Here is a 115,343-nt window from a genome sequence, read left to right as displayed (position 1 = left end):
GGTCGGCACGCCCGACGAAATCGTCACCCAGCCGGCCAACGACTATGTTCGCTCGTTCTTCCGCAATGTCGATGTCGCCCATGTCTTCAAGGCCGGCGATGTTGCCCGCAAGTCGCAGGTGACGATCATCGAGCGCGAAGGCGTGTCCGCTGCCGCAGCGCTCGAGCGAATGAAGAACTACGATCGTGAATACGCGATCATCCTCGGCCGCGACAAGACCTATCACGGCATGATCAGCCAAACTTCGCTGATCGAGAAGATGCGGGCCAAGGCAGCCGACCCCTATCGCGGCGCTTTCCTGACCGAGATCCAGGCCATTCCGGCTTCCGAGCCTTTGTCGAACGTGCTCGGCAAGGTCGCCGCTAGCCCATGGCCGGTACCCGTCGTCTGCGATCGCAACCGCTATATCGGCTCCATCAGCAAGTCGGCGCTGCTCGAAACGCTCGATCGCGCCAGCTGACCCCAAACACATCGGATATACTATGAACTTCGATATCGGAAACGGCATCGACGCTGCCGTCAATTACGTCCTCGACAATTTCTCACCGCTGCTGGACGCCATCGCCGCGACCATCGGCTTCGTCACGGATGGCATCCAGAATGCCCTGCTGGCTATCCCCATGCCTGTCGGCATCGCGATCTTCGTGATCCTGTCGCTCTGGCGTGTCGGCATCGGCTTTGCGGTGTTCACCGCGCTCGGCCTGCTGCTCGTCAATCACATCGCCCTCTGGGGCCTGATGATGGAGACCCTATCGCTGGTGATCGCCTCGACGCTGATCGCCATGCTGGTCGGCCTGCCGCTCGGCATCTCCATGGCGCGCAAGGATTCCGTCGCCGCCTTCGTGCGCCCTGTTCTGGACCTGATGCAGACCATGCCGGCCTTCGTCTACCTGATCCCGGCCGCGATGTTCTTCGGCCTCGGTGCCGTACCCGGCGCGATCGCCACGGTGATCTTCTCGATGCCACCGGTGGCCCGCCTCACCAATCTCGGCATCCGCCAGGTGGATGGCGAATTCATCGAGGCCGGCAATGCCTTCGGCTGCACCGCTACGCAGTTGCTCTTCAAGGTGCAGTTGCCGAATGCCCTGCCCTCGATCATGGCCGGCATCAACCAGACGATCATGTTGTCGCTGTCGATGGTGGTGATCGCCTCGATGATCGGTGCCGGTGGCATCGGCAACACGGTACTGACGGGCATCCAGCGTCTCGATGTCGGCACCGGCTTCGAAGGCGGTATCGCCGTTGTCATCCTGGCCGTCATTCTCGACCGGATCACCCAGAGCCTCGGAAAACCCCGCGCCGCCTTCTGGCTGGGACTGTTCCGCAAGACCGAGCGCGAGGAACTGGCGACCGCTACCGCCTGACCCCCGCGTCAGACCAATGCGGGCAACGACCCGTCTAATGCGAACCTTCACAAAAGGAGCACATATGTTCAAAACACTCGCAACCCTCGGCCTCGCCGCCGCCCTTCTCGTTGGCACCGTCACAGCGACCATGGCTGCGGATGCCAAGCCGGTGAAGATCGGCTGGGCCGCATGGTCCGACGCCGAATTCGTCACTAAGCTCGCTGCCAGGCTGATCGAGACCAAGCTCAACCAGAAGGTCGAGCTTGTGCAGGCAGACGTGGCGCCGCTCTACCAGGGTGTAGGCCGCGGCGATCTCGATGCGATGATGATGGCCTGGCTGCCGCAGACCCATGCGGACTATTATGCCAAGGTCAAGGAGAAGGTCGAGACGCTCGGCACCGTCTATGACGGCGCCAAGCTCGGCTGGGTCGTCCCGGACTACATTCCCGCAGACCAGATCGGCTCGATCGAGGATCTCAAGAAGGAAGACGTCCAGAAGAAGCTCTCCGGCACCATCCAGGGCATCGACCCCGGCGCCGGCCTAACGCGCCTGTCGGAGAAGGCCGAGAAGGATTACGGGCTGGGCAGCTACAAGCTGCAGATCTCCAGCGAAGCCGGCATGCTGACCACCGTCGATCGCGCCGTGCGCGGCGAAAAGTGGTTCGTGGCCACCGCCTGGAGCCCGCACTGGATGTTCGGCAAGCACCAGCTGCGCTACCTCGACGACCCGAAAAAGTCGCTGGGTGAAGCCGAGCACGTCGACATTCTGGCGCGCAAGGACTTCAAGTCGGAATATCCCAAGGTTGCCGACTTCCTGTCGCGCATGAAGCTGCCGATTCCCGATCTGGAAGCGGCGATGTTTACCGCGCAGCAGAGCTCCTATGATGACGCAGTCGACAAGTACATTGCCGACCACCCCGACCAGGTGAAGAGCTGGATCGGCGAGGAAGGCTGATCTCCGACATCATGCTCCCCAGCGCCATCGTGCTGGTGAGCATCTTCGCAAGATCGAGCAGGAGCGACAGTTGTATATCGACAGCCCGGACACGTTCTACACGACTGACGACACCATCGGCGGCCGGATATCGCTGGCGCGCGACGCGAACGGCCTGTCGGTCGAAGCCGCCGCCCTCGCAATCGGCATCGCGGCAGGCACCTGGATCGACTGGGAAAACGATCGTGACGCTCCCTTCCCCGACCGCCTCGTGATGATTGCCGAAGCGCTCGGGGTCAGCCTGGCGTGGCTCGTCAGCGGACGTGGCGAAGGGCCAACCTGGATCACCAGTGACAACGCTTCTGCCTTTCGTCCGGACTGACGGCCAACGGCCGCGCCAAACGATTTCAGCAGGACAAGGAACGACATCGATGGATACCAGCACAATCACATCCGAACTGACGCAGAACATCCCTGGGGCGCCGGCCCTGGAAGCAGGATCGACAACCGGCCAGCCGATCGATCTCTCCGCCATGCACGCCCTCTATTCGGATATGGGATGGCTGATCGCCGAGCGTTTTTCATCGCTTGAAGACCGCCAGAGGGTATTCGAGCTGATCGAGCTCGGCATGCGAAGCGTTGACCCCAAACTGAAGCATGCGGTATCGACCGGCTTGATCGAAGCGATGATTTCCCGCACCGGCGCGCAGCCGGCGAGGTGGCGACAGATCTCGGCGGAGCTCGGACCGTTGTCCGCTGCCTATATCCACGGATAGCTTTTTCCCCTGCCAAGTTCCGCCCATCTCGGCCGGCATCAGCGTGGATCGCAGATGCCGGCCTGTTCGTCCTCGGCCAGCCCCTTCCTCGTCACGTGCAGGATAGACAGCGCCGGCGAAGGCTGCCGGGTGCGCCGATTGCCGACGGCGCGATCCTGCGAACCCGATCCCCTTCGCCTACCCCTTCGCAATTGCGACAGAAGACATCGGAGTTGAGGAGGTGACCAGACGAAAGGATCAGACGCCGGACTGATGTTCAGGTGCGCCGTGTACAAGCTGAAACTTCGGCGAGTGAACCAGATGAAGATAACGTTTGAGAGCGCCGGTGCAAAAGTCGGCCACGGTAACGGCGCGATAATCTCGCCGTAGGGGCGGAGTAAAATCCGGCCACCTATCTTCCTTCTGCATTGAACGCAGGAGGGACAAGGGGATCTACACCGTTGAATTGTATCTAAGGGTTCGCTTGCCTGTTTCGGAAGGAATGAGCCGGCGTTAGGCTGCAAAGCATTTCAACATATCTCGCGACAGCGTTTCCCAGGTGGTGTTGTATTCGACACCGCCCGGTTATCAGCGTCAGTCGCCGATCCGGCGTCCTAAGCTGGATGCGTTCGTTTCAACCATCGCGCATTGGCTGGAGGAAGACCTGAAGGTGCCGCGCAAGCAGCGCCACACGGCCAAGCGGGGTGTTTGACCGGCTCCGGGACGAATGTGGGTTCACCGGCGGCGTGGAGCGGAAGGCCCACTTCTTCGTGGTATGCGCCGTCTCCATCCCTCGGCGTTGTCCCGACGCTCTGGCAACAGTTATATGCCGGCAGATTCCGTTTTTCAAATGCAACTTAGACATTATCGGCAATGATTTCAGGAGGATGGAACGGCCCGCACTATTGTGCAGTTGAGCATGGGCGAACGTCGCGTTGTTGGGCGGATGCATGAGAAGAAGATCAGTCAGGCGGAGATCGCGCGCGCCCCCTTGGCCGAGACCCTTCGACGATCTGCCGCGAGCTACGACGGAATCTCCGTTATCCTTGATTGGTACTGCGACAGACTCGCTCGGAGTTGGAAAGAGACGCATCGGGTTTCCTAAGACGCCATGCTAGCCAGCGGTTACAAAAGCCGAAGGCGAATTGCTGTTCTAAGCCGTCTATGCGTTTGGTCCGCGCTCGGTTATCTCATCCCTGGGGAAACGTGCGCGGATCCACGGAAGTTTTTCGTTATAACAGTCGAGAAGACAGCCTCATCCGACACTATTCGTTTTCACTGTCGGATCGACTGGAGATCGAACTGCGGAGGCGTGATCATAATCGGCTCGGCTTGCCATTCAGCTATGTTTAACGCGATACCCGGGCCGGTTAACCTGACGGTGCCAATCACCCGTCCTTGTAGTAATAGCTATAGCCGTTGAGCGCCGGGGCGCCGCCGAGATGGGCGTACAGCACCTTCGAGCCCTCGGGGAAGAAGCCCTTGCGTGCGAGATCGATCATCCCCTGCATCGACTTTCCCTCATAGACTGGGTCGGTAATCATCGCCTCGGTGCGCGCCGCGAGCCGGATCGCCTCGTTGGTCTCCTCCGAGGGCACTCCATAGGCGGGATAGGCGTAGTCGGGGTTGATGACGATCTCGTCTTCACGCACCGACCGACCAAGGTTCACGAGTTCCGAGGTCGCATCGACGATCTTCCGCACCTGATCCCGCGTCTGCTGGAGGGTGCCCGAGGCATCGATGCCAATCACCCGGTCGGCCCTGTCTAGTGCGGCAAAGCCGACGATCATTCCGCCCTGGGTTGAACCGGTGACAACGCAGACGATGATATAGTCGAAGATGAAGCCGAGGTCCTTTTCCTGTGCCGCGACTTCCTCGGCGAAGCCGACATAGCCGAGGCCTCCGAACTTGTGTACCGAAGCGCCAGCCGGGATCGCGTAGGGCTTGCCGCCCGCATCCTCTACCGACTGAATCGCATCCTCCCAGCTCTTGCGGATGCCGATGTCGAACCCATCCTCGACCAGCCGGCTGTCGGCGCCCATCAGTTTCGTCATCAGGATATTGCCGACACGGTCATAGACCGCATCGTAGTGCGGTACCCATTTCTCCTGGATGACGACACATTTCATGCCGATCTTCGCCGCAGTCGCAGCCACCATGCGGGTATGATTCGACTGGACCCCACCGATCGACACCAGCGTATCCGCGCCGGAGGCGATCGCGTCGGGCACGATATATTCGAGCTTCCTGAGCTTATTGCCGCCCATGGCGAGGCCGGAATTGCAGTCGTCGCGCTTGGCATAGATGTCGACCTTGCCGCCCAGCGCCGCAGTCAGCCGCGGCAGGTGCTCGATCGGCGTTGGGCCGAAGGTGAGCGGGTAGCGTTCGAACTTTTCCAACAGTGACATCGATCAGGGCCTCCGTGCCGAATTTGTGGTCGAAGGCTAGTAGATATCGTTTGAAAGGTGCTCTCTAATTTTGCTTTAAAAGCTTTCTTTATCGGCGTAATTTTTCGGTGGTAGAATCCACTTCTTCAATAATACGAGGTAAAATGAAAGAGTCTTCCACAGAGGATTTCGATAGGATAGACCTCAAGATTTTGCGCGCCCTGCAATCGGAGGGCCGGCTCAGCAATGCCGATCTCGCCGAGCGCGTGAATGTCAGTGCTGCAACTTGCCACAGGCGAACTCAACGCCTCTTCGAGGAGGGCTACATTACCGGCGTGCGGGCGGAAGTCGCGCCGGGCGCCGTAGGCCTCGGCGCGATGGTCATGGTTGGCGTGGTACTGGATCGCTCCACGCCTGAGAGCTTTGGTGCCTTTGAGGGCGCGGTCATGGAGCTGAAGGAAGTACTGGACTGCAATTTGGTCGCCGGAGATTTCGACTATCTCCTGAAAATCCGCGTCCGCGACATGGCCGATTTCAACAAGCTCCACGGCCAGAAGCTGATCGCCCTCCCAGGCGTGCGCCAGACGCGCACCTTCTTCGTGATGAAGGAAGTCAAGGAGAACGCGAGGTTGCCCTTCTAGCGTCGTCGGCAGCTATTGTGGATGCAGCATCTATTGTCCGGTTCCGCGCAGACAGCGGATGTCAGGCGACTTTTTCTGACATCACCGGCCCCACGCTCTGTGCATCAAACATACGGTCTCACCGTTCACACGATGGAGGCACTCCATGGCGAGGTTATTTGTAGGTCTGCGATAGTTCAGTCTCCCGACGATCCTTGATGCGCAACTGCACCAGCTTGACGCCAAGCGGTACCAGCCGGGCAATCCACTCGGCGCTGTCGACGATCAGGTAGAACGGATCGAGCTTCATGTGAACACCGCCTTTCCGATCACCGGCGTGGAGGGGACGGCCATGTCGCGCGGCTCCAGCACGCCAGCGTCAAAGGCTTGATTGCCGGCGGCGATTGCCGCGGCAAAGGCGGCTGCCATCGCGGCGGGATCTCCGGCGCCGGCAACGGCGGTGTTGAGCAGAACCGCATCGAAACCGAGCTCCATGACCGCATTGCGTGCGACGGCCGACCGATGCCGGCATCGACGATCAGCGACACGTCAGGGAAATGGGCCCGCATTGCTCTGAGCGCTGTCGGATTGAGCGGCCCGGCGGCACTGCCGATCGGAGCGCACCAAGGCATCAGCACCTTGCAGCCGGCCTCCAGCAGTCGTTCGGCCACGACCAGATCGTCGGTCGTGTACGGGAAGACTTCGAAACCTTCGTTGACGAGAATGCGAGCCGCCTCGACGAGGCCGAAGACATCCGGCTGTAGCGTATCATGGTTGCCGATGACCTCGAGCTTGATCCAGTCGGTGGCGAATAGCTCGCGTGCCATCCTTGCGGTCAGCACCGCTTCCCCGACGCTGTGGCAACCTGCAGTGTTGGGAAGGATACGAACGCCGAGTGCGCGGATCATCTCGAAGAAGGCGCCCCCAGTGCGGCGCCAGACATCTCACGACGAAGCGAGACGGTGACTATTTCCGTCGCCGATTGCCTGACAGCCTCGGAGAGGACGGCAGGAGAGGGGTATCGCGCTGTGCCGAGCAGCAGACGGGAGTTTATTTCGGATCCATAAAGCGTCAGCATCCGTCAGCCTCCTTGCATCGGCGACAGGATTTCGATCCTGTCATTGTCGTTGAGCGAACGATTGAACCGGTCTTCGCGATGGACCAGCTCACCGTTGACGGCTGTCGCCAGCCAGTCACCCTCGTATTCCATCAGGACTAAAAGCTCCGACAGCGTCTCAGCCGCGACATCCTGGGCCTCGCCATTAACGATCACTTTCATGAGGCATTGCTTCCCGTGGTATGTTGGTTGAAGACAAGTTCAGCCGCCTCGGCCGCCATGGCTGGCGCGAGCAGAAAGCCGTGGCGGTAGAGGCCGTTGAGCGAGATCACCTTTCCCTGACGGCTTGCGCGTGGAAGATTGTCTGGAAAGGCTGGGCGGATTCCGACACCCGTTTCGATTATGGTTGCATCGGCAAAGGCCGGAAATAGCGTGTATGCAGCGTTGAGGAGTTCCATCAGTGAACGGGCGACAATAGGCCCGTCGAATTCCGTCTCGATCATCGTCGCGCCGACCATGAACAGACCGTCTCCACGCGGGACGATGTAGACGGGGAAACGCGGATGGAGCAGGCGGACCGGCCGGGAGAGATCCACGTCGAAGCTTCTAAGGTAAAGCATTTCGCCGCGGACGCCGCGCAATTCCTTTACCTCGCCGATCTGCGCAGCACCCGTGCAATCGACGACACTGTCGAAGCTCTCCTCATGCGAGCTCTCGCCCACGAAGGTGACCCCCTGAACCGTCAGCTTGGTGCGCAGCAGACACAACACTCGCCGGGGATCGAGGTGGGCTTCGCGGCGAAAGAACAGCCCGTGCCGGAACCGCCCGGCAAGGGAGGGTTCCAGCGCCGCGATCGCCGGCTCTTCCAGCCATTCATAACCCGTCGTGCGGCAGGCAAAGCGTCGCAGTTCACCAAGATCGCGAGCAGAGGCGACCACGAGCGTTCCGTTTCGTCGCACCTCTCCCGGCACCATTGCCTCCCATTTGTCGGCGGCGGTCAGACCGCGCATGAGTACCGCGTCATCAGCACTCTCCCGCTCGCACCAGGGCGCCAACATTCCGCCCGCGAGCCACGAAGCAGCACGCAGGAAACCGTCATATGGATCCAGCACGGTGACCTCGGCATCTCGAGCGTGCAGTTCATGCGCCACCGTCAGGCCGGCAACGCCGGCCCCTTTGACAAGCACACGCATCTCATTCGCTCGTTTGCTGCAGGGTTTCTACCGGAATATAAAGGCCGCCGCCCTCGCGATAACGTGCTGCCATCGCATCCAGACCTTCCTTCTGTGCTTCGGCGCGGATATCGTGCGAGATGCGCATGGAGCAGAATTTCGGGCCGCACATGGAGCAGAAATGCGCGACCTTGTGCGCCTCCTTCGGCAGCGTCTCGTCGTGGAAGCTGCGGGCGGTTTCGGGGTCCAGCGAGAGGTTGAACTGATCCTCCCAGCGGAATTCGAAACGGGCGCGGGAGAGCGCGTCATCGCGCAGTTGTGCGGCCGGATGCCCCTTGGCGAGATCGGCGGCGTGGGCGGCGATCTTGTAGGTGATGACGCCGGTCTTGACGTCGTTGCGATCGGGAAGCCCGAGATGTTCCTTCGGCGTGACGTAGCAGAGCATAGCGGTGCCGAACCAGCCGATCATCGCAGCGCCGATGCCAGAGGTGATGTGGTCGTAGCCGGGTGCGATATCCGTCGTCAGCGGCCCGAGCGTGTAGAAGGGTGCCTCGCCGCAGACTTCGAGCTGCTTGTCCATGTTCTCCTTGATCTTGTGCATCGGCACATGGCCGGGGCCCTCGATCATCACCTGGCAGTCTTTCGCCCATGCGATCTTGGTCAGCTCTCCCAGTGTTTCCAGTTCGGCGAACTGCGCCACATCATTCGCGTCAGCGATCGAGCCGGGGCGCAGGCCATCGCCGAGCGAGAAGGAGACGTCATAGGCACGGCAGATGTCGCAGATATCCTCGAAATGCTCGTAGAGGAAGCTTTCGCGGTGATGATGGAGACACCACTTCGCCATGATCGAACCGCCGCGCGAGACAATGCCGGTGACGCGGTTGACGGTGAGCGGGATATAGTGAAGCCGCACGCCGGCATGGATGGTGAAATAGTCGACGCCCTGTTCGGCCTGTTCGATCAACGTGTCGCGATACACCTCCCAGGTCAGGTTCTCGGCAATGCCCTCGACCTTCTCCAGCGCCTGATAGAGCGGCACGGTACCGATCGGCACCGGCGAATTGCGGATGATCCATTCGCGGATGTTGTGGATGTTGCGGCCGGTGGAGAGATCCATGACGGTATCGGCGCCCCAGCGGGCCGCCCAGACCATCTTCTCAACCTCCTCCGCCATCGATGAGGTGACGGCGGAGTTGCCGATATTGGCGTTGATCTTCACCAGAAAATTGCGGCCGATGATCATCGGTTCGGCTTCCGGATGGTTGATGTTGGCGGGGATGATCGCCCGACCCGCCGCCACTTCCTGCCGGACGAATTCCGCCGTCACATGGTCGGGAATATGGGCGCCGAAGCTCTCGCCGCTGCGGACCATGGCTTCGGCCCTCGCTTTGCGGCCGAGATTTTCGCGGATGGCGATGAACTCCATTTCCGGCGTGATGATACCGGCGCGCGCATAGGCGAACTGGGTGACGGCCTTGCCGTCCTTTGCGCGCAGCGGCTGGCGTAGCGCGGGGAATTCAGGCGTCAGCCTTTCGCCGCTGGCAAAGCCGTTGTCTTCGGGACGGACATGGCGGCCCTGATAGGCCTCGACGTCGCCGCGGGCGAGAACCCAGTCGCGTCGCAGTGAGGGCAGCCCCTGTTCGATACGGATCTCGGCGCCGTCGATCGTATAGGGGCCGGAGGAGTCGTAGACGACAACGGGCGGCTCGCCTGATGTCGGATGCAGGCTGATTTCGCGCATCGGCACGCAAATTTCGGGATGGACGTCCCCCCGAATGTAGATCTTCCTGGATGCCGGCAAGGGGCCGGTGGTGACGGATGGGGTGATATTCTTTGCGGCGATATTCATGGTTTGAGGCTCCAAGTTTTCGATTGGAGACCCAGTCCTCAGCCGGAATGATGAAAAGACGCCGGCACGGATTCGACGCGTGAATCCACTGCTTCGAGCGCTTGCACCGTCCCTACGCCAGTATGAACTGGATCAGGTTCAACGGGTCACTGCGCGCGATAGCAGTATCTCAGCCCCTTGCCGGGACCCCCCTGGTGAATGCAAAAAGGGTAGAGGCTTGCCGAGGGGACTGTCAAGCGACAATCTGCGATGGTGTAGGGTCAGGTTACACACAGGCTATCGTGTGCGGAGCCCGCGATCAAACGACGGACAAGGGCAATCGTCCGGCCGGCACGCTTCCACAAGACAAACACCCTTGTCGCATGCAGTGGCAGCCGATTTACTCCGAGCAGTTCGCCGATTGTACGAGATACCGAAGCGCCAATTAGAAAGCAGGCCCGGAACTGGAAAGTCTAGTACTTTGTCCGTGTAGCTTTGACCAAGGTGTTTTGGCATGTCCTGATTGTATTTTTTACAAACTGAACAGTGTCAGGACCAAAATGGCATGGACGGTTTCGATCAGAAAATCGCAAAGCTGCTGCGCGGGAATGGACGCCGGAGTGTCTCGGATCTTGACGGCCCAGACTTGTCATCAACGCAGGATCCGGCTGAGGAACAATCGGGTGCGCTCGTGCTGGGGGTTGTCGAAGAACTCTGCAGGCGAGTTCTGCTCGACGATCTCGCCCCGGTCCAAGAGGATCACCCGGTTGGCGACCTGGCGGGCAAAGCCATTTTCGTGTGTAACGCCGATCATGGTCATGCCTTCTTCGGCCAGGCCGACCATCGTGTCGAGCACTTCCTTGGTCATTTCCGGATCGAGCACCGAGGTCGGCTCGTCGAATAGCATGACGCGCGGGTTCATGCAGAGCGAGCGGGCGATCGCCACGCGCTGCTGCTGAGTTGGCCCGGATAGTTGTTGGACTGCTCGTGGATCTTGACACGTTTGAGGAGGTGGATGGCGACGTCTTCCGCCTGCTCCTTCGGGGTCTTGGGACCCAGATCGGCGCCAGCGTGCTTTTCCAGGATCGCAGGTGCGGGAAGAGGTTGAAATGCTGGAACACCATGCCGACTTCGCGGCACACCTCATCGATCTTCTTCAGATCGTTGGGGGCCAGGCAAATGTCGAAATCCCGCACCGAGTAGCACAAGATTGCCTCCCGGTGAAAACGACGGCCTCGTAGAGTTGCCACTTGTCACCCAGCCGACCCGCTGAGCGCCGGTGGAACTCGCTGGCAAAGGCCCGCCCGAATTTCTCTGCCCAAAGCAGGACTGTCTGATGCGACAATAATCCCGCGTGCCGCCAGCAAGTCCTCGACCATTCACAACCGAGAGGCAAATAGAGCCACACAGCATAGCGATGATCTCGGCGGAAAACGATGGCGGCGGAAGTTTGGGTCGCGCTCGGCCGTAGCCCGTCATCGCATGTCAGTATCCAAGGTTAACGAGCCAGTCAAAGCTACAAGACTAGAAAATATACCGGTATATTTGTTAATATATTTCCGGGATGTTTGTTCGGAAACGGTAGTAATATCAATGTATTGCGGCCTTACGCGTTACGATTATTTTATACATTTTGAGATATATTCTCTGAACCCCTTGCCCCAGAAGTAATCGATGTAGAACGTCTGCTTATGAAGGAGGTATGACAATGCTGAAATATTCGAGGGCCGCCGCAGGGAGAACTCGGAGGCTGTGGTCCAGGAGGTAGGCTCCGACACCGCAAGGGCAATAATGCCCCTATGTCCCAAAAGAGCATCGGGTCAAACAGGACCTCGCCGACGCGATGCGAAACTTGATCCAGTCGAGCGATCTGGCTTTTCTCATGGAAGCTAATGAGAGCCCCTTTGAGTTGCCACTAGTAAGGGCGAGCGCTGTTGCAGCCCTTGAACGACTGTACCTGTATCCAGAAGATGACAACATCCGCGAAACAGGCCGGTCCGCCTCACGGCGCCGGCACGCTCCCACCAAATGCAAAGGAATATACCCATGAACGCGAAAGAACTGCTGATCGGCGATCTTGCCCCGGAGCTGCGGCTCGGAACGGTTTTCAAGGGACAAGGGATCGACACCTTCGATGCAGGCACCGTCTATGTGATCGTGGGCTGGTCCACATGGTGCGGGCCGTGCATCAACACGATCCCGCATCTTACGCAGCTGCAAAAGACTTTTCCCGACGTGAAGATCGTCGGCGTCGCCATCAACGGCGACGAGGGAAAAGTGGCGGAAATCGTCGCGGAAAAGGGCGACGAAATGGACTACATAGTTGCCTCGGACGGGCCGGTCGAGAACGGACACGAACAGGACGGCGGCTGGGTCGCGAACCACTGGTTCAAGGCATCCTACACGAGCGGCGTCCCGGCAGCTTTCATCGTCGATGGGACTGGGCGGCTCGCATGGACCGGCGATCCGGTATCGATGGATGATATCCTTCCGAGGATCCAGTCGGGCGAATGGGATCTTGATGAGCACGCCAAGCAACACCGGTCTGCGCTGGAGAACAACAAGGTCCGCGAAGGTTTCGCTCTGAAGGATATCATCAATACCAAAGCGAAAGCCGGCGATCGCCGCGGCATGATTGAGGCTTTCAACGAAGCGTTCGCGGCACATCGGGCACTGGAGCGTCAATGGTGGGATCACAAACTTTACATCCTCCTCCAGATCGACCAGCCCGCCGCCCTCATCTACGCGGACGACCTGGTGATGTCCGCGGAACCCGATAACGGTGACAGCGAGCTGTGTGTCGGTCAGATGCTGGTCGCGGCCGCTATCGACGAGGATACCAACACCCTTGCCGCGGATCGAAAGGATCTTTTCGATGCGGGCCTCGGATACCTTCTTGCCTGCGAGCGTCGCTTGAGCAGGGAGACGCCCAGCGAAGGTGCGTAAAGAGCGGCTTCGCCGACCATTGTCTGTGATGGTGAGGTCTACATCGTCGATCCGGCCTGATTTGCAGAAGCGACTCCCAGAGCATTCCTGCCCTTCTCGAGGGCAGGGATAGCACGGCGATCAGGTCGAGACGTCACCTTCGCCATGGAAGTCGGGGACGTGACCCGATTGAAAGCCCGCCAATTGATGGGCTATCTCAGTCTCGATCCTGGCGAGCGATCCACGGGAGAGACCGTAAGACGATTCGCGATTACGACGGCTCGTAATGGACGAGTTTGACACATGCTTGTTGAGAGTGCCTGGACGTACCGGCATCCACCGAAACTGGGCATGGGGAAGCTGTATCCGCTGCAAGGAGCCCCGCGGCCAGTCAGAAAGATGTAAGCGCTGTCCTTTGATCCCACTTTCCGGATCATCGCTTGATCGTTGATGTTCAACCTCGAAAGAGGACTTGGACATATGTCGATTTCAGAGCTTACGGTTAAATCCAATGCCGAACGAGGAGAAGGACCCAATTGTCGCCGAGAGCTATAGCAGTTGGTCAGGCCGGGTGCCGTTGTCCAGGTGAAAACGGGCGATTTGATCGACGGCGTTCGTTCGATCGTGTTGTCGCAAGCGGCAACAACACTCCTTGCACCGCATCTGCCTTTCCACCTTGGCCAGTCCAGTTTTGGATCGTCCAGCAGCATCAGTGTTTCGCGGACTCCATTAAGCAGCGTCGTGTCGTGCAGAGGCGCGCGCCTTTGAAAGCCTTTGACAACCTGGAACCGGCGAAAGAGTGACGAAATTCTCCGGGCCTGGCAAGTCCCTGTGCAAGTCATCCACGACCTGCTTTATCAGCAAGTTGCCGAACGAAATGCCCGGCAGGCCATCCGGCAGTTGGAAACAGTGTTCGTTGCTGATTGACATTCGACGGAGAGACGATCACGTTTGAGCTTGGCAGCCGTTGGCTTCGGAAATGGAGATCGCCAGCGCCTCGGCTAAGAAGACCATGCACGCCGTGCTGGTCGTTCTTGCGCTGAGCACGGAATGCGGCAGACGCGCCATTTTAAGGACGACGTCCGATAGCTTCGTGATTCTGGATTTCGGACAACAAGTGATCGCCAACGAGAATGCCCCAACGCTATGGGCTTTCTGCAGGAATTCGACAGTGTCACGTGATGCGCCTGATTGTGAGACGCCGATGGCCGCATCTACTTTGCTCATTGTTTCCGCTGCCTCGTGCGCATAGCCAACATTTGCGAAAATACGAGCATTTATACCGGCCCGACTCAACCGATGGAACAGCACATCAGCGGAAGGTCCGGAGTCGCCGGAACCATAGATGTTAACTTGCCGCGCTCTCGCAAGACGAGATGCAGTTGAAGATAGCACCTCCGGCCGCAACATCTCTCCTGTGCTCAATACAGAACGCGAAATCGGCCAAACCGCTTCCTCCAGCAAGCTCTGGGTTCGATTTGGGCCGCCAGTCAAGTTCGCTTTACGCTCTCCGTTCTCAGTTGCAAGCGCAAGCTTGAACTCTTTGAATCCTCTGAAGCCCAGTTCACGGCACAGGCGGAAAATTGTTGCCTGGCCACTTCGAGACGCGGCGCTGAGGCCCCGAAGAGACTGGTGAACAGCCTCTTCGGGGTTTTCAAGGATATATCGCGCAACTCGGGCCTGCGCGGGGGGATAGTTAAGCGCAGCCTCCAATCTTAGCTGGATCTGTGCAAGCGCTTTCTCTGCGTTTGGGCCTTGGTATCCAGCGTGCATCGCTCTCTCAAAAAAAGCACCTAAGTTTGCATCTACGCGCGCCACCACCTCCTCATCGCCCCAAAAATCTCGATCGAGCGCATGTGTTGATGGCGGTTGCCATGGAGAAGGTCGCCATTTGGCGTCGGAAGAGCACCGGTCATGCGACAACGGCGCATTGCGCCCGTTATCACAAACCTTTTCACTGACTAGAAAAACCTGTTGGTTGACGCGCGTTCACTTTTTGTACCATCTTCGGGATGGCAACCTTCTCAAGATTAAGATGGTCCAACAACGCGGCCTCCGCCAAGCTCGTCGCCGTGCCTGCGTGAGACATAGCGCCGAGCAGTCTCGCGAGGCTTTCCATAAAGGCGGGGCGAAGTTCCGACGCCGTTATTTCCATTCGTAAAGGGTGAGTGCGAATGCTGAATTTGCGCACGATTTTGCAAGCCTCGCAATTCGATGCTTCTTCGGCGATTTTAGCGAATATTCGTTCTGCCTCCAGCGCGAGCTCGTCAGGGGCCACCTTATCGGTCGCGGTCCATCTCTCTTGGAGCTGCGGCGGCATTCGATATAGCCCCGCAATTAGGTTCGCACGTCCGACCTCATAAAGATTTAACAGAGTACCCTCCGAAAAAGCCCTCGTGAAAAAGCCTCTCTGAGGTTTCGACTGGATGTAACCTTCCGCCGCAAGTCGCTGAAACGCTTCGCGGACTGGCGTTCGGCCAATACCGAGCGCTGACATGAAAACCTGATCCCTAAGAGGCTGTTCCGGTACAGTGTAACTGCCGATTAGGCGTAGGATAGCATCGTAGGCAATATCGGCTTTTGCAGGTTGTGCTTCATCGGTAAAATTTGCATCAATGCCACGCACTTGAGACGCGTTCTTGCAACACAGCATTTCCTAGTTTTCCTCTCAGTCACCGGTGCGCAAGCACTTTCGGCAAAACCGTAGTCAAGGTCCATCGGGTGGCCAATGAAGGCGATGTGCCGATTCGGTCGACCACGAACGATGTCGGAATTCCGAGTTCAAATCTGGCGGCCATCCAAAGTTTGTTCATTTCGCCCGCGGAGTCGAACGCGATCCGAAAATTCAAAGCCGCAAATTTTTCGGTCAGCCACGCGTCCAACGTGCCTCCGGGCCTCGCCGGCCGTTGCAGCGCTTTCACATGCCGCTACTCCGATGACCTCAAGTCCGCTGGTTTTGATCTGTGCTGCAGCTGCATCAGACTGGGCATCGCCGTCATACACTTTCCGCACCAAGCGGCCCAAAATTCGACGACATATACCTTGCCTGGCTGGAAGTGCTTAAGCGGCTCGCCACGCACCTGGTTCTCCACTTCGAGCGGAGGAGCGTGAGAATCTAGACCAAGCGACATGTCTATCTCCCTAGTTAGTAGTTCGTGTGATTCGGCGGACAACATGGTTGATATCGTCTATCTCAACGACTTATGTTCAAGTTCGATGGAGGTCGCATGGAGCGCTGATGGAGGCAGGGTTAGCTGGGTCGGGGTCGGGGCCTCAACGGTTCCGTGTTTGTTGACACGGTAAGGCGGACTGGAAGGTCACGATCCGGCGTGCATATTCCGTTTTGAAGCTGAGGATCAGGCACATCTGCCAAGTGCGCCATGGTTATCGTCGCGTTTATGTCATGCTCAGGCGTGAAGCGTGTCCGTCAATAAGCGAATTTATAGTAAGCTCTGATGAAGGCCGCAGGTTAGACCGCTTTAGCTTTCAGTCCGTGTGGCTGCAAATTCCACGGAAGCAATTGCTCCAGCTTACTGATTGGCGTGTCGGTGATGCGGGCCAGGAGATCAGCAAGCCAGGCCTGCGGATCGATGTCGTCGAGTTCGGCACTGATGATCAGGGTCGCCATGAAGGCAGCACGATCTGGGCCGCGATCCGATCCGGCGAAGAGTCAGATGATATGACCGCCCTTGGCGAGCTCGGAGGTAGCTCGCAAGATGTTTTCCCCGGCTCCTTCTGGCCGGTTGAAACGGAGAGGAATGATCATGGAAAACATGGCAGCATATGTCGGCCTCGACATCCACGAGGATACCATCGCGGTAGCGGTGGCCGAGGATGACGTCAGAAACGCCAAAAAGCCCTTGCCACGCGGAGGCCGTACATACATGCCACTGAACTTTCATCCATCGGCGGTTAGAGCCTCGGCGCTGTTGACCGCCAAGTCTTTTGCGGCATCCGCCAGTCTATGCCTTCGAGCAGACAACCGATCGCTCCAGCAGTGCTGCCAATCCTTCAGTACCTTAGTGGAGTCGACGGGCTTGGTGGAGATCATCACCTTCACCGCACCGGACGGACCGATCACGACTGAGCCATCAAGGCTTGGATCACGGCAGCAATGGTTGCGCTGTCTGTGCCAGATGCCATCCGCACGATCGCGCCACGAACCTCCAGCTCGATTGCCGCAATTGGAAGTGCGCTCCTTGTTATCGGCTTTTGCCGTGTCGGGGGTGGCTCTGCCGGACGATCAATCACCGCTGGCACAAACATTGGCGGCGAGTCTTGCTTCGCCTTAGCGCGGGTATGGGGAAGCAGGCGTCAGAGGAGGTCCTGGCTCGGACTGCCAAGCTAACTGTTTCCGCGCTCGAGGCCGTCCGGAATCCATGCGCAATCGTTGAGTTCAGCTACCTGAGGTCCGTCTCCAACTGCTGCAGCCGTTCAGCCATTGCGTCAACAGCGACGAAGACTGATCGTGAAGCGGCCGACCTTCTTAAGCTTCCGTTTTAATTTGTTGCCGGCATAGCCACCGCTGGATGGTCGACTAAGGTAAGCGCGTGGCCGCAAGGTCAAACTCCCGCGATATCGGTTCGTAGCATTACTTGATGCCCTTTCCCGTCCTCGGTAGGATATTCACGAGCGATGACGGAGGTAGCTGTCGTCGGTGCAGTATGGTGCACGAGCACACCGTTCGGAGAGATCAACATAACGTCAAAAGTCGGCTCAGCTTCGATGAACTCCGTAACGTCGCCGTCGAGGCTCAGAGCGATGCGATGAGCAACGCCACGATTACAGCTGTAGGGAATTCCGTTCCATGAGCCGGATGTTGTCAAATGCAGGTGTCCGAACGCCAAGTGAAGTGGCTTACTTGCGGTAATCTGATTGAGGAAGGGTGCAGGATTTTCCAGCAACATTTGGTCGAACATTCTGACGCCCACGGAAAACGGCGGATGGTGGATGAAAATAACTGACCGGCGGCCTGTTGCCGCTGCCTCTTGTGATACTCGCTCCAACCATTCAAGGCGTGCATTGCAGAGCTGACCTAAACCCGCATGGTTGTCATGAAGGCTGTCGAGGAATATCAGCCTGGTGTCGCCGAAGTCGGCTGTAGATTGGATGAATCCACTCGCATCGAAGGGCGCGTCAGGAAACACGCGCCGAAAAATCTCTCGATTATCATGATTGCCAAGCAGGAGTCGGCAGGGAACCTTCAGTTCGTTTACAATATCAGCGAAGGCCCGGTAGGAGCCTTCATCGCCGCGATCTGTCAGGTCCCCGGTGATGACACATAGGGCAGCGTCGGCATGACTCTCATTGATCGCCTGCACAACCTGTCTGAGCCGCTCGTGTGGATTGAGCCCGACCACGAACCGACCAACGGGCTCGATATGGGTGTCGCTTACATGGATTATCTTGAACATCTGCAATGACCTTGAGGTGGGCAAACTTATGGAGCGGGGAGGGCGGACGCTCCACCCCGCTTGGTTCGCTATCGCTTAATGATGGCTTCGGTTGACTGCACCATTTCCTTGAGACCGTCTGCCGGCGAAACATCACCAGTCCCGATCCGGAACAGAACCTCCGACTGCGCCTTCCAGACCTTGACGCTTTTTACGTTGGGGTAGCCAAACCAAGCAACGGCAATCGGCCATTGTGTGAGACTGGTCTTCCATTCGGGGTGCACAGCGTAGAACTCGCCGAGATGTTCAGTCTCCAGCGCCTGCTTGTTCGTAGGCATGTAGCCGGATCCAAGGACTGTGACCTTTTGACCGGCAGGGCTGGTCAGGAATTTTACGAACTCCCAGGCCGCCTTCTGCTTTTCCGGATCTTGCGTCAGGATCGTTGCGAAATTGCCGCCGGTTGGAACGTGGCCATTCTCAGCGCCCATCGGGAATGTGCCCGTGACCAACTTGAACTTTCCGCCGATGGCCTCATCCATGGTGCGGATGTCGCCCGTCGAACCAATGAAAATTCCAAGCTTGCCTGCAGCAAACTGAGCCTGCCCCGCATCTTCGTCGATCCATGGCATTCCAACCTCGGCAACCAGACGACGGACCGCGGTGGCCGCTTTCAGGCCCGCCTCGTCACCATAGGTAACCTTTGTCCTGTCAGGGCTCATCATTGTGCCGCCATAGCTGTAGACCATGGCCTGCCAAAACCAGTCGCCCAAAGCCAGGTTGATCTGCATCCCATCGACATCGCTGTTGGCCGCTTTGACCTTCTTTGCCGCTTCGAGGAACTCATCCCAAGTCTTGGGAAGCTTTTGGGGATCAAGGCCAGCCTTTTCCATGAGGTTAGCGTTGAAGTACGCAATAGGAGTCGACGCGTTAAACGGTAGGCCCCACTGGTGGCCGTCAATGCGTCCGAGTTCAAGGACGTTGGTGTCGTAATTCTTGTCGATCCAGGCCTGCCCCTCCTTATCGAGGAAGGGCGTCATGTCGGCGATCTGATTGCGCGGGGCCAAGGTTGACACTAGATCACTCAATAGGTTCATCCCAGAGAAGAAGACATCTGGCGTCTCGCCAGTCATCGCCTCGCGGGTAACGGCCAGATGACCCTCATAATAGTCTGCCGCGGGGGCGCGGAACTTGATCTTGATGTCTGGGTGTTCCTTCATGAATGCATCAGCGAGCGGCTGATAGAAGCGCTCGCGGAAGGATCCGTAAGCATGCACAACCTCCAATGTAGTTTCGGCGCGCGCCGGAGCGGTGCCAATTCCGGCGATGGTCATGAAGCCGGCAGCCATCAAAAGTGTTAACGTCTGTCTCATTGCGAACTTCCTTATTGCTGGGTTGATTGATATACTTGTGGTCTGATTGGCCGCTTGGCAGCCCGCGGATGCTCCGGACAAAGAACCGCTTGGCCGAAAGCTCGAAGTCACTTCACTCCGGTCATCGTCACGCCCTCGACAAAATACCGCCGCGCCAGAAGAAAGAGACCGATCAGCGGCAAGGTGATGATAGTCGCAGCAGCCATCAGCGGCCCGTAGCTTGCACCTTCTGCCGACTGGAAGTTCAAGAGGCCAAGGGGCGCTGTCATCTTGTCGGTCACATTGATGACGATTAGAGGCCAATAAAGATCGTTCCAGTGAGCGGTAACAGAGAATACCGAGAACGCGGCGATTGCCGGCAAGGCGCTGGGAACGACTAGGCGCAGCACGATCTCGATTTCCGTGAAGCCGTCGACTCTGGCAGCGTTTATGATCTCCTGGGGAAACGTCAGGAAGTGCTGGCGAAAGAGGAAGATCGCGAAGGCCGAAAAAAACCAGGGGAACATCAGCGCAAAATAGCTATTGAGCAAGCCCAGCTTTGCGAGCGCGATGTAAAGGGGTAGAGCGGGGACGTGGACCGGGACGCATAATGCGAACAGCACAAGACCGAACAGCAACCCTCGCCCACGAAACTTCATTTGGGCAAGCGCGTAAGCTGCACCAATTGAGGTTACAAGCTGTACGCTTAGTACCCCGACTACCACAACCAAGCTGTTGAACATGAAGAGGCCCATCGGAGCTGCGGTCAGTGCCTTGCCGAAGTTCTCGGTAGCGTGAAGCTTGGCCGGATCGAGCGAGAACGGTTCGGAAAAGATGTCCGCTGGGTCTTTCACTGCTGCGAGAAGCATCCAAACGAACGGGAGGAGGATCACGGCGGCGAAAAGCAGCAACAGTCCATGTTTAGCAGCGCCGACAAGGAGTGCGGAGGGCACGCGGGTCTTTTGGAGAGAGACATCGGTGTTAGGAGTGCTCATGAGTAATGCACTCCTCTCGCTGCAAAGATCTGCACGACTGAGATCGCCATCATGATGAGCAGAAAGATGACGGTCAGCGCAGACGCATAGCCGGTTTCGAAATATTGGAAGCTCGCTTGGTAGAGTTGATAGAGAATGACTTCGGTCGATCCCCCCGGTCCGCCATGGGTTATGACCGCGACAGTATCGAAGACCTGAAAAGCAGTGATCGACGAGGTGATTGTCACGAATACGGTCGTGGGACCCAGCATCGGCCATGTGACGCGAAACAACCGGTCCCAAAAGCCATCGGCGCCATCGATTGCGGCGGCCTGATAAAGATCGCGCGGGATTCCTGTAAGCCCGGCCAGAAACAAGATCATATTAAAGCCGACCAAGTGCCAAACACCAATCGCGGCAAGCGCGAAAATTGCAATTGAGGGATTGTTAAAGAAGTCGATGCGTGGAAAGCCAAGCGCGGCAATCAATTCGTTGACGGGGCCGATACGGCTGTGGAGCATGAATTTCCACACAAGCCCCAAGGCCACCATGGTGCTCGCGACCGGCAGGAAGAAGATGACTTCGTAAACGCGTCTCAGGCGGCCACTGTCATGGACTAATATTGCAAGAATTAAACCAAGCAACACCGACATAGACACTACTACAGTAACATAGAGAGCTGTGTTCGACAGGGCATTTACAAAGACTTTGTCGTGCAAAAGTTCGCCGTAATTGCGCATTCCAACCCCAGACCATTCTGTTGCTCCAAGTGTGTAATCGGTAAAACTCAAAGCGGTTACGATGGCTAGGGGAGCCAAGATAACAACGGCGAGAAGTGCTGCGGCCGGAAGCGCGAACAGATATGCAAGGTTAATTCCGATCATCTTCTGGGGCCGGCCGCCAGCCTTGAGAGTGGGCTGAGAAATCTGAAATGATGTCACGACACCACCTCCAGCCGTTTAGAGTCGCGGATTTCCTCCGTTTGCACTCGAGAGCCAGTCGAATCGAACACAAGGAAACGCTGCGGCGGTAATCCTACTCTGACAAGATTGGGGTCGCTGGAACTCTCCCGGATTGCCGACCATTCTCGCTGCGCCAACCTGGCCGTCACTTCAGTCTGATTGCCACCACCGATATTAAGGTGAAGAATAAATTCGTTGCCTAAGTTCTCAATGAGACGTATCCGTGCCTCATGAGGGGAACATGCGCTACGCAGTGTCGTTTGGGCGGCCACGATTACGTCCTCGGGCCGTATCCCTATTTGTGCCCGATCTCCCGGCATCAAATCGGTTCTCAAGTTTTCGCTCTCACCAAACAGTCGGACCCCACCTTGGTCACCAATGTCAGCCGGGAGGATATTAATCGCCGGTGATCCGATGAAACGCGCAACGCGAATATCTGCCGGTGCCGCATAGATCTCGGCAGGTGAGGCGATTTGAACGATCGCACCGTCCATCATCACAGCAATCCTGTCCGACATGGTCATCGCTTCGACCTGATCATGCGTGACGTAGACGAAGGTAGCCTTCAAGCGTCGTTGCAGTTCGACCAGTTCGGTACGTACCTGCGTTCTAAGAGCTGCGTCGAGGTTTGAGAGCGGCTCGTCCATCAGGAACACGCCGGGTTGGCGTACCATCGCACGTCCGAGGGCCACACGCTGCCGCTGTCCTCCTGACAACTCGCTTGGCTTGCGCTCAAGAAGTGCTTCAATGCCGAGCGTCGTCGATACCTCTCCGACCGCCGCGTTTATCTGCCGGCGTTTTGCGCTGGTACCGGGGACCAGGCCGCCAATCACCGGCATCCGCGCCGCGAAAGGCAAGTTAGCCATAATTAATGGCATCGCCAGGTTGTCGCGGACCCGCATATGCGGGTAAAGCGCATAGGACTGGAACACCATAGCAATATTGCGTTTGCTGGGACGGAGCTGGTTCGCTATCTCACCGTCTATTTCGATCACTCCATCATCGGGTTGATCAAGTCCGGCAAGGATTTTCAGCAGCGTTGACTTGCCGCAACCGGAGGGCCCGACGAGTGTCATGAACTCGCCGGCATCAACCGCCAAATCAATGCCGCGAAGGACTTGGCTGGTACCGTAGCCTTTTGAAATTTTCGATAGCCTAAGTGCAGTTCCTGACATTTCGTTCTCCTCAGTACCATGCCTCCATAATGGAGTTTCTTATCATTGATGTGACAATAAGAGGATTTTTTCTCCATTGTAAAGATGACAAGCCGCTCCATTTCATGCAGAAATTAAATCTGCTCCACGGCTTCGCACTAGAAACGTTGGTCTATTCGTCCATTTTGCCTCCAAAGATGATGTGGGCCGCAGCCTTGACACTTGCCTCTACCGGTTGATGACTGGAGAGCTCCCCAATATGGCGGTTGGATCCGCAAGCAGAGTGGCGTCGCAGATCATCATTGAACTCGGAGAATTACATGGCAATGCAAGGTGATAGTTTACGCCCTTTTTCGGCAGAGGGTGAGGCTCGTACGCCGGTTCTCTTGAAGGTGGAGGCCGCGCTGGACTATCCTAATGCCCTCGCGCGGGTCGCTCAGTATGTGCTGGAAAATCCGAAGAGGGCAGTCCGTCAATCCCTTGGCGAATTGAGCGCAGCGTCCCAGAGCGGGCAGGCGACAATATTTCGGCTTTGCCGCGAGCTTGGGTTCAAAGGATTTACTGACTTCAAGCTCGCTCTAGCGGCGGAGATCGGTCAGCGTGAGACTGAACCGGATCGTGGCGTAAGCTTGACGGTCAACTCTCTCGATGAGGTGGCTTCGCTAATCAACCGCTCTGTCTTGAATACACGGCAGCTGTTGCAGCCCGAACTGGTGGCCTCTGCAGCGCCGCTCCTGTTAAACGCGCGCCACGTGAACATTTATGGCTCCGGTGACTCCGGTCTTGCCGGCGAGGTACTTTTTCATCGCCTGCGGCGCATCGGCGTTCGCGTCCGCGTCTTCGCCAATGTCGGTTACGCGCATGAGGCCGCAGAGGCCATGACAAAAGAAGATGCGGCCATTGCCGTATCGCAATCCGGCGCCTCCCCTGACACGGTCGAATTCCTGCGCAGAGCCCATCAAACAGGGGCTTTCTCCTTGGCAATTACGTGCCATCCCAAGTCCTCCCTCGCTAAAGTTTCAGACGTTGTCCTGCAAATGGCGCGGATGCCGCAGCCTGGCCTCAGTGAGCAAATGATCGGCATGCCTCGAATTGTATTCATTGCCGAAGCCCTGGCGATAGCCATAGGCGATCATACCAAGGCCTCAGGAGGCACTTAAGCCGCGAACTGAGAAATCACTCCATTAGAGTGGTTGCATTTGGAGTTTAAATCCATTACTCGTTCTCTGACGGAGTTCGTTCGGCCGGCAGTCGGTTGCGAAGTCGTTATGGTTCCATGGCGCGGACCAACCCCGGAAATAGGATGGCGGCGGGCAAGGTGGGGCCCGCTCCTTGGAGTATGAATAATGGACACCAAGCCAAAACTAGTAATTTTCGACTGTGACGGTGTGTTGGTGGATAGCGAGATTATCGTCAGCACCGCAGAAGCTGAGGAAATTACCCGCGTCGGTCATCGCATCAGTGTTGAGGAAGCCGTTGAGCAGTTCGCCGGCGTTCCCGCCAACGAGATGTACCGCATAATCGAGGCTCGGTTGGGTGCGCCCTTGCCTGCGGATTTGTCCAGCCGCATCGATACCCGTGTTCGGGAGCTTTACCTCTCTGATCTCGCCGCAATAGCTGGTGTGCGGGAGACGATCCGCACACTGAAGGTCCCATGCTGCGTCGCCTCTAGTTCCGAACCGAACCGGCTCGGACTTGCTCTTGCGAAGACGGAACTGCTCGAGCTCTTTTATCCTTACATCTTTTCAACGGTATTAGTACGAGACGGAAAACCTGCGCCAGACATTTTCCTATACGCAGCTAAGAAAATGGGGGTATCTCCTGTCAATTGCGTCGTCGTCGAAGACAGCGTTGCGGGCGTGACAGCAGCTATTGCCGCCGGTATGACGCCCCTCGGTTTCGTAGGCGGAAGTCATTGCAGCCCTTTACACACCGTACGCCTCCAGGAAGCAGGAGCCAAACGCATCTTTAACCGGTTTGAAGATCTGGGTGGCATTCTCGAAGAAATCACTTCGTATTCCGTTGACGCTGCGGAGAGGGCGAAGGAAGTAGAAGACCTGGCAATCGCCACTGCTTAATCTAACGAACGTAATGATTTGCACGATATCCTTGATCCGACACCCATCAAAGTCGTCATGACTAGCCTCAGATGGCGCGACTAGACTACGTCATCCTGGCCTCGCGATGCCGTTCACCCCATGAATATCCTCTGTTTCGGCTTCAGCACTCAGCGGTCCAGGCTTTACGGAATGCCTATTAAGCAAGGATGGAGACATCGATGATAGCGTTGGTTGTAGAAAAAAAAGGGGAACTGGCGCTTCGCGACATAGACATTCCCCTTACAGTGGGACCGGAAGATGTGAAGATTGCTGTCCACACCGTAGGAATTTGTGGCAGCGATCTTCATTACTATCTACATGGTGGCATCGGGAGCTACCGCCTGCAGATGCCCATGGTGCTCGGACATGAAGCTGCCGGCGTGGTGGTCGAGACCGGATCAAAAGTCGTGGAACTTAAAGCCGGTGATCGCGTGTGCATGGAGCCTGGCGTCCCGAATTTGTCATCTCGGGCGTCTAGACTCGGTCGATATAACGTGGATCCAGACGTGCTATTCTGGGCCACCCCTCCGGTTCACGGAGCCCTTACGCCATTTGTCATTCACCCCGCCGCTTTCACCTACAAACTCCCGGACTCTGTCTCATTTGCCGAGGGCGCGATGGTCGAGCCATTCGCCATCGGCATGCATGCCGCAACACGAGCTCGGATCGTTCCTGGCGACGTCGCGGCGGTGATAGGCAGCGGTCCCATAGGCATAATGACGGCCCTTGCAGCTCTCGCAGGCGGGTGTAGCCGAGTCTATATCTCGGACCTTAGCTCCGAGAAACTCAACGTGGCCGGAAGGTATGCCGGTATACATCCCGTCAATATTGCGGATCAACCTTTTGGCTCGGTAATCTCGCGCGAAACCGATGGTTGGGGTGCGGACATAGTGTTCGAAGCGAGTGGCAACGCGCGAGCATATGAAAACCTATTCGACCTCCTTCGCCCCGGGGGTGTCGCTGTTATAGTCGGATTGCCGGCGGAGCTCGTAGCCTTTGATGTTCATGCTGCAATCTGCAAAGAGGTTCGGATCGAAACCGTGATGAGGTATGCGAACGTTTTCGATCGAGCCCTTGCACTTATCGCCTCCGGTAGAGTCGACCTCAAGCCCCTTATAACTGGTACCTACCGTTTCGCTGACAGCGTGCAAGCATTCGAACGGGCCGCCTCAGCGAATCCTACGGACGTGAAGCTTCAGATCCGTATGTCTGAAGAGAAGTTTTGAGACCTCTTCGACAGGAAGCCCTGTGCAGGCGGCTTGGTCTTCAAAACCTTCGTAGCCAGCGCAAGAGGTTACGCTTATGCTGAGATCTTCTTCGACTAATGCATCAGGCACGTATCGACGGGTTTTGTAACGCCGTGAAGTCTGCGCTGTCGCGAGGCCAATTGGCTCGACCTGATATGATCGTTGCATCAAAACCCGATCCATGTGCTCAGGGGTCAGCAGCACAAAGTCGGCGTCAGCACCGGCAATAAACCGGCCCTTATGGGAAGCAATCCCCATGGCGTCTGCGGGATGAGCGGTGGCCATGCGGATCGCTTCCTCAACGGGGTGCCAAGCTTCTCATGCACGAAGCGCACGGACGAAAGCATGTCGATGTCGGCACCGGCGAGCGTACCATCTGCGAGCGTCAGCCTTCCCCGTTCGCCTATGATCTCTCGAGGTGCGTCATGTCGGTGCCAATCGTCGACATTGCATCCGTCACCAGGAAAAGCTGGCCCGGCGATTGCTTGGCGCGAACGGCAACCGCCATTGCCGCCGGATCCACATGGAAACCGTCGGAATCAACCCACGTCAAATGTTCCTGTCTCCAGAGCCGCACCGACGAGACCGGGTTCACGATGCCCGATGGGTGACGCGCTAGCGCCGGCTGTTGCATAGCGCAGGTCGTCTCAAAAGTGGCGTTTGTATGGCCGAGGCTTACGACGACATCCGTATTGGCAAGCGTGAGTACCTGCTCTTTGGTTGCGTTCTCCGGAGCAAGCGTAACCATAAGGCAACCTAGTGCCGTCATGTAGGTAAGCATCTCGTCCAGATCTGTTTTGTCCATAGGCCGGACCAGCGCTGGATCGTGAGCTCCTTTGCGAGCCAACGAGATGTGCGGGCCCTCGCGATGCAGACCTAGAAATCGTGGAACTTCCGCAGTCCTCATCTCGCCGGGTGTCGGTGATCAGCGTGGGCAGCAATGACGTGGTACCGAACCGCGCAAGTGCCGAGCAGATCTGACGAATCCCGCCAATGGTTGGCTCCTCTTTGAAGAGCGTTCCGCCGCCGCCGTTGACCTGCAGGTCCACGAATCCCGGTATGAAAAGCAAGCCAGCCGCGTCGACTATCTCTGCACCGGGAATTCAAAGCGTCTTGGACTGATTTCTTTCACCCTACCTGGCTGAACGATCAGCTCAGCGCCGCAGTGGCAATTAGTTCCGTCAAAAATACCGGCACCAGCGATGATCAGTGTTTCCGCTCATAGTGTCGGTCACTCCAATGTTCGTTATGCCTACCAAGCTCGGCGCCGGAGACGTTCATACCAAGCCACAACTTCCGTCCGATTACTTTCAGGCCCAAGCCTTTGAATCCTCGTCAGTCACTATGTGCGTTTCCACAAATCCTTGGCCATCAGAGATGCATCGCCGAAGGGTGTGCGTACACGATCAATCTCTTGCCAGCCGTTCTTTTCGTAGAGGCCGCCGGAGTCTTCGGTGGTAAGATACAACCTCGTATAGCCAAGCCGCTCTGCTTCAAGCTCAAGCCGCTCTATCAGCAACAAACTTATGCCTTTGTTGCGGTGAGACGGATGGACGTAAAGAGATGCGAGCCACGGCGAGAGATCTGTCCTTTCCTTGAAGTCACTTTCACGAAGGCTGATCATGCCGGCAGGCTTGCCATTTGCGATGGCTACAAAGGTCAGAGGCAGAGAAGATGTGTCATTCGCCGCGTCGCAGAAGAGACGATTGGTTTCTTCGAAGGTCGTGGCTGCCTGGCAATCCCAATGCCCGAAAGTCCAACTCGCGCACACAGGGATCATTTCCGGGCGGGCGTTCAGAGGTTCAATTGCAATCTTTGCCGTCATGTTGATACCTTCGTTTTTTTAGTCTTGGGGTGGCGGATCGCTGAGAGCACTTCGGGTGTCACATGAGCACCTCTCATAAGTCGCAGGTGAGCGATCAGATCGTTTCCGTGACCTTCCTCAGATGGGCGGGGGCGTCGGGATTGAGGCCCCGCGAGCGTGACAATGCTTCCACCAGACCGTAAAACGGCAGGACTAGCGCCAAAGCGTCGGTTAGCGGGTGGCCGGTTTCGGCGAAGGGCAAGCGTCTTGCCTCTGCCGCCTTTTCTGACGTGATCTGCACAACTGCACCCTTGGCACTCAAGCCTTCCGCGGCCTTGACGACGGAGTCCTCGGCGGCGTCACGGGCCGCCAGCGCGAGCACCGGAAAGCGGGGGCCGACGATCGCGACTGGTCCGTGAAGCACTTCTGCCGTGGAAAAAGCCTCGGCATGGATGCCTGTCGTCTCTTTGAATTTCAGGGCGGCTTCGTTGGCAATCGCAAGGGCCGGGCCGCGACCCAATACATACAGTGACTCAGCCTCGTTGACGCAGGCAGCGAAGTCCGGCCACTCGAGTTTTGCTGCTTGAGCAAAATGCTTCGGGAGATCAGCCACCGCACGCTGCAACGCCCGGTCACCCGTCCATTCGCCCAGAACAGCAAGCCCCGCGACGATGGAGTTCACAAATGACTTCGTTGCCGCCACCGAGTTTTCCGGTCCGGCGAAAATGTCCAACGGGTGGCTGCAAGCTTCAGCAAGCGGCGAAGGTATCGTATTTGTCAAAGCGATCGATGTGGCGCCCGCGCAGGTCGCGGCCTTGGTCATCGCCACGATGTCCGGGCTCTTGCCCGATTGTGAAATCGCGAGCGCCGCACCGCCGCCGAGTATCAGCTTGACCCCGTAGATCGACGCGAGCGACGGCCCGAGCGAGGCCACCGGGATGCCAGCTGTCAGTTCGATGGCGTATTTTAGAAAGAGCGCAGCATGGTCTGAGGAGCCGCGTGCAATGGTCACGAGAAAGGCCGGGTTTTTCGCTCGCAGCGCTGCGCCTGCCGCGGCAAACGCGTTTGCCGAACGATCGAGCAATCGTGCGGCCGCATCCGGAATCTCGTCGATTTCTCGGCGCATGTTCGTCTTTTCGAGGGACTGCATGAAAGGTCCTTTCTTGGAAAATTTGCTCAGCTTTCTGAGAATTCGAATTCGGAAACAAAGCCATCGCCATCGCCGCGAAAAACGGAGCGTGTAAACGCGATGGCGCGGCCTGAAGACAGGTAGGAGACGCGCTCGACGGAAAGTCCGGCCGCCGGTGGGATAAGCCCCAGCCAATATGCGTCCGGCTTCTTAATGGTCCTGACTGTCAACCGCTGAATTGCGCGAATCGGCCTTTCGTTTATTCCTCTCAGCCAGTCATGGATGGATGAGTTGACTCGCAAGGGTTCCGGAATAACGTCGGCAGACACGGAACTCCGTTCCACGGCGAGGGGCTCATCGTTCGACAAATGAAGACAGGTGAGACGTGCCACCCGGCAATGAGCAGACAAGCCTAAGGTGATGATCTCTTCGGATGTGGGTTGGAACAGCCCGCGCTCCAGCCACTGCACCCGTGAATTGGCGCACTGCCGCGGCGAAGCGTCAACCAACTGTGCTGATCGGCGCAGCAGATCTCCAACGTTCGACCGGACGCATTCGACGAAGGTGCCAGCGCCGCGGCGGCGCACAAGTAGACCTTCGTCCACAAGACTTTCGACGGCTTTGCGAACCGTGACACGACTAACACCAGCGTAACTTGCGAGATCACGTTCAGGAATCAGCGCGTCGCCATGGTTGAGTTTGCCTGAGAGGATTGCCTCTTCCAGGAACTGCCGAAGCCGGAGATAAAGCGGCCCGGTGCCTCTTGATTGGAACCCTTCGGGCGGCAGGATGCGGGCGGACCGGTGGGTCATGTCATGCCCTTCGGCCGACGGCCAAAACGCCGGGTTGCCAGCGCAACAGCGCCGGTAAGCGCGTCGGCCTTCGCCTCGACGAACAGCGGCTGGTGCCGATCGGCAAGCCAAGGCCGATAGAGCGGCGCCAAACCGCCAAGCAAGCAAATCCTCCGCGCCTCTTTTGAAACAAGCGCATCGAGCGCCTCGTCCACCATGGCTGCTGACGACTTCAGCAGGCGAGTTGAAACTGGATCGCCGCCTTCTGCAAATTCGAAAACGCGTGGGGCATAGCGTCCGAATTCACCAGGTTTCGCCAGCCGCGCGAAGTCGACCAGACGGCGGGGGTCGTTGTTGAATTCTGACAGCACCGAATCCGTGACCGCTGAGGCCGCGTGGATGCAGTCGTAAGCCAGTAGACTTTCCTGCATGAGTGCGTGGCCGATACGCGCGCCGCTGCCGTGGTCGCCGATGGTGAAACCCCAGCCGCCGATTGTGCATACTGCGTCGCCACGTCGGGCGATGTAGATCGCACCGGTTCCGAGGATCGCAACGGCGCCGTCCATGTCGCCAACTGCGCCTTCCAATGCGATGAGGCCGTCGGATTCGAAATCGGCGGCGGCAAATGGAAGCCGCCGCCCAACGATATGAACGGCATCGCCAACGTTGTGACCCGCAACCCCCAGAATCGCGTATGCCGCCTCGATACCTGCCGGATCGAGACCTCCGTCTTCAAAGGCGCCGCGGGCTGCATCTTCAATGTTCTTGAGCGCCGTCTCCGGATCCGTGAGAATATTGGCGGGACCCGATTTCGCGCGGCCGAGAATACGTCCTTCAGTGTCTGCCACCGCCGCCCGACAACTTGTTCCGCCGCCGTCGATCCCGATCAAATATGAGGTCATGGGAACCTGCTTGTCGCCTATGCAGTGTTGCTTCGGGAACACGGCCGATCGGTGCAATTGGAATCAGATGTCGCCGATCGCCATTACAGCCCTTGGGTGGTGATGCGAACATCACCGCACCAACGGCATCCTTAGCTGCATGAGTGGCGGAGCTTTTGGCTTCGGCAAAGCTCCATCGCTATTGTCGGCCGCCAATCAGATCCTTCGAACTGCCGAGGGTGATGGCTACCAGAGCGTATATCCGCCATCGATCACGTAGGAGGCGCCGGTGACGTAGGCCGATGCGTCGCTCGCAAGGAACACCGCAAGCGGCCCAATTTCATCCGGGATGCCGGCCCTGCCCATCGGGACATTCTCAAGAAACGCCTCGATCACCTCGGGGTTCTTCTCATTCCATTCCTTGTTGATGTCAGTCATGAACAGGCCGGGGCAGATCGCGTTGACCGTAATGCCGTGCGGCGCCCAGTCTGCACCGGCGCATCGGGTGAAATGCAGAACCGCGGCCTTGCCCGTCTCGTAGTCGCGGCCGCCGATCCCACGATTGGCGATCAGGGCGCTGATCGAGGCGATGTTGATAATCCGGCCTTTTTTCTTGGCCGCAAGCATTGCCGCGCCGGCGATCTTGGTGCCGAGGAAGCAGGTGGTGAGGTTGAGATCAATCATCCTCTGCCAGGTCTCAAGCGATTCGGTTTCAATCGAGACGTTGACTTCCCGATTGCCAAGATTGTTGATCAGGATGTCCGGTGCACCGATTTCCTTGACGATGCGCTCGAGCGTTGTTTCGCACTCCGCAGGCACAGCCATGTCGGCCTTGAACGTCCACACCTTTCTTCCGAACGCACCGATCTCAGCGGCTGTCTTATCCAACGTGTCTTGCGTGCGGCCAGTGATAGCAATATCGGCGCCCGCTTCCGCCAGCGCCATGGCCATTGCCCGACCAAGCCCTCGGCTACCGCCGGTAACGATCGCGCGCTTGCCACTTAGTCCAAACCACTTTTCAAAGCTCATAGCTTCGCTCCTTATGTTTGAAGATCCGGTGTCAAAATCAGAGCGTGACCGGCGTTCCCTGCGCTGCGGACTGTTCGATTGCCGCCAGAACTCGGGTAACAGCCAGGCCATCCTTTGCATCTGCAAGAAGGGGAGCTTCGTCCAGAACGGCGTCAACGAACTGTGCGATCGCCTCCAACACGAAGCCTCCGATGCGGGAGCGACCCGTCGGGGTGATTCCAAGCAAATCGGCAAACTTTGCGCCTTGTGACGTCAGCTTCGTGACAGCACCATTATGGGACGGGTTGGCATTGATCTGGCCCTTGTCGCCGACCAGTTCGATCTTGAAGTCGTATGCGATCGGGTTGGCGGTCGAGAGAATCCAGCTGTTTTCAAGCGTGATGACGGCACCCTTAGAAAACTCCAGGGTGGAAATATGCACATCCTGGGTATCAACGCCCCGTGCTTTCAACACGCCACTGCGAGCGACGGAGTAAACCCTGACCACCTCGTCATCGAGAACAAATCGGAGGGCATCAACGACATGGCTGCCCAAGAACCAAAGCGCAGACGACTTTGCCGCCCAAGACAGCATTTCCAGCGGAACGTATATGGTGTTGCTGAGCCGCGCGTAGCCATGGACAGCACTGCCGATTTCGCCAGCCCTAACTGCGTCCCGCAATTGCACGATGGCGGGGTTCACCCGATTGTGGAAGTCCACCATCAGCTTGCCGGAGGATAGCTCAGCGGCTTTGGCAACTTCTTCCGTTTCTTCGAGAGTCATCGCAAGAGGCTTTTCGCATAGCACGTGCTTGTTGGCTTTGAGAGCCGCAAGAATGATCGGGGCATGCGTGAAGTCAGGCGTTGCCACAGAGATGGCCTCGACTTGAGGATCCGCGATCAACTCACGGTAATCGGTATAGACGGCCCTGCAACCACTCTGCTCCTTGAATGCGTTTGCCCGCTCTGCTGAAACATCGCAGACCGCGACTAAGCGTGTTTGAGCGAGGGTGTTGAAAACCTTCGCGTGATTGGCTCCCCAGATGCCAGCTCCGATGATGCCTACTCTTAATTCCCGCATAACGTCTCCGATACAAAAATATTCTGTATGTAAGTATCTCACACATACGCTACAAAAGGTCAAGCGTATTGCATCCACTCCATGAGGACTGCTTGTTATCCCCTCCAGCTCGGTCGTCGGAGAACTGGTATGTATGTATGCTTGACATATATGCGTGGCCTGTGACACATTTCGCTCGCCTCGATCCTGCCAGGGGGAGGTGGATCGCGAATCTAGCAAGCGGTCGATCAAATAAAATGGGAACAGATTGAAAGGTGCACTCCTATGGCCACTACCTTCGTATCTCCTATGTCGCGGCGCCGCCTCTTGCAGGGGGCTGCCGGCTTTGCTGCCTTGCCGATGCTGACCAAACTTGCCAACGCTGCCCCAGCACAAGCCCTGTCGTTCATTGGCTGGCCCTTTGCCCCTCAAGCGGTGGAAGAGAACGTCGGTATCTTCAGGAAACTCTATGACGAAAACGTCAACTACGAGCTCATAACCGGGGATTACCAAGCAGTCGCCGAAACAAAGCTAACCGGCGGCCAGACGTACGATATGATGTATATCAGCGAATTTAGAATCGCCCGATGGCATGCCGCCAATTGGATCCGCGACCTGGAAGGTCTGGAAGGTGTTGAGGATATCAAGGCCGCACTTCTGCCGGTGAGCTTGGAGTCCCTCACTTTGCCGAACGGCAGGCTTGGAGCCTTGCCGTATTATGTCGGACATTACTGCTTTGTTTATAATGAAGAACATTTGCAGAAGGTCGGTCTTGGAGTGCCAGACAGCTGGGAGGCATTGATCGATGCGTGCCGCAAGCTGAAAAAGGATGGCATCTCCGATGCACCCTATAACGGCGCTTGGGGACGGAACTGGCCCGAGCTTTCTTGGAGTCTCTTCTCATCTTGGTACTCTGAAGGCGCTCAAGTCTTCGACGAGAAAGAAGAACTGGTTCCCGATACAGCGTTTCGTAAGGTGCTTGAAACCTATCGCATGCTCTACAAGGACGGTCTTGTAACCGCCGATATCATGACGCAGCCAAACGAGGGCGTCCCGAGCTACAGCAGCGGACGTCATACGTTCCAGTTGATGCACGACTACAACCAGAAAGTCGTTAATGACCCAAAGGTGTCAAAGGTCGCGGGCAAGATCAGAAATGCCTTGATGCCGGGGGCCAGCCACGCAACGCTCGCTTGGACAGAGGGGTATGCGATGGGTGCGCAACCAGTTGACGTCGAACGCACGTGGAAACTGTTGCGCTTTTTTGGCGGCAAAGCGAAGGATGGCGAATACCATGTCATAAAACGGTGGGCGCTGGAATTCGGCCTTAGCTCCGCCTACAGCGAAGTCATGGCCGATCCTGAAGTTGTTGAAGACTTTGAGAAATGGCGCGATCTGGAGACGACGAGAAAGCAGCTTCAGCTAGCAAAGTCGCGGAAAATTGCCAAGTCAATCTGGTTCCCGGAATGGGACGCGTTCATGATGCAGAGGGCGCAGGAATACATTCGGGGTGGCCTTTCAACCGACCAGTTGATCGATGAGTTGGCTGCCAAAGTTTCCGAACTCAAGAAGGTCTATCAGTAGACTTTAGAGATTTGTCTAGTGCCTTCCGGTGAGCTGCAGCTCACCGGAAGTCACTTGCTCCTTCAACCGCCGCATCGTTCGACGGCATGCGAACACGCTTTGCCTGGAAATACTCTAGGTGGCAGGTGTTATCTTGATAGGAAAAAACTTGTGACAGCTCCAAACAATTTGCAGCGCAGTAGCAGACAGAAGCTGCCGCTGTTTGCTTACGCTTTCGTTGCACCGACCATTGCAGTTATCCTGGCAATCGTCGCAGTACCGCTCGCGTACTCCGCGTACTTGAGCTTGAACCGTACTAACCCCATCACCAAGAAGTGGGTTTTTGTTGGTGTTGATAATTACCTTAACGTCTTGACGAATTATGAAGCCTGGATGGCATTCGGCAGAACCGCTTATTTCACGTGCCTGGCCGTTATCTGTACGACCATCCTGGGAATAATTATGGCTCTGGTGCTCAACCAGCGTTTCCTGGGACGGGGGATTATGCGGAGCATCGTGCTTGTCCCTTGGGCGATGGCGCCGGTCTCCGTCGGCGTCTTATGGTCGTTTTTATACGCCGGCGACTATGGCGCTCTTAATGGACTACTGAATGATGCAGGCTTGAGCAGTTGGGCGCGGCCTTGGCTTGGCGATGGTTTTCGCGCGCTAAACCTACTCGCGTTAACCCATGTATGGAATCAAGCACCGCTTACGGCTCTCATAATCCTTAGTGGGCTGCAATCGATGCCAAGTAACCTTCACCGTGCTGCAATGCTGGACGGCGCGGGGGCGGTGCAGCGGTTTTTCTCGATAACGATACCGTGGCTCAAGCAAAGCCTCCTTTTCGTATCGATCCTCGCGACAATTAATGCGCTTATGGCGTTCGATATTATTTGGAACTTGACCCGTGGCGGTCCGGGTGCCGCAACGACCGTTCTCGCGTGGCTGGGCTACCTGTACTCGTTCCAGTTCTTGCGTTTTGGCGAAGGCGCCGCAGTTCTCTATATTTTGACATTCGTGAGCTTCGCTTTGGCTGTCGTTTACTTTTTTGCTTTCAGACCGCGCGAAAGGAAAGACACTGGGAGTGACGTTTTGACCTCAGCCGACCTGAAGGCCGAACGAATTCATTCCATGATTGCTCTTCCACCCTATCGACCACGAACTATGATACCGCGCCAAATAAGCGAAATTCTTGGTCGGACCTTATTCTGGATCTTAGTAGGTCTGATTTTCGTATGGTCGGCATTACCTGTTTTGGTTCTAATATCAATGAGCCTTTCGCCAGCCGCTGATCTGATCAGAGTACCGCCGACTCTTGTTCCGAGCGCACTGACACTCGATAACTTCAGGGCTGTCCTATTTCCAGAATCCGCTGCCGGTCTCGAAACCAGCGTACAAGCGAAGCGAGTGCCCTCGGCGCTATTAAACAGTCTAATCGTAGGCGCAAGCGCTTCTGCTTTGACGGTCGTGCTTGCGACCTTGGCCGGTTACGTTTTCGCACGTTACGAAAAGGTTCGCTTCCTCAGAATTACACTCTGGAGTTTAATGTTTACCCGAATGACGCCCGCGCTCGCGTTGGTGCTGCCCCTCTTCATTCTCTTTCGGACCCTCAGCTTAATCGACACCCGAACAGGGCTGATCATTTCCCATCTCACGATCCTGTTGCCACTCGGGACTTGGATGATGCGCGGTTACTTCGAAAGCGTACCGATTAGCTTAGATCGTGCCGCCCTGGTTGACGGTTGTTCGCCGTTTGAGATGATGCGCCGTGTCTTGTTGCCTGTCGTCAAGCCAGGGCTGGTGGCGACAGCAATCTTTTGCTTTCTCGTAAGCTGGAATGAGTTTCTATTTGCTCTGATAGTCACTTCAACTCCCAAGTCTCAGACCGTCACTGTTGTTCTGTCTGGCTTTCTTAGTCAGGCACGCTTTTACGAGTATGGTTCATTGTTCGCCGTCAGCGTGCTGTCTATCGTCCCGCCAATCATTGTCGCCTTCGTCTTTCAGAGATTTCTGATCCAGGGCGCGCTGTCAGGCTCAATCAAAGGTTAGAGAATAAATGTCTTCCATCAGAATCGCGGACGTGTCGAAGAGTTACGGCCTGGTACAAGTACTAAAGGGTCTGAGCTTGGATGTCGCCCACGGCGAGTTCATTTCTTTTCTGGGCCCTTCTGGCTGCGGCAAAAGCACTCTTCTTTATTGTATAGCCGGACTAGAGACGATAACTGAGGGCCAAATCATATTCGACGAGCGAGATGCCACGCGGACGTCGCCTCGTGACCGCAATATTGCGCTGGTCTTCCAAGACTATGCATTGTATCCACACATGGCGGTCAAAGATAATCTGGCATTCCCGTTACGTCGCCAGCGCATAGACGAGGCCACTATCAAGCGGCAGGTTGATTGGGCATCAGAGGTTCTCGGGATTGGGGCACTGCTAGATCGGTTTCCATCCGAACTTTCTGGTGGTCAACGCCAGAGAGTCGCGGTTGGACGTGCAATCGTGCGTAACCCGGCAGCACTTTTGATGGACGAGCCTCTCTCTAACCTTGACGCAAGTCTGCGCGTCCGAATGCGAACAGAGATACGACGTCTACAACGCGAACTCAAGATCACGACGATTTTCGTCACACATGATCAAGAAGAAGCAATGGTAATGTCCGATCGTATCGCGGTGATGAACGGCGGTAAACTTCAGCAATTCGGAACGCCAATGCAAATCTATCGAAAGCCCGCCAACCGTTTTGTCGCAAGTTTCATCGGAAGTCCCGAGATGAATTTCATACCGGAAACCGCACTCGGTGCCGCTGGTGTTCCTAATTGCATAGTTGGTATCAGACCACATGATCTGGTCTTGGCGGAAGGCAACGGGTCGAGCGGTGTTCCACTTGAAGGAGAACTGCTGCTGATAGAATCTGTCGGACCACTTCATTTCCTCGATGTCCTGGTCGGCGGCACCCTGATTAAAGCTACCTGCAAGGATTTGGGAGAACTAGCTGTTGGTCGCCGGGTTTCACTGATTGCACCAGAAGAACACCTCCATATGTTCGATGTCGAAACCGGTCTTCGACTGGGTTCTTAGGAGAAGTAAGTGTAACGCCCATACGGCCCACCGGCGAAATCGCGTCGCCGTTGGGCATGGTCGACTGTAAGCAACCTGACCTGACGTGGTGGGCACCAGTAAACCGGTGCGAAGGCCCACGGTCCCCACCTCCAGTGTCAAGGATCTCAGTGCCTTTCTCACCGTCAGGTGAGGGCAGAAAGTCGTGCTTTTATCGAATCGGGCCATGGAGAATCCAGCTGAAGCGGACGCAACTGCTGGAGCATGCCGCCGTCTACATAGAGGACTTGGCCTGTAATAAAGGAAGCCTCATCAGAAGCAACGAATGCAACAGCTCTCCCGATATCCGACGGGAGTCCAACACGCCCGAGCGGGACAACAGCCGCTCGGGCGTCCTCGCCAGGACAGTTTCCAACATGAATCGGACCAGGGCTAACCGCGTTCACCCGCACGCCGAAAGGTGCCAAGTCGAGGGCCATCGAGCGCGTAAGCGCTTCAACAGCCGCTTTGCTTACATCATATGCGGCCATACTGCGATGTGCCCGAAGGGCTGCCATTGAGGAAATGTGTACGATCGAACCACCACCGGCGTCAGCCATCATCTGGGCAGCGGCCCCCGAGCATAGGAAGACGGCCCTAAGGTTCGTATTCATCACCGTATCCCAATGGTCCTCCGTCATCTCAAGAAAGTGAGAGATCGGGTCAGGCAACCCAGCATTGTTGACCAAGACATCTATGCTGCCGTAGCGCTCGACAGCGTGTGAGACGAGCGCCTCGGCGTTAGCCCTGTCGCATACATCCCCTGTGCACAGGCTTGCATGCTGCCCCAGTGGTCCTAGGCTGGCGTGAGCTTTTTTTAGCGAGTCGATATCTCGCCCGTTTAGAACAACATTCATTTTCCGCTGGAGCAGAATCTGCGCAATTCCAAACCCTATACCGCGGCTAGACCCCGTGACGACTGCCGTCTTGTTCGACAAAGTCATATGTGCCTCCTTTTCGGCTACCGGCCACTAGCCTGACCAGCCGAGATTTGTGTGACATCGTACTGACGGCCTCACGACATCAAGCGCAGCCATCAGCGCGCGGGCTGGTGGAGGTTTAGGCTAGCTGACAACACCATCTGGACGGCGGGCATCATTGCGGAGTCAGCTCAGGATCGCTGTCGCGGGTGTTCGTCTCGACTTCGCGGCACTCCAGGAAACGCAGAAGTATGTTGCGAGTTATCTTCTCGACGGTGTTGTCGAAGTTATTCCACGCGAGGGAGGCGGCCCAATTGATCGAGCCAACAGAAAACACTTTTCCGGAATTGTCCCACTCGAGCAGTACAATATCGGACCGTACTCTGTTGTCGCTGGTGCCATCTAAACCGTCTGTGATCATATCGACATCTTCAACCGCCAGCTTGTAAAAATGGCTGTGTCCTTGCGATGTACCAAGCACGACTGCGTTTGCCGGGGATCCCAACTCGAGGTCATACCGATCGATCTCATCACCGGAGGCGCCGTTCATTGCGAACCCAGCATTTCCAAAATCGTCACTTTCAACACCAGCAAAGACCCAAGCATATTCTGGTGCCTTCCCAGCACTTGTCTTGGTGTAGCCTGGCGCCTGTTCATCCCATCCTTGACTAGCCATCCCTATGCCGACAAGGCGATTTGGAGCTCTTCCCCTGTAACGCCAGAGGCCCCCGTGTTCACCAGTGGTATTAAGATGGACCTCGCCAGGCGCGCTTTCCCAAGTGCGAATGCCCGAGTAACCTCGTCGGCACTCAATGATGTGCGGTCGGACGGGATCTTGGCTTGTGACCCAATAAAAGCCATTCCCTCCAAGGTACATGACTTTTCCTCCTCTGGAGAGAAACTGTTCGACGGCAGTCAACATCCGGCCGCTCCAGTACTCCGGATGCGAACCTGTTATGAGCACCTTGTACCCGTCAAGCAGGCCCGGTTCGGTATCGAGGGCGTGGTCAGTTAGGACGTCGTATGGCTGGCTTATGTGCTCGAGCCACGACGTCAGGTAGAGATCCGCGCCAAAGTTTCGAGGGGCATCAAGTATGGGGTTTCTGTGGTCCGCTCTGAAGTTAAAGATTGGCCGTTTGAAGCTCGAATAGCACCGGCCGGAGCCATCGGAATGCTTTTCATAAAGCGATCCCTCGAAATCGGGAAACGCCTGCAGTTGCAAGTCTCGCGCAACTGGAACTGCTTTAAGCCCCGAGATGCCAGCCTCGCTGTAATCGCGATCACCCAACGTGATATTCGCGTATGCTTGATACGTGAAGGTTGGGGCCAAGAACGCAATCGCTGCGTTCGGATCACCTTGCTTGGGCAAAACAAAGATGGGAATATTGTCTCCGACCCCGTCCCCCCGCAACCGTACGGCATAGACGCCGCTGTGTAAGTCATCGGGTATTATCAGCGTTGCGCTTATCTTCCATCCAGCTTCCTCTAGGTCATCGTCGTGAAAGTGGATAGCTCCGTATTGCGAGGGGACATTACGGAAATCAACTTCATCGCCAGTCCAATCGTGGCCGGTCACGGCTCGCGTCGGTGCGTTGACCAGAATGCCATGTCTGCCTGCGCCCGATGTGTCAGTTATGCAGGCGGTGTTCATCTGCAGACTAAAGTCCCACGATGCCAGGAGCCGCGAAGGTTGGTTGTCCTTTGCGCGCCCGAAGACGCGTACTTCCTCGAGCTTCCCGTTGAACGTATTTATGCCACGTTTTCGCCCGTCAACCCCCGCCTTCACAGCGGCTGCGCCTATCGCCAAAAATATATCGCGGCCCGCGAGGGGATGGCTGACCGTCCTTGCGAAAGCCGTGCCCCGTGCAATCTGCCTTTGTAGCGGTAATTTTGTAGAGAATTCGATCGTGGCCTCGCCTCGCGAAGGAGAGACGACGGCCACGACTCGTACCCAGTTTTTTCTAGGTATTGGAGCTTGGCAACGGCAACCAGAGACCTGCTCTGGTCCCAGCCTAAGTTCAAGGCGGCCATCCGCAGCAATCTCCAAACTTATCGCAGCAGCATTTTCTGTTGATAGCGATAACAGACCTTGCCGCCTGCCATTTCCGGGATTGGTCGCGTAGACCCACATTTCGAGGGTCAATTCCGCAAATTGAGCCAGATCATCCACATCGTCCACTAGTGCGAATGAACCGGGGTGACTTGTTTGTGGAGAAGTGGGCACCGTCTGTTCCGGCACAGCTGCGACTTTTCGAACCAAGGGGACGCAGGCGGTCACCCGTTCGTCAGCACCATGGAGACTGGCGAGGTCTACCGCCACTGGGCCATTTCCGTGTATGTAAATCTTGACCTCTTCGCTAGGGCGGTAGTGAAGGCGGTCGCAATAACCAACCAGATCACGGGACGTCAGGTTCATAACTCAGCGCTTCCGAATGAAAAATGTTTGTATGAAGCTCACACATACATTATTTCATGTCAATTGAAATGCGCATCGCTGCGAAATGTAGGCGGAAAGGCTAGGCTGTGGTAGTTAGATCAGTAAAGACTTCAAAGAAACAAGGAGTTGGAGCAGGTATGGGTGCTTCTAACGGTGACTGGCTGTTTGCCATGGGACGTGGTGAAGAAGATTCGACAAGACACAGGCCGTCTAGGCCGACACAAAATCTCATCTCGACGACCACTCTTGGGCCGGCCAATCGTGGCCGGCTTCTTCAGGCGTTGTATGATATGGGGCCGTCCAGCAGAGCCGACTTAGCGCGGTACACCGGTGTAAGTCGCGGAACGATTGGTGGAATTGTGCAGCCACTCCTCGACAGGCGGATTCTCGCTGAAGGCGAAGTTGTTCCGCCCAATCAATCTGGCGGCAAGCCCGCGACAAAGTTGTGGTTTTCGAAAGATGCTAAGCCCATATGTGCCGTTCTGCTAATGCATAATCACGTTCGGACCTGCCTCGTCTCCCTTGATGGCGCAGTCTATGCACAGAGCACCGAGGCCTTTCCCAAAGATCTCAGCGATCCTCAGGAGGCATTTCGAATTATTTCGCGCTCCGTGAAGAGAACAGCCACATCAGTCGACATGCCGATTCTTGGCGTTGGCGTAGCTGTCGCGGGCATGATTAACACAGAAACCGGCTCAATAGTGTCCATGAGCCTTGCACCGTTCTTCGACAATTTTCCCATAGGGCACGAGTTGGGGAAGGAGCTTGGAGTCCCTGTTTGCGTCGACAAGGACGATCGGGCCTTGCTTGTCGGCGATCGTTGGTTTGGCAAAGGACGTGGGCGCGGGAATTTTGCTGTGGTTTACACTGGCGAGGTGCTGGGGGCGGCGCTTTATCTTGACGGACATCTTCATAGAGGGCCGTCGGGCGCTGGCGGAGAAATTGGTCACACCATCGTCCAGTTGAATGGGAGCCGATGCAAATGTGGCCGCAACGGCTGTTGGGAGACGATCGCGACGCTTAGATGGTTGAGAGACGAGGCACAGACACGAGGGCTTCCGCAGCCAGCTTCACTGGATACCCACCGTTTGACAATCCTTGCTGACCAAGGAGTAGAAGGCGCGGCCCAGTTACTCGAAGAATACGCCTCCAATCTTTCCGTCGGTTTGGCAAATCTTCAACAACTAATGGCACCCAATTACATCATAATTCATGGGGATGCCGCTCAGGGCGGAGACCGAATGCTCAAGCTAATAGAAGCGAGCTTTCGTGAGCTGATTCTCAGCCGGCCGGGCGATGATGTTTCGCTCGTCCTTGGCGACAGCGAAGACGTCGCAGCCATGCGTGGCGCCGCTGGTCTTGTCTTGTCAGAACTCCTCAATTTCCCCCTTTAAGCGTTCGGCGGCTGCGTCCCCGCCGAGCAGATGTGTCTGACCTCCCATTCATCGCCGGGAGATATCCCGTCCGTATGCCGCCGTACCGCAATTAGGTATGTATGTATGCTTGACATATATACCTAACTATGGCAGCGTAATGTCAGCATTTACCCGTCAACATCGATGGCTGGCGATTGGCGGCGGATTTGAATTCGGCACGAATACGTCGGACAGAATGGTCCATTCTCTACGGAAATTATCAAATAGGAGACTTTAACTATGGTTGAACTATTGCGGGAGCGGACAGCAGATCTCGACATGGCCTTCCACCTCCATTCGCAAACAAATCCTCAACAGCTCAGAGCTCAAGGCCCTGCCGTCATCGAACGGGGCGAGGGGCCGAGGGTGTTCGACAGTACTGGAAAAGAGTTCATCGATGGGATGTCAGGGCTCTGGTGTGCATCTCTTGGCTTCGGGAACAAGCGGCTGGCCGAAGTCCTGTACGAGCAATCGAAACGCATCGGATACTACCATACGTTCTTTTCGCGGACCTCTCATGAAGTGAGCCTACTGGCGGAGGAGCTGTCAAAACGATCGCTAATCGATAATGCCCACGTCTACTTTGCGACGTCCGGATCTGAGGCAAACGAAACGATGGTCAAGCTAGCATGGGTATACCACACGGTGCGTGGTAACCCCGGCAAACGAAAGGTCATTTCGAGACGGAAATCTTTCCACGGTTCAACGATTGCAGCGGCTTCGATGTGTGGCTTGCAAACAATGCATCGCGAGTTCGCTTTGCCGATCCCGGGCTTTTTGCATGTTTCCTATCCTGACATGTACAGGGGGATGAATGAAGGCGAAACGGATGAACAATATTCGGACCGGCTTGCTGCAGAACTTGAGCAGATGATCCTGAGAGAAGGCGCTGACACCGTGGCCGCCTTCATCGCAGAACCGGTCATGGCTGGCGCCGGGGTGGTGTCACCGCCGAAGGACTACTTTCGCAAGATCAAGGCAGTGCTCGACAAGTACGATATCCTGCTGCTCGACGACGAGATTGTGACCGGTTTTGCACGGACCGGCAATTGGTTCGGGCGCCAGACGACTGATATGCAACCTCATATGATGGCCTTGGCAAAAGGGCTCACATCCTCCTATTTCCCGATGTCGGCCGTCGTCATGGCGCCCGAGATCTACGAAGCGGTATCAGAATTCAACAAAAGCGGCGGCTTTTTCGGGCATGGGTTTACGAACTCAGGCCATCCTGTTGGTGCTGCCGTCGCGCTGGAATGCCTCAAGATCTATGAGGAAATGGACGTCGTGCCGCATGTTCGGCGAATGGGTGATCGCCTGAAATCGCACCTCCGCGAAATCGCGGCGAACTCGTCGATCGTCGGCGATGTCCGAGGCGTTGGATTGATGTTCGGCATTGAACTTGTCGAGGATAAGGACACCAAAGCTCCATTTGCACCCAGCTTCGGGGCCGGCTTCAAGTACGACACGTTTTCGGTTGAAAATGGTCTCGTCGTGAGAGCCACCGGCGATTGCCTCATCCTGGCCCCCCCGCTTGTCGTCACTGAAGCAGACGTAGACCAAATCGCTGAGCGCTTCGGAAAGGCGCTCAAGCAATTCCAGGCCAGTATTGGCCGCTGAAGGCCATCTTGCATCGAACCCGCAAGAACTGGCGCTTCCGTTCCCCTGGGCCTCACATGAGGAGGCTCAGAGGAAACGGAAAGTAGGCTCGACCCGCAGTGATACACGCCCGAACCGGTCAGAGCAGCGGTCCGGGATGCAGAAATGACGCATACCCATTGGCGCAATAGAAAAAAGAGGGGTTCTCCAAATGCAATCGAACATTTCTCGTCGCCTGATCCTGAAAAGTGCAGCCTTGGCCGGAGCATTCGCGGCAACCGGAAGTTTTTTTGGGAGCAATGCACAAGCCGAGGAAGCAGCCCTGTCTGTTTTCGGCCCGCTGCCGCCTGATCCAGCCCCGCCAGGGGCCGCAAAATTCGCTGAAGCAGCGTTCGAAGCCTGGAAGGCCGCAAACGGAGCATCCGTGAACTACGAGCTGTTAGCCTGGCCGCAGCTTCACGACCGCATGGCAACGGCCTTTGCTTCCGGATCAGCCCCTTGGGACATCATGTATATGTGCGGCTGGGTGCCAGAGTTCGAAAGCTTCCTCCTGCCGTTTGTGGACAGCCTTCCGGCTGATCTAATCGCCGATCTGCCGGAGTCCAGTTTCAAAACCGTAACTTCGAATGGGAAGCGTTACGGCACGGTCTTTACGCTCTCATTGCTGACCCTGTTTTACAACAGAGAGCATTTGGAACATGCAGGAATCAAGGAGCCACCTAAAAACTGGGATGAATTCAAGCGATATACGAAGGAATTGAGCCGCGATGGTCGCTTCGGATACGTCGCGAATTATGCAGAAGCAGCCGGCATCGGCGGTGCTGCAAGCTACTGGATGGCATTCCTCCAACAGGCAGGCGGAACGATGTTCGGGGAGGGTGGTCTGCCGGTCTTCAAGAGTGATGCCGGCGTCGATGCTCTTCAGATGATGATCGATCTCATGGCATCCGGAACGGAGCCCGGTTCGATATCTTACGCCGGGATCAATGATGCCAGCAACGTTTTCATGTCCGGTCGTGCATCTATGATGATGAACTGGCCGTATATGTGGAATCCGGCACAGGACCCGAAACAGTCTCAAATCGTCGGCAAATTGGCTGCTTCGATACTCCCGGCAGGCCCAGCCGGTACCGCCTCGATCGACGGGACGGACGCGTGGACCATCGGCAAGGCCAGCACAAATCCCGAAAAAGCGCGAAAGCTGATCGAGTTCTATCTCGACAAGGATGTCCAAAAGCGCCAGGCGCTCGATACCGGATGGCTGCCCTCGCGGCTGTCTGTCCTCGGAGATCCGGAGATACAAGTGAAACTCCCGATTGCCAAGGTCGTGCTTGATCAAGCGCAGCACCCCTATGACAGCTTTGTGACGGCGGATTACACCCAGATTAGCCAAGCCATCGGCACGGAAGTGCAGAAGGCCCTGCAAGGCCAGAAAACCGCCGTCGAGGCAATCACAGAAGCGCATGAGCTGGTTACTGCGATCGTGAAGCGTCGCGGGTGAGCCGCCTGGAGGTGACATAAATGGCCACCACATTCGAGAAACGCCGGCAGAACGTCGGCGTTGTCCTCCTCGCACCAGCATTGATCGTCATAGCCGCGATTCTCGGCTATCCAATCGTCAGATCTGCATTGCTTGCATTCCAGGACGTCAAACTGCGGGCCGGCAAACTCGACCAGGTCTGGGTGGGTTTAGGAAATTTCAGACGGATCTTTTCCGATGAAGGCCTTCAGCACGCGGCCCTGAACACGCTCTACTTTTCGGTAATGGAGGTCATCCTTGTTGTCGGAATTGGCTTCGGCGTGGCACTGCTCTTGAATCAGCCCCAGGGAAGAAGCGGCTTCCTGAAGATTTTGCTGGTTATCCCGTGGGCGATCGCACCCGTGGCCAATGCCGTGCTTTGGAAATGGATTCTCAACTCCAACTACGGAGTGTTCAATGGCCTGCTGAAATCTCTCGGGCTTATCGACAACTATCAGGTCTGGCTGGGAACACCGTTCAGCGCGCTGAATTTCCTGCTTCTTGTTGACGTCTGGAAGTCGATACCATTCGTCACGCTCCTGTTGCTCGCGGGGCTTCAACGCGTGCCCGTCGTGCTGCACAGGGCGGCATTCATGGATGGCGCGAGCCGTTTTCAAAGCTTCCGCTACATCACACTGCCGGCCATCAAGGATGCCATCGGGATTGCGATGATCCTTCAGACAATTTGGTCCCTGCGTGTGTTCGACATCGTTTTTGTCCTGACTCGCGGCGGTCCGGCCGATGGAACCGTGCTTCTGAACTTCCTGGCCTATCGCGTCACGTTCAATTTTCTCGACATCGGCTACGGTGCAGCGATCGCAAACGTTATCTTTATTCTGACGTTCATTCTCGCGATCGGCTACCTGTGGCTTCTCAAACCCAAGTCCAGTGTAGGTGTAAAATGAGTTTCCAAGCCTATCGCACGGGCGGGCCCGCCAAGAGGATCGGGGTCTATATGGGCTTGGCGATCTTCGTTGTCTGGTCAATCGCGCCGATTGTCTGGCTGGTTTTGTCGAGCGTGCTGGAACAGAGCGCTCTCATTGCCCAGCCGCCGGATCTTTCCCCGTCTAATTTTACAGGCGAGAACTTCGTTGCGGTGCTCGCGTCTGCGTCCGCCCTCGGACGCGGCGTCCTCAACTCACTAATCGTCTCATTGTTTTCGACCGCCCTTGCGCTCACTTTAGGAGCACCAGCGGCCTACGCGCTTGCTCGCCTATCAGTGCCTTACTCGAATGTGTTCGGCTTCATCATTCTGGCAACCCAGATGCTGCCGGGCATTGCAATCGCGATCCCTTTATTTCTGCTCATCAGCTATTTGGGCCTGATCGACAGCGTCCTGACCCTGGGCGTCGTTTATCTCTCCTTCAACCTGCCGATCGTCATCTGGATTTTGCGCGGATTTTTCCTCAGCATTCCCATTGGAATCGAGAAGGCGGCAGCCGTCGATGGCGCGGGTCCGCTGCGAACGCTCTGGTACGTCATATTGCCGATTTCGATCCCGCCCATGGGCGCGGCTGCCGTGTTCGCATTTATCGAGGCGTGGAACGAGTTCTTCTTCGCATTGATCCTGACACGGCAGAGCGCGCAGACAGTACCGCTCGCGATCGCGCAATTTGCCGGACAATATCAAACAGTGTTCGGGCAGATGATGGCAGCCGCTGTGATCAGCGTGGCCCCCGTTATCGTGATCGCCACGATCTTCCGAGACCAAATCATCCGCGGCTTCGCCGACGGCATGATGAAAGGATAAACAGTGACTGACATACGGTTGAAAGAGGTTTCAAAGAAGTTCGGAAGCTTCCAAGTCTGTCACAATATCGACCTTGATATAAAGGCCGGTGAATTCATCACGCTGCTAGGGTCGTCCGGCTGCGGCAAGACTACGACCCTGAACATGGTGGCCGGCCTTGAAGACAGTACATCCGGTGACATCCTAATCGCTGGACGACGGGTCAACGACTTGTCACCGGTCGAACGCGACGTAGCCATGGTGTTCCAGAACTATGCGCTTTACCCGCATATGACGGTCGCGCAAAACATCGGCTTTACCCTCAAGATGCGCGGCGTTGCGCCGGCGATCATTAGGGAAAAAATCGAAAAGCTTGCAGCGTCTCTGGAACTCGACCGCGTCCTGGAAAGATTTCCAGCGCAGCTCTCCGGCGGCCAGCAACAGCGCGTGGCGATCGGGCGCGCTCTGGTCCGCGAGCCGCGGATCTTCTTATTTGACGAGCCATTCTCGAATCTTGATGCATCGCTCCGAGTGAAAATGCGCGCAGAAGTCAAGCAATTGCATGTTCAGCAGAATGTGACGTCGATTTTCGTGACGCACGACCAGGAAGAGGCAATGTCGATCTCGGACAGGATCGCCGTCATGTATCGCGGTCGTGTTGAGCAAGTCGGAACGCCCGAGGAAATCTACGCGCGTCCTGCCACCCGGTACGTGGCCTCCTTCATCGGCAGCCCACAAATCGAGCTGCTCGACGGAATTCTCGAGGAGTCAAACGGCGCAACTTTCGTTCGTGCCGGGCAGACGGTGCTGCCGTTGAGTATCGGCCTAAGCAGTTTCAAAGCCGGCAGGGTCGTCGAGTTCGGCGCCCGACCAGAACACGTTCGCTTGGGCGACAACGGCATTGAAGGCCGCGTGCAAATTCTCCAGCCGATTGGGCCCGCGACCCATGTCACAATCGATACAGCGGCAGGAGCGTTCATCGCAAGCGTGCCAGGTTTCCTGCGGGTCAAGCCAGGCGATGCCGTGAAAATGGAGGTTCATGCCTCGGACCTGCACGTGTTCGATAAGGAAACCGGTGTTCGTCTTTGACGGTTCGCCCATCGATGATGGCGGCGCTCTTTTCCTTTCTTTTCAACAAAAGAGGTCAGAGCTCGCCCGTTCACACGCGGAGCCGGCTAGTTAGCGCCGCAGCAACAAAAGGAACAAGACCAATGCCCTACGACAGCAACCCATTTCCCTCTTCCGATCAAGATCGACGCGCTATTTGGGAGATGCTCGTACGCAAAGACGTCGATGGATTTGTCAATGAAGACTGGGCCATTTTTGGCAGAGCGTTTAAACACGACGGCTTTTGCGGATTGGATGCAAAGGGATCACTTGACCCCAGCAATTGGCAGCTTCGATTCCCAACTGTGGACCTCTATAAGGATGCCTGGCTCGAAGATGCTGGCCGCGCAGCGGCGACGGCATACGCCGAAGATCGCCGAGCTGCGCTTTTCCGCGCCACGAACATGCTGGATATCCGTGTGCACGGACATACAGCGACGGCGCGGAAGACCTTTGATGACGCAATAGCACTTTTAGGTGGTGGTGCTCAGAAGCTGAATTGGCAGTCCGTGTTCTTCTGCGCGAAGGATGAGGACGGTTGGAAGATTACTGGTTTCGTAGGTTTTCTGCCCTTTACATCTCCCTTGTGACGCCATTTTCTTAGAACCGGGTGACGGGGACGAGACATCTGTTTTCGACATCGAACAATCGTTTCCAGTGCGGAAAACTGAGCTTGCCTACATTGGTCGTGCCGCGATCGGCCTCCATCCGGAGCCGCAAGTTTCTTGGCTTTCGCTTTGGCGCCCTTCCCGAGCGTGAAGCGCGGGGAAAGCATTCCCCAGCGCGCATGGACCAGTTGTCTCTTCCCGTCGGCGGTGTCGCGGATGATCGGCGATGTGATAGGCCGTCGCTCGACTGAGCCTTCGCATGCGGCCACTCAACCCTGTGATCTTGTCGTAACTTCATCAAAAACTTCATCCGATGATCAGCTAAGTGTCGACTTGGCACGAAGGTATTCCCCTTTCTTCGAAGAACACAACGTACGGTCGAGCCAGAAATACCGAAATCGGCGCAGCAGCGGCGAAAGTGGCCATGTCCTCCCGATATTCACCGCTCCTGCCGACTCTCATACTGGTTAAGGCTCCGTCTCATTTGGTTGTCGCGCTAACCTCGCGTGCTCAACCTCTTGAGAGGTTCGCGCAAGTGGCTTAGAGCTCGGACTCGATTCCCCATGACGTGGTGGCTCTCGGGAGGAGGCTCAGAGAACCTTCTCCATCAAATCTGCCGCGCCATAGGGGGTTCGGACGTGGTCAATTGCTTGCCAGCCCATTCGTTCGTAAAGAAGTCGAGCGTCCTCCGTTATCAAATAGAGACTTTTGCAACCGAGGCGTAAAGCCTCCTCCTCGAGCTGTTCGATCAACCGCGTGGCTATTCCCTTCTTCCTGTGGAAGGGATGGACGAAAAGCGCCTTGAGCCACGGGGAGAGAGGTGATCCCTCGAAATCATGATTAGCCAGCGTGACCATTCCCACGGGCACTGCATTTTCAATGGCAACTAATGTCAGCGGCATTGAAGTTTTCGTTGCTGCTTCGAATTCGCCTTGCGCTTGTTCGTAGGAACAGGATGATTGACAACCCCATTGTCCGAAAGTCCAGCTTGCGCAAACGGAAATAAAATTCGGAAATTTTTCGAGATACTCGATCGTTACTCCAGTTCCAACTGCCATTGACGTCGATGTCATAGTGTCTCCATTTTGTCGGCCCGCCAAGCATCGAGCGGGGATAGGTCTTCGGGCGGCCAAGAGATATCCTTGACGGTTGCGCTGCGATTTAAGAGGGCAGCCGTGCGACCACATAACCGCCAACCGGCTAAGAGCAGTGGCAACGCCGTCGCAGTGCTGAATGGCTTATAGCAACTCGGTCCAACGTTTCGATGTGCAACGTTGTTTGCGCTATCAACGAGAACCCTGTCGCAGTCGAAGATGGGCAGTTTTGGGCTTTCTGAAAAAGACATGGAAGGAGACCTAGTTGTACAATGGCTCTGAGCTGGCCCAGCACTAGCTTTCGATTGCTTGGAACAGGTTGGCAGTTGACCATTGCGGCACTGGGAAATTGGTGCGACGCGCGGTGCTCAGCCGGAAATCGCTCCTGCGGCGATCTTCGGACCTTGCTTATGAAGAGCATTCCAAACCTTGTGAAACGCCTCTGCATAAAGCTTCATCAATTCGCTATCGTTGGGCGGCGCAATCTCGGAGACGTAAAACATCGTGTCCAGGAGCTTAACTGTGTTTGGAAAGTCGGCGGCCTTCCAGTTGTCGCGAATGTCTGGCAGATATTCGAATACGGGCTTCGTGAGCCAAACACAGACAGGCACCCCTTCGGCCCTCAGTGCCTTGACTATGAAATCCCGGGCAGCCGGGCCTGGCGCGAAGCCAAGTGTCTCAGGTTCAACTCTTACAGGAAAATTGAGCACTGAATGGTCGCAGTCGGATGGATTGAAAACAGGGAAGAGGCCCACAAGCCCTGCGAGCATGTCCCAAAGATTTTTGCTATTGTCTCTTCGGACTTGGAGTTGCCTATCCATCTCTGTAAGCCGCAGCTTTGCTATAGAGGAAGAGAAAACGTTGGGTCTGTAATTGTAGCCTTGGGAAGACGGCGAAAAGATTCGCGCACCACTTCGGGACGAGCTTGACAGCGATACGCGATCAACATGTTCAATCAAGTCCGCGTCCTCGGTCATGACAAATCCCAGCTCGCCAGCCCCAAGGTGCTTGGCGCCATTCCCGGATAAAGCGAGAACGTCTGAATCAACATGAGCACCATCAGCGATCGCTTTTGCGGCACCAATCGACTGGCAGATGTCGTCAATTACAGCGATACCTTGAGCACGTGCCTCAGTTCTACCGCCAGAGATAGCAACATTGTTCCCGAAAAGGTGCGTGACTAGAACTGCTGCGACGTTGGAGTTAAACCTCTCAGCGGCAGCCCGCTGATCAATCGCGGCAAAGTTCATGTCGACATCAACGAAGACGGGCTTGAGGCCACTCATTTTAATTGGACCTACCGCTCCCGGCCAATTCAGTGCCGCGGTAACTACTTGCTCGCCCCGCTCTTTGAAATAGTCGAGGCCGATGTGGATGGCCGCCGTTCCGCTTCCAACAGCGCGCACTTGCCACTTCCCGGCCCAGCTCGCAAGACTTTGCTCCAAATCCTCCACGATTGGATGATTCACGCGGTGATACTTTCCGCTGTCAACAACTCCGCGAAGCGCTTCCACGTGCTTGTCCTCTGCGGCAGGCCAAGCCGTTACACGTCCATGTGGGACGACAGCCTTCCCGCCGAAAACGGCGAGTTTTCCGACTGACGCGGCGCCTTCGGCGTTGCCGGTTTTACGATCTGGTGCATCAAATTCGTTCATTTCGTTCTCCACGCATGGACCATTAATCCGATCAGTTCGAACAATTGTTACCATGGTGTCCTCCGGCGCAACAGCTTAATTTCAGTACTAAACAAGTATATGTTATCTTATATTTGTAAATATATTTGAAACCGCGCACCTAGATAGTATAGATTCGGAGTTGTTTATGCCGGATTTTGCGCGTAGAGCAGTTTCTCTTTCGCACGAGCACTTGGGATGTCTAAATATATTTTAACGATTACTCCCAGAACTGGGGCATCGAAGGAAGGCGAGGCGTGAGCCGACCAAGATTTCCCGTGCCCGATTATAATCCGACCCAGTGAACAACGAAGGACCACTTAGGCTCCGGTTGCGCTCGCGGTTGGTGGCGGAACTGGATCGGCTAAACAGGATTGGACGCTATGGACTCACTGATAAGAAGACTCGAAGCTCACCGCGTTGGAGAAAGTGAGGGAAGTTGTGACAGTGGCCATACAGACGAGAGCGCGGGGGGTACGATGCTCGCTCAGAAATTGATCCCGACGGGAACCTTGGGACCCGCAAATCGAGGCCGGCTGCTGCAAGCCTTGTACGACGTCGGAGCATCTAGCAGGGCGGAGCTGGCCCGCCTTACGGGCGTGACTCGAGGAACTATAGGAGGGATTGTGCAGCCGCTGATCGACCAGGGTGTCCTCGCGGAAGGTGAGATGATACCTCCCAAAGAAGCAGGCGGAAAGCCGGGTACCAAGTTGTGGTTTTCCAAGGAGGCAAGGCCAATTTGCGCGGTGCTACTACTGCACGATCGCGTGAGCGCATGCTTGGTGTCGTTGGAGGGCGAGGTCTACGGCCAGCATGGCGCAGAATTTCCGAAGAACCTAACAGACCCCTCCGACGCATTCCGCATAATAAGCACCTGTGTCGAAGAAGCTATCGCATCGGGAAAACCAATCTTAGGGATAGGCGTAGCGGTTGCAGGAATGATCAATACGGAGACGGGCGCAATCGTGACCGTCAGTCTCGCTCCTTTCCTGAACGGATTTCCGCTCGAAACGGAGTTGAAAAAAAGATTCGGAGTTCCCGCTTGTGTCGATCAGGACACAAGAGCCCTACTGGTCGGGGACCGCTGGTTCGGAAAAGGCCGTGGTCGGAAACACTTCGCCTCCGTGTACATCGGCGAGACTTTGGGTGGGGCGATTTACCTCGATGGGCGCCTCTATAGGGGGGCCTCCGGTGCAGGCGGTGAAATCGGTCACACGACTGTAGACATGAAAGGTCGGATTTGCCAGTGCGGACGACGCGGATGCTGGGAAACAATTGCTAGCTCGAAGTGGTTGACGGAGGAGGCGAAGACCAGGCGATTACCCCAAGCTCACTCCTTGGACGTGAGCCGATTGGTGAGTCTGGTCAACGACAGCGTCCCAGGCGCGAGGGGACTCCTTCAAGACTACGCGTTCAACATTTCGGTTGGCTTGGCGAACCTCCAGCAGTTTATGGCACCCAACTTTATCGTCATTCACGGTGATATCGTACGTGGTGGAAACCCCATACTTCACTTAATCCAGGAGACGTTTGGGGATATGGTATTCCATCGCCCCGGTGATGAGATTATCGTTGATTTCGGAGCTAGTGACTGCATGGCAGCGCTACGCGGTGCCGCAAGTTTGCTCCTTTCTGAATTGTTGAATTTCGTCATCTAGTGGGTAACGCGACCCTCGGCGCCAGCCGCCAGCCGAAGCTGAAGAGCAATGTCACGCCATGCTAGACGAGCCAGCCATTGCCGCATTACTTAACGCAATAGCCTCCGGCAAACCCGGCGCGGTTCAAGCTCTGAAAATTCCACATCTAGAGCCCCTGCGTCCGAAACGTTGTACCGGCCAAAACCAGAGCCAGGCAAAGCAGTACGGCGCCAGCACTGTCAGGGCCCGCGTTTGTTCCGGCTATCTCCATGCCAATCCCGGTCAATGAGGAGCCGCCAGCGGATCCCGCCGCGTAGGCGAGAGCGAATGCCGAGGTTCCCGCGATCAACTCGCCTCCACTGAACTTTTGCCCAAGGAGAGTCAATGCACATGTATTGAGAGAAAAACAGGCGGCTCCGAGAACGCCAAAGACGATGAGTATGATCGCGGGCGAATTTGTCAAGGGAATGGCCAAAAACGAAAGCCCCGCCACCGTTGCAGCGGTTATTGCGACACCGCTCGCGGACCACTTCTCGAGGAGAACTCCCACGAAAGGCTGCGAGAGCGCCATCGATGTCGCTAATACCGCAACGCTAAAGGTCGCGAAATAATCCGAGTAGCCCTCATGCATGAAGTATACCGGCATCGTCGATATCGCCGCGACATTCGAAAACGAGAATGTGAATACCATTAGGATGAGAAAGGGCGCACGCCTAAAAAACGAAAAGAAGGCGCCGGCGGGAACATGCTCGGGCTTTGTACGGGCGCGTCTGCTAAGTGCGAGTACGGCAATCGCTACTAATACTACATAAATCGAAAGTGATAAGAAGGCCGTGCTCCTCCCAAGAAAGGGAACTACTAACGGCCCCGCTGCGAATCCGCCGCTGACGCCCATGCAATAGAAACCTGACACTCGTCCCCGTATTTTATCCGAGGAAGCTAGGTGAAGCCAAGCCTCGGAGACAATAAACATTAGATTGGCGAAACAACCCAGCGCGAAACGCGCGAAGAACCAAATCCACAGGGTGTCCGTGAGGTCGAAAACAGCAAGGTTGCAGGCGCATCCGATAAGCCCGATGAAAATCAAGAAATCAGCTGATATCACTCGCGAAAGATGGCCGATCAGCAGTGTGGTCGATGCCAACCCTAACGAATAAATACCTGTGTTCAATCCAGCGATCCCAATTGGAACGTTTGCACGTTCCAGCATCACTGCGATCAGCGGGTATGTGATCCCCTGTGCTGCAGCGAATGCGGTTCCACAAACAATTACAAGCACTAGAGCCGCAACGTCTGGCGTCGCTTCGGACGTATTCACTGAAGGGGGTGTCAAATGCTTTCCAGTCGCAATATCCGGGAAAATATGCTATATTTTATTATTCGAGATCGGCGCTACTCTCATGGGCCCGCGCGTAGAGTCCATCGCATTTTCGTCAACGGCACTCCCCCGATTGACCTATAGAAAGCTGAGCCCGTCTCGTTTGATAAAGTCGTCTGCCACTGGATCTCCTGACATCCGTGCTGATGTGCAAATTCCACGAGTAACGATAGCATTTTCTTGCCGATACCGTGCCGTCGCGTATGAGGCTTGAGGTAGATGCAGTCGAGAAAAACGTAAGGGGTTGCCGACCAGGTCGAGGTTATGATTGATGCCGTCATATAACCCTCGAGCACTTCAATAGCCGCATCAGACTCACTGCATACCCAGCCATAGAGTTGCGGGGGCGACGCAAAAAATGCGGAACACCATCGTTGAGCCTGATCGCTTTCTTCGATGACAACACCTTCGTATTTTGCATGTTCGGTGCAGAGTCCAAGGAGCTGGCCTAGATCACTGTGACGCAACGGTCGAACTCTCAAGATCTTATCCTCATCGCCGTGGTACTCTTGGTTGCTAGTTAGATTGGATGATATTTCTCAGATGCTGCGCGAGTCGGAGTGACATCGCACATATCGTCAACGTCGGATTTGCCGCTGCGCCGGTCGGGAAAACTGCACTTCCTGCAATGAAGAGGTTTTTATGGGCGTGCGTCATGCAATTCGCATCAACAACAGACGTCTTCGGAACGCTCCCCATCACAGTTGTTCCCATGATATGGCTGCCTCCACTGTCCGATGCAGTCGGATCCTCCTGCAAATCAATACCGAATTGACCTGGGTTACAGCTAAGCAGACGAAAGATCTCCAAATGGAGGCGCCCCGCCGCTGCGATTCCATCTCGAGTGTATTCATCGAGCCGGAAACGAATTTCTGGACGGGGCAATCCTGACTGATCTCTTTGTTCTGTAGATAGAGTGATCCGGTTCTCAGGCTCGGGCAGCATTTCAACTACGCTTTGCAGCGCGAACTGTCGCAGACCGTTGTGTCGAACAGCTTTGAACAGTTCCTCACCTACAAGGCCTTGCCGACTTACCAGATCGAATAGTGTTCCCGTGGGACCGCCTGACGATCGCGCCACATCGTCAAATGGAGCTCCGTTGATGTTGCGCCAGCCGTCATTCCGTAGAGCGGTCCTGAAACCGGCTCGACGGCCGCGAAACGCTCCGTCGCGCAGTTCTATCCCTGAGGTCGATTGCGGCCCCCGGTAAGGGTAGATTGGATCTGGAACGATAGCCCACGAGTGTTTTTCCGCATGGTCCATGAGGTTGCGTCCGACTAATCCACTCTCATTCGCCAATCCATCGCCATACTGGTGGTTAGATTGCAAAAGCAGCTTTGGCGTTTCAATCCCATTAGCGGCCAGCACGAAAATGCGCGCCTGCAAATTTTCAATTGAGCCATCATTTCTCCGAAACCACGCCTTGGTTATGCGTCCATCCTGAGACGTGTCCAGTTTGAATACGACCGCATCAGCAATCAGTTCTGCTCCATTCAACAATGCATGACGGATGTGCACTAGAGGATCATACTTAGCCCCGACTGGGCAAAGTGGCACGCAAGACGAATAACCTTCACAAAGTGGGCGCCCATTATATCCGTCTACCGAATTTCGTGCCTGAGGAGTTGGAACGATTTGTATGTCTTGATGATCAAAACGAAGCCCCTTGATGCGCTCCATCGTATATTGATCAACGTAGCTTTGCGGTATGGCGGGCATCGGTAGGGGTCTGCTTCTCGATGACCCGACAAATTCGTCGGCGTCTGGGGTACCGGCTACACCAATTGCGGCTTCCGCCAAACAGTACCACGGCTCAAGCTCTGCGTATGAGAGCGGCCAGTCTCGACCACGGCCGTATGCTGTCATCATGCGGAAATCGTTTGGGCAAAATCGTAGGGCTGTTCCAAGCCAAGCAAGCCCGGTCCCACCAGCCATACGCAAATATTGGCCCTCGAAACGATCGGAACCAGCTCTTTGTTGGACGTAATATTCGAGTTTCCCTGTTCGTTCTTGAGGAGCGAGGAGGTCCACGTAGGGAGCGAAAATCTCGGCATCGTCCGAACCGGCGAATGTCTCCAGCCGCCCTTTTCTTTCGTATCTTTCGTCTTCGAACGGAAGACCAGCTTCGAGCAAAGTGACGTCCATACCAGCTTCGGCCAACTCACTTGCGATCAACGCACCAGCGAATCCTGATCCAATTATCGCCACGTCCGCTACATTATAGCTCATTGTTCACACTCATTTCTGTGGGCTGAGGTGGTCTTGCCCAATCGCCAAAGGCACAGTCGCCGCGTGTAAAAGGGGCATAAACGCCAAGCGCCCTCCAAATCAGCGCTCCCTGATATTGCTTCCAACCACATCGTTGCCAATGTCTGTGGACAGGAACTGCTCCCAGATAAAATAGGTAGAGGACCTGTTCGATTGTCTTAGAAATCGTTGAATCTTCGCGCAGTGCGCGGCAACGGCAGGCGACATCTCCAGGCGGGGTTTCAGCGCGGAAAAGCTCGTATACTCGTAAGAGTTGGTCGATATCACCCGCAGCACCCTTTTCGCCTCTCAAGACGAGCAGGTTCGCTGCGAGAATGTTGTTATCTAAGCTATCGAAACCTGTAAGATCGCAGACCAACAGCGAAAACATTGCTAGTCCACGCACGGAAGCAAAGGTCGGAGCGCTCATGGCGCCGACCTATTACAGAATTCCTTAATCTCAGGAATTTCGGATAAGCATGATCGAAATGCATTGAGGAAATCTTCGATGTGGGTCTTTCCCATTGACGTCGAGATGCTGCCCCAGAAAGGAGCGGCAACGTAGAATCCACGCTCGAGCATGCCCACTTGGAGTCGTCTCAATATCTCACTTTCCATCGCGTTGTGATGAGCTTCGCGGTAGGTGCAAGGTCGAGTTTTCTTGGCGTGAAACCGGAAAAGAGAACCAGCACCTTGCACGCTAATAGCCAGATCATTTTCCGCTGCAGCGGCTTCCGACTGTTCACGGAGGTAACAACCAAGTGCGCTGATGCGGTCCAGTTCCGGCGCTGTGAGGGAGGCGAGCGCAGCGCGACCTGCAGCCATCGAAAGCGGATTAGCTGAGAATGTTCCGCCTTGAGGGACTGGTGCGCTATCCTGGGGAGCAAAGGCTTCCATCAAGATCTTCTTCCCACCGACCACCCCGATTGGGAGCCCACCACCCAACACTTTTCCCAATGTGACGAAGTCTGGTTGAAAGGCCCTTGCAGCTGAGGCGCCCTGGTACCCAAGCCGAAAGCACACAACCTCGTCGCTAATCAGCAAAATCCCATGTTTGTGGGCAACGTCTTGAAGCATCGACAGATAACTTTCATCTAGCGGCATCATGCCAGCGGCGCACGGAAGCATATCAACTACAATGCAAGCCAGTTCTGAACCGTGCCGTTCGATAATGTTTCTCGACCGCTCCACGTCATTGATCGTCAGGACTACAACATCATCGGTCACGTGCGCGGGCGTGTTTCGATATGGTGCAATAGAACTCGGTGAGTCTCCCCAGTTACCTGGATGACTGCGAGTGCTCACCTCAGCCCAATCATAAGTCCCGTGAAAGGCTCCCTCAAGCTTAGCCAGCCGCGTACGCCCCGTCATTGCTCTGGCGGCTTTGATTGCAAACATAACGGCCTCAGTACCGCTGTTTAGATAACGAAGACGCTCGATCGCGGGAACGCGCTCGCATATCATCTCGGCAAGATCGACATCAGCTGCGGTTGCATTGCCGAAACTTGTGCCTCGTTCTAACTGAGACGCAACGGCGGCGATTGTCCCGGCGTGGCGATGACCATGAACTAACGTGGAAAAATTATTGTGAAAGTCGACGTAGTGGTTTCCATCGACGTCCGTCACGCGTGCGCCTTCTCCCGACTGAGCGTAGATGGAGAGACGATCGCTCATTCCTTGAATAGGAATAGTTCCGATTGAGACTCGGGTGACGCCGGCAGGGTATACATTGCGCGCGCGTTTGGTCAGCCGCTCTGACTGATCGAAACGAACGTTGGCTCTGTCAAACGGCTTGTGGATCTGGATCAGAGTACAAGCCTTCCCATCTTCACCCGAGCCTCGAATTAGAGTCGAGCATTCAAGGAAATTTTCCTGAACGATATTCGTGAGGATGTCCGCACTGTTATTTCCACCCAGACTAACAATGATACGGCCACCTTGCGTAAGCCAATTCGGACCCTCTGCTAAAAGGCGTCGCAGAACAAGGAACTCGGAATCAATAATTTCCCGTCCCGGTTCTTCCCCGCAATGGTTTGTATTCGGGTCCAACCGGCTTGGGGCATTCCAGAAGATGGCATCGAAACGTCGACCTGATGGCACATTCGAAAACACGTCGCTTTGCAATGCTTGAAGATTATCAATGTTGTTGCGCACCGCGTTCTCTGCAGTGTTGCCCACCGCGAGCGCGCTAATATCAACGCAGGTCACAGATCGCGCCCCTATGTTGGCAAAATGGAGGCCCGAAAGGCCAAATGCGCAGCCAACGTCTAGAACATCCAACCCTTGGACCGGCGGGAAGTTTGCGGTTGCCCATCTCCGGCGAGCAAATTGCTCAAACGGCATTACCCCTTTATGCACCACCAGATTAAGATCGAACTCGGTCATATGGAGCGGAAAGGAACCCTCTTGGCTCATAGCCAGAGTTTTCGTTGTGTCTTCTAGGGTCACTATACAGTTCTCCTGTGTCAATGGTCAGGTTGTCTAACAAAGTCAGCGTTAATGAGCCCCAACGCAGCTAGTTGCGAGCGAAACCAAGAGATGTCGGTTTCAGGTTGAAGCGACAATTCATTGCGAAGCAGGCAGAGGAGATCGTCCCGGTGTTTTCCGAGCCGATCGCGCTTGCACATCTCAATTTTGCGCTCGATGACGGTCCCATAGCTAGCTCTGACGCCTATTTTCGGATCGGCGATCAGATATTGTGGCCGCGTAGGTTCCAATACCCAATTGACAGCAATATCGCCGTGCGGATGGACAAATCGGGTTTCGAGCTCGAACTCTGAGGCTGAGAAATCACCAGCGACAAAACCTAAACAGACCAAAGTATCGGTGTCCCGTCTGATCGCGTCGTCGAAAGCATCCCTCCGAACATGGTGAACATCGATGTCATTTGGAAATCGTAGCAGCAGCGATGCAAGCACGCTGCTGCCAGCAAGCCAGCTCTCCACTGTACGATTGGGCGCCATCGCCTTCAGAACGCGGTTTAAGAGTTCCGAATTCATGCTGCACCGCCACAAAGTGATATCGACGACTGCATTCTAAGTGAACTCCAATGGCACATCGCGTGCAGGCCTGACTGAAGCAGCAGGCGGTCCCAAGCAGATACGTCGTCGCCGCTTCTGATCAGCGTGTCGACGCTGTTTTGCTCACCAGCCAAATACGATTGAAGGGTCGCCGATAGAGCCCGACCCACGGATAGCGTTTCAGCATGAGCTAGTGCCCAGAGGGCTTGCTTTACGGCGGTATCATCTCCGGCCACACAATGGGCGTCATAACTATCGTGATCCCCCAATACCGCAAGCAGTACTCTCAGTGATGAATGTGATACTGACCCCGAGTTCAAACTCGCCCAGCCTTCTTGATCGTTCCCAACCAGTCGACGCCGGAGGATTGCTATTTCAAGTTCCATTATGTCCGGGCTATCACTTACGTGGATGAGATTAGTTACTGGATTATCGCAGTAAAAGCGGCTTCGAACAGTGCCGACTGCAGCATGCGCTGGCTGCGTATTGCCTTTTATTTTCCGCAGACGCTCGAGGGCGTTCGGCCCTGCCCAGATGGTAACAAATGCTGGTCTTGCGTCGAAAAGATCTAAAACTATTGGCCAGTGCTTTCCCCCTGTCGATCCCGTTAAAGAATAGAAAGATGTGATCGACGCGCAGCTATGGATCGAGAGAAATCGTTCCGTGATCTCCAACCCAGTTTCGCGGCGAATGAAGTCATCAAGGCAAGCAGTTAAACCAGACTTTCCAACCTCTGGACCATAAACTGTCAATCCGATTTCAGACATCACGGCCCTCCTTAGCTATCGGAACGGTAACTTTATTGCTCGCACCAACGGTAATTGTCGTTGCCCTTACACGCTTCCCTTCCAGCCAACCCGCAAGCCTTTCAGGGTGGGCGCCGTTCACAACAACCCCAGAAATGCCTCTCTGCGCCATGAAACTCGCCGCGCATACATCGATTGACGTATGGCCGAGATCCGCCAGGTCCTGGGCCTTGATGGTTTCGATCAGGGCAGACTGGTCCTCAGTCGCCGCACCTCGGTAGACACCGTCGACGTCTGTCAGGATCACAAGACGAGGTGTGAGAGTCACCCATGCGATCCATGCTGCAACTGCGTCAGAGGTAATTTCCCAGCTCCACTCCACCGGGTCCATCGTGAATAGCACGCGGGAAGGGAGCAGGACGGGAATCATTCCTTGCTGGACCAACGCTTTGCATTCGCTGAAGGTTGAACACGCCACAAGCTTGGTGGAGAAGGCGCGGTCCGCCAAGAGGTAACCAGTTTGGTCCTGCGCAAGCGCGCAGGCGTGATGTGCCGTGAAAGGCTCAAGCGGATGCTTTGCGTCAATTGCTTCTATGGCCTTGTCGGGGATGCCCCCTCCAGGAACAATCAAGATGCGGTGTCCCTTGCTTGCCAATTCCTCAAGCTGAGCAATTGCTTTTTTGCATGTCGCGATATCTCGCATCAAGCTTCCGCCAAACTTCACGATGATTGAAAAGCCGTAGGGGCAAAAGCCCCTCAAGTTGTTTTGCAATTTGTGATTCCTCTTTGGCCTGGTTCAGCGACGGCGCCGCCGCATTTTTAAAGGCAATTCGGTTCTCGCCACCCAAGAAACGACTTGCGACATCTGTTCGTTGCGGAGTCAAACCGCGTCTCCGGCGTCCGCATGCTTTGTCATGCAACAAAGATCTAATCAAAAATGCCGAAATCGCAAGTCTAATACGGTACAGTTTAGCAATATATATTCTAGTATATCTTGATATATAGTATATGAGCGAAATCGATATCTATCGCACCTTAATATTACCATATTTAATCATGGCAATTGGTGCGTTCGTAATACATGGACCTTTTTGCTTTGAGCCGGCAGCATGGGTCTCAGCATTTAAGAATGCGCTCTCGATGGCATTGAGGCCGGGGCATCGGGAGGCAGGAACATGAATTCGGCGTCGGCAAGCTTCGTGACCTACTCTTGATCGTTTCCGAGCATTATCGTAGCTGTCGCCGAAGCTTCCGACGGAAGGCCCGACTACCGCCTCGACCAACCGCTCGGAATAGCGAATGGACACCACCGACCTTACCGCATTAAGCGTCGTAGAATGCGGGGCGGCTTTGTTCATGTCAGCCAACCATCCCAAGGCGAAGCTGTTTGAGGAGAAACCCGTGTGTGTCGGCTGTCCCACGAACGAACAGCTGCGCGGGAACCCGTCACTCGAGCGATTCATGTCCATGGGACACGTCGCGGCGAAGTTCGGTCGGACGCTGAAGCCATTCGTTGAACGATGGCTTTTCCTTCAGCACGGTTTCACGCGGCGTATAGATATCGTGGTTCCCGGCTTCAACTTGATCCCATCATTGCTCTCGGGGACGAATAGGATAGCAAACCTTCCCTTGCGTCTTGTCAGACATTTCGAACCCACAGTCCCGTTGCAGATCATCGATCATCCTCTTTCTCCCCTCTGGTTCACGGAGGCTGTACAGTGGCCCTCGCTTCATAATTCCGTTCGTGGAAAGATCTGGATGCGCGAGATAATGTTCCAGGAAGCTTCGGGTATTGAAGCCCATCCGGAAAGCTGTCACGAAGCGTAATTCCGGCCGAGCTGCAGTCTTTCGAGCTTTCGCATTGGCGCCCTTCCAAGGCTCGAGACGGTTTGCAACATGGGTGAGCCCAGAACCTCGACTATGTCCATCGGGCGTTAAACCGACACGTACCAAATATTTGAGGGACCCAAATGGACCAAGTAGCGCCAGCGTCATTTCCGCGGCTACAGAGGGTTTGTACCGGGCGACGGCCCTCGCGTCAGAGCTGGAAGGCATGAGACAGTGCGAGGGAAGGATCGCGCGACAGTCGAGAGGCTCCTTCGGGAAGCGGCCAATTCCCGCTCAATGGCACCTCAAAGGCACGGCTCCGAACGCGCTCACAGTAACGCTAAGCGGAAGCGGCCGCCAGCTTGCTAGCGGACCGCCGACGCGGCAGCGGGCGCCCGCCGATTGCGCGTAAGGCTCTCGCACCTTTCTCTCTCCCCCCGAAGCCGGCGGCACTCGATGTTATCTAACCGGACGTCTTTGCGTGGGCGTGGTTGCGGTGTGAGGCATCCCGTTTGAAGTAATCCAATCCCGTTCTTTGTGATGGCATCCTGGCCGGCTTCGGATCTTCCACGATCAACCCGCGGTGGGAGCTGAAAGGATTAAGAAATCCACATCGCCACTGCGGCGAAGTTCGCGTCCGGATCATCATCGAGGGAATGCACTTCGAAGCTGGCTGTCAGTACCGAAGCAATACTCCCCGATAGTGCCGTTTGAATCTTCGCCAGGTGCTCCGGCGGCGCGTCATTGCCGACGCTCCTTCCGATGCCCAGCAACGCGATCCTGCAATGGACGGATTGGAACAATGGGACTGGCACTGCATCGCGCCTGGCAAACCGATCCAGAGGGCCTTGATTGAAGGCTTCAATAGGCGGCTGCGAGACGAGTTCCTGAATGAAACGTTCTTTTCGTCACTGATCCATGCTCGATCAGCGCTTTCAGACTGGCGCAGCGATTACAATCCTGTTTCATAACGCCCATCTTTCTATGTTGTTGAAGGGAATAAGTTTTCCTGATCTGGATGCGATCCTGTGGGGTGTCGAGGGTTCTGCCGGGCGCGATCGAGGATCTGATGTGCTTGCGGGGTGGCGAGTTTTGAACGGCTGAAGATCCATGGGCCGTCGGGTAGCGGATGAGCCCCCTCGATCTGGCCAGCCTCGGCCGCCAGACGCAGCGTTTTTGGCGTTATCCCGAGCAACTTCGCCGCACCGCCCAGATTAAGCCACGGCTCGACCCCGTCGACCCGGGGACGGAAGACCGGAATCTTGCGGTATGACCTCAGCGCGGTGACCCGCTCCCGTGTCCACCGATTGCCATTGCCGGTCGTCAGTCCGTTTCGATTGAGGACACCGGCAATCACATCGTCATTGGCGATAAGGACGAGCTGTCGTACGGCGTCGACAATATCGTCAGGCGTCGCGTTTCTTTGCCCGCGGCGCCGCTTCGGCAGGCGCAGCTCGGTGTGGACACCCCCAACCCAATGGATGACGAGGACGATCTCGGAGGTTCCATCATCGAGATCGGCAACCACTTCATTGATGAGCGTTCGCACGATACGCTTCTTCAGCCTTGCATCGGTTGTCGGCGCCGTCCAGACGGCGCGGAGGTTCCCCGCTAGTGCGGCTACCTGGGATGCGGACATGGGGATCGGCTGCGGCGCAACCGTCCGATGTTTGGCAATCTTGGCTTCGATCTCGCCGGCGCGAGCGAGCGCCGTGTTCCAGCGTGCTTCGAGCTCCGACGTCACCAGCCTGTTCTCCGGATCAGCCGCGTCGTATTGCCGGAATGCCCGGTCGGCGGCATAGCGCGCTGCCTCGAGATCGCGCAGCAGGGCATCCTGAACCTGGTCGCGTTGGCTGGCCATACGGCGTTCCGCCTCGATGGCGGCGGCAATAGCTCCTGGTTCGACCACCCCGTGCACCGCCTCCTCGATCGCATCATCGACCCGCAAACCGCCGAAGGCGATGCAACGTGGTTCGCCGTTGTCGAGCAACCCTCGCCAACAGGAATAGCGCGGGATGTTATGGTTGGCTCCTGTGTAACGAACCGTCAGCTTCCGGCCGCACCTTTTGCAGCGGAAAAGGCCGGCAAGCAGAGCGTCGCCATGCTTCGGCGCTCCATGATGGCGACTGGCCGGTACATTGTCGCTGACCATCTTGCGGATCTCCTCCGCCCTTTCCCAACTGATGTAACCTTCGTGTGCGTCCGGGATCAGCGCCAACCATTCATCACGCACCTTGCGGCGAATTCCAGATCGGCCACCGTATCCCGGGACGGAACGACTCTTACCATAAGCATAAGCGCCGCCGTAGATCGGGTTCGCAATCATCCGGTGGATGGTCGCATAGTTGGGTCTGCGCCAGATGACATCACCGTCCGCGCGCCTGACGGGCAAATCCAACCCGTGTTCGAGGAACCATAGAAGCGCCTGCCGTGCACTGCCAAGTTCGGCGACTTTGTTGAAGACCAACGCAATGGCGTCCTGGATGCGCCGGTCGGGATCTTTCTCGATCCTGTCACCGACCTTCAAAAAGCCGACCGGGACCGTGACGACAAGCTCTCCGCGGCGTGCCTTCTCGTAGCGGGCGGAAAGGGAACGCTGACGTAAGAGATCGAGCTCATACTCGTTGAGGCTGCCCTTCAGGCCCAAGAGCAGCCGGTCATTGCCCTGGCGTGGTGCGTAGACCGCTTCCTGATCGATCAGAACGGTATCAACGACGCGGCACATCTCGATGAGCTGCTGCCAATCGCGGCTGTTGCGGGCAAAACGCGATACCTCGCGTGCCGCTACCGCCCCCACCTTGCCAAGGCAGACCTCGGCGACCATCCGGTCAAAACCGGCGCGGGTTACACCACCGGCGGCCGAACGACCAAGATCGTCATCCACCGTCTCAATGCGCGACCAACCAAGTGCTGTCAGGCGATCGCGCATGGCGTATTGAAGGGTACTGCTTTCGCGATTGTGCAGAACCTGGTGAGCCGAGGACTGCCGAACATAGAGAATAGCCTTCCGCTCCAGATGGTGCGGCCCGATCTTCTCATGCATCATGACCGGCCTCCTTCTGCTGGGAGGTGCGCTCGCAGTTTGCGTGATCGACGAACAGCCGCACGATGAGAACCGTCAGCGCCTGGCGGGTTTCCTCCGGCAACTCCGGCCATTGTGGCATGCCTGCGGTCATCCCCCTCTGCGGAACCGAAAACAGATCGAACTGGCATGTCATGGACTGGCGAGGCATGGACATCTCTCCGACTCGTTTCGTGAGAGACCAATGCTGCGCCCATTACCGCAGATTGCGATGAGGCGTCGGCGTCTTCCAGTAACTTTGCCAAAGCATGCAGGCTCGCGAGATCGACATGCGGAACTGGCAGGCTGCGCCAATATCCGCTCACGGAACGGTCGAACATCCATGATGGGACTTCAAAAAGCCGATCAGAAGAAGCACCAGATAGGCTGCAGCGGAAAATGTCCGTACCTTTGGCCAGCGCATCATGGACATGCACGAGCTGACCGCACCAAGGATGCCACGGATATAAAAGCTCACGAACCTCCGTCCTGTGGGTGTTCTGTCGTCGTGTTGTACAACGATCATCGACTACACTCCGGACTCGGTTGAATGACACCTGCCGAGTTCGCTCAGACCATCAACCCGCGACGTCATGCGCCGCTGCGCAGCCGGAATGGCTCCAACACCGCAACCTGCCACTACCGCCCCGAATACCGCAACCTAAAACCGCTGGAGCAAACTCAAAACTGGATAAAAGTTAGGGCAAAGCAAATGGTTGTTCAAAGAAACTCAAGCCTCACGGCCAAGCCCCGCGTCTACTGACACGGTCCGCAGTATGCAATTGGCTCTTACGCGACCTGGCTTTTTGGCAACCGTATCTCGACTGCCAAACCTCTTCCGCTACTGTTATCGATGATGGCATCGCCGCCGTGGGCGAGGGCGACCGCTTTTACATTTGCTAGTCCAAGACCGCTGCCGCCGACGTGAGCTCCCGACTCGTCGTACCGCCAGAACCGGTCGAAAGCTCTTCCCCGCGCGTCCAGCGGCAGACCAGGACCAGTGTCGGAACATCCGATTACAGTCCAGTGCTCGGTTTGGCCCGTCAGGATGGTTACCGTACTGCCCGGAGCGTAGAGGCAGGCATTACGGACCAACTCTATCATGGCCTGCCTTATTCTCGCAGGGTCAGCGAGGACAATCGCGGAACTAAGATCCCGTTTTAATGTGACGCCCGCAGCCTCCAACATTGACTCAGTCAAGGATATTAGCGTCTCCGCTTCGATCGCCAGATCGATCTCCGCGGGATTGATTTTAAGCGTTCCTGCAGTCGCGAGGGAGAGGTTCCTCAGATCCTCGAGGATCCTTTCAGCATTGGCTACAATGGAACGCAGGCGATCAAAGCCTTGGGTGCTTGGCTCCAGACTACCCTCCGAGAGCCCCAGCAGCGAATCAAGCAGTATAGTTAAAGGCGTGCTTAGCTCGTGCGCGATTACCGAACTCGAGTATTTTAGCTCAGCTTCCGCGGTTTGCAGCTCATCGGCCATCAAGTTGAACTCGGTGGTCGCGGCATTGGCTTCGGCAAACGAGTTCCGCGTCCTCGGGATGCGCGCGGATAAGTTACCATCGGCAATTAAACGAGCTGCGTTTGCGACAGCCTTCAGGGGCTTCGCGATCCTCCGTGCGCAGTACCCAGCGACAAAGGCTGTGGTTATAGGGCCACTCAAAATAATCGAAACAATTATGAGGTCGTGCAAATAGACCTTTTCTTCGGGCAATGGCCCATGTTCATACAATAATCTCTGAAGAAGGTACTTGGCATAGAGCGTTACGAGGTGTTGCAAAAAGACCATTTCTTTGGATAGTTCATCTTCATAGGATAATCTCGTAAGCAGGTATTTGCCATAGAGCACACAGCCAAAAAATGTAACGCAATAAGCCACCAAAATGAGCGCGAACGCAGCTAGCATCATCTGCCTAATCAGGTTTCTAGCCATAATTTTTGCCCAATCGGTACCCGACACCACGAACGGCGCTCAACAAGTCAACAGCGCCAGCGGCATCCAATTTGCGTCTCAAGTTGGACATATGACTGTCGATGGTCCTTTCGAGCGCGTCGCTTTGGGGAAAGCAGGCGTCAAGGAGCGTCGGTCGATCCAACACGCGACCGGACGCACGAGCCATATACGCGAGCAACTTAAACTCGTAGGAAGTCAGTTTCAAATTAACCGCACCCGTTGGCAGCTCCACCCATGCGGCGTAGGAGGCTTCGTCCACTACAAGGTTGCCGACGCGGATAGGTAAATCCCAACGGCGGCCGTTGCCCCTCCGCAGCACCGCCTTAGTGCGCTCGACTAACTCCGCCGAGTTGAACGGTTTGATAATATGGTCATCAGCTCCGAGCCGGAGGGAGTCGACAGGCTCGGTCTGCCCCGTCAACATGATGACCGGAGTATCGCCGCGCCGCCTGATGGCAGCCAGTACAGCGTATCCGTCCTGCCGGGGCAAGTTGATGTCGAGAATCACCAAATCCGGCTTCAGTTGTTGGTAGAGTTCGAGGCAAATAGCTCCGTTGGACGCGCTGCTCGTCCGAAAACCTGCTCTATTAAGACACCTCTCCACTATTTCGACGATCTCTGAGTTGTCATCGGCGATCAAAATCAACCCGTTATTCATGCCATGCCCTCTCTAGCAATCTGGACCGTTAAAGAAAGTGTTTAGGTCTGGTCAATCCGTCTAATCCTGCCTCCATAGACGCTCCATGCAATGTCCATGAAATCTGCACATAAGCGGTCGAGGTCCGCCGCTTACACACAGGCAATCGTGCGTGGTCGCCGCGATCGAACGATGGACAAGAGCAATCGTCCGGCCGGCACGCTTCCGCAAGTCAGACGCCCTTGTCGCATGCAGTGGCAGTCGATTTATTCCGAGCAGTTCGCCAATTATACCGAGATACCGAAGCGCTATTGAGAAAGCAGGGGTGGAACTGGAAAGTCTAGTACTTTGTCCGTGTAGCTTTCGACCAAGGCGCTAAACGGCGTGCCATCTCGAAGTTTCAGTACGGCACGATGTTCGAGTAGAAACGGCGGCAGGCTAAGGGAACTTGTTTCATGCGCGATCAAGCCGCCCATGTCCCAGCCTTCGGATAGAGGGGACCAGAGCAACTTGGCAGACAGGTTTGTGCGAGTGAAATTAAGAGCCTGAACGGCTCTGCCAAACGCGATATCGCTGGTATTCAACGCCTGATTCATCTCTGCAGTTAACTTCGCAGGTACATACCAGTTGTCGGCTTCCGACAAGACGCGGTCGCCGCAGACCAGGCGGACCCGGCGATAAGCGATCAGCTCACCGGGTCCGACGGTCAGAAGTTCACGGATGTGCTCATCGGCCGGCTTGTCTTGCCCGCCCACACGCTGAGCTACAATCTTAGAACCTTCCGGTGCGAGCTTGTGCGCGGCGCACCAGCGGTCAAGGGTCAACGTAGCACTGGCGTTACTCAGGAGATTGGCATTCAAGGTCTGAAGGACCGCAAGCGCTTCCACTCGAGATGTCGGCGAGTTCAGCCACTGAGACCCTATAGACGGTTCTTGCGCAATTGCGATCTGGGTGCCCAGCACGATGGCAGTCGCTGCAAGTGCGGCGATGCGAATGCGTTTCGAAGAACAAAATGACACGGAGAACGAATCCTTTCTGCAGTAAATTTGATGGGCGAACCCTGCGCGGCAAATTTCCTTGATATTGGCAGGCGAGCGCGCGTTGTCAGCGTATTTGATACCGGCAGCAAGATTTGAACTGCGCCTTGCAGGTACCGTTAACGGTCGGGTTCCCGATAGACTTTCTTGCCATCTTCCGATGTTCCTGCGGTGCTGCTTCGTACCTGTTGAAGCCTGTGTGCCCGAGCCGACGCTTCCATCCTGAAATATGGAAACCCGATAGACGTGGATTTCAAAGGAGGAACGTGGCGGCCGGTCCAAACTCTCCCAATTCACTTAACGGTTTAGCGCCTTTGTCGTCCTCTCGCTCGTTGCGGGATGTTCATATAGCTGGATCGGATAAAATAGGTAGCAACCGAAAGCAAAATCCAGGAGCATTTGTTCGAAAAAGGTCTTCTTCGCCGACACAGAGCCCTCCTGCCGGTCGAGTGACAATTGTAGACCAGGCAGCGACACGCCGTCGATGGTTGCCAACCGCAGATGCGAGTAGCCAAGGCGCTTGTCTGATTTCTTTTGGTGATCCATGTCGTCGTGCTCCTTGTGCAAGCCTCCCGACGATGACGTCGCCGGCAAGATTTCAGCATTCATGGGAAAGAATCTTCCTGTTGCACTGTCGTAACTCATCATAACAGGACACTTGATGAAAACGACAAGCAACGCAATAGATGTGTCGGATATATTTCAAAGTATATCGTTTCTAATTTGGCAGATCTTACTCTCTATTGCGAAAAACCCGAGAGTTGTGGAATATATTATTGTATATACTTCTATATATATAGCACTTCCTGTCTTTGGCGGCCGCATGAAATGGCAGCTCTCTAACGGCTACGGCAAACGCTCGCTGGTCGAAACGGCAATCGGGCGATACAAGTCCATCATCGGGCGGCGTCTGCGGGTGAGGTCGCGGCCTGGTCAGGAGACCGAAGGCGTCATCGGCTGAGCGGTTCTCAATCGCGTGCTTGACTGCGCACGCCGAAATCCGTCCGCTGCAAGGCACCACGGATCAGCCGTTTCAAAGATCCCCATCCGTTCAATTCCAGATCCGTGCATCAACGCCCGGCACGGTTCTGAATGCGGTCGTCGCCGGCCGCATTTGAGGAGTTTGCCGTCTCAATGCATCACTCCTTCTCGGAACTTAACGCGGCCGCGGAGAGGAACGCGCGGATTTCGACCGTCGATTCAAGAAGGCCGAAGCTGACGCTGAGAGAGTTGCCATGGCAGGGGTACGGCCGTCAGCTTTCGGTTGAGAATTCGGGCATGATTGTTTTTACCCCTCGTGTATTTGCACAATCTATTGCCAGCGATTGGACATGGTCAGGAAATGAGATCGCATCGAAAAGTGCAGATGACATGTCGATGCCAACGACATATCCAGAGAGGTCAGCGCCGGAGCCAGGAGCTCTGCAAGAGTGTAGACTTGCGGCCTCGACCGGCCCAGTTCAGCGACCGCCCGGTCCATTGCGCAGCGCCGCTCTTTTTAATCCCTCCTGCCATCGCATTCGATATTCCTGAAAAAATCCGGGGACTGATGGGGTTCTCTCATTCACGACGACGATTCTTTCAAGAATGAGAGACTTCACAAACAACGATGAATGGACCTCAAAGTGAAATAGATAGAAGCTTGCCAAAACTGCGTCACGTTGCCTCGCGATCACGCGAGAGCTGACGAAGGGATTGGACAATATGGCATGTGTCGGCTTTGCATCATTGTGGTGTTATCTGTGAAAGACGCTCGACATTGGCGCTGTTGAAGATTGCGAACTTAAATCATCAAATCAGGCACCAAAAAATTTGGGGTTCGCGCGAGTCAACGTAGCGGCGAAGAAGAGGCTAGTGGTCAGCATCGAGATTGTCTTGATATCTTATGGAGATGTTCGGCCTTTTTCTGGCGGCCCTGGTAATTGTTTTCGGCCAGCGTGCTGAAAACCCGGCGTGAGAAGGGTGCAGCCGGGCACCGCTTTGTGGAGGAAGTAAAATGAAAAAGTTTATCCTGGGCACTGCGATGGCGCTCGTCATGTCGACGGCGGCTCACGCAGAAACGGTCGGCGTCTCGATGGCGAAGTTCGACGACAATTTCCTGACGGTTCTGCGCAACGGCATGACCGATTATGCAAAGACACTCAGCGGTGTGACGCTGCAGGTCGAAGACGCACAGAATGACGTTTCCAAGCAGCAGAGCCAGATCCAGAATTTCATCGCCTCCAAGGTCGATGCAATCATCGTCAACCCTGTCGATACCGATGCGACCACGGCAATGTCGAAGCTCGCGGCCGATGCCGGCATTCCGCTGGTTTACGTCAACCGCCAGCCGGTCAACGTCGACACGCTGCCGGAGAAGCAGGCTTTCGTTGCATCCAACGAGCAGGAATCCGGCACGCTGGAAACCAAGGAAATCTGCCGCATTCTCGGCGGCAAGGGCAAGGCCGTCGTCATCATGGGCGAGCTTTCCAACCAGGCTGCGCGCATGCGGACCCAGGACGTTCACGACGTCATCAAGACGGATGAGTGCAAAGGCATCGAGATCGTCGAAGAGCAGACGGCCAACTGGGATCGTACCCAGGGAGCCGACCTGATGACCAACTGGCTCTCCAGCGGCATCGAGTTCGACGCCGTCATCTCCAACAACGACGAAATGGCGATCGGCGCCATCCAGGCGCTGAAGGCAGCCGGCAAGGACATGAGCAAGGTCGTCGTCGGTGGTGTCGACGCCACGCAGGACGCGCTTGCCGCCATGCAGGCGGGCGATCTCGACGTTACCGTGTTCCAGGATGCCGCCGGCCAGGGCAAGGGCTCGCTTGATGCAGCGCTCAAGCTCGCCAAGGGCGAAAAGATCGAAAAGAAGGTCTACATTCCCTTCCAGCTCGTCACGCCTGCCAACGTCAAGGACTTCGTCACCAAGAACTAAGGCGAACGCCACACCGGATGCGGGCTTTGCCCGCATCCTCTTTTCGGGCGCTCGAATCCTCAAATCCTTAAAGATGACGGACCCTTGAGCTCTCAGGCTGCTGCGCTTGATCCCCATGCGCCGGATCTCTTCAAGACGACGGCCGGATCAACAGCGCCCGGCAGGTTTCTCACAGGCTCTGGCCGAATCTGCGGGCCATGAGCGTATCGCGCCGAGGCAACTCTCGAATTGTTTGTCCATCGTTCTCCGCTTGGGAATGATCAGTGCATCACTCCCTACGAGCTTCCCTACCGGGGCGAACGCTCCTGCCAGACCGGAAGCTGTCGGCCGTCGTGAGTGTGCGCCGCAGTTGGGAGCTTGGTTATCTCTCGTCGGCTGCTACGCAAGGGTTGTCCGCCCTTCATCGCGTCAGACCTGTACTCCGCTGCACAAACTGACAGAAAGTGCGCCCGCGGAATTCGAAGAAACTGTCCGTTGCCGGACGCGGTCGGCAGCGGTGGAACTAGAAAACGGATGCACGTTTTCCGGCTGCCAAAAGGAGCCTTAATCGACATGAACATGGTCTCGAAGATTGCGAAACCCCCAGTTGCCCCGTCCGTTGGCGCTCTGCTTGCAGAAGCTCGCCTGGCTCGCGGCTATTCGCTGGACGACGTCGCAGAAACCACTGGTCTGACTGTGGCAGAGGTGACAGCTCTGGAGAATGACGCGGATTTCGACGCGTCGAGGATCCGAAGGACTGCATCCGCTCTAGGGATTTTAGAAAAGATATGAGATGTGCCGCGCTGACATCGTTGAACAGCTTTTTCCACGGCTCTACCTCCTCAAGGAAGGTGGGTGCAGCAACTCACGGCTCGCGCTTCAATGGGGATGCTGTTCAACTCGGGCACAATTTTCAAGGGTAGGGCAGGGAACCTCGGCTGTGAAGTTCGACAACCAGCTGACTCTTCAAGGGGAATGGCATGGCTGGCGCAGTTCTTCCGCTCGCAAATTCGGCATCATCGCGTTCAGCTCGATTCCAAGGTTCAGCAGTCTCTTGGGAAACTTCGTGGGAATCCGCTGTATGATCTCGTTGGGTATTTTGCATCGGTTTGACGCCCATCGAAAACTCAACACGCGGTTCACCCGGGTGGCTTGCCCAATAGACGCTAGACGATCAACCGGAAGGATAAATAAAACATGCAACTGAGCCCCCCGCCCCCCGTCGAGTCAGCGCTCAACGCTATTGGCAATACACCGGTCATACGCCTGCGTCGCGTCGTACCGGACGGGAGCGCTCAAGTCTTTGTGAAGCTCGAGTATTTCAACCCGACAGGCTCGTATAAAGACCGCATGGCAAAATCCATCATAGAAGAGGCTGAGCGCCGCGGAGATTTGAAGCCAGGAATGACAGTAGTCGAGGCGAGTGGGGGAAGCACGGGGTCCTCGCTCGCCTTCGTTTGCGCAGTGAAAGGCTATCATTTCATTGTGGCTTCTTCCAACGCCTTTGCCATGGAGAAGTTGCGTACCATGCGCAGCTTTGGCGCAACCGTTGATCTGATCCACAGCCCGTCCGGCGAAATCTCGGCCGATCTGATTCCGTCTATGATCCGTCAAGCCCAGGAGGTCTCCAACCGATCAGACTGCTATTATTCGGACCAGTTTAACAACCGTGACGCCTTGATTGGCTACGAGGAAATCGGCCATGAGTTGGTCAGACAATTTCCAGACGGTATCGACGCCTTCTGTGGCGCAGTTGGTGTGGCCGGGATGACAATGGGCGTGGCAAGGATTCTGAAGTCGCGCTCAGCGTCGGTTCGCATCGTGGTTCTGGAGCCGGCCTCTTCACCTGTCATATCGAAAGGTTGGGCCGAAACCCACCACGTCGAGGGCATAGGGGTAGGCTTCGTTCCGCCTTTGCTCAATCAAGATCTCTATGACGAAGCGCGCAGCATTCGGGAAGAGGAAGCACGCGCTATGTGTCACCGATTGGCACGGGAGGAAGGATTGCTGGTCGGTACGTCCACGGGCCTCAATGTCACTGCGGGGATTCGTTTGGCCAAGGAGTTGGGGCAGGGTAAGACGGTCGTCACGGTCGCGAGCGACACCGGTCTAAAGTACATGAACGGGAAGCTTTTTGCAGATGCCTGACAACGGTCGAGCGACGGCCGGGACGACGCTGGACCTTCCGTTGAATTGGAACCTGCGCGACACAACGGTTGGCCCCGGCCCCTAGACAAACGCGCCCCTCGTTGTATCGGTACGCAGTTATTTGGAGCATCCTGTCAACGGGGCAGGGAAGGTTCATGATCGTGCCCACGAGCAAATCTCACATTCCGTCCAGATTCTGCCACGACGATCGCCAATCTAAACGGCGTCGAAGCCCAAGCTTGGCTTACCCACCTTCTTGCCTGCGTTGCCGATGTGTCCATCAGAAAGCTGATCAGCTGCTTCGGTCGAACTGGTAATCGCTCATTGAACTCTTAGGCGGCATAGTCTGCGGCCCTGACGACGGCTTACGGCCTAACATTGTCGCTTTACTAAGACACCGATGCAGGAGCCGCCCTGTGAGTTACCGCGACACTAAGGGATGCCGGCGCTGTCGAGAGGTAACGGACCGTTGGATTTATAGGGGCGCATCGCGAAAGATGTCCGGATGACGCCAATTGCGGGAAGAGCGAGTAACGCTAGCAGAACCGTTGCTTCATACGCAGCCATGCCTCTAAGAAGAGTCAGCGTTGTCGTGCGAGTGTCGTGGGCGTGACGAGATATCCTCTCTCCAATGGGGTAGGCCGGCACGGATGACCGCGGATGATCAAGACCGCCAGCCTTTTCCTCAAGCGCTCTAATATGTTACGGGACCGCCGAAGGCGTAATCCGAAGTACTTTGGCCGCCCGCTCATCGATCCAACATCGTCAATCTGCCTTATGCCAGTTAAGGAAATCTCATTTGTTCGCGCCCCGTCTTAGACAATGAACACCTAAGACATCATGATGATAGGCAAAGGAGACCTCTAAAATGACTATTGTGTCGCGAGACAAGTTCGAAATGCTGTCGAACATGACGCCCTCGCTCGAAGACGGCGAGTATGTGTTCTGCTCGATACCCAGTGAAGGGAGCAAAGTCCACAATCTGAATCCGATTGGGACATTTCACGAAAGAGAAGGTTTGACAGTCATCCTTGCGAAAGGAGAGGCGCACGAAGCGGGGTTCGAAACTTCACTTGCGATGCGCCAGATCACCCTCAATGTGAATTCTGCGCTCGATGGCGTCGGCCTTACGGCGGGCGTTGCAGCCTCTCTCGCAGAAGCTGGCATACCGTGCAACATGGTGGCAGCATATCACCACGACCACATCTTTGTTCCGGCGGGCCTAGCTGATCGAGCATTGCATCTGCTGGAAACGCTGCAACGCGAGTCCGCGCGGGCGATGCGCAAATGTTGACGAACAGTATTCCCGCACATAGCCGGCGAAGCTTTACTAACTTCGCGGGCAAGCGGCAGCACGAGCAGACCTGGGCGTTCCTCGCCGAGGCGCCATCGCGATCAAACGAGAAGCTGCGAAGATCGTCGATACGGGCGATCACTGTTTTGGCGAAAACCGTTCGCAATCGCCTGACGTGGGCAACACATCGAGTTTTTAAAGGGAGCATGACAATGGAGTCGGCCGAGTTAGGGCACTCCACGATCTTTGGAATACGGTTATTGTAGAGATGTGCGATCAAATTTGCGGATGCCAACTGATCGAGGTTCACGCGGATCAATGATATCTACTCAGGTTCTCTACAAAGCGGGAGTTTGGGCATCCCAACACCAACTCGCTTAATCGCCCTTCCGCACGTCAATCTTCCCATCCACCATGATGTTCAGCGCTCGGATCATGCCGGCGAGGTTGAGCAGAACACCCTCGACTTCGTCGTTATTCGCAGCAGCCTCTGTCATCAACGCCGCGATCTCAAGGTCCCCCATCGCAACATAATTTCCGCGGCTGGGGCGAGTGCCGGTTTCCAGGCGCATCTCCCGCACCATTCTTACCGCGCGTTCGACTAGGCGGCGATATTCGTCAGTGCTCAGTTCGTCGACCTCGTTGGCCGCCCGGGTGAGTTCAGAGATAAAGTCGGCGGTGTAGGACATTTGCAGATGGTTTGCCGATGGGTAGGACCTGTCAATATTCGCCAGAAGGCCGGGGTGTTTGCCGGTTTCCTCGCGGCCAGCATCGGTCTTACCGAGGTTACCGAATAGCTTTAAATATTGCGCGGTATTAAGTGAACATTGTGGCCGAATGCCGCGATAATCCGCGGGCGGTCGCACCGAAAGTCAGCGCTCGGCGGTGCGCCTCTTGATAAACAGACAAACGATCAAGATGCTGCAGGGGGTGGCCCGGACTGCCGCATCGATTTCCTCCGCTCAGAACGCGATGTAGTCAACAAGAATCAGCCACAATGAAGCGGCGCCAACGGAACTATATCCCGACGGCTGCGATTCTATCGTTTTGTCACAGTTGCGTCCATAAGTGGTTCTCTGCGACTGGAGCCGCGTTTGAGCCGAATACTTAAAAAGGATAGACCGAATGGACTGCAGTCGTTATCTGAAAGGCTTGTTGCGAAACTGAAGACATCGCTGAAAAATTGCCACAGACACCCGAGGCTTCCTAAAGTGAAAAAAGTGCAGCGCAGCTTTGCCGTCGAGTACAAATCAGGTCGGCGAAAACTCAATTCTAAACCGAATTCGATTTGGGGAGACACCGATCTCAAGTCCGTTGCTCAAGATCTGCAGGACGAGGCAATGCCATTTATGTCATTAACTCCTCAGGCAAGAAGCAGCGAGATGCTTGTATCCGGAGAAGAACAGGCCGGGTCGTTATTGACACTGCCGATCGAGCAGGAGACAAATGCATCGGCTTTACAGGAGACCATAATGGCCGACGAAAACGATACGATGACCAATGCTGAAACGCCGGCCGCCGTGGCGCCCGATGCACCGAAGAAGGTGCGCAAACCTCGCGCCAAGAAAGCGGTGCCTGAAACGGCCGCAGCCGTCGTTTCCGTGCAACCGGCAGCGACTGCGAGTGCCGCAGCTGTCAAGCAGAAGAGAGGACGCAGGCCAAAGTCTGACGAAGGTACGGTGAGTGCCAAGCGTGCGCCCGTCAAACGCGCTCCGAAGGCTATCCAAATAGCGGCTGCACCGCCGGTGGCGGCAGTTGATGAGATCGCGGATCTTCTGCAGCTCGAAGAGGAAAACCAGAGGCTGCGCAAGCTGCTGGCGGAGAAGCTCCGTGCTGAAAATGCCGATCTTCGAAAGCGACTCAACCTCGGTTGATTGGCAGCAGACGGCCAAGTGCTGGCCGCATTCTCATGCTTATTGAAGTGTACTTTTTGGCGGCGGTTCGTTCTGCCGCCAACGCTTTTGCTCGCGGTATGCATACCGGAGTAGAATTCGAGGTCGAATAAAATGGCGTCTCCTTGGAAACTTCTTGCCCGGCTGGTGTCCCCGCGACGGCAGCAGAGGCAAGAACACGGCTCGACCGATGACGTGAAGCCGGACGTATTGGCCATCGCCAAGCCGACTGAAACAGCAGACAACAACGAGTTGGACGGCGCAGACCGTCCGGCGGACGAAAAGCCAGTTCTTCACGGTCATTCCCCGGCGGTTCCGGCGGACCCGGATCATTCCGAGGAAACGGCAAGCGTTGTTGATGACACGACAGATGTCGAAAGCGCTAGTCCCGTGGAGGCGGCTAATCCGGTCTTATCCGATGACGCCGGTACAGCCTCGTACGACACACCAAAGCCCTCGCAGACTGGCGAAGGTGCAACTCGAAAGCGCAGCAGACGGGACAAGAGAGCAGAAACGATTGCAGTCGCTCTCCCACCTTCTCCACGTGTTCCCGCCGGTTCTGCCGATGCAATCAGCCTTGATGAAGAGATCAGGCTGCTCCGAGACCAACTGGCGCGCAAGCTCCAAAAGCAAAATGCACAACTGAAGAGGATGCTGGAACGGTTCGAACGTTGAAGCTGTCACGATTTGCGGCCCGTTAATCGGGCCACCGTGGCCCGGGTGATTTGTCGGATCAAACGGCAATCATCGAGAAACTTCGTGTGCGCTACCATCTCATTTTACTTACAACACCTATTGTTCGACATTGTTTAACCGAGGGTTCGCGCCTTAGATGGCGAATGCCCTGAGCCTCTGGGGAGGCACTAAGATCTTCGGCGGAGGTTGCGGACGCAAAGAGAAATGCAGCCAAGGTGCACATCGCCGGGCGGTGCCCTCCAACTTGTGCAGGCGGTGAGCGCAAACTCCGCTGCCCGCTCATCCGCTCTGGGATTTTGAGCGAGGTTAAACTTTCCACTGAGATCACCACGGCGGTGGCCGGCAAGACCATCTGGCAGATCAGGATCGGCGCCGACTCTCCGGCAACTACCGGCGTGCTTCCCCAGCGTTTCTTTCAAAGTTCGCCCGCAAGTACCCGGATTTCCACAAGCGGCTCGGCTGCTCGATGCCGCCCGATTAAATCGCGCCAGGCGTCAGAGGATCTGACTACGCTCGAGCGCCAAAACCGAAGCGCCCGCGGCCATGACAGCCAGAACCAAAGCCATCGGGTGGCACAGACCTTCGCCCGATCGTGCAGTATCGGAGGGCGGACCTGTCCAAACGCGAAGAATTGGCTCTAACTAAAGGTCCAATAATGATCTAGGAAATCAGCCATAAGTATTGCGGGAGGAACCCGCTGTGAAAACGGCACGAAGGAAACGACAAATGTTTGTCAAGATTGCCATCAACCCTATCACTTGGACGAACGATGACGTTCCCGATCTCGGCGGCGACACCCCGTTGGAGCAGTGCCTTTCCGAAATGAGGCAGGCGGGTTATGCAGGGACCGAGTTGGGCGGCAAATACCCCCGCGAGAGCGGAGTTTTGAAAGGTGTACTCGCCGCTCATCAGCTTCAACTCGCCGGCGGTTGGTGGGACGGCCGCCTGTACGAGCGCGATGTCGAGGCGGAGTTCGACGCCATCCTGGGGCATCTGACGCTGCTCAGGGATCTTGGGGCGAAGTACGCTGTCTACGCTGACACGTCTATGGGTCGGCACGACGGCATCTGGCAGCCAATTTCGAAACGCCCGCGACTTAGGGATGAAGAATGGAAGGGCTATGGCCGGAAGCTCACGGAACTCGCAGAACGGATGGCGGAATTCGGCGTTGGTCTAGCTTATCACCATCATATGGGGACCATTGTCGAGACCGACGGCGAGGTTGACCGGCTTATGTCCGTCACGGGAGATTCCGTTGGCCTTCTATTCGACAGCGGACACAGTGCCTTCAGTGGCGGCGATCCTGTCGGTCTTTGCGGTCGCCATGCGGAGCGTATCGTCCATGTGCATTGCAAGGACGTTCGTGTTGATGTTCTTCGAAAAGCGCGGGAGGAGGACCTCAGTTTCATGGACGCCGTTTTGGAGGGGATCTTTACCGTTCCTGGCGATGGCAGCGTTGATTTTCCCGCTATCTTAAAAGCGCTGGCTAAAACGAACTATAGCGGCTGGCTCGTTGTTGAAGCAGAGCAGGATCCGAAAAAGGCCAATCCGTTAACTTACGCTACAATGGGCCACGAAAACTTGGCCAGAATGATTGCAACGGCCGGCTTGTGACCAGCATCGGCACAAGGATGTCGACCTAACGCGCATCGGGCAACATTTAACCCGCGGGCGACTGAATCCTCCGGGGCCCGCGGCTCGGGGCGATACGTTGCAAGGCGTGTCGCCCCGTAAAATTCCTATCTTCGAGATCGGAAGATTCAGACGTGGAAGGGCCGACGCCCTACGGCAATGACTGATGGTTGGCTCGGATGAGAACGGGGCGTCGCAGTAAACGTCCTACCGAGGCTCTTGACGTTGATCCGCCAGCAGCCGGGATGTCTATGAAACGAGCAACGCGCATAGTCGCCCTTGGCGGAACCACGTTGCTCGAATAGGATGAGGAAGCTATGCAGCCAGTACGCTGGGGAATAATTGGTACGGCCGCAATCGCCCTTGAGAAAGTCATTCCGGCGATGTCACGTGCCGAGGGGCTCGAAGTGGTGGCGATCGCATCGCGCGATGCGGACAAGGCGCAGGCTGCGGCGAGCCGTCTGGGCTTAAAACGTAGCTACGGGTCATACGATGCGATCCTGGCAGACCCCGACATTGAAGCCGTTTATATCCCACTGCCAAACCACCTCCACGTTGAATGGGCGATCCGTGCCGCCGAGGCGGGCAAGGATGTTCTGTGCGAGAAGCCCTTGGCTTTGGATGTCGGGGAACTGAACCGCCTTATCGACTGCCGGGATCGGACGGGCCGGCTGATCCAGGAGGCGGTTATGATCCAGGCGCACCGGCAGTGGGACGAAACGCTCGGCATTGTCGCTTCCGGCGAAATCGGTGAAGTACGCGCTGTGACGGGAGTGTTCACTGAAATCAATCTCGATCCCAAGAGCATCGTCAATAACGCCGCAATCGGCGGAGGAGCGCTGTATGATCTCGGTGTTTATCCGATCGCTGCCGCCCGGCTGGTCTTCGGCGCCGAACCCGAAAGGGTATTTGCTGTTAGCGCCTTCGACCCTGATTTCGGTGTTGATCGGCTGACGAGCGCTATCCTCAGTTTTCCGCGGGCGCGCCATGCAACGCTTATGGTCTCAACACAACTGGCATTGCGTCATCACGTCGAAATCTTTGGCACCCGTAAGTCACTCAGCCTCAGCAATCCCTTCAATCCAACGCCAGATGATCTTTGCAGGATCCAGTTGGACGATGGGAGCAAACTCGCAGGGGCCGCAGCCGAGACTAGGCTGGTCGCGCCGGCCGACCAGTATCGCCTCCAAGCGGAGCGGTTCAGCGCGGCGGTACGCTCCGGGCGCTCTTTGCCAATCGAACTCGAATGGTCGCTTGGAACCATGAAGGTGATTGATGCGATTCAGCGTTCTGTCAAAAGCGGTATCGCCGAACCCTTGTAGCGGTTGGGCATTGCAGTTCCGCTTGCAATCGCCGGGGTCCCGCTGCCGCAGCGTTCCAAGCGTTCACGATCGGTCTAAAACGCCATCTCCCGAGGCAAGTCTACGAGGGCGACTTGCTGCTGGTCGATTTGTCAGTGAAGACGGATGCGAGCTGACCCCGTGCGCGGTTTAGCCAGTCGATCACCGCTTTCGTTTCAGGCACCCCATCCGAGATTCTTATCCACGACATCCAGCATTGACCGCTTGTCGCGCAGTGTCTTCGACACAACATTCGGCCATGACGGGGTCAGTCAGGCCAGAATGGTCCGGGCGACCGCCCGCTGCGGCGCCGACAAAGGCGCCGCACGCGACGGCCGCCGCATCCGGATCGATTGCGTCAATAGCCGCGAAAATCACTCGGCTCTGCAAGGGGCGGCCGAACGCCATGCGGCTCGACGTCGAAAGCGTCATGACGCGAAGTCGCGAGATCCAGCTGTTGAGGCGGCTGACGATGTCCCACGCGATATTTAACCGCTCGCGGCGAAGACGATCTTTTGGAATTCTGTGGTGGCGTCAAGGATGTTCAGTGGCGAGTTCTGCCCCGACGTCCGTTCGAAATCGAACATCGCCTAGCGAAGTTGGCGGCTTCGCACAACAAGCGTAACACGCTGTCATAGCTATACTACTGGGAGCCCGGACGATCGGCTGCCATAAGCTCTCGCAATGAGGCGCGCCGAACTGGAAGGCTGTCGGCCCAACTGCGAAACGTTGGGTCCTTCAAAAGCTCAAATTCTTCAATTCTGATTTGCGCGGTATCGGGTTCAATTGCCTCGATCTCTCCAACCGCGTTTGCATGCAGACAAAGGAAGTTAAGCCCAGGTCCGATTTGTTCGTAGAGGTTTCGGTAGCGATCGGGCGCAGGTTCCCTTCTGTGCCACGGGGTCTCGAGAGCTCTGCATGCGAGAATTCCGCCCGCGGCGATTAGCCGATCGGCTCCATTCGTATAAGAATCCTGATCGACCTCGCCCAGATTGTGCTTTGGTCCATATGCTGCGATCGTTGCAGGAAACAGCGCGGGCAGGTCAAACTCCAGGCACAGCGCGACATATCGGTCCACAAACTCTGGTGAAAAGACGCCCCCCATATGGCCATCGATATGCGAAGGAGTCAGGCCGGCCGCGAGAAACGCCTCGACTTGAGCGCGCATCTCCGCTTCGACCGCATCCGGATGAGCGTAGCGCCGCAACTCGGCAACACTCTGCCACATGAAGCCGTATCGATCCGTCAGACCCGATGCAGCCGTAGCCTTCGTTAGAGGCCGCCACCGGTAGTGGCGCTTTTCCGATGTGAGCGTGAGATGGATCCCAAGATTTAAACCTGGTTCTAGGACGCCAGCCTCGGCGATTTCCAGAAACCATGGACACGGCACCATGACGGAACCTGAGTCCACCGCTCCAAGCCGACGCAGTTCAAGATAGGCTTGATTGGCCCCGTGACACATGCCGACGTCGTCGATATTGACGACAACGGAGGGGGGTATGGTCTCTCGTTCGTCGCTTCTCCCGACACTGGTCATTCTTTTGGTCTCTCCCGTAGATAAGCCGGCTACAGCAGCCAGCGTTGCGAATTTTTCTCGCCCATGGCCGCATGAGATGCTAACTGCCTTTCGACAATCGCCTGTGCTTTGCGGCCCCCTCGTGCAAACAGCATCGACCGATAGCTGATCGCCTATCTCTGCCTATAGCTGATTAGTTCACACCGAGAGTACTTCGGTGGCTGCTTCTGCGATGGCGAGCGCGGTGACGGCGTCTTGTGCGGTTGCACCTTGGGAGACTCCACCGCGTGCCGCTTGGACGAAATCTTCAAGCTGGCTCCGTAACGCAGTTAAGAATACCGCCTCTCCATTTGGGGGCCAGAAAAAGCGAGCTTCTTCGAAGCCTGAGGTGCCGAAGACCTGAGCCCAGCACGCGTCCCCAGGTGGAAATCTCCGCCCCAGAGAAACCAGACCGACGCCACCGCCTGAAAGATCGCAAAGCAGCTGAACAGCATCCGGATCACCTTCCACCTTTCCTGCGAAAGTCGTTTTCGAGGCGGCAACCCGGAAATTGCTTGGTTCCTGACCCGTAAGCCAGCGCAACTGGTCAAATTCATGAACGCCCATATCGATAAGCGCCCCGCCTCCAGTGGCTCGAAATGAGGCCGCAGGGGGAGTTTCGTCCCATTGGAAGCAAGATATGAGGTAAGGCTCACCAAGCAGGCCGCTCCGAATATTCTGTCGCAGTTTCTCCAGTTCAGGAACGAACCGCCGCCAGTATCCAATCTGCAAGTGCACTTTGAATTGTTCGGCCGCCTCGGCTGCCTTGCGAGCTTCTTCGGCAGTGACGCCGCAGGGCTTCTCGCAGAGGATTGGCAAGCCGCGTGCAGCTATGTTCCTAATATTTTCCACATGCGTCTTGCTGGGAGTCGCGATGAGAACTCCCTCGATCTCGCCTGCGTCAATCATTTCATCCGCGGTTTCGTAAGTTTTGATACCATTGCGTTCCAACGCAAGCCTCGTAGCGGCTACCGGTTCGACCACAGCCGTGACTTCCACCAGCAAACTCTCAGAAGCCGCTCGCAAATGTACCTGACCCATGCGGCCAGCACCGATCAAACCAAGACGGAATTCCCTCATAACTTAATCCTGCGGTAAGAGTTTAAATATCGGTCCGTCGCGGCGGACCCGTCTTTGGCCCTGGCAGACGCAACATCGCGGGATTAGGGATCCAGAAAGTTGCGGGGGCTGGTTGTCGAATCACTGCAGTTCCGGGACCAAAATCACCAGGCGATGGTCGCCACCGTCGCCATGGCAAACCTCGAAATCCTGATCAGTGGCTCACGATCTGCCGCCGGCCAGGCAGCTAACGATGGTAGCATCTGAGCCATTGGGGCTCCGGCATTTCCGGTTAGGTCCACACGGATCAAGGTCAATTCTTTCCCTGAAACTTTGCTAGATTCTCCTTCGTGACCAGCTCGAAGGGGATGTAGATCTTCTTTTTTACGGGCTCCCCCTTGGCGAGCTTGAGCGCGGCGTCGATAGAACCCTTGCCCTGACCGATAGCGTCCTGGAACACGCTGACGTCCAGTTCTTCGGCCGCCATTGCGGCCAGCGCATCATCGGTGGCGTCGATGCCGCCAACCACGACTGAATCCATCGGACGGCCTGCGGCTTTCAAGGCTTGTATGGCGCCGATCGCCATCTCGTCGTTGTTCGCAATTACGGCATCGAATTCGAAGCCTGCAGACAGCCAGTTGGTCATAAGGTCGGCGCCCTGGGTGCGCTGCCAGTTTGCTGTCTGCTCTTCGACGATCTCGATGCCCTTGCACCTGTCGGTAGCGAGAACGTCATGAATATCTTTCGTGCGCATGCGAGCCGCCTGGTTCGACAACTCCCCGATTATCACGACGGCTTTTCCCTTTCCGTTGAGGAGCCTGCAAACTTCCTGGGTCTGTAAAGTGCCGGAATCCACCTCGTTCGAGGCCACAAAAGCTTGTGTTTCCGGAAGAGTGTCGACGTTCACCGGTTCGCGGTTGACGTAGACCAGGGGCATGCCGGCATCGGCCGCGATCTTCGATATCACGGTTGTCGCATCAGTATCGACCGGCTGCACGATGATCGCATCCACCCCAGCGGCAATAAAATTCTGGACCTGGCTCTGCTGCTTAGCCACGTCATTCTGCGCGTCTTCGATCTGCAGGTCCACGCTCTCAAGCGTATTGGCGTACTCCTCCATGCCGTTGCGCAGCAACGTCCCGAATTTGTCGTCGAATACCGCCATCGAGGCGCCGATGGTCCCCGCATGTGCAGAGGTCGACATGAGGACGGCCATCGCGCCGCCTATGATAATTTTTTTCACTTCTTTTCTCCCCGCTCTTGACGCTGGAAATCCAGCACTTGAACAGGCCGAAGATTGACGCGATACTGGCTCAACTGAAAGAGCAGCTTTAGACGATTTTGAGGGGACCAATTTGACTAAATGTCGCACCCGCTTTCCCTCCGATATGCTTGTTCTCGATAGAGAAGCCAGCGTTCCGATGCACCGGCAGCTTTACGAGAAGTTGCGCTCAGAAATACTGGCCGGTCGTTTGAAGGCCGACACACGCCTTCCCCCAACTCGTTTGATGGCTGAGGATCTCGGCGTCAGCCGCAACACTGTGATCAGTACCTACGATGCCCTACTCGCTGAGGGTTATCTTGAATCTCGCTCCGGATCGGGCACCTGGGTAGCGACGTTGCCTGCAGATGCTGTGACTGCGCGCAATGCTCTTGACAAGACCGGCGCGCCGTCTCTCTCGTCGCGAGGGTCGAGGATGGCGAAGCAGCCTCGAGACCGAACGACCCCCGGTCACATCGCATTCCATCCCGGATATCCAGAAATCAAAAGCTTTCCCTTCTCGACGTGGGCGCGACTGCTCAAACGGCACACCCGCTACTCCCAGGAGGACCTCTATGGCTATCACTGGGTCACGGGCCATCCTCGGCTGAAGACAGCGATTGCGGAGTACTTGCAGGCTTCGCGCGGCGTCGATTGCGGACCAGAACAGGTGATCGTTGTCAATGGCACCCAGGCTGCCCTGGACATTCTCGCGCGTGTGCTCGTCGATGAGGGAGACGTCTGCTGGATGGAAGAGCCCGGCTACATTGGCGCTCAGAATGCGCTATTGAGCGCCGGAGCAAGGCTCGTGCCCTTGCCGGTCGGACGGGATGGCTGGTCGCTCGACGATGAGGCTCGCCCAGCGCCGCGCCTGATCTTCGTCACGCCGTCTTGCCAGTGGCCGCTAGGTTGCGTGATGCGCATGGAAGATCGGCTTCGGCTTCTCCAGATCGCCGAAAGGCATGATGCCTGGATCGTTGAGGACGACTACGACAGCGAATATCGCTTTCGAGGGCGGCCGATACCGGCGATGCAAGGCTTAGACAAATCCGGCCGCGTGATCTACATGGGCACGTTTGCCAAGACGCTCTTTCCGTCTCTCAGGATTGGTTTCGTCGTTGTGCCCCCACATCTCGCCGACGGCTTTAAGCGGGTCGCCAGTAACACCGGACACTATCCATCTCTCCTGCTGCAGGCGGCGCTCGCCGACTTTATCAGCGAGGGCTACTTCGCCACGCATCTTCGCCGGATGCGGCGCCTCTATGCTGAGCGCCAGAAGGTGTTTGTATCAATGTGCCACCGCAGTCTCAATCGCTGGCTTTCTATCGAGGAAAGTGACGCCGGTATGCAGCTTGTCGGTCGGTTCACGCAGGCAGTCGAAGATGAGACGCTTTGGGCCGCAGCACAAAAACAGGGCGTGAACTTCTCACCGCTTTCGCGGCAGTTTTTCAGCAGCCCACCTGAACAGGGCGCCATACTGGGTTACGCGGGCATCGACCTGAAGGCCATGCGGGAGGGAATTGCCTGCCTGCGAGCGGCATTCATTGATGCTGAAAATAGCGGCGCTTTTGAAAAACAACCGACGTCTGGTTAACCATCTGAGACGTGCTGAGTTCCGGATATGCGTTGTTCAGGACGAATTGCTGCGTACTTTTTTGCGGAAGAAGTGGTTCTGGAGAAAAGGACGAAGGCGGCTCTAACGAAGGGTCCACTAAACCTCTAGGCTCGTGCCTCAGCATTGCGACGGAGGCAATCCATGGTTTTAGCGCAAAGAGATTACAGCCTGGTTGGTCGTGGATCGCGAGCTGCGGTTGCGAGCGGACTTGCGGCAGCGGAATGGTATCACACCGACGTTCCGCGCAAGGAGATGAAGGCGCTGATGCAGCGCTCCGATGCGCCGGCGATCCGCGACACGGCCCTCTGGCTCGGTAGTATGGCAGTTTTTGCGGGGCTCGGCATCTACTTCTGGGGCTCGTGGATCGCGCTGCCTTTCTTCCTGGCCTACGGTGTGCTTTACGGCTCGGCCTCCGACAGCCGCTGGCACGAATGCGGCCACGGCACCGCCTTCAAGACGCGGTGGATGAACGCTATTGTCTACCAGATCGCCTGCTTCATGATCATGCGCAATCCGGTAACCTGGCGTTGGAGCCATGCGCGCCATCACACCGATACGGTCATCGTCGGCCGCGATCCAGAGATCGCCGTCATGCGGCCGCCGGATCTGTTGCGGCTAATCCTCGACTTTTTCGGCATTCTCGATGTCTGGCACGCAGTTGTGGACACGCTGCGCAATTCCGCTGGCAATGTCTCGGAAGAGGAGAAGACGTTTATTCCGGAGACGGAACAGCGCAAGGTCGTCCGCGTGGCGCGGATCTGGCTCGCGAGCTATGCAGGGACGATCGCGCTGTCGATGTGGCTCGGCTCGGTCCTGCCACTCCTGTTGATCGGTCTACCTCGACTTTATGGTGCGTGGCATGCTGCAATGACGGGCCTGCTCCAGCACGGCGGCCTTGCAGACAACGTAACGGACCACCGCCTGAACAGCCGCACAGTCTACATGAATCCGATCAGCCGCTTCATCTATTGGAACATGAACTATCATGTTGAGCATCACATGTTCCCAATGGTGCCTTACCACGCACTACCGAAGCTGCACGCGCTCATCAAGCACGACCTGCCGGCACCCAATACCTCCATTATTGATGGCTACCGCGAGATGATCCCGGCCTTTATTCGACAGCTGCGCTACGAGGACTACTACGTCAAGCGCGAGTTGCCGCCGACGGCGAAACCTTATCATGAGGAACTTCACGGCGCTCAACGCGTGTCCGCCGCCGAGTGACAGAACACGATCAAGATCGAAGCGAGACATTCGGATGGAGCAAACATGAGCCAAGGTTGGGTTGAGGTGTGCGGGGTCGATGATATCGATGAGGAAGACCTCATCCGCTTCGATCATGACGGGCGCACGTTCGCGGTCTACCGCAGTTCCGATGGTGGCTATTATGCAACGGACGGCTTGTGCACGCATGAGCAAATACATCTGGCTGATGGGCTTGTCATGGATGAAATCATCGAATGTCCAAAGCACAATGGCCGCTTCAACTACAAGACTGGCGAGGCAATGGGAGCGCCGGTCTGCGTCAATCTGAAAACCTATCCGGCGAAGGTGGAGGCTGGGACCGTCTTCATCGCGATTTCGTAATTCGATGACGCGACGCTTCACGCGACGGGGAGGAAAGATGAGTAAGATCATTATAGTCGGTGGCGGAGAATGCGGAGCAAGGGCCGCGTTTGCTTTAAGGGAGCAAGGTTTTAATGGCGACATCACCCTGATCGGCGCCGAACCACATCTTCCCTATGAGCGGCCACCACTTTCAAAAACGGGTCTCGCCAGTGCCGCACCGCCTCAATATGTGGCCGGTCCGGCGCGTTACGAAGAGGCCAGGATCACCATTCTAACAGGCGTTCCTGTTGACACGGTCGATCGGCAAAGCAAACTGGTGAGGCTCTCCGACGGCCGAAAATTTCCTTATGATCAGCTTCTCCTTGCGACGGGTGCCCGGCCGCGCCCCTTTGCAGGAGTATCCGGTGATCCAGGTTTGGGACGCATCTGCATGCTGCGGAACCATGGCGACGCAGTCGCGATCCACGAGGCGTTAGCGCCAGGCAAGAGTCTTGCCGTTGTCGGCGGCGGCTTCATTGGCCTGGAAATTGCTGCGACCGCCCGGAAACTCGGTGCCGAGGTATTACTGATCGAGAGTTCACCCCGCGTCCTTTCGCGGGGGGTGCCGGCAGAAATCGCGAAGGTCGTCACCGAGCGACACCGGCAGGAGGGTGTGAACATTTTATGCGGTGAGCAAATCACATCCATCGCAACTGAAAATGATAAGGTGCAAATTCTCTTTGCGAACGGAACCACCAGACTGGCCGATATTGTTGTCGTCGGCATCGGAGTCATCCCCAATGTGGAACTTGCCGAGGCTGCTGGACTTTTGATTGACAACGGCATCGCCGTCGATGCCACGCTCAGGACATCAGACCCTGACATCTTTGCCGCTGGTGATTGTTGCTCGTTTCCACTTTCGCATTATCGCGAACGCCGGGTGCGGCTTGAAGCTTGGCGGAACGCGCAGGATCAGGGAATGCTCGTTGCGGCCAATCTGCTGGGCAGGGGCCTCGCAATCGCAAGCGTGCCCTGGTTTTGGTCGGATCAATATGAACTGACGCTTCAGATCGCCGGTCTTTCCGATGGTGCTGCGACAACCGTTCGACGCGACCTTGATCAGGGGGCGTTCATCCTCTTTCATCTTGATGGCGAAGATCGCTTGATTGCCGCTAGCGGCATTGGCCCGGGAAACGCCGTCGCGCGCGATATTCGACTTGCCGAGATGCTAATCGCTGCAAAACGGCGGCTGGACCCGGAAGCGCTTGCCTCCCCAAAAACCAACCTCAAAAAACTATTGGCCGCGTAAAGCTGCCACCATTCACTCTAAAACGTGCTGGAGATTTCCATGAATCATCGCCGCCCGACCGTCGCCGACCTGTTGTCAATCAGAGGTCACAGGCAGCTCAGCATGCTGCGGGTCGTCACGCTTGAGGAAGCTGAGGCGGCGGAGAAGGCGGGCATCGATCTCGTCTCGGTTCCTCCGGAACTGCTTGGCCCCGCCTTTCGCGAGGTGGCCCCAACCGTGTTCGCATTTCCCGGTTTGGATGATCTGATTACTGCTGAGGACTACCTTCGAGCCGCCTTCGAGGCAATTCGTGCCGGCGGCGACGCTGTCTACTGCGCCGCCGGAATGTCGACCGTGCGACGCCTACGGGAGGAAGGAATCCCGGTCTGTGGCCATGTCGGGCTTATTCCGTCTAAAGCGACATGGACGGGCGGCTTTCGCGCAGTCGGTAAAACGGCCGCCAGTGCATTTGAAGTCTGGCGTCAGGTGAAAGCTCTCGAGGAGGCCGGCGCCTTCGCAGCTGAAATCGAGGTAGTGCCTGGCGAGGTCGCTGCGGCAATTTCCAAACGCACATCACTCCTGATGCTTTCCATGGGTGCGGGCACAGGATGCGATGCCCAATACCTTTTTGCCGAGGATGTGCTTGGGCAGAACCGGGGTCATTATCCTCGCCACGCTAAAGTCTACCGCGATTTTGCTTCTGAATTCGATCGGCTGCATCGGGAGCGTGTGGAAGCGTTCCGCGAATATGCTGAAGACGTGCGATCTGGTGCATACCCAGAAAAGGGGCACTTGGTCAGCATATCGCCAGAGGAGCTCGAAGGCTTTCTGAGAAAAGTCGAAAGTGAACAGCCGCTTTCCGCCACCACAAGATAATGTCGTGATGGCACCGTGCGATCGCGAATTAGGGATAAAGCATGACCAATTATGTTTTGACGGTATCCTGCAAGTCGACGCGCGGCATCGTCGCGGCGATTTCGAGCTATCTGGCCGACAAGGGCTGCAACATCATCGACAGTTCGCAGTTCGACGATCTCGATACCGGCAAGTTCTTCATGCGCGTCAGCTTCATCTCGGAAGAGGGCCTTTCGGGCGCGGATATCGACGCGGGTTTCGCAGCCGTCGCTGCGCCCTTCGAAATGAACTACAATTTTCACGACAGCGAAAAGCGCATGAAGGTGTTGCTGATGGTGTCGCGCTTCGGCCATTGTCTGAACGACCTGCTCTATCGCTGGAAGATCGGGGCCTTGCCGATCGATATCGTCGGCGTCGTCTCCAACCATTTCGATTACCAGAAGGTCGTGGTCAACCACGACATTCCCTTCCACCATATCAAGGTGACGAAGGAGAACAAGCTGCAGGCCGAAGGCCAGATCATGGATATCGTCGAACAGACCGGCACGGAGCTGATTGTGCTCGCCCGTTACATGCAGGTGCTTTCGGATGCGATGTGCCAGAAAATGTCCGGCCGGATCATTAACATCCATCATTCCTTCCTGCCGAGCTTCAAGGGCGCCAATCCTTACAAGCAGGCCTATCAACGCGGCGTAAAGCTGATCGGGGCGACGGCGCATTACGTCACCGCCGATCTCGACGAAGGCCCGATCATCGAGCAGGACACGGCGCGCATCACCCATGCGCAGTCGCCCGACGACTATGTCTCGATCGGCCGCGACGTCGAAAGCCAGGTGCTGGCGCGCGCCATCCACGCCCATATCCATCACCGTACTTTCATCAACGGCAATCGCACCGTGGTCTTCCCGGCAAGCCCCGGCAGCTTCGCTTCGGAAAGGATGGGGTGAGGCATGGCGTATGTTTTGCTGGGAAAACGAAACTTCGATCGGGTCCTCGATGCAGTGAAGGCAAGGGCAGCTGAGCTTCAGAACACCTCTGGGCTCGAAGCCGGTCTCGCAGTGGTCATTTGTTGGGGACGATCCAGCTAGCCGTACCTATGTGAACGCCAAAAGCGAGATGGCCAGCTGGTGTGGCTTCCGTTCGATGCAGTATAATCTTCCTGCAGAAACCTCACAGGAAGAGCTGCTAGATCGGATAGCGCTGCTGAATGCGGACAAAGTTATCCACGGAATCCTCGTTCAGTTGCCATTGCCGAAACACTTAGAGCAAGAAGAGATCATCCGGTCTATTCTGCCGGAGAAGGACGTCGATGGCCTGCACGTCGTAAACGCCGGGAAAGTGGCGAGTGGGAATCTCGTTACTGGACTGGTCTCCTGCACACCGGCCGGTGCTATGATGCACATTCGGCACGCCGACGGAGACAACCTTTCCGGCTGAATGCTCTTGTCATCGGTCGGCCGTCCCGAATTGGTTCGCGGTGATTGGCTGAAGCCAGGCGCGACAATCATCGATGTCGGTATAAACCGCGTGCTGGCTCCAGAATAAGGCGAGGGCAAGACACGGCTTGTCGGAGATGTTGCTTTCAAGGAGGCTGAAAAAGTCGCGGCGGGGATCACGCCCGTTCCAGGAGGTGTCGGGCCTATGACGATCGCCATGCTGATGGCTAACACTCTAAAATGTGCCGAAGATTCACTTGCGCGTTTTAGCGAGGCATCGAACATGCCGCAGCTTTCGGAGCGCCAGCCTGCAGCACTCAGATAGCGATCGCTGAGACTCGGCGTCGCTGACCGAATCTTGTCGCCAATTGGGCGGAGAGACCATTCCCCAGTCGACACTCCTCTCCCCGCCGAGAAACTCACAATCAACTAACGCGACCTCATGGCCTAAACAGGTTGACGGCGCACTTTTTCTAAAACGTAGCACTTAGCCCACATGGGCAACAAGGTCAGTGAGGTCATCGAGATTGACTTCGTCGCGCCTGAAGGTGCCAACAACCTTTCCCTGCGAGAGGACAACAAGATCGTCAGCGACCGCTAGGGCGTGCCGGAAGTTATGGGTGATGAAAATGACGGCCTGACCTTGGTCGCGGGCAGTGACGATATGATCGAGAACCTTGCCCGCCTGCCGCACCGCTAAGGCCGATGTCGGCTCGTCGAGAATGAGGAGAGAGGATCCAAAATACATGGCCCTGGCGATAGCGAGCGACTGGCGCTCGCCACCGGATATGTTTGCTCCTCTTTCGTCCAACCCGCGCTCCCAGCGCACGCCTAACCGATGAAGAGCCGACTGCGCCATCTCATTTGCGCGTTTTAGATCGAGCCATTTGAACGGGCCTAAACCTCGTTGCGGTTCTCGTCCGAGAACGATGTTACGGGTGACGGAGAGAAGTTCGCAAACCGCCAAATCCTGAAACACCGTGGCGACGCCACGTTCACGCGCGTCCTTCGGATTGCGGAAAACAATGGCTTCCCCATTGAAGCGCAGCTCGCCGCGATCCGCTGGAAATACTCCGGAAAGGATTTTGATCAACGTGGACTTGCCCGCTCCATTGTCGCCTAAAAGGGCAAGAATACGACCCGAGTAGGCTTTGAGAGACACATCCACCAACGCCGTGGTCGCGCCAAAGCCCTTCGATAGTCCGATGGCTTCAATGACCGGCACGTCTGCCGGTTTAATTGGCTCAATCTGGCGCGTGAGCCCCCTCATATCATCGCTGCCGCTGCCTGCGGGTAAGGCACGAGTAGCGACCGCTGCCTGGCTGTCATTAGAGATCACGTCCTTGCTCATTTCATTTCATCCGTTCGTGTTCTTGCTGATCGCGGTCTGGGCGTTGATTGCTGCGTCTGCTGTCGAACTGTCCCGACGATAGCCCGACAAAGGTCGCGACTTTGACATCCGCTTGCTGATCGATGTATTGAGGATGACGGCACCAACCACGATCATTCCGGTGAGGGTCTTGAAGAGATGACCCGGGGCTCCCGCGAGAACCAGCCCGACCTGGATCATTCCGAAGGTAACGGCGCCCAGGATCGTTCCAATAATGCTACCATAGCCACCGGAGAGGAGTGTCCCCCCGATCACTGTCACTGCGACCGCTTGAAGTTCGAAACCTTCGCCCCGCAGCGCATCTACGGATCCAAAGCGTGCAACCTGAATTATTCCTGCGATGGCAGCCAGCGCGGAGCAGATCATGAAGACGATGATGGTGACCCTATCGACCGGTACGCCGAGATTCCTGGCCGCGTTCTCGTTCTGGCCCCGTGCTTGGATCCAGTTACCGAGTTTCGTACGGGAGAGCAGAAGCGTCCCTGAAATCCCTATCAAGAGAAACCATAACATCGACATACGAAAATCGCTGATCAACGGTCCGGCCATCGTCGCCCGGAAGCTTGCAGGGATCTCCACCGTCATCGGAAATCCGCCGGTAAGCGCAATCAAAACACCGCGCCAAATGAGCATTGTGCCAAGCGTCACCACGAAAGAGTGGATGCGGAAACGCACAACCATGTATCCGTTGACCGCCCCCAGCGCTGCGCCGGCGGCGATCGCGACGGCCGATGCCGAAACTGGATCAAATCCATAATCGCGCATCAATACAACACAAACGTAAGATGTGAGGCCGAGTACAGCGCCGACCGAAAGATCGAAATGACCGCAGATCATCAACAGCGTGGCGCCGATAGACACGATCCCGAGTTCAGCAGCGATCGCCATGATGCTGATATAAGTAATCTTGGTCGGAAACAGCTGCGGCGCGAGTAGGGAAAACAGGATGAAAAGGATGACAACGGCAGCGACCGATGTTGCTTCAGGCCGAAGCATGAAGCGACGGAACGCTTCAGCGCAAGCGATGCTGCGTGTAGGGGCGTGGGCGAGGTGGATTTCGTCGGACATTTTGGCCTCCCGCCAAATTGATTAGAAGATTGCGACCCGGCGAAATGACCGGGTCGCTCCCAGACTATCGCTCAACGATAACCCTTGCCCACCAGCGCCTGAACCTTCTCAACGTTGGTCTTGTCCACGATCGTCGGGCCGGTCAGGAAGTAGTTTCCTTCGAGCAAGCCATATTTCAGGTAGTGAGTGAGCAGCAGAACAGGCATGTAGCCGCGCCAGAACTGCTGCTGGTCGATCGTGAAAGCCTGCCGCCCATCACTGATCGCCGTGAGCGATTGTGCATTGATGTCGTAGCCGGTCAGGATCAGGTCGTTCCGTCCGCTGTCCGCTTTCGCCGTCAGGAAGCCGTCCACCACGTCACATGTGCTCGTCGCGGCGACTGTGTCAGGGTTGCGACGCAGATAGTTGGATAGGGTTTCGGCCTGCTGGCCCGGATCCATTGACATTTCCAGGAAGTCCGCCGTGATCCCACCGGCTTTGAGGGCATCTATTTCGGAGGTTGCACGCAGCTGGCAAGTTGCGTCACCGGGTTGCTGATTGGCAACAACCACGCGTCCTTTTACGCCCATGTCGCGCAGACGTCGGGCCGACAGCTGTCCGGCGGCGCCTTCGTCAGAACCGGCGCGGAAGAGAAAAATATCGTCCGGCTTTCGGATATGCGACCCCGGCGGAGGCGCCGCGGCGCTGCCGAACGCGATCCCGGCTTCTTTGGCTCGTGCAGCCACATCGGCATAGGCGGCGTCGTCGGCGAAAGCGCAAACCGCGATACCGTCCGCCTGCGCTGCCATGGCTTCCTCGATCTTTTGGATCTGGTTGGGAATTGTCAGCTGGTCGGGATAGATATAGTTGACCTTGACTCCAAGGTTTTTTCCGGCCTCTTCAGCGCCGCGCGCAAGATAGCCGTGGAAGCCGGTTGGCGCCGCACACCCGACGAAGTAGATGGAAATATTTTCTTCGGCAGATGCAGGTGCTGCATTTGAAATGCAGATGAGCATAAGCGCCCATGCCAATGTGCTGGTGGCTGTAAGGGCTTTACTAGCCGACATCATTGCGCAGTTGTTTAGTAGCGGTTTTAACGCTTGCATTGTTGTTCCCTTTGTTCTTCCGCGCAAGTGTAATTCAGTCGCGGGTTTGGGAACATTAGACAGTATTGGGTCGATAAGTAGAACCGTTTCTGAACGATTTCTTAGGTCCACATCCGGCCCGTGGCGGCGAGCGTTATCGGAGCTAACGAAAGCCTTTGACGATGAGTGGAGCATGCTGGCAGCACGCAGCTTTGCGAGGGAGATCGAGCTGGGCATGAGCCGGCAGCCCGTAATTCGTACATTATTGGCGGCGGATCGGTGCGGAAACGCCACATCAGGCAGATTAAAAAGCGTACGGAGATAGCATTTCGCGAGCACGGTGAACGCGTGCGGCAGAGTAATAAACAGCTCGCGCGAAGACCGCCGTCATACAAATGAGGCCGAACGGCGCGCGAAAGCCCTCTCCCAGAGATGGAAACCGCAGAACTCAAGATGGGTTTCGACTTACCTGTGTCGGGGCAACTGAAGACAACGATCTGGACATGAGCACGTCCAATGTCGGACATCCAACACCGCCAAGCGCGAAACTCCCCTTCATTTCCGATGCGGGTCTGGTTGGCACGAGCAGTGCTAAGAGTAGGCCGAGGATGCACCAACCAGACAGAGGATAGATAGAGATGCCCTCAAGCCCGAACTTTCGGGTTCTCTCTGCGGACCCAAGCGAAACCCGGACGCTGCATCCGTGGCCGATTCTGACGGGAGCGATCTACCGGAAAGTCATCGTGTGTATTTCGCCTGGTGAACTATCCGGCTCGGGTCGGGAAGTCATTAATGAGTTTGAAAAGAAGTGGAGAATTGGATCAGCAGTGGGCATGTCGTCTCGACAAATAGCGGTACTGCCGCGCCGATGATAGCTCTACACGATCATTGTCCAATGTCGGACATACGACGCAGCTCAGTTCGAATTTCCTCTTTATTTTCAATGGAAATCTGGTTGGCACGAGATGTGCTCAGTATGGAAGCGGGCAACATTGACGCCCGGGATGCACCAACCCACACGGGGGTAAATTAAATGCCATCAAAGCCAAATTTTCAGGTTCCCTCTGCGGAGCCAAACGGAACCCGGACGCTGCATCGGTGGCCGATTTTAACGGGAGCGAACTACCGGAAAGTCATCGCGTGTATTTCGTCTGGTGAACTTTCCGGCTCGGGTCTGGAAGTCATTAATGAGTTTGAAAAGACGGTGGAGAATTGGATCGGCGGCGGTCATGTCGTCTCGACAAATAGCGGCACTACCGCGCTGATGGTGGCCCTCCTGACGCTCGGCGTTGGGCCGGAAGACGTTGTTCTTGTGCCTTCCTACACCTGGAGCGCCACTGCATTTGCAGCGACTCTTATCGGCGCCATTCCCCGCTTCGTCGACATTGATAGCGACACCTACAATCTCTCTACCGAGGCAGTGGCTAAAGCGATTACGCCGGACGTCAAGGCAATCATCGTCGTTCATATGCATGGCCTGAGCTGCGAAATGGACGAGATTACCGCCATTGCGCGGGAGAAAGGAGTTCCCATCATTGAGGACTGCGCCCAGGCCCACGGCGCACTCTATAAGAAACAGTATGTCGGGACTCTCTCTGACATCGGCTGCTTCAGCATGCAGAAAAGCAAGCATTTCTCCGCCGGCGACGGTGGCTTCCTTGTGACGAGAAATGCCGCCCTTGCCCAAAAGGCACGCGATATCTGCAACTTCGGCCTTCCTACGCCAAAGCATAATTATCACTTTGAGGAGGGGCTGCGGGAAGGATATGCCGTCTTTCGTGAGTGCGAGCAGATCGGCGGCATGTTTAGGTTAAACCCGCTTTCGGCGGCTCTGGTGATCGATCAGCTAGAGCATCTCGATCAACGGATAGAATGGCTCCAGGAGGCTATGAAGCCACTCGTTGCAGAGGCGGCACAAGTTCCCTTTCTCAAAATCACCCAGCCCGGCTCCCACCAAACGCATGTTTGGCACAAGATCCGCGTCGGTATCGACTATGGGGCAGTCGATCACTACGGGAGATCAATGGCGGACATCAGACAAGGGCTGCGCAACACTCTTGCTAGGAGCGGCATTCCGAGCACGCTGTGGACAGCACCTATACTCCCGCTTCAGAAGGTGTTCAGGCCGTATGCGGGCACGATCGACTGGACCAAAACTGCGGGGCACCTTGCAATCGAAAACTCGTTCATCGTTTTCGACGAGAAGTACCCATTGATTGCCCAGGATCCCTCAACCATGACGGCTCTCGTTTCGAAGCTCAGGCAAGTCTGGAGCGATTACTTTGCCTCATTAGAATAGACAAGCAACCCACGGGCCTGATGGTTCTGGCAGCTCTACGCAGGTCCTGATCATCTCGACAACGGAAGCGGAGCCTCCAATGAGTAACGCTCGCATATTTGTTCCCCAAAAGCGAGTCATGGCGGTGGCTTTCCAGTTCTTTATAAACGGAGTGGTATATGGCACCTGGGCGACAAACATACTTCATATCCGACGGTCGTTTGGTCTGAGCGAGTTCGGGCTCAGCATCGTGTTCCTAACAATGGGAGCCGCAGCGGTGTTGATCATGTCGCTCACGGGTTATCTCGTGCAGATTTTCGGGAGCCGGCGGATATCGATCCTGTCCTGCCTATTCTTTCCAGCTGCGCTATGTTTTGTGTTTGTAGCTCCAAACCACATCGCCCTCCTGGTCGGCGTCGGCCTGTTCGGCGCCGCGAACGGCTCAATGGACGTTTCGATGAACGACCAGGGCACCAATCTTGGTAAGAGAGGAAGCGATCCCGTCATATCGCTACTGCATGGTTTCTCCAGCATTGGAGCGCTTGCGGGTTCACTTCTGTCCTACTGGTGGATTGGTCGAGGCTATCATCCGCTGGTCCAGGCCATTGCCTTGCTGGTTGGCACTCTAATGCTTTCTTGGCGACTCTTCCCACACCTTGATCTGGACGCTGATCGGAGCAGGATCAGTCTGGAGTTAGGGGCATTGGGCAACGGCAGGCTCATTTTGCTCGGATTCCTGTCATTCCTCACCATGATGAGCGATGGAGCAATCGCCGATTGGAGCACGATCTATCTAGAGGACTACTGGCCAACGTCGCCTCAGACTGCCGTCCTGGGTTACCTGGCCTTTGCGGTCTTTATGATCGTCGGCCGGATCTCAGGAGACCGCATCGGAAGCGTTATCGGTGATCGCGCCATGATTGCGATTAGCGGCGGCCTCATGTCGGCGGGCATGACAATAGCATTGTCAATCCCGTTTTTCGCAGCTGCGCTCGCCGGCTTTTCCTTACTGGGCATAGGCATGGCTAACCTAGTGCCTATCATCTTCAGAAATGCAAGTGAGGTGGTGCCAGACGGTCTCGGGACCGCATTTGTGTCGGTCTGCGGCTATTCCGGATTTCTCGTCGGTCCACCCATCATTGGTGGCGCGGCCGGCGCAGTGGGGCTCAACAAAGCCTTGCTGATCGTCAGTGCGGTCGGAGCGACGCTGGCGTATGCATCGGTCCTTTTTCAAGGACGCAAACGCCCGCCCGCTTCACGCTGATGGCCTTGGGATGAGCCGCAATAAGCTTTTGTTGCAAAAGGGAAGATTCAATATGAAAAGGAGAGACGTACTAACCCTCATCGGGGCGCTCGTTGCCGCCGGTCCGATCGGATGCAAGCCCGCCTGTGGCGAGGAAATGAGTGGATACCCCACCGGGACTGACTCAAATAAAAGATCCCCCCTGAAGTCGATCGAGCACGGGGGTTTTCGCAAGGCTCTCATGGATGATGAGGACGTGAGGACCCTAAAGGCGGTATTCGATCGTCTGATTCCCGAAGATCAGTTTGGACCATCAGCATCGAAAGTTGGATGCCTTGATTTCCTCGACGCACAACTTACCGGCGGGTACGGGGAAGCCTCGACGCTCTATCGAGAAGGACCTGAGCAACCGCACGAAGAGCAAATGCTTCAGAAGGCCCAATTTATCGCCACACCGCGCGAGCGATACCGTGCCGGCCTCCAAGCGCTGCGAGCTTATACCTTAGAAACGGACAGCGCGTCCTTCGCCGACCTGCCGCCGAGCCGCCAGGATGAAATTCTAGCAGGTATGGAGCAGGGCACGATCAAATTGGGAACGGCCCTCGATGCTAGAGCTTTTTTCGAACTTATGTTGACCAATGTCCGCGAGGGTTATTTCGCCGATCCGTACTATGGCGGGAACAAAGATATGGCGGGCTGGAAGATGATCGGCTTCCCCGGTGCTCGCTACGATTACAGAGCTTACACCGACCGGACAGGACAGAAGCTCAATCTGGTCCCCGTCAGTCTCGTTCCGAAGAACTGAGGAAGCGTTTCTCTGCTTCCTGCAATTATCGAGGTTCAACAAGTATGACCACCAGACGCACCAATCCCAAGGTTGACGCTGTCATCGTCGGGTTCGGCTGGGCAGGTTCGCTCATGGCCGCGGAACTTTCCCGCGCAAATATGAACGTCGTCGCGATTGACCGCGGTCCTTGGCGAGATACCTTTCCAGATACGCCGCTTACGGCTGATCCCGACGAGTTGCGCTGGAAAACGCGCAGGGAGCTGCTCGCACCGCCGCACGACACCACTCTCACCATGCGCAACACGTTGGACCAGACGGCCGTGCCACAGCGTGACTTCGGTATTTCGGAGCTCGGCGGAGGCGTCGGGGGCCAGGGGTTCCAATGGGCAGGAATGGCCTGGCGCTTCAATCCCTGGGACTTTCGGGTTCGTAGCGAAACGATCCAACGCTATGGCATGGCCCGCGCTGAAGACGGGGAATTGCAGTTGCAGGACTGGGGCATCACCTACGCTGAACTGGAACCCGACTATGATCGTTGGGAGCAAATTGCAGGCGTAGCCGGTCAGGCAGGCAACCTCAGGGGCAAGCTCACAAGCAGGGGCAATCCCTTCGAAGGGCCGCGGTCGCGGGAATACCCGACACCGAAGCTGAAAACGCTCCGCATGATGGAGATTTTCAACAAGGCGACATCGGAGATGGGTCTTCACCCTTTTACTATTCCCTGTGCGAATGTCTCGCAGGCTTATGTCAATCCGCTCGGTGTTACGATGGCGCCATGTACCTATTGCGGCTTTTGTTCGTCCTACGGGTGCGGCAACTATTCGAAGGCAAGTCCGCAGACGTGCGTCTTTCCAGCTCTGTTGAATAATAACCCCAACTTCAGGCTCATCACCAACGCATGTGTCACGCGCGTCAACAAAGCTGCTGACGGAAAATCTGTGACCGGCGTGACCTATATCGACCAGAACGGTAGCGAGGTTCTGCAGCCGGCCGATATCATTTGTCTAACGGCTTTCCAAATGGAAAACGTTCGACTGATGCTTCTGTCGGGCATAGGCAAGCCGTATGACCCGCTCACAAGCGAAGGCGTCGTCGGCCGCAATTTCAGCTTCCAGACCGTGTCGGGGGCAGATCTCTGGTTCGAGGAAGACCACATCAATCCATTCATCGGGGCCGGTGGCCTAGGCTCTCAAATCGACGACTACAACAGCGACAATTTCGACCACTCGTCACTCGATTTCATCGGTGGGGCGGGCATCCTGACTCTTTCGCGCGACGGCACACCGATTGCCAACGCCAACAAGCTGCCACCGGGCACGCCACGCTGGGGCTCGGGCTTCAAGAGAGCTTATTCGAACTACTACCAGAACTATGGAGTCCTGTTCAATCAAGGGACATCGATGCCGATCAAGCGTGGGTACCTTGATCTTGATCCCACCTACAAGGATCCCTTCGGCCTTCCGCTGTTACGTCTGACATACGACTATGCCCGAAATGACCGCGCCATGGCGACGTTCACCATGAATCGCGCGATACAAATCGGCAAGCGAATGGGCGCATCGCAGATCAGCGCCTTCAACTTCGCCGAGAAACCATTCACCACGGCGATCGGCGCGTCAAACCATACGATAGGTGGCGCCGTCATGGGGGCCGACCCGACCAGTTCGGCGGTAAATTCGCACCTTCAAAGCTGGGACTGCCACAACGTCTTCGTCGTCGGTGCATCGGCCTTTCCTAACAACGGTGGGTACAATCCGACGGGCACCGTGGGCGCGCTGGCGTTACGCGCGGCGCGCGCGATCTGCGGAAATTACGCTCGCAAACCGGGCGCATTGCAGAAGGGATGACCAATGGCGGAGTGGAAAAACATTGTTGGTGTGCTCGTCGTTGCGGCCTTCGGTGGCTCAGTCCACCAGGCGGACAATCTCTTCGTTTTAAGTCGATCGCTCGTCGTTGATTCCACCCGCGCTCCGATGCCCATTCCTTCCTGCGCAATGGCGCAGGCAGCACTTAGCTACGAGGTGAATTGTTCGACTTGCCACGGCGCTCGGGGCGAAGGCATCGAGTCAATGATCCCATCGCTTGCCGGGAACGATGTCCCTAAGGCTCAGCACCTGATTGAAATGATCATTGCCGGCACAACCGGCGGGCAGAGGGGAGTTCACATGCCGCCGTTTGGGTGGAAAATGAGCAATGAAGAGATCGCGCGACTGGCAAATTACGTTCTCAGCAATTGGGGCGGTGCCGCCATTTGCCTCACAGCTGAAGATGTCGCTAACGCGCGAGAGGCACTCGCGGGGATGATAACGGTGGAATAGCAGGCCGTTGGGACGAAAAGACTGACGATCCGCTACGAAATCCGCAGGTCGCCGTAGAAGCCACTCGTTAGGACGATAGCTAGGACCGATCGACCTTCAGGATTGAACGAAGCCGCTATCGCGGCATTTGGCTGGACCGCTCGCCTCGGCGGGCAGGTCGAGCGGTGTCAGGACTGCGCGGCGTTCCGCAAGCGCCTTTCAGAACAAAAATGCCGTTTACACGATCTCTTTCGCGCCGTCGCCGAAACGCTGCGCAGGCTTGCTGCCGAACGCAGTCACGAGCCGTAGATGTGTCGAGAACCTGACGAAGATGATTAATGTGTCGACTTCTACCACCATTGGCCAGCCACTGCTGGACTGCTCCCATTTCGGCCAGACACCCAACATAAGCAGGAAGGGAAAGGCGTTGTCGCTCACGCGTAGCGACCTTTCTGACACGATCGAGCGACGCGCGGGGCTTTCGTTTCAGTCAGCTCGTCCTTCATCGATCCTACCCAGCGGGCCTGCACTCCGTCGACAAGTTTGCCGCTCGAAAATGTCCCAGCCGATGTTTGCAGAAAATTCGTTGCCCCTCTTTTTGACTTCTCACCTCAAATGGGCAGCGTCCCTTCATTCAGCGTGTCCGACCGTATCTCGGCAAGACCGTACTTTTCTTCCGTTGGCCAACGTTTTCCGGTGACTCCATAGCCAATCGGAAAACTCCGAAGCTCTCTCTTCAGTATTCCATATGTTAAATGGATTGCCCCAGTCGTTGGGTGCTCACACCTAAACCTGGCCCATAGCTCGTTCCTTCAATTGCAAGGAAATGATGAACCGTCAAAACCGGGGATTGAACACTCAAACGTAAATGAGCCTCCGAGTGGACTAGCTAGCTCAAGGGCAACAATGGATGACGCGACGTGAACTTGACGGTGGAATGGTCAGCGTGTGTCAACGGATTAAAAGCCTTTGCATTCATAGCCGCAGCGTCGTCCCGTCTTTCTGTCCTCTCGTTGATGTGGATCAAGGAGCAATTTGCGGCTTCGTGACAGTCCTAGCGAGAAAGACGGCCGCGACGCGGTCGTCGGCGCATTGAGGACGACATCATGAATTACACAAAGGAAACGATGGTGGTCGCGGCCGCGGCGTTTCTAGCGCTGCTAGGAGCCGCATTCGCGCATGATCATCTCTTTGCGGTCCATATGGGCATACTTTGCTTCTGCCTCGCCGTCGGGGCCGCTTTGCTGGTCAGGAACGTTGATTTTTCGCCGGCAGGCCAACAGCGCAAAGTCGATAAGTCCGGCTATTTCGACGAGGTGATACGGTATGGCTTGATCGCCACGGTATTTTGGGGCGTGGTTGGCTTCCTGGTTGGCGTGATCATCGCGCTGCAACTGGCCTTTCCTGACCTCAACATCGCCCCTTATCTCAATTTCGGAAGGCTGCGGCCCGTTCACACGTCGGCGGTCATCTTCGCCTTCGGCGGCAACGCGCTAATCATGACGTCGTTCTACGTGGTGCAACGCACCTGTCGCGCGCGTCTTTTCGGCGGCAACCTGGCTTGGTTCGTATTCTGGGGCTACCAGCTTTTTATCGTGCTGGCTGCGACCGGATATGTTCTCGGAATCTCCCAGGCCCGTGAATATGCCGAACCCGAGTGGTATGTCGATCTCTGGCTGACCGTCGTCTGGGTCGCCTATCTCGCCGTCTATCTCGGCACGATCCTGAAGCGCAAAGAGCCGCATATCTACGTGGCAAACTGGTTTTACCTCGCCTTCATCGTCACCATCGCCATGCTGCACGTGGTCAACAACCTTGCGGTTCCGGCCTCATTCCTTGGCTCCAAGAGCTATTCTGTCTTCTCGGGCGTTCAGGACGCGCTGACCCAATGGTGGTACGGCCACAACGCCGTGGGCTTCTTCCTCACCGCCGGCTTCCTAGGCATGATGTACTATTTCGTGCCGAAGCAGGCCAACCGACCTGTCTATTCATACCGCCTTTCGATCATCCACTTCTGGGCGCTGATCTTCATGTACATCTGGGCCGGTCCGCATCATCTGCATTACACGGCGCTGCCCGACTGGGCCCAGACGCTCGGCATGGTTTTCTCGATTATGCTCTGGATGCCCTCCTGGGGCGGCATGATCAACGGTCTCATGACCCTTTCGGGCGCCTGGGACAAAATTCGCACCGATCCGATCATCCGTATGATGATCGTCGCCATCGCCTTTTACGGCATGTCGACCTTCGAGGGCCCGATGATGTCGGTCAAGACAGTCAATTCGCTCAGCCATTATACCGAATGGACGATCGGCCACGTGCATTCCGGCGCTCTCGGCTGGGTGGGAATGATCACCTTCGGGGCGATCTACTACCTGACGCCGAAACTATGGGGACGCGAGCGTCTCTACAGCCTGCGGATGGTCAACTGGCACTTCTGGCTCGCAACCCTCGGGATCGTCGTCTACGCCGCCGTGCTTTGGGTTGCCGGCATCCAGCAGGGACTGATGTGGCGCGAGTACAATTCCCAAGGCTTTCTCGTCTATTCCTTCGCAGAGACGGTCGCGGCGATGTTCCCCTACTACGTGCTACGCGCCGTGGGCGGAACGCTTTACCTGGCGGGCGGTCTCGTCATGGCCTGGAACGTGTTCATGACGATCCGCGGCCATCTGCGCGACGAAGCTGCGATCCCAACCACTTTCGTGCCCCAAGCACAGCCTGCCGAATGAGGTGAGACATGGCATCGATACTTGATAAACATCAGATCCTCGAGAAGAACGCGACGCTTCTTCTCGTCGGCTCGCTGCTCGTCGTGAGCATCGGCGGGATCGTCGAAATCGCACCGCTTTTTTACCTGCAGAATACGATTGAAAAGGTGGAAGGCATGCGGCCCTACACGCCGCTCGAGCTGGCCGGCCGAAACATCTACATCCGCGAAGGCTGCTACCTCTGTCATAGCCAGATGATCAGGCCGTTCCGCGACGAGGTCGAACGTTACGGCCATTACTCGCTCGCGGCCGAGTCGATGTACGACCATCCTTTCCAGTGGGGATCCAAGCGAACCGGGCCGGATCTGGCCCGTGTCGGCGCACGCTACTCCAATGAATGGCATGTCCAGCATCTCGCCGATCCACGGGCAGTCGTGCCGGAGTCGATCATGCCGAGTTACGCCTTCCTCAAAGAGCAGAGGGTGACGGTCAAGGACGTGGGAATGGACCTGAAGGCCAACGAGGACGTGGGCGTGCCTTATGACGACGACATGCTGGCGAATGCGGAAGCCGACATGAAGGCTCAAGCCGATCCAAACGCAGATACGACGGCCCTGCTTGCCCGCTATCCGAAGGCGAAGACCGGCGATTTCGACGGCGATCCTGCTGCGCTGACCGAAATGGATGCCTTGGTGTCCTACCTGCAGATGCTCGGAACGTTGGTCGATTTCTCGACCTACGACGATGCAACCGGCTACCGATGAGGTGATCCATGGAAACCTACACAGCAATGAGACACTTCGCCGACAGCTGGGGCCTTTTGGCAATGGCGGCATTCTTCGTCGGCGCGGTCGTGTTCACCCTTCGCCCAGGCAGCAAGCAGACGGCGAAAGAGGCCGCCGATATTCCCTTGAAGGATGATTGAGATGTCGGAAAAACACATCGATGAATTTAGCGGCGTCGAAACGACCGGACATGAATGGGACGGCATCCGCGAACTCAACAATCCGATGCCCCGCTGGTGGGTGTGGACCTTCTACGCCACCATTGTCTGGGCGTTGGGCTATGCGATCGCATATCCCGCGATCCCGATGATTACCGACGCCACGAAGGGTATGCTGGGCTTTTCCAGCCGCGCCGAGCTGCGGCAGAACCTGGATCAGGCCAAAGCATCGCAGACGGCGCTTCATGATCTGATCGCCGCCAAGACGGTGGACGAGATCGATTCCGATTCTGCCCTTCGCGAATTCGCGATCGCCGGCGGCGCATCTGCATTCAAGGTGAACTGCGCGCCATGCCATGGCTCGGGAGCAAGCGGCGGCCCGGGATTTCCGAACCTCAACGACGACGATTGGCTGTGGGGCGGAGACCTGGATGCCATCCAGGCGACGATCGCGCATGGGATTCGCTTCGACGGGGACACGGACACTCATGCTTCCGAGATGCCGCCCTTTACCGATGTTCTGGATCCCCTCCAGACAAGACAGGTCGCGGCTTACGTCTGGGGACTGACCAATACACCGTCGGACCCCGGTCTCGCAGAGGCCGGAAAACAGGTCTTCCTCGATAACTGTGCCGCATGTCACGGCGACGACGCCAAAGGAAAGGCCGACATGGGCGCGCCGGATCTCGCCGATGCGATCTGGCTGAAGGCACGCGGCGAGGATGCGATCATGCGCCAGGTAGCCGCTCCCAAACACGGCGTCATGCCTGCTTGGGCAGGGCGTCTCGGCGACACGACGGTCAAGGAACTGACGATCTTCGTCCATTCGCTCGGCGGCGGAACCTAAGGAGGATGCCATGTCAGATCATGACCACAATCCAATCCTCGGCCTCTACGGCACGCCGCGCGCCGACATCCAATCGCGTATATCGGAACGCGCTGGGACGATGCCCCCATTATACGATCAGGACGATCCGGCAAAGATCGGCAGTTCGATCGTCAGTTTGACCCGCCTCAAAAACCACCAGCAGACAAGCCGTTAACCGTAATTTTGTCGAGGACGTCCCAGCTGTGGTTGTTCCCCGCAGCTCAGGGCCACGCCTCTCCGGAGGCGTGGCGTTTCGCTTCGCGGGAAGGCCCTCGCTCTTGATCTGCATCAAGGACGGTTGCGCGGCAGATGGGACAACGGCAGGTGAAATCGGATAGGTCCTATGAACCTCTACACTGCATCAGATCCCGAAAACATCAAAAGGCTCAGTGTCAAGCCGGTCAATGCCCGTCGCAATCGACAGCCTCTCTACGCACCTCGAAAGAAGGTTTTTCCCAGGCGTACAGAGGGACGTTTCCGTCGGTTCAAGTGGATCGTGATGCTGATCACCCTCGGCATCTACTATCTCGCGCCATGGATTCGCTGGGATCGCGGTCCTTACGCGCCTGACCAGGCAATCCTCATCGACCTGTCTTCACGGCGCTTTTTCTTTTTCTTCATCGAAATCTGGCCCCAGGAATTTTATTATGTGGCGGGTCTGCTCGTCATGGCGGGGTTCGGCCTGTTTCTCGTCACTTCCGCGGTTGGCCGCGCATGGTGCGGATACGCTTGTCCGCAGACCGTCTGGGTTGATCTTTTTCTCGTCGTCGAACGTGCGATCGAAGGCGATCGACACGCGCGAATGAAGCTTGATGCTGGTCCCATGAGCTTTGCCAAGCTGAGGAAGCGTGTGGTCAAACATTCGATCTGGCTGCTGATCGGCGTCGTCACGGGCGGAGCGTGGATCTCTTATTTTTCCGACGCGCCGAGCCTGCTTGTTTCACTATTCACCGGCCGCGCGCCTGCAGCCGCCTACACCACCGTCGCCATCCTTGCTGCAACGACCTATGTGCTCGGCGGTCTGATGCGAGAGCAGGTGTGCACCTACATGTGCCCGTGGCCACGTATCCAGGGTGCGATGCTCGACGAAAATTCTCTCGTCGTCACCTACAATGACTGGCGGGGCGAGCAGCGGTCACGTTACCCGAAGAAAGCTCGAGCCAGGGGCCTGCTGGTCGGGGATTGCGTGGATTGCAATGCCTGCGTGGCGGTGTGTCCGATGGGAATCGATATTCGCGACGGACAGCAGATGGAGTGCATCACATGCGCGCTCTGCATCGACGCCTGCGACGGTCTCATGGAAAAGCGGCGGAAGCCTCGCGGCCTGATCGCCTACGCCACGCTGAGCGAATACTCGAGCAATATGTCGCTCGCCACGGACGAAGGACGAACGGCCGTCCAGCCGTCCAGGGTTCGAAATCAGGATGGGACCTTCGTTCCAGCGATCCGACGCTTCAACTGGCGTATCATCTTTCGTCCGAGAACCGTGTTTTACGCAGTCGCCTGGGCGTCGGTCGGCATGGCCATGCTGGTCCATCTCGCCTTTCGGGAGCGCCTTGAACTCAACGTCGTTCACGACCGAAACCCCCAATATGTTCTGGAAAGCGACGGCTCTCTGCGGAATGGCTACACGCTTCGTGTCCTGAACATGGTGCCGACGCCGAGGGATGTGAACATAAGCCTGGTCGGGCTGGAGGGGGCGACGATGCGCATTCCCGAGTTCGGCAAGGAGGACGCTCGCAGCTTTACAGTCCATGCCGAACCCGACGCGGCCACGACGCTGAAGGTCTTCGTTACGCGCAAACCTACCGGAGCCGCGACCAATGAATTTCTGTTCGTTATCGAAGATACCGATCATGCCGATCGGGCAACCTACCGCGCGGCGTTCAATGCACCGGGAGACATCAAATGAAGACCTCCACTCAAGGTTTTACAGGCCTGCACATGCTGCTTTCGACCTCGGCATTCTTTTGTGTGGTGATCGCGGTGAACGTCACCATGGCCTTCTATGCCTCTTCCAGCTGGAGCGGGCTGGTCGTGGAAAACACTTATGTCGCCAGTCAGGAGTTCAACCGCAAAGCGGCGGCGATGAAGGCAATGGCCACTTCCGGCATCGAGGGCACCCTTTCCATAAAGGGGCACGAGATCCGCTACGACATTCACGACAAGAGCGGATCGCCTGCGATCGTCGACGACGTCGTTCTGAATTTCAAACGGCCCGTCGGAGACCACGAGGACTTCCACCTTACGCTCAGGAAGACAGCCGCGGGGCGGTTCGAAGCGGAGCATGGCCTAGCCGAAGGTGACTGGATCGTCGAGGCCATCTCGCGAAACGGCGGCGTGGTCGTCATGCATGAGGCAAAACGCCTCGATACTGCGGAGTTAGGCCAATGACCTGCTGTACCATGGACGCAGAAAGCGTGCTTGCCCTCAGCACGACATCATCCAGTGCCGAAGAGGTCCGCCTTGCCAGCCAGCCGCTCGGCGAGGGATTGCGTCAGCTGGACCTGAGTGTTCCCGACGTTCACTGCGGCGGCTGCATTTCGACCATCGAAAGGGCGTTGTTGACGCTTCCCTTCGTCAAGACAGCGCGCGTCAATCTCACGGCTCGAAGGGTGACCTGCGTTTACCAGGAGGAGATCGAGACGCGTGCAACCGATCCGTCCAAGATCCTCGCAGCGATCAACTCGGCCGGATACCGCGCGCATCTCTTCACGCCCTCAGCGCCCGAGAACGACAAGACTAGAAATCAGCTTCTTCTCGCGATCGGCGTCTCCGGTTTTGCGACCGCCAACATCATGTTGCTCTCGGTATCGGTCTGGTCGGGCGCAGACGCCGCGACGCGCGACATGTTTCATTGGATCTCGGCGATGATAGCAGCGCCCGCGCTGGTTTATGCGGGGCGCTTCTTCTTCAAATCGGCCTGGAATGCGCTCCGGCACGGGCGCACCAACATGGACGTTCCGATCTCGCTCGCCGTGACGCTCTCCTATGCCGTTTCATTATGGGAAACCGTCCATCACGGCGAGCATGCATGGTTCGATGCTTCGGTTTCGCTGCTCTTCTTCCTGCTGATCGGCAGAACCCTCGACCATGTCATGCGGGAAAAGGCTCGGGCGGCGATCAACGGACTCGCAAGACTGGCCCCGCGCGGAGCATTGCTGATCAATCCGGACGGGTCGCGACATTACATTGCGGTAGAAGAGATCGCGGCGGGGGATGAAATCTCTATAGCCGCAGGCGAAAGGGTTCCCGTCGATAGCATAGTCGTCAGCGGAGAAAGCGACGTGGATCTCTCCATCGTCACCGGCGAAAGCAGCCCCGTCGCCGTTGCCAGCAACAGCGAAGTGAGTTCCGGGGCAATGAATCTGACCGGCTCGCTGGTGTTGCGGGCAACGAGAATTGCCAAGAATTCGCTTCTCTCCGAGATCATCGGCCTGATGGAAGCCGCTGAGGGCGGAAGGGCTCGCTATCGCAGAATCGCCGATCGCGCTGCCGCACTCTACTCCCCGGTCGTGCATCTGCTGGCGTTGGTCTCTTTTCTTGCCTGGGGCATCCTGGTCGGAGACTGGAAACAGGCCATGCTGGTCGCCGTAACGGTGCTGATCATCACCTGCCCATGTGCGTTGGGTCTTGCCGTGCCCGTGGTCCAGGTCGTCGCTGCGGGGGAGCTTTTCCGGAAGGGCATCATGGTGAAGGACGGTTCAGCACTTGAAAGACTGGCCGAGGCCGACACCGTGGCCTTTGACAAAACAGGCACCTTGACGATGGGCAGTCCGCGGCTTGTCGGAGTGGACACAATGGACGAGAGCGCCACTGCAATCGCCCGCGGATTGGCCGAGCATTCACGGCATCCTCTTTCTCAGGCCCTGGTGCGGGATACCGAAACCGCCCCCATATCCTTCGACAGCGTCACGGAAATCCCCGGTGGCGGACTGAAGGCCAGGAACGGAGCGGATATCTATCGATTGGGCAACACAGCGTTTGCCGGCGGAACCAGCTTCGTACCCCGGACTGCCGATAGTCCGTACTCGGAAGTGGTCTTGTCGAAGAATGGCGTCGATCTTGCCCGCTTCTTCTTCGACGACACGCTTCGTCCGGGTGCGTACGAGGCCACCGATCGGCTCGGTGCAGCCGGTCTTGAAACGCTGATCGTGTCCGGCGACAGGCAGACTGTCGTCGACAATACGGCGCATGCTCTGGGTATCGACAGGGCTTTTGGCTCTCTGACGCCGAAACAGAAGGTCGAGGAATGCCAGAGGTTGAATGGCCAAGGTCGTCGCGTGCTGATGGTTGGCGACGGTATCAACGACGCCCCGGCACTTGCTGCGGCGCATGTCTCGATGGCGCCGGCCACGGCCTCCGATATCGGCAGACAGGCCGCCGACCTCGTTTTTTTCAATGAGCGCCTTGACGCTGTTCCGGAAGCGATCGCCGTTGCGCGAAGATCCGCCAGCCTCATCCGGCAGAACTTCGCTCTCGCCATCGGTTACAACGTTCTGGCGGTGCCGATCGCCATCGCCGGATTGGCGACACCGCTCATAGCGGCGGTGGCAATGTCGACATCGTCGATCATCGTCGTGACGAACGCCTTGCGCCTGAACGCGTTCGGCAAGCGTCGGGATATGAAAATTCGAGGGGGGATCGGCAGGAGTGCGGAGGTCAAAGCCGCATGAACATGTTGATCTATCTCATACCGATCGCGCTGCTGATGGGAGGAATGGGACTCCTGGCATTCCTTTGGTCGCTGAAGAGCGGCCAGTATGACGACCTTCAAGGCGCCGCCTGGCGAATCCTCGCCGAGGACGAAACCGATGAACGAAAACCCTAAACCTCACATTGTCGTCGTTTGTCGGCTCTGCGACAAATGCCCTTTCCCAACCAAGTTCACTGCTCGCCATAAATAAATGAAACTTAGGCATATTCTTTTTTCGGAATCCAGTCGATGGTTTTGGCACACTTCTTGAAAGCTATCACGCGCCGGGGCGCCCAAGTTGCCCCAAGTGGTTCATGATGCCAAGCAGGTGCCAATTCCACGTGAAGGCACCGATCTCCGTGCCCTGCGGTCATGTTCAGGCATGGTCCCAAGAATTAAGTGGAACTTTATCATGAAACTGTCCGCCAATCTCCTCCTGCGCCAGACCCAGTCCCTGGTGATGACACCGCAACTGATGCAATCCATCCAGTTGCTGCAGATGACGCATTTCGAACTCAACCAGTTCATCGCCCTGGAAGTGGAGAAGAACCCGCTGCTCGAATTTCCGTCGAATGACGGTGAGGCGGGCGGCGAACGCGGCGATGCCGAAGATGGAGAATATGCTCATCAGCCGGAGGATGCCGGCTCGGACGACGGCTACGACAACCGCAGCGAGGCGCTCTCCAGCGACTGGTATGACAATGGCGGCAGCGCCAGCACCAGTCGGCTGAACGACGAACTCGACGCCAATTACACCAATGTCTTTCCTGATGACGGTGCCCCCCCGCAGCGCCTCGATGCGCCGGAACTCGTCAGCCAGTGGAAGTCGATGCCGGGCAGCGGCGAGGGCGCCGACTACGATCTCGACGATTTCGTCGCCGGCCAGGTGTCGCTGCGCGATCATCTCGCCCAGCAGATCCCCTTCGTCCTGCCTGACATGGCCGACCGGCTGATCGCGCAGAATTTCGTCGACCAGCTCGACGACTGCGGTTATCTGCAGGCCGATATCGTCGAGGCGGGCGAGAGGCTGGGCACGAGCCTCGCACAGGCCGAGCGCGTGCTTGCCACCCTGCAGAGCCTTGATCCGCCAGGTGTTTTCGCCCGCAGCCTCGCCGAATGCCTGGCGATCCAGCTCAGGCAGAAGGACCGGTACGACCCGGCCATGCAGGCTCTGGTCGAAAACCTCGAACTGCTGGCCCGGCGTGATTTTGCCACGCTGAAGCGGCTTTGCGGCGTCGACGAGGAGGATCTTCTCGACATGCTCGGCGAGATCCGTCAGCTCAATCCGAAGCCCGGCAGTGGCTTCGAAGCGGGTGTTTCCGAAGCGATCACGCCGGATGTAGTCGTCAGATCCGCCTCGGATGGCGGCTGGCTGGTCGAGCTCAATCCGGATACGCTGCCGCGCGTGCTGGTCAACCAGTCCTATTTTTCCCGGGTGACAAAGACCAAGGATGCAGAGGTTCAGGCCTTCCTCTCCGATTGCCTGCAGAGCGCCAACTGGCTGACCCGCAGCCTCGATCAGCGGGCAAACACCATCATGAAGGTGGCAAGCGAAATCGTCCGCCAGCAGGACGCCTTCCTGCTGCACGGCGTCGACTATCTGCGCCCGCTGAACCTGAAGACGGTCGCCGAGGCGATCAAGATGCATGAATCCACCGTCAGCCGCGTCACCTCGAACAAATATATGCTGACGCCGCGCGGCCTCTTTGAACTCAAATATTTCTTCACCGTCTCGATCAGCGCCGTCGCCGGCGGCGACAGCCATTCGGCCGAGGCCGTGCGTCACAAGATCCGTGCGCTGATCCTGCAGGAGAGCCCGGAGGCGGTGCTTTCCGACGACGATATCGTCGACATGCTGAAGAAGGGCGGCGTCGATCTCGCCCGCCGCACCGTTGCGAAATATAGAGAGGCAATGAACATCGCCTCTTCGGTCCAGCGACGCCGCGAGAAGCGGGCGCTCGCCAAGGTCGTTGGCTTCTGACGCTGTCATGCTTCGACCTGAACCGAAAAATCCTGCCTTAAGCGGCGCGACTCTATGAAAGCTAGCCCTGGGTGAGTTTGGATCACGCCTGCGGTGCTTGCGCTGGCCAAGTCTGCCATTTTTATTGTGGGCGCGCGGGCATGTTTTGTGTCGAAATGTGCCTGGCACCACATCCGCCGGCACCGCGCTTAGCGCATTTTACTGACGCTCGGCCGAAGTCTGAATTAGTGGGTATCCCTAGGACATAGCCGTTCAACGACGTTACGGGAGTCCCAAGGCAGCTGACTGCAGCATCCATCAGGCGCGCTTAGCATCTCGCCGGTGGCAAGCGCCGCATCAAGATTCGATGGTGATGCTTCCCTGTTGACGCCAAGCATGGTTGCTTTCAGCTCGTCGGTCATTCCAGACATTGCGCTAACCACAGCAATAATCTTATTTCCGCTTACAGACCGCAGCTCACCTAAATTCCGAGCAACTCAAGCGTATTACAAGGACCTCGAAAATTCGAGCCCCAAAATTGACAGTGGTCGTTTTCATGTTTCACCGATCAAGTTATTAGCGATCGCAAGCTGTGTGATGAGGAGTGCGTTGAGTGCGGCCCCAACCTGAAGGTTGTCGGCTACCACCCACATCCACAGCCCGCGCGGATTCTCGGGATTAACTCGGACCCGTCCGACGTGAACATCTGCAGGATCTCCCAGAAAGCGCGGCGTTGGATATCCGTGGCGAATTTCATCAGCATAAAGTCGAACACCTGGTTCATTTGCCAGGAGCTCACGGACCTGTTCTAGTCGAACATGATCGTCGAACTCGACGTATACCGCCTCGGAATGACCCGTCTTTACCGGCACTCTAACGCAGGTGGCAGTTAACTGCAGATGAGGCATACCGAAGATCTTCCGTGATTCTTGAACCAGCTTGCGTTCCTCAAGAGCCACGCCTTCGCGGGAAATCTCTCCGATCTGCGGTATGACATTGAACGCGAGAGGGACAGGAAACCTCTCCGCAGGGGGGCCGGCGCTCCCCTCAAGCACGGCTTCGGCACCGTTTAGTAGCTCCTTACACCCGAGCAGACCCATTCCAGACGCTGCCTGATAGGTAGTCAAAATGATCTGGTGAATGTCGAACGTCGCTATCAGCGGTTTCAGTGCCCGAACCAGCTGTATCGTGGAGCAATCTGGGTTTGCTACTATTCCAGGCGATGGGCGAACAGTAAGTGAACGGGCGTTAACTTGTGGTACGATGAGAGGTACGTCAGGGTCCATTCGAAAGGAGTTCGAGGTGTCAATCACCAAGGTGCCTTGGGATGCGAACGGAGCCCCCCATTTGGCGCTTACGTCACCGCCTGCGCAGAAGAATGCGATATCGGCTTTTGTATCGGCGATATCGCCGATGTCGCGGAGTGCCTCAACTACATATGTTTGGTCTCGAAACTTGAATTGGCGCGCACCTGAACTACAGGAGAACACCCGCAGTCGATTGATCGCAATCTCGCTTTTTTCCAATAACTTGATCAGGGCCGTTCCAACCGCCCCGGTTGCTCCAACGACAGAAATATCTAATGCTCTCATGAGTATCCTCATTTAGAAGCTCACGGTTGGATCTTGCTTTCAAATTACGAAGCTCGCTTCCGCCACCCAAGGATGTAACCGGAAGGCTGTCGACCTCGTCGGCGGGTTTACATGCTCCGAGGTCGAGCACATCGAGTCCGGACGGGTTGGGCATGACGTTGGTTTCACTCGCAACAGTCGCTTCGGCGACGCAAAGAATAATGGTAGAGAGGTAAGTCGCGGCTTGATTCACAGTTCAATGTCCCCTCTCTTCGGATCGTTGGACTTTCGACCTGGTGTTTCCAGTGATGATCGTCTCCGAATGGCAGATTGGATGCCCAGAAAGAGCTTCGCGTCGCATGGCTGGATTTGCTTTCACGCAAAGCTGCCATGCCGCCTTCTCCACGCCTTCGAACCGATGCGATTGTCTCGCGCTGTGAATAGCGCCGGCGGCTTCTACCGCTCCGAACGGAATTCAAGATTCGTGCACCGCACGATCATCAACGGCGATATGAGTCTGGCAATTCTTGGGACAGACGCGTGCGCACGCTCCGCAGCCGATACAGCGGCCGGGATAGTCAATGACCATGATCACGCGACTGAGCTCACCATTAAAGTCGTCCTCGCCATCGCAGACACCGAGCATTTCACCTGCTTCATCGATGCCGTAGGGATGCATGACCTCACGTGAGCAGACCTTGAAACAGCGACCGCAGCCGATGCACATCGCAGGGTTGATCGAATTCAGATATTCCGGAATCCAT

The 115,343-nt window shown here is 56.6% G+C and carries 101 protein-coding genes, 17 pseudogenes and 1 riboswitch (2 of these 119 running past the window's edge); of the genes and pseudogenes, 62 read left to right on the top strand and 56 right to left on the bottom strand.

All coding sequences use genetic code 11. The features are described from left to right. The 8 genes and pseudogenes from proV to HJC04_RS32180 form a co-directional block, all read left to right on the top strand. Window positions 1–460 carry the 3' portion of a glycine betaine/L-proline ABC transporter ATP-binding protein ProV gene (gene proV, locus HJC04_RS02125; RefSeq protein ID WP_138396875.1) on the top strand. It extends 773 nt beyond the left edge of the window, so the window shows 460 of its 1,233 coding nt (coding positions 774–1,233); its start codon lies off the left edge, out of view; its stop codon occupies window positions 458–460. A 22-nt stretch (window positions 461–482) separates the two neighbouring features. Beyond that, a complete protein-coding gene (locus HJC04_RS02120; RefSeq protein ID WP_138396874.1) occupies window positions 483–1,364 on the top strand; it encodes a proline/glycine betaine ABC transporter permease in 882 nt (293 codons plus the stop codon). A 64-nt stretch (window positions 1,365–1,428) separates the two neighbouring features. Then, entirely contained in the window at window positions 1,429–2,301 is an 873-nt protein-coding gene (locus tag HJC04_RS02115; protein ID WP_131706131.1) for a glycine betaine ABC transporter substrate-binding protein, read from the top strand. A 70-nt stretch (window positions 2,302–2,371) separates the two neighbouring features. Beyond that, window positions 2,372–2,662, top strand: coding sequence for a helix-turn-helix domain-containing protein (locus tag HJC04_RS02110; protein WP_011654142.1), 291 nt, complete (start codon window positions 2,372–2,374; stop codon window positions 2,660–2,662). A gap of 49 nt (window positions 2,663–2,711) precedes the next feature. Beyond that, a complete protein-coding gene (locus tag HJC04_RS02105; RefSeq protein WP_028756061.1) occupies window positions 2,712–3,056 on the top strand; it encodes a hypothetical protein in 345 nt (114 codons plus the stop codon). 514 nt (window positions 3,057–3,570) lie between these two features. Continuing rightward, window positions 3,571–3,781: pseudogene (locus tag HJC04_RS31555) on the top strand (IS21 family transposase); the annotation flags it as partial. Between the two features lie 235 nt (window positions 3,782–4,016). Next, a pseudogene (locus HJC04_RS32185) lies at window positions 4,017–4,085 on the top strand (helix-turn-helix domain-containing protein); the annotation flags it as partial. 195 nt (window positions 4,086–4,280) lie between these two features. Next, window positions 4,281–4,408: pseudogene (locus HJC04_RS32180) on the top strand (DUF4158 domain-containing protein); the annotation flags it as partial. Window positions 4,409–4,423: 15 nt separating this feature from the next. On the opposite strand, the gene HJC04_RS02100 reads toward HJC04_RS32180, so the two are convergent. Further along, window positions 4,424–5,443: a 1-aminocyclopropane-1-carboxylate deaminase gene (locus tag HJC04_RS02100; RefSeq protein ID WP_018481130.1), complete on the bottom strand. Its 1,020-nt coding sequence runs from the start codon at window positions 5,441–5,443 to the stop codon at window positions 4,424–4,426. A 143-nt stretch (window positions 5,444–5,586) separates the two neighbouring features. On the opposite strand from HJC04_RS02100, the gene HJC04_RS02095 reads away from it, so the two are divergent. Next, window positions 5,587–6,063 carry an Lrp/AsnC family transcriptional regulator gene (locus tag HJC04_RS02095; protein WP_018481129.1) on the top strand — a complete coding sequence of 159 codons (477 nt, stop codon included), beginning with the start codon at window positions 5,587–5,589 and terminating at the stop codon, window positions 6,061–6,063. A 154-nt stretch (window positions 6,064–6,217) separates the two neighbouring features. Here the strand turns inward: HJC04_RS02095 and HJC04_RS31550 are convergent, their stop codons facing one another. From HJC04_RS31550 to HJC04_RS32175, 7 genes and pseudogenes are all read right to left on the bottom strand, one after another. Next, window positions 6,218–6,352, bottom strand: a complete 135-nt coding sequence (locus HJC04_RS31550) for a hypothetical protein (RefSeq protein WP_259664093.1) — start codon at window positions 6,350–6,352, stop codon at window positions 6,218–6,220. Beyond that, a pseudogene (locus tag HJC04_RS31545) lies at window positions 6,349–7,120 on the bottom strand (thiazole synthase). The gene HJC04_RS31550 and the pseudogene HJC04_RS31545 overlap by 4 nt, the downstream one beginning before the upstream one ends. Before the next feature lie 3 nt (window positions 7,121–7,123). Then, window positions 7,124–7,321, bottom strand: coding sequence for a sulfur carrier protein ThiS (gene thiS / locus HJC04_RS02075; RefSeq protein ID WP_077987983.1), 198 nt, complete (start codon window positions 7,319–7,321; stop codon window positions 7,124–7,126). Beyond that, window positions 7,318–8,292, bottom strand: a complete 975-nt coding sequence (gene thiO, locus HJC04_RS02070; protein WP_221123160.1) for a glycine oxidase ThiO — start codon at window positions 8,290–8,292, stop codon at window positions 7,318–7,320. The genes thiS and thiO overlap by 4 nt, the downstream gene beginning before the upstream one ends. Window position 8,293: 1 nt before the next feature. Continuing rightward, window positions 8,294–10,120 (bottom strand): phosphomethylpyrimidine synthase ThiC, encoded by a 1,827-nt coding sequence (gene thiC, locus HJC04_RS02065; RefSeq protein WP_221123929.1) that lies wholly within the window; start codon window positions 10,118–10,120, stop codon window positions 8,294–8,296. 91 nt (window positions 10,121–10,211) lie between these two features. Then, window positions 10,212–10,323: riboswitch (TPP riboswitch) on the bottom strand. A gap of 428 nt (window positions 10,324–10,751) precedes the next feature. Further along, window positions 10,752–11,265, bottom strand: a pseudogene (locus HJC04_RS02060) (amino acid ABC transporter ATP-binding protein); the annotation flags it as partial. 50 nt (window positions 11,266–11,315) lie between these two features. After that, a pseudogene (locus HJC04_RS32175) lies at window positions 11,316–11,562 on the bottom strand (IS6 family transposase); the annotation flags it as partial. A gap of 583 nt (window positions 11,563–12,145) precedes the next feature. Here HJC04_RS32175 and HJC04_RS02055 point away from each other — a divergent pair. Together HJC04_RS02055 and HJC04_RS02050 are read left to right on the top strand one after the other, a co-directional pair. Beyond that, window positions 12,146–13,045, top strand: coding sequence for a TlpA disulfide reductase family protein (locus HJC04_RS02055; protein WP_221096766.1), 900 nt, complete (start codon window positions 12,146–12,148; stop codon window positions 13,043–13,045). A gap of 132 nt (window positions 13,046–13,177) precedes the next feature. Beyond that, window positions 13,178–13,426: pseudogene (locus HJC04_RS02050) on the top strand (transposase); the annotation flags it as partial. Between the two features lie 327 nt (window positions 13,427–13,753). Here the strand turns inward: HJC04_RS02050 and HJC04_RS02045 are convergent. The 6 genes and pseudogenes from HJC04_RS02045 to HJC04_RS02025 form a co-directional block, all read right to left on the bottom strand. Continuing rightward, window positions 13,754–13,954 (bottom strand): malonyl-CoA decarboxylase domain-containing protein, encoded by a 201-nt coding sequence (locus HJC04_RS02045; protein WP_221096767.1) that lies wholly within the window; start codon window positions 13,952–13,954, stop codon window positions 13,754–13,756. A 15-nt stretch (window positions 13,955–13,969) separates the two neighbouring features. Beyond that, window positions 13,970–14,842 carry a MurR/RpiR family transcriptional regulator gene (locus HJC04_RS02040; protein WP_221123157.1) on the bottom strand — a complete coding sequence of 291 codons (873 nt, stop codon included), beginning with the start codon at window positions 14,840–14,842 and terminating at the stop codon, window positions 13,970–13,972. A gap of 136 nt (window positions 14,843–14,978) precedes the next feature. After that, the gene (locus HJC04_RS02035; RefSeq protein ID WP_221096769.1) at window positions 14,979–15,677 is read right to left on the bottom strand and encodes a GntR family transcriptional regulator; all 699 of its coding nucleotides are present in this window, start codon (window positions 15,675–15,677) and stop codon (window positions 14,979–14,981) included. A gap of 19 nt (window positions 15,678–15,696) precedes the next feature. Then, window positions 15,697–15,906: a hypothetical protein gene (locus HJC04_RS32055; RefSeq protein WP_311043578.1), complete on the bottom strand. Its 210-nt coding sequence runs from the start codon at window positions 15,904–15,906 to the stop codon at window positions 15,697–15,699. Between the two features lie 45 nt (window positions 15,907–15,951). Then, window positions 15,952–16,155 carry a thioredoxin domain-containing protein gene (locus HJC04_RS32050; protein ID WP_311043577.1) on the bottom strand — a complete coding sequence of 68 codons (204 nt, stop codon included), beginning with the start codon at window positions 16,153–16,155 and terminating at the stop codon, window positions 15,952–15,954. Between the two features lie 338 nt (window positions 16,156–16,493). Next, window positions 16,494–16,694, bottom strand: a pseudogene (locus HJC04_RS02025) (transposase domain-containing protein); the annotation flags it as partial. 94 nt (window positions 16,695–16,788) lie between these two features. On the opposite strand from HJC04_RS02025, the gene HJC04_RS02020 reads away from it, so the two are divergent. After that, a complete protein-coding gene (locus HJC04_RS02020; protein ID WP_221096771.1) occupies window positions 16,789–17,316 on the top strand; it encodes a hypothetical protein in 528 nt (175 codons plus the stop codon). 270 nt (window positions 17,317–17,586) lie between these two features. Here the strand turns inward: HJC04_RS02020 and HJC04_RS02015 are convergent, their stop codons facing one another. From HJC04_RS02015 to HJC04_RS01995, 5 genes are all read right to left on the bottom strand, one after another. Next, window positions 17,587–18,438: a metallophosphoesterase gene (locus HJC04_RS02015; protein WP_221096772.1), complete on the bottom strand. Its 852-nt coding sequence runs from the start codon at window positions 18,436–18,438 to the stop codon at window positions 17,587–17,589. Between the two features lie 68 nt (window positions 18,439–18,506). Continuing rightward, window positions 18,507–19,787, bottom strand: a complete 1,281-nt coding sequence (locus tag HJC04_RS02010) for an ABC transporter substrate-binding protein (protein WP_168338264.1) — start codon at window positions 19,785–19,787, stop codon at window positions 18,507–18,509. A gap of 107 nt (window positions 19,788–19,894) precedes the next feature. Next, window positions 19,895–20,761 carry a carbohydrate ABC transporter permease gene (locus tag HJC04_RS02005; RefSeq protein ID WP_168338265.1) on the bottom strand — a complete coding sequence of 289 codons (867 nt, stop codon included), beginning with the start codon at window positions 20,759–20,761 and terminating at the stop codon, window positions 19,895–19,897. Beyond that, window positions 20,758–21,681, bottom strand: a complete 924-nt coding sequence (locus HJC04_RS02000; RefSeq protein WP_221096774.1) for a carbohydrate ABC transporter permease — start codon at window positions 21,679–21,681, stop codon at window positions 20,758–20,760. The genes HJC04_RS02005 and HJC04_RS02000 overlap by 4 nt, the downstream gene beginning before the upstream one ends. Beyond that, window positions 21,678–22,877, bottom strand: a complete 1,200-nt coding sequence (locus HJC04_RS01995; protein WP_221096776.1) for an ABC transporter ATP-binding protein — start codon at window positions 22,875–22,877, stop codon at window positions 21,678–21,680. The genes HJC04_RS02000 and HJC04_RS01995 overlap by 4 nt, the downstream gene beginning before the upstream one ends. Before the next feature lie 299 nt (window positions 22,878–23,176). Here HJC04_RS01995 and HJC04_RS01990 point away from each other — a divergent pair, with 299 nt between their 5' ends. The 3 genes from HJC04_RS01990 (at window position 23,177) to HJC04_RS01980 (ending at window position 26,181) form a co-directional block, all read left to right on the top strand. Then, the gene (locus HJC04_RS01990; protein WP_221096777.1) at window positions 23,177–24,016 is read left to right on the top strand and encodes a MurR/RpiR family transcriptional regulator; all 840 of its coding nucleotides are present in this window, start codon (window positions 23,177–23,179) and stop codon (window positions 24,014–24,016) included. Window positions 24,017–24,202: 186 nt separating this feature from the next. Then, window positions 24,203–24,934: an HAD family phosphatase gene (locus HJC04_RS01985; protein WP_221096778.1), complete on the top strand. Its 732-nt coding sequence runs from the start codon at window positions 24,203–24,205 to the stop codon at window positions 24,932–24,934. Between the two features lie 200 nt (window positions 24,935–25,134). Beyond that, window positions 25,135–26,181, top strand: a complete 1,047-nt coding sequence (locus tag HJC04_RS01980; RefSeq protein WP_221096779.1) for an NAD(P)-dependent alcohol dehydrogenase — start codon at window positions 25,135–25,137, stop codon at window positions 26,179–26,181. A 207-nt stretch (window positions 26,182–26,388) separates the two neighbouring features. Here the strand turns inward: HJC04_RS01980 and HJC04_RS01975 are convergent. From HJC04_RS01975 to HJC04_RS01945, 7 genes and pseudogenes are all read right to left on the bottom strand, one after another. Further along, a pseudogene (locus HJC04_RS01975) lies at window positions 26,389–27,412 on the bottom strand (N-acetylglucosamine-6-phosphate deacetylase); the annotation flags it as partial. Window positions 27,413–27,544: 132 nt separating this feature from the next. Further along, on the bottom strand, window positions 27,545–28,027 hold the full coding sequence (locus HJC04_RS01970; RefSeq protein ID WP_221096780.1) for a GNAT family N-acetyltransferase: 483 nt from the start codon (window positions 28,025–28,027) through the stop codon (window positions 27,545–27,547). 94 nt (window positions 28,028–28,121) lie between these two features. Further along, window positions 28,122–29,156, bottom strand: a complete 1,035-nt coding sequence (locus tag HJC04_RS01965; protein ID WP_221096781.1) for an SIS domain-containing protein — start codon at window positions 29,154–29,156, stop codon at window positions 28,122–28,124. 26 nt (window positions 29,157–29,182) lie between these two features. Then, window positions 29,183–29,947: a GntR family transcriptional regulator gene (locus HJC04_RS01960; RefSeq protein ID WP_221096782.1), complete on the bottom strand. Its 765-nt coding sequence runs from the start codon at window positions 29,945–29,947 to the stop codon at window positions 29,183–29,185. Next, on the bottom strand, window positions 29,944–30,828 hold the full coding sequence (locus HJC04_RS01955) for an N-acetylglucosamine kinase (protein WP_221096783.1): 885 nt from the start codon (window positions 30,826–30,828) through the stop codon (window positions 29,944–29,946). Before HJC04_RS01955 ends, HJC04_RS01960 begins: the two co-directional genes overlap by 4 nt. A 225-nt stretch (window positions 30,829–31,053) precedes the next feature. After that, on the bottom strand, window positions 31,054–31,836 hold the full coding sequence (locus HJC04_RS01950; RefSeq protein WP_221096845.1) for an SDR family NAD(P)-dependent oxidoreductase: 783 nt from the start codon (window positions 31,834–31,836) through the stop codon (window positions 31,054–31,056). 37 nt (window positions 31,837–31,873) lie between these two features. Continuing rightward, window positions 31,874–32,896, bottom strand: a complete 1,023-nt coding sequence (locus HJC04_RS01945; RefSeq protein ID WP_221096784.1) for a Gfo/Idh/MocA family protein — start codon at window positions 32,894–32,896, stop codon at window positions 31,874–31,876. 264 nt (window positions 32,897–33,160) lie between these two features. Here HJC04_RS01945 and HJC04_RS01940 point away from each other — a divergent pair, with 264 nt between their 5' ends. The 3 genes from HJC04_RS01940 (at window position 33,161) to HJC04_RS01930 (ending at window position 37,517) form a co-directional block, all read left to right on the top strand. After that, window positions 33,161–34,459, top strand: a complete 1,299-nt coding sequence (locus tag HJC04_RS01940; protein WP_221096785.1) for an ABC transporter substrate-binding protein — start codon at window positions 33,161–33,163, stop codon at window positions 34,457–34,459. Window positions 34,460–34,609: 150 nt separating this feature from the next. Beyond that, window positions 34,610–36,487 carry an ABC transporter permease subunit gene (locus tag HJC04_RS01935; protein WP_311044458.1) on the top strand — a complete coding sequence of 626 codons (1,878 nt, stop codon included), beginning with the start codon at window positions 34,610–34,612 and terminating at the stop codon, window positions 36,485–36,487. A 7-nt stretch (window positions 36,488–36,494) separates the two neighbouring features. Next, the gene (locus HJC04_RS01930; protein ID WP_221096786.1) at window positions 36,495–37,517 is read left to right on the top strand and encodes an ABC transporter ATP-binding protein; all 1,023 of its coding nucleotides are present in this window, start codon (window positions 36,495–36,497) and stop codon (window positions 37,515–37,517) included. A 164-nt stretch (window positions 37,518–37,681) separates the two neighbouring features. On the opposite strand, the gene HJC04_RS01925 is transcribed toward HJC04_RS01930, so the two are convergent. Together HJC04_RS01925 and HJC04_RS01920 are read right to left on the bottom strand one after the other, a co-directional pair. Further along, window positions 37,682–38,479, bottom strand: a complete 798-nt coding sequence (locus tag HJC04_RS01925; RefSeq protein WP_221123154.1) for an SDR family NAD(P)-dependent oxidoreductase — start codon at window positions 38,477–38,479, stop codon at window positions 37,682–37,684. 151 nt (window positions 38,480–38,630) lie between these two features. Further along, on the bottom strand, window positions 38,631–40,871 hold the full coding sequence (locus HJC04_RS01920; protein WP_221096790.1) for a N,N-dimethylformamidase beta subunit family domain-containing protein: 2,241 nt from the start codon (window positions 40,869–40,871) through the stop codon (window positions 38,631–38,633). Between the two features lie 158 nt (window positions 40,872–41,029). Between HJC04_RS01920 and HJC04_RS01915 the strand changes: the two genes are divergently transcribed. The 7 genes from HJC04_RS01915 (at window position 41,030) to HJC04_RS01885 (ending at window position 48,848) form a co-directional block, all read left to right on the top strand. Further along, complete coding sequence (locus HJC04_RS01915; RefSeq protein ID WP_259666386.1) at window positions 41,030–42,286, top strand: ROK family transcriptional regulator; 1,257 nt, start codon at window positions 41,030–41,032, stop codon at window positions 42,284–42,286. Between the two features lie 261 nt (window positions 42,287–42,547). Next, window positions 42,548–43,924 (top strand): aminotransferase, encoded by a 1,377-nt coding sequence (locus HJC04_RS01910; RefSeq protein ID WP_221096791.1) that lies wholly within the window; start codon window positions 42,548–42,550, stop codon window positions 43,922–43,924. 190 nt (window positions 43,925–44,114) lie between these two features. Continuing rightward, window positions 44,115–45,404 (top strand): sugar ABC transporter substrate-binding protein, encoded by a 1,290-nt coding sequence (locus HJC04_RS01905; protein ID WP_221096794.1) that lies wholly within the window; start codon window positions 44,115–44,117, stop codon window positions 45,402–45,404. Window positions 45,405–45,424: 20 nt separating this feature from the next. Continuing rightward, the gene (locus HJC04_RS01900; protein ID WP_221096796.1) at window positions 45,425–46,327 is read left to right on the top strand and encodes a carbohydrate ABC transporter permease; all 903 of its coding nucleotides are present in this window, start codon (window positions 45,425–45,427) and stop codon (window positions 46,325–46,327) included. Window positions 46,328–46,377: 50 nt separating this feature from the next. Next, window positions 46,378–47,172, top strand: a complete 795-nt coding sequence (locus HJC04_RS01895; RefSeq protein ID WP_259666387.1) for a carbohydrate ABC transporter permease — start codon at window positions 46,378–46,380, stop codon at window positions 47,170–47,172. Window positions 47,173–47,175: 3 nt separating this feature from the next. Then, complete coding sequence (locus HJC04_RS01890) at window positions 47,176–48,240, top strand: sn-glycerol-3-phosphate ABC transporter ATP-binding protein UgpC (RefSeq protein WP_311043575.1); 1,065 nt, start codon at window positions 47,176–47,178, stop codon at window positions 48,238–48,240. Window positions 48,241–48,362: 122 nt separating this feature from the next. Beyond that, entirely contained in the window at window positions 48,363–48,848 is a 486-nt protein-coding gene (locus tag HJC04_RS01885) for a hypothetical protein (protein WP_259666388.1), read from the top strand. Between the two features lie 13 nt (window positions 48,849–48,861). Here HJC04_RS01885 and HJC04_RS31535 read toward each other — a convergent pair. From HJC04_RS31535 to HJC04_RS01875, 3 genes and pseudogenes are all read right to left on the bottom strand, one after another. Further along, window positions 48,862–49,090 (bottom strand): annotated as a pseudogene (locus tag HJC04_RS31535) (SOS response-associated peptidase); the annotation flags it as partial. A gap of 366 nt (window positions 49,091–49,456) precedes the next feature. Next, window positions 49,457–49,939: a GNAT family N-acetyltransferase gene (locus HJC04_RS01880; RefSeq protein ID WP_259666389.1), complete on the bottom strand. Its 483-nt coding sequence runs from the start codon at window positions 49,937–49,939 to the stop codon at window positions 49,457–49,459. Window positions 49,940–50,328: 389 nt separating this feature from the next. Next, a complete protein-coding gene (locus tag HJC04_RS01875; protein WP_221096798.1) occupies window positions 50,329–51,615 on the bottom strand; it encodes a DegT/DnrJ/EryC1/StrS family aminotransferase in 1,287 nt (428 codons plus the stop codon). Window positions 51,616–52,016: 401 nt separating this feature from the next. Between HJC04_RS01875 and HJC04_RS01870 the strand changes: the two genes are divergently transcribed. Beyond that, on the top strand, window positions 52,017–53,291 hold the full coding sequence (locus HJC04_RS01870) for an ROK family transcriptional regulator (protein WP_221096799.1): 1,275 nt from the start codon (window positions 52,017–52,019) through the stop codon (window positions 53,289–53,291). Window positions 53,292–53,436: 145 nt separating this feature from the next. On the opposite strand, the gene HJC04_RS01865 is transcribed toward HJC04_RS01870, so the two are convergent. The 8 genes from HJC04_RS01865 to HJC04_RS01830 all read right to left on the bottom strand — a co-directional run bounded on the left by HJC04_RS01865 (window position 53,437) and on the right by HJC04_RS01830 (window position 61,433). Beyond that, window positions 53,437–54,549, bottom strand: coding sequence for an MFS transporter (locus HJC04_RS01865; RefSeq protein WP_311043582.1), 1,113 nt, complete (start codon window positions 54,547–54,549; stop codon window positions 53,437–53,439). Between the two features lie 119 nt (window positions 54,550–54,668). Next, the gene (locus tag HJC04_RS32170) at window positions 54,669–55,130 is read right to left on the bottom strand and encodes a GNAT family N-acetyltransferase (RefSeq protein WP_221096800.1); all 462 of its coding nucleotides are present in this window, start codon (window positions 55,128–55,130) and stop codon (window positions 54,669–54,671) included. A 34-nt stretch (window positions 55,131–55,164) separates the two neighbouring features. After that, window positions 55,165–56,877, bottom strand: a complete 1,713-nt coding sequence (locus tag HJC04_RS01855; RefSeq protein ID WP_221096801.1) for a GMC family oxidoreductase — start codon at window positions 56,875–56,877, stop codon at window positions 55,165–55,167. Next, the gene (locus tag HJC04_RS01850; RefSeq protein ID WP_221144625.1) at window positions 56,867–57,325 is read right to left on the bottom strand and encodes a hypothetical protein; all 459 of its coding nucleotides are present in this window, start codon (window positions 57,323–57,325) and stop codon (window positions 56,867–56,869) included. The genes HJC04_RS01855 and HJC04_RS01850 overlap by 11 nt, the downstream gene beginning before the upstream one ends. Then, on the bottom strand, window positions 57,322–59,343 hold the full coding sequence (locus HJC04_RS01845) for an aminotransferase class III-fold pyridoxal phosphate-dependent enzyme (protein WP_311043574.1): 2,022 nt from the start codon (window positions 59,341–59,343) through the stop codon (window positions 57,322–57,324). Before HJC04_RS01845 ends, HJC04_RS01850 begins: the two co-directional genes overlap by 4 nt. A 17-nt stretch (window positions 59,344–59,360) precedes the next feature. Next, a complete protein-coding gene (locus tag HJC04_RS01840) occupies window positions 59,361–59,894 on the bottom strand; it encodes a hypothetical protein (protein WP_221096803.1) in 534 nt (177 codons plus the stop codon). Then, window positions 59,891–60,682, bottom strand: a complete 792-nt coding sequence (locus tag HJC04_RS01835; RefSeq protein ID WP_221096804.1) for a nucleoside-diphosphate kinase — start codon at window positions 60,680–60,682, stop codon at window positions 59,891–59,893. Before HJC04_RS01835 ends, HJC04_RS01840 begins: the two co-directional genes overlap by 4 nt. Then, window positions 60,675–61,433, bottom strand: a complete 759-nt coding sequence (locus HJC04_RS01830; RefSeq protein ID WP_259666391.1) for an aspartate kinase — start codon at window positions 61,431–61,433, stop codon at window positions 60,675–60,677. The genes HJC04_RS01835 and HJC04_RS01830 overlap by 8 nt, the downstream gene beginning before the upstream one ends. A 578-nt stretch (window positions 61,434–62,011) precedes the next feature. Here HJC04_RS01830 and HJC04_RS01825 point away from each other — a divergent pair. Beyond that, a pseudogene (locus HJC04_RS01825) lies at window positions 62,012–62,488 on the top strand (LysR family transcriptional regulator); the annotation flags it as partial. Window positions 62,489–63,256: 768 nt separating this feature from the next. Continuing rightward, window positions 63,257–63,447: pseudogene (locus HJC04_RS01820) on the top strand (transposase); the annotation flags it as partial. A gap of 23 nt (window positions 63,448–63,470) precedes the next feature. Here HJC04_RS01820 and HJC04_RS01815 read toward each other — a convergent pair. Together HJC04_RS01815 and HJC04_RS01810 are read right to left on the bottom strand one after the other, a co-directional pair. After that, entirely contained in the window at window positions 63,471–65,534 is a 2,064-nt protein-coding gene (locus HJC04_RS01815; protein ID WP_221096805.1) for a recombinase family protein, read from the bottom strand. Continuing rightward, on the bottom strand, window positions 65,524–65,721 hold the full coding sequence (locus HJC04_RS01810) for a hypothetical protein (RefSeq protein WP_221096806.1): 198 nt from the start codon (window positions 65,719–65,721) through the stop codon (window positions 65,524–65,526). Before HJC04_RS01810 ends, HJC04_RS01815 begins: the two co-directional genes overlap by 11 nt. A 342-nt stretch (window positions 65,722–66,063) precedes the next feature. On the opposite strand from HJC04_RS01810, the pseudogene HJC04_RS01805 reads away from it, so the two are divergent. Beyond that, window positions 66,064–66,214 (top strand): annotated as a pseudogene (locus tag HJC04_RS01805) (IS3 family transposase); the annotation flags it as partial. 124 nt (window positions 66,215–66,338) lie between these two features. Here the strand turns inward: HJC04_RS01805 and HJC04_RS01800 are convergent. The 4 genes from HJC04_RS01800 to HJC04_RS01785 form a co-directional block, all read right to left on the bottom strand. Continuing rightward, window positions 66,339–67,484 (bottom strand): HAMP domain-containing sensor histidine kinase, encoded by a 1,146-nt coding sequence (locus HJC04_RS01800; RefSeq protein ID WP_221144623.1) that lies wholly within the window; start codon window positions 67,482–67,484, stop codon window positions 66,339–66,341. Next, entirely contained in the window at window positions 67,477–68,163 is a 687-nt protein-coding gene (locus HJC04_RS01795) for a response regulator (RefSeq protein ID WP_221123327.1), read from the bottom strand. Before HJC04_RS01795 ends, HJC04_RS01800 begins: the two co-directional genes overlap by 8 nt. A 287-nt stretch (window positions 68,164–68,450) precedes the next feature. Next, window positions 68,451–69,161, bottom strand: coding sequence for a hypothetical protein (locus HJC04_RS01790; protein ID WP_221096854.1), 711 nt, complete (start codon window positions 69,159–69,161; stop codon window positions 68,451–68,453). Window positions 69,162–69,476: 315 nt separating this feature from the next. After that, on the bottom strand, window positions 69,477–69,788 hold the full coding sequence (locus tag HJC04_RS01785) for a hypothetical protein (protein ID WP_221096809.1): 312 nt from the start codon (window positions 69,786–69,788) through the stop codon (window positions 69,477–69,479). A gap of 208 nt (window positions 69,789–69,996) precedes the next feature. On the opposite strand from HJC04_RS01785, the pseudogene HJC04_RS01780 reads away from it, so the two are divergent. The 6 genes and pseudogenes from HJC04_RS01780 to HJC04_RS01755 form a co-directional block, all read left to right on the top strand. Continuing rightward, a pseudogene (locus HJC04_RS01780) lies at window positions 69,997–70,203 on the top strand (IS5/IS1182 family transposase); the annotation flags it as partial. A 972-nt stretch (window positions 70,204–71,175) separates the two neighbouring features. Further along, window positions 71,176–72,105, top strand: coding sequence for a sugar ABC transporter substrate-binding protein (locus HJC04_RS01775; RefSeq protein WP_027681645.1), 930 nt, complete (start codon window positions 71,176–71,178; stop codon window positions 72,103–72,105). Window positions 72,106–72,657: 552 nt separating this feature from the next. Continuing rightward, entirely contained in the window at window positions 72,658–72,876 is a 219-nt protein-coding gene (locus HJC04_RS01770; RefSeq protein WP_221096810.1) for a RodZ family helix-turn-helix domain-containing protein, read from the top strand. A 63-nt stretch (window positions 72,877–72,939) separates the two neighbouring features. Next, the gene (locus HJC04_RS01765; protein WP_221096811.1) at window positions 72,940–73,197 is read left to right on the top strand and encodes a hypothetical protein; all 258 of its coding nucleotides are present in this window, start codon (window positions 72,940–72,942) and stop codon (window positions 73,195–73,197) included. Window positions 73,198–73,281: 84 nt separating this feature from the next. After that, on the top strand, window positions 73,282–74,232 hold the full coding sequence (locus HJC04_RS01760; protein ID WP_221123328.1) for a PLP-dependent cysteine synthase family protein: 951 nt from the start codon (window positions 73,282–73,284) through the stop codon (window positions 74,230–74,232). An 868-nt stretch (window positions 74,233–75,100) separates the two neighbouring features. Beyond that, window positions 75,101–75,526 carry an ACT domain-containing protein gene (locus HJC04_RS01755; RefSeq protein ID WP_018485051.1) on the top strand — a complete coding sequence of 142 codons (426 nt, stop codon included), beginning with the start codon at window positions 75,101–75,103 and terminating at the stop codon, window positions 75,524–75,526. A 377-nt stretch (window positions 75,527–75,903) separates the two neighbouring features. Here HJC04_RS01755 and HJC04_RS01750 read toward each other — a convergent pair whose 3' ends face one another. Next, a complete protein-coding gene (locus tag HJC04_RS01750) occupies window positions 75,904–76,215 on the bottom strand; it encodes a hypothetical protein (protein WP_027667835.1) in 312 nt (103 codons plus the stop codon). A 522-nt stretch (window positions 76,216–76,737) separates the two neighbouring features. On the opposite strand from HJC04_RS01750, the gene HJC04_RS01745 reads away from it, so the two are divergent. From HJC04_RS01745 to HJC04_RS01725, 5 genes and pseudogenes are all read left to right on the top strand, one after another. Further along, window positions 76,738–77,400 carry a transcriptional regulator gene (locus HJC04_RS01745; RefSeq protein ID WP_138396860.1) on the top strand — a complete coding sequence of 221 codons (663 nt, stop codon included), beginning with the start codon at window positions 76,738–76,740 and terminating at the stop codon, window positions 77,398–77,400. A gap of 132 nt (window positions 77,401–77,532) precedes the next feature. After that, complete coding sequence (locus HJC04_RS01740; RefSeq protein WP_131588209.1) at window positions 77,533–78,093, top strand: hypothetical protein; 561 nt, start codon at window positions 77,533–77,535, stop codon at window positions 78,091–78,093. Between the two features lie 236 nt (window positions 78,094–78,329). Continuing rightward, window positions 78,330–78,556: pseudogene (locus HJC04_RS01735) on the top strand (hypothetical protein); the annotation flags it as partial. A gap of 284 nt (window positions 78,557–78,840) precedes the next feature. Continuing rightward, on the top strand, window positions 78,841–79,728 hold the full coding sequence (iolE, locus tag HJC04_RS01730; RefSeq protein ID WP_028734536.1) for a myo-inosose-2 dehydratase: 888 nt from the start codon (window positions 78,841–78,843) through the stop codon (window positions 79,726–79,728). A 335-nt stretch (window positions 79,729–80,063) separates the two neighbouring features. Continuing rightward, window positions 80,064–81,068 carry a Gfo/Idh/MocA family protein gene (locus HJC04_RS01725; RefSeq protein ID WP_131714167.1) on the top strand — a complete coding sequence of 335 codons (1,005 nt, stop codon included), beginning with the start codon at window positions 80,064–80,066 and terminating at the stop codon, window positions 81,066–81,068. A 661-nt stretch (window positions 81,069–81,729) separates the two neighbouring features. Here HJC04_RS01725 and HJC04_RS01720 read toward each other — a convergent pair. The 3 genes from HJC04_RS01720 to HJC04_RS01710 form a co-directional block, all read right to left on the bottom strand. After that, window positions 81,730–82,623 carry a polysaccharide deacetylase family protein gene (locus tag HJC04_RS01720; protein WP_221111140.1) on the bottom strand — a complete coding sequence of 298 codons (894 nt, stop codon included), beginning with the start codon at window positions 82,621–82,623 and terminating at the stop codon, window positions 81,730–81,732. A gap of 177 nt (window positions 82,624–82,800) precedes the next feature. Further along, the gene (locus HJC04_RS01715; protein ID WP_221123329.1) at window positions 82,801–83,721 is read right to left on the bottom strand and encodes a Gfo/Idh/MocA family protein; all 921 of its coding nucleotides are present in this window, start codon (window positions 83,719–83,721) and stop codon (window positions 82,801–82,803) included. A gap of 292 nt (window positions 83,722–84,013) precedes the next feature. Continuing rightward, window positions 84,014–84,943, bottom strand: a complete 930-nt coding sequence (locus tag HJC04_RS01710; protein WP_207246298.1) for a sugar ABC transporter substrate-binding protein — start codon at window positions 84,941–84,943, stop codon at window positions 84,014–84,016. 112 nt (window positions 84,944–85,055) lie between these two features. Between HJC04_RS01710 and HJC04_RS01705 the strand changes: the two genes are divergently transcribed. The 7 genes and pseudogenes from HJC04_RS01705 (at window position 85,056) to HJC04_RS01675 (ending at window position 92,031) form a co-directional block, all read left to right on the top strand. Continuing rightward, on the top strand, window positions 85,056–86,555 hold the full coding sequence (locus tag HJC04_RS01705; RefSeq protein ID WP_259666841.1) for a PLP-dependent aminotransferase family protein: 1,500 nt from the start codon (window positions 85,056–85,058) through the stop codon (window positions 86,553–86,555). A 162-nt stretch (window positions 86,556–86,717) separates the two neighbouring features. Continuing rightward, on the top strand, window positions 86,718–87,803 hold the full coding sequence (locus tag HJC04_RS01700) for a fatty acid desaturase family protein (protein ID WP_131588205.1): 1,086 nt from the start codon (window positions 86,718–86,720) through the stop codon (window positions 87,801–87,803). A 45-nt stretch (window positions 87,804–87,848) separates the two neighbouring features. Next, window positions 87,849–88,166 (top strand): MocE family 2Fe-2S type ferredoxin, encoded by a 318-nt coding sequence (locus HJC04_RS01695; RefSeq protein ID WP_018485038.1) that lies wholly within the window; start codon window positions 87,849–87,851, stop codon window positions 88,164–88,166. Between the two features lie 37 nt (window positions 88,167–88,203). Next, window positions 88,204–89,436, top strand: a complete 1,233-nt coding sequence (locus tag HJC04_RS01690; protein WP_028734530.1) for an NAD(P)/FAD-dependent oxidoreductase — start codon at window positions 88,204–88,206, stop codon at window positions 89,434–89,436. 39 nt (window positions 89,437–89,475) lie between these two features. Next, window positions 89,476–90,291: a 3-methyl-2-oxobutanoate hydroxymethyltransferase gene (locus HJC04_RS01685; RefSeq protein WP_131588204.1), complete on the top strand. Its 816-nt coding sequence runs from the start codon at window positions 89,476–89,478 to the stop codon at window positions 90,289–90,291. A 41-nt stretch (window positions 90,292–90,332) separates the two neighbouring features. Further along, the gene (gene purU / locus HJC04_RS01680; RefSeq protein ID WP_207246297.1) at window positions 90,333–91,217 is read left to right on the top strand and encodes a formyltetrahydrofolate deformylase; all 885 of its coding nucleotides are present in this window, start codon (window positions 90,333–90,335) and stop codon (window positions 91,215–91,217) included. 3 nt (window positions 91,218–91,220) lie between these two features. Continuing rightward, window positions 91,221–92,031, top strand: a pseudogene (locus tag HJC04_RS01675) (tetrahydrofolate dehydrogenase/cyclohydrolase catalytic domain-containing protein). A 162-nt stretch (window positions 92,032–92,193) separates the two neighbouring features. Here the strand turns inward: HJC04_RS01675 and HJC04_RS01670 are convergent. The 3 genes from HJC04_RS01670 to HJC04_RS01660 form a co-directional block, all read right to left on the bottom strand. Continuing rightward, complete coding sequence (locus HJC04_RS01670; protein WP_018485034.1) at window positions 92,194–93,057, bottom strand: ATP-binding cassette domain-containing protein; 864 nt, start codon at window positions 93,055–93,057, stop codon at window positions 92,194–92,196. Between the two features lie 6 nt (window positions 93,058–93,063). Next, the gene (locus HJC04_RS01665; RefSeq protein WP_221111141.1) at window positions 93,064–94,164 is read right to left on the bottom strand and encodes an ABC transporter permease; all 1,101 of its coding nucleotides are present in this window, start codon (window positions 94,162–94,164) and stop codon (window positions 93,064–93,066) included. A 71-nt stretch (window positions 94,165–94,235) separates the two neighbouring features. Next, window positions 94,236–95,249 carry a substrate-binding domain-containing protein gene (locus tag HJC04_RS01660; RefSeq protein WP_163925925.1) on the bottom strand — a complete coding sequence of 338 codons (1,014 nt, stop codon included), beginning with the start codon at window positions 95,247–95,249 and terminating at the stop codon, window positions 94,236–94,238. A gap of 1,012 nt (window positions 95,250–96,261) precedes the next feature. On the opposite strand from HJC04_RS01660, the gene HJC04_RS01655 reads away from it, so the two are divergent. The 5 genes from HJC04_RS01655 (at window position 96,262) to HJC04_RS01635 (ending at window position 101,854) form a co-directional block, all read left to right on the top strand. Next, a complete protein-coding gene (locus HJC04_RS01655) occupies window positions 96,262–97,527 on the top strand; it encodes a DegT/DnrJ/EryC1/StrS family aminotransferase (RefSeq protein ID WP_080642932.1) in 1,266 nt (421 codons plus the stop codon). Between the two features lie 79 nt (window positions 97,528–97,606). Next, window positions 97,607–98,770, top strand: coding sequence for an MFS transporter (locus HJC04_RS01650; protein ID WP_018485030.1), 1,164 nt, complete (start codon window positions 97,607–97,609; stop codon window positions 98,768–98,770). 10 nt (window positions 98,771–98,780) lie between these two features. Next, window positions 98,781–99,554: a gluconate 2-dehydrogenase subunit 3 family protein gene (locus HJC04_RS01645; protein ID WP_246590482.1), complete on the top strand. Its 774-nt coding sequence runs from the start codon at window positions 98,781–98,783 to the stop codon at window positions 99,552–99,554. A 44-nt stretch (window positions 99,555–99,598) separates the two neighbouring features. Next, window positions 99,599–101,383 (top strand): GMC family oxidoreductase, encoded by a 1,785-nt coding sequence (locus HJC04_RS01640; RefSeq protein WP_221111142.1) that lies wholly within the window; start codon window positions 99,599–99,601, stop codon window positions 101,381–101,383. Between the two features lie 3 nt (window positions 101,384–101,386). Continuing rightward, window positions 101,387–101,854, top strand: coding sequence for a cytochrome c (locus HJC04_RS01635; protein WP_207246292.1), 468 nt, complete (start codon window positions 101,387–101,389; stop codon window positions 101,852–101,854). 216 nt (window positions 101,855–102,070) lie between these two features. On the opposite strand, the gene HJC04_RS01630 is transcribed toward HJC04_RS01635, so the two are convergent. Beyond that, on the bottom strand, window positions 102,071–102,271 hold the full coding sequence (locus HJC04_RS01630) for a hypothetical protein (protein ID WP_207246291.1): 201 nt from the start codon (window positions 102,269–102,271) through the stop codon (window positions 102,071–102,073). Window positions 102,272–102,939: 668 nt separating this feature from the next. On the opposite strand from HJC04_RS01630, the gene ccoN reads away from it, so the two are divergent. The 10 genes from ccoN to rpoN all read left to right on the top strand — a co-directional run bounded on the left by ccoN (window position 102,940) and on the right by rpoN (window position 113,029). Beyond that, a complete protein-coding gene (gene ccoN, locus HJC04_RS01625; protein WP_207246290.1) occupies window positions 102,940–104,562 on the top strand; it encodes a cytochrome-c oxidase, cbb3-type subunit I in 1,623 nt (540 codons plus the stop codon). Window positions 104,563–104,570: 8 nt separating this feature from the next. Beyond that, window positions 104,571–105,305, top strand: a complete 735-nt coding sequence (gene ccoO, locus HJC04_RS01620; RefSeq protein WP_027681630.1) for a cytochrome-c oxidase, cbb3-type subunit II — start codon at window positions 104,571–104,573, stop codon at window positions 105,303–105,305. 8 nt (window positions 105,306–105,313) lie between these two features. Further along, window positions 105,314–105,466: a CcoQ/FixQ family Cbb3-type cytochrome c oxidase assembly chaperone gene (locus HJC04_RS01615; RefSeq protein ID WP_003568501.1), complete on the top strand. Its 153-nt coding sequence runs from the start codon at window positions 105,314–105,316 to the stop codon at window positions 105,464–105,466. Window position 105,467: 1 nt separating this feature from the next. Further along, entirely contained in the window at window positions 105,468–106,331 is an 864-nt protein-coding gene (ccoP, locus tag HJC04_RS01610) for a cytochrome-c oxidase, cbb3-type subunit III (RefSeq protein ID WP_027667841.1), read from the top strand. A gap of 10 nt (window positions 106,332–106,341) precedes the next feature. Further along, a complete protein-coding gene (locus HJC04_RS01605; protein ID WP_221123330.1) occupies window positions 106,342–106,527 on the top strand; it encodes a hypothetical protein in 186 nt (61 codons plus the stop codon). 168 nt (window positions 106,528–106,695) lie between these two features. After that, window positions 106,696–108,264 carry a cytochrome c oxidase accessory protein CcoG gene (ccoG, locus tag HJC04_RS01600; protein ID WP_131712722.1) on the top strand — a complete coding sequence of 523 codons (1,569 nt, stop codon included), beginning with the start codon at window positions 106,696–106,698 and terminating at the stop codon, window positions 108,262–108,264. Further along, window positions 108,261–108,746 (top strand): FixH family protein, encoded by a 486-nt coding sequence (locus HJC04_RS01595; protein WP_207246287.1) that lies wholly within the window; start codon window positions 108,261–108,263, stop codon window positions 108,744–108,746. The genes ccoG and HJC04_RS01595 overlap by 4 nt, the downstream gene beginning before the upstream one ends. Next, window positions 108,743–111,028 carry a cation-translocating P-type ATPase gene (locus HJC04_RS01590; protein ID WP_221123331.1) on the top strand — a complete coding sequence of 762 codons (2,286 nt, stop codon included), beginning with the start codon at window positions 108,743–108,745 and terminating at the stop codon, window positions 111,026–111,028. Before HJC04_RS01595 ends, HJC04_RS01590 begins: the two co-directional genes overlap by 4 nt. Continuing rightward, a complete protein-coding gene (gene ccoS / locus HJC04_RS01585) occupies window positions 111,025–111,183 on the top strand; it encodes a cbb3-type cytochrome oxidase assembly protein CcoS (protein ID WP_028734514.1) in 159 nt (52 codons plus the stop codon). Before HJC04_RS01590 ends, ccoS begins: the two co-directional genes overlap by 4 nt. A 277-nt stretch (window positions 111,184–111,460) precedes the next feature. Continuing rightward, window positions 111,461–113,029, top strand: a complete 1,569-nt coding sequence (gene rpoN / locus HJC04_RS01580; RefSeq protein WP_221111143.1) for an RNA polymerase factor sigma-54 — start codon at window positions 111,461–111,463, stop codon at window positions 113,027–113,029. 196 nt (window positions 113,030–113,225) lie between these two features. Here the strand turns inward: rpoN and HJC04_RS32165 are convergent. From HJC04_RS32165 to fdxB, 3 genes and pseudogenes are all read right to left on the bottom strand, one after another. Beyond that, window positions 113,226–113,573: pseudogene (locus HJC04_RS32165) on the bottom strand (uridylate kinase); the annotation flags it as partial. Further along, window positions 113,563–114,600, bottom strand: coding sequence for an aspartate-semialdehyde dehydrogenase (locus tag HJC04_RS01575; RefSeq protein ID WP_207246284.1), 1,038 nt, complete (start codon window positions 114,598–114,600; stop codon window positions 113,563–113,565). The pseudogene HJC04_RS32165 and the gene HJC04_RS01575, both read right to left, overlap by 11 nt. A gap of 454 nt (window positions 114,601–115,054) precedes the next feature. Next, window positions 115,055–115,343, bottom strand: partial view of a ferredoxin III, nif-specific gene (gene fdxB, locus HJC04_RS01570; protein ID WP_207246283.1) — the 3' portion only. 35 nt of this gene lie beyond the right edge of the window; only the last 289 of its 324 coding nucleotides appear in the window; its start codon lies beyond the right edge, outside the window; it ends in the stop codon at window positions 115,055–115,057.

The sequence above is a fragment of the Rhizobium sp. NLR8a genome, assembly GCF_019685235.1.
In the GTDB taxonomy this organism is placed as follows: Bacteria; Pseudomonadota; Alphaproteobacteria; order Rhizobiales; family Rhizobiaceae; genus Rhizobium.
Note: the sequence above shows the minus strand (reverse complement) of the source record. Positions and strands in the feature narration are given on the sequence as shown.

Bases quoted from the DNA above. Each gene is read 5' to 3' on its own strand.
- HJC04_RS01800 (WP_221144623.1), bottom strand. From the start codon at position 67,484: ATGGCTAGAAACCTGATTAGGCAGATGATGCTAGCTGCGTTCGCGCTC.
- HJC04_RS01970 (WP_221096780.1), bottom strand. From the start codon at position 28,027: ATGACGGCAAAGATTGCAATTGAACCTCTGAACGCCCGCCCGGAAATG.
- thiS (WP_077987983.1), bottom strand. From the start codon at position 7,321: ATGAAAGTGATCGTTAATGGCGAGGCCCAGGATGTCGCGGCTGAGACG.
- HJC04_RS01960 (WP_221096782.1), bottom strand. From the start codon at position 29,947: ATGACCCACCGGTCCGCCCGCATCCTGCCGCCCGAAGGGTTCCAATCA.
- HJC04_RS02005 (WP_168338265.1), bottom strand. From the start codon at position 20,761: ATGAGCACTCCTAACACCGATGTCTCTCTCCAAAAGACCCGCGTGCCC.
- HJC04_RS01840 (WP_221096803.1), bottom strand. From the start codon at position 59,894: ATGAATTCGGAACTCTTAAACCGCGTTCTGAAGGCGATGGCGCCCAAT.
- HJC04_RS01695 (WP_018485038.1), top strand. From the start codon at position 87,849: ATGAGCCAAGGTTGGGTTGAGGTGTGCGGGGTCGATGATATCGATGAG.
- HJC04_RS01690 (WP_028734530.1), top strand. From the start codon at position 88,204: ATGAGTAAGATCATTATAGTCGGTGGCGGAGAATGCGGAGCAAGGGCC.
- HJC04_RS01990 (WP_221096777.1), top strand. From the start codon at position 23,177: ATGGCAATGCAAGGTGATAGTTTACGCCCTTTTTCGGCAGAGGGTGAG.
- HJC04_RS02095 (WP_018481129.1), top strand. From the start codon at position 5,587: ATGAAAGAGTCTTCCACAGAGGATTTCGATAGGATAGACCTCAAGATT.
- HJC04_RS01985 (WP_221096778.1), top strand. From the start codon at position 24,203: ATGGACACCAAGCCAAAACTAGTAATTTTCGACTGTGACGGTGTGTTG.
- HJC04_RS01660 (WP_163925925.1), bottom strand. From the start codon at position 95,249: ATGCAAGCGTTAAAACCGCTACTAAACAACTGCGCAATGATGTCGGCT.
- rpoN (WP_221111143.1), top strand. From the start codon at position 111,461: ATGAAACTGTCCGCCAATCTCCTCCTGCGCCAGACCCAGTCCCTGGTG.
- HJC04_RS01720 (WP_221111140.1), bottom strand. From the start codon at position 82,623: ATGACCAGTGTCGGGAGAAGCGACGAACGAGAGACCATACCCCCCTCC.
- thiC (WP_221123929.1), bottom strand. From the start codon at position 10,120: ATGAATATCGCCGCAAAGAATATCACCCCATCCGTCACCACCGGCCCC.
- HJC04_RS01775 (WP_027681645.1), top strand. From the start codon at position 71,176: ATGAAAAAGTTTATCCTGGGCACTGCGATGGCGCTCGTCATGTCGACG.
- HJC04_RS02100 (WP_018481130.1), bottom strand. From the start codon at position 5,443: ATGTCACTGTTGGAAAAGTTCGAACGCTACCCGCTCACCTTCGGCCCA.
- HJC04_RS01965 (WP_221096781.1), bottom strand. From the start codon at position 29,156: ATGCAGTCCCTCGAAAAGACGAACATGCGCCGAGAAATCGACGAGATT.
- thiO (WP_221123160.1), bottom strand. From the start codon at position 8,292: ATGCGTGTGCTTGTCAAAGGGGCCGGCGTTGCCGGCCTGACGGTGGCG.
- HJC04_RS01940 (WP_221096785.1), top strand. From the start codon at position 33,161: ATGGCCACTACCTTCGTATCTCCTATGTCGCGGCGCCGCCTCTTGCAG.
- HJC04_RS01685 (WP_131588204.1), top strand. From the start codon at position 89,476: ATGAATCATCGCCGCCCGACCGTCGCCGACCTGTTGTCAATCAGAGGT.
- HJC04_RS01980 (WP_221096779.1), top strand. From the start codon at position 25,135: ATGATAGCGTTGGTTGTAGAAAAAAAAGGGGAACTGGCGCTTCGCGAC.
- HJC04_RS01995 (WP_221096776.1), bottom strand. From the start codon at position 22,877: ATGTCAGGAACTGCACTTAGGCTATCGAAAATTTCAAAAGGCTACGGT.
- HJC04_RS02045 (WP_221096767.1), bottom strand. From the start codon at position 13,954: ATGTCAATCAGCAACGAACACTGTTTCCAACTGCCGGATGGCCTGCCG.
- HJC04_RS02115 (WP_131706131.1), top strand. From the start codon at position 1,429: ATGTTCAAAACACTCGCAACCCTCGGCCTCGCCGCCGCCCTTCTCGTT.
- ccoP (WP_027667841.1), top strand. From the start codon at position 105,468: ATGTCGGAAAAACACATCGATGAATTTAGCGGCGTCGAAACGACCGGA.
- ccoG (WP_131712722.1), top strand. From the start codon at position 106,696: ATGAACCTCTACACTGCATCAGATCCCGAAAACATCAAAAGGCTCAGT.
- HJC04_RS01635 (WP_207246292.1), top strand. From the start codon at position 101,387: ATGGCGGAGTGGAAAAACATTGTTGGTGTGCTCGTCGTTGCGGCCTTC.
- HJC04_RS01905 (WP_221096794.1), top strand. From the start codon at position 44,115: ATGCAATCGAACATTTCTCGTCGCCTGATCCTGAAAAGTGCAGCCTTG.
- iolE (WP_028734536.1), top strand. From the start codon at position 78,841: ATGTTTGTCAAGATTGCCATCAACCCTATCACTTGGACGAACGATGAC.
- ccoO (WP_027681630.1), top strand. From the start codon at position 104,571: ATGGCATCGATACTTGATAAACATCAGATCCTCGAGAAGAACGCGACG.
- HJC04_RS01930 (WP_221096786.1), top strand. From the start codon at position 36,495: ATGTCTTCCATCAGAATCGCGGACGTGTCGAAGAGTTACGGCCTGGTA.
- HJC04_RS02035 (WP_221096769.1), bottom strand. From the start codon at position 15,677: ATGCTGTGTTGCAAGAACGCGTCTCAAGTGCGTGGCATTGATGCAAAT.
- HJC04_RS01750 (WP_027667835.1), bottom strand. From the start codon at position 76,215: ATGTCCTACACCGCCGACTTTATCTCTGAACTCACCCGGGCGGCCAAC.
- HJC04_RS01575 (WP_207246284.1), bottom strand. From the start codon at position 114,600: ATGAGAGCATTAGATATTTCTGTCGTTGGAGCAACCGGGGCGGTTGGA.
- HJC04_RS01880 (WP_259666389.1), bottom strand. From the start codon at position 49,939: ATGACATCGACGTCAATGGCAGTTGGAACTGGAGTAACGATCGAGTAT.
- HJC04_RS01895 (WP_259666387.1), top strand. From the start codon at position 46,378: ATGGGCTTGGCGATCTTCGTTGTCTGGTCAATCGCGCCGATTGTCTGG.
- HJC04_RS32050 (WP_311043577.1), bottom strand. From the start codon at position 16,155: ATGTCGCTTGGTCTAGATTCTCACGCTCCTCCGCTCGAAGTGGAGAAC.
- HJC04_RS01885 (WP_259666388.1), top strand. From the start codon at position 48,363: ATGCCCTACGACAGCAACCCATTTCCCTCTTCCGATCAAGATCGACGC.
- HJC04_RS01615 (WP_003568501.1), top strand. From the start codon at position 105,314: ATGGAAACCTACACAGCAATGAGACACTTCGCCGACAGCTGGGGCCTT.
- HJC04_RS01795 (WP_221123327.1), bottom strand. From the start codon at position 68,163: ATGAATAACGGGTTGATTTTGATCGCCGATGACAACTCAGAGATCGTC.
- HJC04_RS01850 (WP_221144625.1), bottom strand. From the start codon at position 57,325: ATGAGCGCTCCGACCTTTGCTTCCGTGCGTGGACTAGCAATGTTTTCG.
- HJC04_RS01605 (WP_221123330.1), top strand. From the start codon at position 106,342: ATGTCAGATCATGACCACAATCCAATCCTCGGCCTCTACGGCACGCCG.
- HJC04_RS01595 (WP_207246287.1), top strand. From the start codon at position 108,261: ATGAAGACCTCCACTCAAGGTTTTACAGGCCTGCACATGCTGCTTTCG.
- HJC04_RS01770 (WP_221096810.1), top strand. From the start codon at position 72,658: ATGAACATGGTCTCGAAGATTGCGAAACCCCCAGTTGCCCCGTCCGTT.
- purU (WP_207246297.1), top strand. From the start codon at position 90,333: ATGACCAATTATGTTTTGACGGTATCCTGCAAGTCGACGCGCGGCATC.
- HJC04_RS02120 (WP_138396874.1), top strand. From the start codon at position 483: ATGAACTTCGATATCGGAAACGGCATCGACGCTGCCGTCAATTACGTC.
- ccoN (WP_207246290.1), top strand. From the start codon at position 102,940: ATGAATTACACAAAGGAAACGATGGTGGTCGCGGCCGCGGCGTTTCTA.
- HJC04_RS01645 (WP_246590482.1), top strand. From the start codon at position 98,781: ATGAGCCGCAATAAGCTTTTGTTGCAAAAGGGAAGATTCAATATGAAA.
- HJC04_RS01910 (WP_221096791.1), top strand. From the start codon at position 42,548: ATGGTTGAACTATTGCGGGAGCGGACAGCAGATCTCGACATGGCCTTC.
- HJC04_RS01755 (WP_018485051.1), top strand. From the start codon at position 75,101: ATGACTATTGTGTCGCGAGACAAGTTCGAAATGCTGTCGAACATGACG.
- HJC04_RS01955 (WP_221096783.1), bottom strand. From the start codon at position 30,828: ATGACCTCATATTTGATCGGGATCGACGGCGGCGGAACAAGTTGTCGG.
- HJC04_RS01835 (WP_221096804.1), bottom strand. From the start codon at position 60,682: ATGTCTGAAATCGGATTGACAGTTTATGGTCCAGAGGTTGGAAAGTCT.
- HJC04_RS01590 (WP_221123331.1), top strand. From the start codon at position 108,743: ATGACCTGCTGTACCATGGACGCAGAAAGCGTGCTTGCCCTCAGCACG.
- HJC04_RS01715 (WP_221123329.1), bottom strand. From the start codon at position 83,721: ATGAGGGAATTCCGTCTTGGTTTGATCGGTGCTGGCCGCATGGGTCAG.
- HJC04_RS02015 (WP_221096772.1), bottom strand. From the start codon at position 18,438: ATGTTCAAGATAATCCATGTAAGCGACACCCATATCGAGCCCGTTGGT.
- HJC04_RS01655 (WP_080642932.1), top strand. From the start codon at position 96,262: ATGCCATCAAAGCCAAATTTTCAGGTTCCCTCTGCGGAGCCAAACGGA.
- ccoS (WP_028734514.1), top strand. From the start codon at position 111,025: ATGAACATGTTGATCTATCTCATACCGATCGCGCTGCTGATGGGAGGA.
- HJC04_RS01900 (WP_221096796.1), top strand. From the start codon at position 45,425: ATGGCCACCACATTCGAGAAACGCCGGCAGAACGTCGGCGTTGTCCTC.
- HJC04_RS01670 (WP_018485034.1), bottom strand. From the start codon at position 93,057: ATGAGCAAGGACGTGATCTCTAATGACAGCCAGGCAGCGGTCGCTACT.
- HJC04_RS01920 (WP_221096790.1), bottom strand. From the start codon at position 40,871: ATGAACCTGACGTCCCGTGATCTGGTTGGTTATTGCGACCGCCTTCAC.
- HJC04_RS31550 (WP_259664093.1), bottom strand. From the start codon at position 6,352: ATGAAGCTCGATCCGTTCTACCTGATCGTCGACAGCGCCGAGTGGATT.
- HJC04_RS01810 (WP_221096806.1), bottom strand. From the start codon at position 65,721: ATGCCTCGCCAGTCCATGACATGCCAGTTCGATCTGTTTTCGGTTCCG.
- HJC04_RS01785 (WP_221096809.1), bottom strand. From the start codon at position 69,788: ATGAATGCTGAAATCTTGCCGGCGACGTCATCGTCGGGAGGCTTGCAC.
- HJC04_RS01760 (WP_221123328.1), top strand. From the start codon at position 73,282: ATGCAACTGAGCCCCCCGCCCCCCGTCGAGTCAGCGCTCAACGCTATT.
- HJC04_RS01925 (WP_221123154.1), bottom strand. From the start codon at position 38,479: ATGACTTTGTCGAACAAGACGGCAGTCGTCACGGGGTCTAGCCGCGGT.
- HJC04_RS02010 (WP_168338264.1), bottom strand. From the start codon at position 19,787: ATGAGACAGACGTTAACACTTTTGATGGCTGCCGGCTTCATGACCATC.
- HJC04_RS02105 (WP_028756061.1), top strand. From the start codon at position 2,712: ATGGATACCAGCACAATCACATCCGAACTGACGCAGAACATCCCTGGG.
- HJC04_RS01950 (WP_221096845.1), bottom strand. From the start codon at position 31,836: ATGAGCTTTGAAAAGTGGTTTGGACTAAGTGGCAAGCGCGCGATCGTT.
- HJC04_RS01915 (WP_259666386.1), top strand. From the start codon at position 41,030: ATGGGTGCTTCTAACGGTGACTGGCTGTTTGCCATGGGACGTGGTGAA.
- HJC04_RS01650 (WP_018485030.1), top strand. From the start codon at position 97,607: ATGAGTAACGCTCGCATATTTGTTCCCCAAAAGCGAGTCATGGCGGTG.
- HJC04_RS01665 (WP_221111141.1), bottom strand. From the start codon at position 94,164: ATGTCCGACGAAATCCACCTCGCCCACGCCCCTACACGCAGCATCGCT.
- HJC04_RS01870 (WP_221096799.1), top strand. From the start codon at position 52,017: ATGGACTCACTGATAAGAAGACTCGAAGCTCACCGCGTTGGAGAAAGT.
- HJC04_RS01875 (WP_221096798.1), bottom strand. From the start codon at position 51,615: ATGAACGAATTTGATGCACCAGATCGTAAAACCGGCAACGCCGAAGGC.
- HJC04_RS02020 (WP_221096771.1), top strand. From the start codon at position 16,789: ATGGAAAACATGGCAGCATATGTCGGCCTCGACATCCACGAGGATACC.
- HJC04_RS01700 (WP_131588205.1), top strand. From the start codon at position 86,718: ATGGTTTTAGCGCAAAGAGATTACAGCCTGGTTGGTCGTGGATCGCGA.
- HJC04_RS01640 (WP_221111142.1), top strand. From the start codon at position 99,599: ATGACCACCAGACGCACCAATCCCAAGGTTGACGCTGTCATCGTCGGG.
- HJC04_RS01855 (WP_221096801.1), bottom strand. From the start codon at position 56,877: ATGAGCTATAATGTAGCGGACGTGGCGATAATTGGATCAGGATTCGCT.
- HJC04_RS02055 (WP_221096766.1), top strand. From the start codon at position 12,146: ATGAACGCGAAAGAACTGCTGATCGGCGATCTTGCCCCGGAGCTGCGG.
- HJC04_RS01725 (WP_131714167.1), top strand. From the start codon at position 80,064: ATGCAGCCAGTACGCTGGGGAATAATTGGTACGGCCGCAATCGCCCTT.
- HJC04_RS01815 (WP_221096805.1), bottom strand. From the start codon at position 65,534: ATGATGCATGAGAAGATCGGGCCGCACCATCTGGAGCGGAAGGCTATT.
- HJC04_RS01945 (WP_221096784.1), bottom strand. From the start codon at position 32,896: ATGCGGGAATTAAGAGTAGGCATCATCGGAGCTGGCATCTGGGGAGCC.
- HJC04_RS01740 (WP_131588209.1), top strand. From the start codon at position 77,533: ATGGCGTCTCCTTGGAAACTTCTTGCCCGGCTGGTGTCCCCGCGACGG.